Here is an 86,610-nt window from a genome sequence, read left to right as displayed (position 1 = left end):
TGGATAATTCCTTACTGGCTGTAAGGGATATTAACCATAAATATATTGTAGTAGAAAGGAATTTGATATGTATTGATTTTCAGTTCCTGTTGTCTGCATATGGTGTGGTACGCTTTATTCAGTTTTTTATTATCATTGTTTCTCCCGACAGAGCAGCTGCGCTGCGATTTAGCTTTTTGTGTTTTCTGTTCTGTTGGGATTTTTGTTGTAAAAGGGCAATGCAATGCCACAGCAGCAGGGACCGACGTGTCCGACTTCTTCACATACTGCGGATACCAATATCTGTACAGACAGCTTTTACCTGTGAGTTAAAGTGAGCGAAAGCGGGCCGAAGTGCCCTTTTTTTGTTAAAAGAGAAAATTTAATGAAAAATCAAACACATGGTTTTATTTTTGTTGTTCAGGATGCAGGTCTTACTTTTCTTGGCGCAAGGCCGGGAATGGGAAAGAGTACCTTTGCGTTGCAGATCGCTTCGGAAATTGCAGCGGCTGGTTCGCCGGTACTGTTTTATTCCCTGGAAATGCCATCGGTCCGTATGGAGGCAAAAATATTAAACCGTGCCATTCATATGCGATATCCGAACAGCTCCCTGACCGCAGACTGGTTCCTCAGAGAAGAAAACAATACAGGGAAACAAAAAGACTGGAAGCTGGTAGAAAAAGTGGGAAAAGAGATCAGCGGCAGTTTTGACAAGATGTACATAAAAGAGCGTAAAAAGCTTTCTGTTTCGGGCCGGGATATCGTTCAGGATGTGGAAATGTTCATGAACGAAAAGAAAGAAAAGCCTGTGGTTTTTGTAGATTACCTGCAGATTCTTTCTTCCTGCACAGGAAACAGGAATGCTACAGAGCGGCAGAAAAATGATGAGAATATTAATGAGCTCAGCGGTCTTTCCAACAAGTATGACCTGGCGGTTTTTGTGATCAGTTCCCTGAACAGAGAGTCTTACCGGGAGGAACAGCGATCTCTGAGAATGGATTCCTTTAAGGAGACAGGAGGAATCGAGTACTCTGCAAGCGTGATCCTGGGACTTCAGCCAAGAAATATCCGACAGCCCAAATTTAATTATGAACAGGAAATGTCGAAAGAGGTCCGGGAGCAGGAGATTGTTTTTCTGAAACAGAGATATGGAATATCCGGAATGAAGGCGAATGTAAGTGTGGATTTCCATGCAGCGAAAGATCTTTACACAGAAAAAGGAGCGTCCGGAAAAAAATCAGCCCAAAATGTTTCACGTGAAACAAAATCGAATAAGAAAAATACGGAGAATGTAAATGTTTTACCGAAAAAGAGCGGGATTGATTCAGAAGCCGCAGTACCGCAGGACGTGAAAGCCAATTCGGATTCACTGAAAAATACAGAAACACAAGTTCCGGAATCAGAACGCCCACAAACTCAAAATACAAATCTGGAATATCCGGATGATCCAAGAGCACGTCTGGCAGAAGAATTTCGAAGTCTCCTGTAATATTCCGGGAATCGCAACAGAAGAGAGGAAAGAATAACCATGAAAATACCTGATAATATTTACATGAACATATGCAAAGTATTTCAGGAAATATACAAAAATAAATTTGAACTGAATGAGCTGAATATTGCAGAGGTAGGCAGCCGCGGAAAAAATATGACATGCAGATACCGCATTACCGTTCCGGAAGAAATGGAGAGCGTGACATTTTCCTACTATGACGCGGTTGTTTATGATGCGGTCTACACCCTGTACAGAGCAAACTGTTCCAAATTAACCCTGACAGATTTACTCCGGGTAATGTCCGGAGACGAGAAAGTACGGTTTTACTGTACAAAAGGCAGGATACAAAAAAGAGAGCAGAGGCTTCGAGATTCCCTGGAAAAGCTTCGGAATACCACCATCGCCATCGATTACAGTGAAGAGGTCCAGATGCGGGAATTGAAAGATGACAAAGGAAAGCCACTGGAAGGTTTTGTAGCAGATTATCTGATTCCCGTAGCAGTGGAAAAAAACGGAAAAGCATACTGGTTTCTGGAAGGAAGGGAGCTTCCGGTCTATAAATATGCAGAAGATATCGGGCAGATGATTAGCGTGTCCCGGGAACTGCTTGATCCTGCAGCGCTCCTTAAAACAATGTTTCCGGATCAGGAATTTCAGAACAGTGAAGAAGGAAAAAAACTTCTGGAGAATGTAAAGTTTTCAAGTACAGATGAGATGATACTCCTGAAAAGGATCCTGATCCAGCGTCTTGAGATCATGAGAAACTCCAGAAATAATGCAGATGGCAGGCGAATTCGCTACTATGCCATGAAAGCAGAAGAGGGAATCCTGCCCATGGCAGATATCCGCAGAGAAAATTTTGAGCAGGATGTCCGGTTTGTCAGCGACCGGGGAAAAGTACGGTTCGAGAGCCGGGGTTGGAAGAATAAAGTACATGCGGTAAACAAAAAACTGTGCGCGATCCTGGATATCTACAAAAAATGCGGTTATGTGACAGAATACGAGCTTTTACGAAATGAACCGAGATCTCTGGTGAGAGGAGTGGAGATCCTGGGAGAGATCAAAAAGGTAGAACTTAGAAAAAAACGGGAAACGGAAACATCTGCGGAAAAAACTGCAGAAGAGAAATGATTTGTGTTATAATCTCCACAGCAAACAAAAGAAAGGAGACGGGAAAGGGCGGAGTGTGTAAGGGAAAACACTCCACAGAGTAACTGAAAACAGTATAAGATAAACAAAGGAGTAAAAATGAGCGAAAAAACAAAACCCCAGGTAACTGCGGCAGATGACGATTATTCCATGGAAGCAGTGCCGGAAAGTGCGAGAAAAGGATTCCGCAGCATGTTTTTTGTAATGCTGGGATTTACTTTCTTTTCCGCAAGCATGAGTGTCGGCGCGAAACTTGGAAACGGACTGGATCTGAACGGATTTGCGGCAGCCTGTGTCATTGGCGGTGTGATCCTGTCCGCATACTGCGGAATTCTTGCGTACATTGGTTCTGATACAGGAATGAGCATGGATCTTCTGTGCAGAAGAGCTTTTGGAAAAAAAGGTTCTTATCTTTCATCACTGGTACTTGGCCTCACACAGATCGGATGGTTTGGTGTCGGTGTTGCCATGTTTTCCATTCCAACTGCAGAATTACTGGGAATCAATAAATGGGTTCTGACGATTGTGGCAGGTCTTCTGATGACTATTACCGCAGCCACAGGAATGAAAGCGCTGGAGATCGTAAGTACGATTTCCGTGCCGCTGATCGTGATCCTGGGAGTATATTCCATGGTGACAGCGGCAGCAGACGGCGGTGGTCTGGCAGCAGTATTTAATCAGTCTGTGGGATCAATTACTTTATTTACCGGTGTTGGATACGTAATCGGATCTTTTATTTCCGGTGGTACGGCAACACCGAACTTTATTCGTTTTGCGAAGAATAACAAGGTTGCCGTATGGACAACTGTAATTGCATTTTTCCTTGGAAATACCCTGATGTTCTGTTTCGGAGCTATCGGTGGTGCGTTCACAGGAAAAGATGATATCTTTTATGTTATGATCGCACAGGGACTTGCGATTCCGGCGATCATCGTGCTGGGAGCCAATATCTGGACAACCAACAACAACGCACTGTACACCGGCGGACTTGCAATCTCAAATATCACCAATACAAGAATGAAGATTGCTACCTGTATTTCCGGTGTGATCGGAACCGCACTTGCGATCTGGTTATACTATAATTTTACAGGATGGCTGAATATCCTCAACTGTGCCCTGCCACCTATCGGCATCACAGTAATTCTGGACTTCTTCCTCCGACGTGACAAATATAAAGAAAAAAATGTACCGCTGCAGACAGCCAACTGGTTTAATCTGGCAGGTGTTGTGGCAGGTGCGGTGGCAGCCAATCTGATCCATGCAGGAATCGCGGCAGTAAACGCCATGGTAGTGGCAGCAGTATTCTATCTGATCGGATTTGCGGCAACAAAACAGAAATAACTTCAAAAAACAGGCGAATGTATATTTTTGCGAACAGCTATTGAAATGATCGTAGATAATGAGCTATAATTACTATAGAAAATAACTATGATCATAAAAGGCAAAACAGCTGAAAGACTGTGACGCAAAGCTATAGGGCCTGTAAAATGGCAGCCAGTTGCATAGATTTCAATGTAAACATGCACTATAGTACAACGTAAAGATACTATAGGGCATGTTTTTTATGCTCTGCGTTTATCAGCAGAGCATCAGTTAGGAGCAGAAATGCAGAAAATAAAATACGATAAAATACGAAAATTAGATAAAATCGTATTTCTTGCGCTGGGGCTTATTCTGATGGCGTTGGTTATCCAGATGGCTATTCTGAACTGGATCAACAACAAAAATACAGCGAAAATGTCAGAGGTACTGTTGGACCGGGTAGTCAATGTAATTGAGAAGAACGAAGACGACGAGAAAAATATGATCACGTCGCTGAAAGAGGACTATATTGTACGTGCCAAAGCAGTTGCCTATATTATCAATGCGAATCCAGATGCTGAGAACAATGTAGATGAGCTGAAAAAGATTGCGAATCTTATGTCTGTAGACGAAATTCATCTGTTTGATACTACGGGAAAAATCTACAGCGGTACCATACCGAAATATTACGGCTACAATTTTGATTCCGGAGATCAGATGGAATATTTTAAGCCAATGCTGGAAGACAAAACGCTTACTATGTGCCAGGATGTCACACCGAATACTTCCGAGGGAAAAAAGATGATGTATGCCATCACCTGGGATGAAACCGGTACCCGTATGGTTCAGGTTGGGATTAAACCGGTGCGGCTGCTGAATGAAGTAAAGCAAAATGAGATTTCTTCTATCGTAGAGAATATGCCTGAACCGGAGAGCCTACAAGGATGATCTGAACGGAATGTCCCTTGAATCGGAGTTTGTCTATGCTGCTCTGGATGTAAATGGATTGAAAGGGATAAATGATACACTGGGACATAATGCCGGTGACGAGCTGATTCAGGGCGCAGCGGGTATGGATGCACATATTACAAAGCCGGTCAATGAAAGTAAATTAAAAGAATGCATGGTGCGGCTGCTTGCAAGCAGGTAAGATATAAAAAACATAATGTTTCACGTGAAACATATAAAAGAAGTTCGGAGAAATCCGGGCTTCTTTTTTGCTCAGAGAGGTCAGGTAGCGGAGTGGATTATGAATGTGGTATAATAAAATAAATCATCAGCAAAACAGAACAGAAGGGAGAAAAATTATGAGCAAAATTGTAAATATCACATCAAGAGAAGATAAGGATCAGAAACTGCAGGATATTGCCAATTCACTGGAAGAGCTGAAAGACGTTATGGCAGAAGTCATTGATGCATATGAGGAAGATCATGCAGACAGTCGGAAAATGGATACGCTGACAGAAGCGCTGGACGCACTGGAAGATGCTTACGAGGCAGTGAATGATGTGCTGTTGGATGAATTATAAAGAGGGCGGCCTGAATTATGCAGTATAAAGTAATCAGAATCGAAGAGGATATGAATTTTGGATGCGAAGAACGGCAGCCTGGAGAAAGGCTTATGTCGGTGGTGATACTGGAAAGTGAAGATGGACGGGAAATCAGTCTGAAGCATGATGATGAACGTTTGTATGAAAGAGATATCAACGAAGGAGATATCGTTACGCTGGATGAAAATCGTGAGATCTGGAAAGTTCAGGCATGAAAACGTTTGCAAAAAAATGCTGATGGATATTCTTGACAGTTCCGGTAGGAAAAAGTAAAGTATAACGTGGAAATGAATGAAAGGAAATATCTGAGGCATGAAGAAAAAAGCATTTAAAGCAGCCTTTCCGTATACGTTGCCTATCTGTGTGGGCTTTCTTTTTCTGGGAATGTCGTATGGATTTATGATGCGAAGCAAGGGATTTTCCTTTGTATATCCGTTGTGCATGAGCTTTTTTATTTACGCAGGTTCCATGGAATTTGTTACGGCAAATCTGCTTTTGTCAGCGTTTAATCCGGTGTATGCATTCTTTTTGACATTGATGGTAAATGCAAGACATCTGTTTTATGGAATTTCCATGCTGGAGAAATATAAGAATACAGGATGGAAGAAGTTTTATCTTATTTTTGGAATGTGTGACGAGTCATTTACGGTCAACTGTACCGTAGATCCTCCGGAAGATGTGGACAGAGGATGGTTTATGTTCTTTGTCAATGCACTGAATCAGTTTTACTGGGTGGCTGGTGCGACTTCCGGTGCACTTCTGGGGTATGTGATCCATTTCAATACAAAAGGCATTGATTTTGTTATGACTGCGCTGTTTGTAGTTATGTTTATCAATCAGTGGGAAGAGGCAGAAGATCATAAACCTGCACTGGTAGGTGTTGTATGCTCTGTAATCTGCCTGATACTCTTTGGAAGTGATAGTTTTATCCTTCCGGCAATGGCATCCATTATTTTATGCTTCCTGGGAATGAAGAAGTATGGGGAGAAAAGAAAAAAAGAGTGTATACAGGAGGGATAAAGAATGACTATGACAATAACGCAGCAGATTATAACCGTTGCTGTAGTAGTTCTGGGAACTATGACAACGCGATTTCTGCCGTTTATCATATTTCCGGAAGGAAAAGAACCACCGGCTGTGATTACCTATCTGGGAAAAGTATTGCCTTATGCAGTGATTGGATTGCTGGTAGTGTTCTGCTTAAAAGATGTGCCGGAAAGTACTCACTTTGGATTGCCGGAATTGATTGCCATTCTGTTTATTGTGGTGTTACATAAATGGAAGAAGAGCACGCTGCTCAGCATAGGCGGTGGCACGGTACTTTATATGGTTCTGGTGCAGACAATATTTGGGTAATCCGGAATCCGCAGAAATTATAACGATGATAAGATATGAGATAATGTATGGAAAATATGTTATTTCATGTCTTTTTTTGTTTAAATGGCAAATTGAGATGATATCTGCTGGTTCCAGGTGTCTGAAATACCGGTGGTTGGGTAAAAAATGATAGTGTACGCATTGTGCGTACAAATGTATTTTTGACTTACTGAAATATACGAGGATTTTTGCTCTTTTTTATTACTTTTTAATCGAATGCGGATTACGAATATCCGCTTGACCTAAATTAAGGAAGTCCCCTGCGGGGGTGTGAAAAGCAATAATGGTGTATTTTTCGGATGTTGTTTCGGGCACCGTTCCGGGTGCATGTTACGGAAATAACAAAAATGAGTATCTTTTGCAATAATATTGAATAAAAAAGCAGAAAGATGGGACATGAATTTACACCATAAACACGACTGTTACAAGAGTTTACATAGTGTATCTGAAATATCATAAAATGTGAATAAATTAACACATATTCTTGTGGATATACTCAAAATATAACCATACTATATTGACAAAGACAAAAAGAAATGATAATATGTGACCAGAACGAAATGAGAACGACAGAAATTTATGTAATGAAAAAATAAAAGATAAACACGAAAGGGGTATCTTGAAAATGGCTGAGATTAAGAAAATGGGTTACTGTGTAAACGGTGAGTGGAAAGAGTCAAAAGCAGAGAAATACATGGATGTTACAGATTCCAGTACAGGTGAGGTAATCGCACAGGTTCCTTGCTGTACACCAGATGAAGTAGAAGAGGCAATTGCTTCCGCACAGGCTGCATTCCCGGAATGGTCCTCACTTTCTCTTGCAAAGAGACAGCAGTATATGTTCAGATGGAGAGACGTTCTTTATGCACATAAAGAAGAACTTTCCGTACTTTGTGCAAAAGAGCTTGGAAAGAACATCAAAGAGGCAAGAGGAGATGTTCAGAAAGCAATCGAGCCTACAGAAGAGGCATGTGCACTGCCAACAATGATCCAGGGTGATGCTGCAATGCAGGTAACTACAGGATATGACACAGCTACATACCGCAAACCACTTGGAGTAACTGCTGGTATTGTTCCGATGAACTTCCCTGCAATGATCCCATGGGGCTGGATGGTTCCGCTTTCCATCGCATGTGGAAATACAGTAGTACTGAAAGCAAGCTCCCAGACACCACTGACAGCTATGAGAATCATGGAGCTCTTCTATACAGAAGGCGGATTCCCGAAAGGTGTTGTAAACCTTGTAACATGCAGCCGTGTAGAGGCTGATATCCTTCTTACAGATGAGAGAGTAAAGGCTGTTACATTCGTAGGAACAACAGGCGTTGGTAAACAGGTATACTCCAAAGCAGCAGCTCATGGCAAACGTGTTCAGGCACAGTGTGAGGCGAAGAACCATGCACTTGTACTTGAGGATTGCAACCTTGAGGCTACTGTTAACGCAATCATCAACTCCACATATGGATGCGCTGGTATGAGATGTATGGCTCTTCCGGTTGTATGCGTACAGGAGAGTATTGCAGACGAATTTGTTGCACTTCTTAAGAAAAAAGCAGAAGCTATGAAACTTGGATGTGCTTATGATGAAGCTACAGATCTCGGCCCTGTTGTAAATGCAGGCCACAAGGAGAAAATCTGCAACTGGATCCAGAAAGGTATCGATGAGGGTGCAGAGCTTGTACTTGACGGACGTAATGTAGTAGTTCCTGGATATGAGAACGGATTCTTCGTAGGACCGACAATTCTTGACCATGTAACACCTGAGATGACAGTTGGAAACCGTGAGATCTTCGGACCGGTAACCTGCATCAAACGAGTAAAAGATTATGAGGAAGGCATCGCAATTATGAATGCCAACCCATTTGCAAATGGTTCCTGTATCTTTACACAGAGTGGATACTACAGCCGTAAATTCGCTATGGAGACAGACGGCGGTATGGTTGGAATCAACGTTGGTATTCCGGTTCCGACAGCATACTTCCCATTCTCCGGAAACAAAGATTCCTTCTTTGGTGATCTGCATGTTCTTGGAAAAGACGGATATCGTTTCTTCACAAGAGCAAAAACAGTTACAACACACTGGTTTGATGAAGCTGCCGGAAAGAGAAAAGTCGGCACATGGGAAGGAAGTACTGAGGCATAAAAACGCTTCGTAAATAAATCTATGACACTGTAAGGCAGACCACGTAAGTTCTGCCTCTTAGATAAAATCCTCTATTGAAAAGAACATATTCAAAAACGGTGCATCTGCTGAACTCCCGGCAGGTGCACTGTTTTTATGTAAAGAAAAACGTGTATCTGTAAATTCCTTTCTGGGGAATTTACAGATACACGTTTTCTGATGTCAGAATAAGAGGTTATTTTGTTCAGTCAGTGGTCATAACACGAATACCATGCTCCTGGCAGAAAGTGTCGTATTCTTCAGGTAGTGGCTGGTCTGTGACGATAGCATCCAGCTTTTCTATCGGAGAATAGGTCATAAGTGAGATCCGGCCGAATTTGGAATGATCTGCAAGAAGGATCATGCTGTTGGCGTTTTCCGCAATGGCTTTCTTTGTGATGTATTCTTCGGCACTGGCATTGGTGAGTCCGCTCTTCATTGTTACACCTGTGCAGGCCATAAAAGCCATGGAAATGTTGTAAGTCTGCAGATAATCATTGATATCCGGCCCTGTGAAAGACAGGGTTTTCCGGTTCAGTTTTCCGGGAACGGAAATAATGTCCAGGTTCGGATAGGATGCTGCCTTGTTGAAGATAAGCAGGCTGTTGGTAAGGATTGTGCAGTGCTTATCTGCAATAAAATCAACCAGGTTCAGGCAGGTTGTGCCGGTATCGATATAGATGGTGTCGTCTTCTGCCACAAGTTCTGCGGCACGGCGGCAGATTTCTTTCTTTTCTTCCGGAAAACGTCCGCCACGCTCTTCATAAGACAGAAGGGGGAGTGTCTGTGGAGTCTCAAGTGCTGCGACACCGCCATATACTTTCATGATACTGCCACGTTTCAGAAGGATGTCGACATCTCTTCTGATGGTGTTTTTGGATACGTTGAATTTCTCACATAATGTATCGAGAGAAGCGTTCTTATGCTCCAGCACATATTCTTCGATCATGTCCAGTCGCTGTGATTTCATAGAGGTCTACCTTCTTTCTGTTGGTTAAGTCTTGGTTATATTTTATCATAAAAGAAGGCAGAGATAAAGTGCTTTTATACGAACATACCAAAAATTATTTCCCGAAAAACAGTTCCATATCTTCCTCCACACGGTTAATTCCTGCGATACCAAAATTATTAATCAGAATTTTGGTTACATTTGGAGAGAGGAATGCCGGAAGCGTTGGTCCAAGGTGGATATTTTTTACCCCGAGGGAAAGCAGTGCCAGGAGAACAATCACGGCTTTCTGCTCATACCAGGCGATATTGTAGATGATCGGAAGTTCATTGATATCATCAAGGCCAAAAACTTCCTGAAGTTTCATGGCGATCACTGCAAGGGAGTAGGAATCGTTGCACTGGCCTGCATCCAGAACACGTGGGATTCCGTTGATGTCTCCAAGGTTCAGTTTGTTGTAACGGTATTTTGCACAGCCTGCGGTGAGGATCACGGTATCTTTTGGGAGGGCCTGGGCAAAATCGGTGTAGTAGCTTCGGGATTTTGCACGTCCGTCACAGCCGGCCATGACCACGAATTTACGGATGGTGCCGGATTTCACAGCTTCTACAATCTGGTCGGCAAGGGCGATCACCTGATTGTGGGCAAAACCCCCGACGATTTCGCCATGTTCGATTTCTGTTGGAGCTGCACAGCGTTTTGCGTGGCTGATGATCTGGGAGAAATCTTTTTTGCCGTCAGGCCCCGGAGTGATGTGGGTGCAGCCTGGATAACCGGTGGCACCTGTGGTGTAGATCCGGTCTTTGTAGCTGTCCTTTGGAGGAACGATGCAGTTGGTGGTCATGAGGATGGGACCGTTAAAGCTTTCGAATTCTTCTTTCTGTTTCCACCAAGCATTTCCGTAGTTGCCTGCAAAGTTCGGATATTTTTTGAACGCCGGATAGTAGTGGGCCGGAAGCATCTCGGAGTGAGTGTAAACGTCAACGCCGGTTCCTTTTGTCTGCTCAAGAAGCATTTCCAGATCGTGAAGATCGTGACCGGAAACCAGGATTCCGGGATTTTTGCCTGTGCCGATATTTACCTTTGTGATCTCCGGATTGCCGAAAGTTTCGGTGTTTGCCTGGTCGAGAAGGGCCATGCCACGGACACCGAATTTTCCGGTTTCCAGAGTGAGAGCTGTTAATTCTTCAGCGGTGAGACTGTCGTCCAGGGTTTTTGCCAGGGTGCTCTGGATAAAAGCATCCAGTTCCGGATCTTCACGGAGAAGGGCGTTTGCATGGCTGGTGTAGGCACAGAGTCCTTTCAGGCCGTAGGTGATCAGCTCGCGGAGGCTTCGGATATCCTCGTTTTTTGTGGCAAGAATGCTGGTGACATATCCCATGGACTCATAGTCCGCAGGGCTTTCCGGGTGCCAGAGTGCGGCGGCAGGAAGTCCTTTTCTGTCAGAAAGCTGAGTGAGAAGCTGCTCTTTGGCTGAGAGAGTTTCGCTGATTTTTGCAACAATGGAATCCTTGTCGAAATTTGCGTTTGTGATGGTGGTGAAAAGATTCTGAATCACCATGTGGTTAATATCAGAAGGAATTTCCCGGCCTTCACTTCGAAGTGCGGTGGTGATGGCGGAAAGTCCTTTTGTTACGTAAACGAGAAGATCCTGCATGGCGGCTACGTCAGGTTTTTTGCCGCAGACACCGGAGATGGTGCAGCCGGAACATCCGGCGGTTTCCTGACACTGATAACAAAACATTTTTGGTTCCATAATGTATACCTCCTGTGGTAAGTGGGTGGGTCTTTGAAAAGGAAGACCTGCTTTTTTTATTGTGAGTAATTCTGTGTTTTTTATCCCTGTCTTCAGGTGATGGAGAAAGGATAGCATGTGCCGGTGGAAAAATCGGTAACATATGATACAAAAAAATATCTTGACGGAAATCTTTTTTAAATGTAATATGAAAACGGTTTTCAAATTCAAATCTGTCATAGAAGGCAGTTGTTGAAAGAGAGTGAGAATTATATGGAAGAAAAAATGAAATACAGTACCAGGCAGCAGAAGATGATTCTGGAGTGCCTGCAGGAATATGGAGATACATTTTATACCATTGATCAGTTTATGGAGATTCTTCGTGGAAAAGAGATCCAGATCGGAAGGACAACGGTGTACAGAGGTCTGGAGCGTCTGCAGAAAGAGGGAGCGGTGCTGAAAGTTCCGTCTGTGGAAGGTGCACCTGCCCAGTATCGGTTTATCCGGGATGAGGAACGGAAGAATTATGGTAAGCTTGTGTGCCTGGAATGTGGACATACCATTCCTCTGCAGTGCGGATGTATCGATCATTTTGTGGGACATGTGCTGGATGAACACGGATTTGAGATCGACCAGAGCCGGACGATCTTTTATGGATATTGTGACAGCTGCAGGAGGCTTAAAAAATGAATTTTGACAGAGGGAAGATGGCTGCGGCAGCAGTTCTGGCGGCAACGCTCCTTGTGGTGAGTGGCGTGACCGGATATGGACTTTCCAGAGCCGGGACGGTTGGGCAGCCATTTGCGGATGATGGCCGGCTGAAAGTGATGACCAGTTTTTATCCCATGTATGATTTTGCCCGGAAGGTGGGCGGCGATAAGATCCAGGTGAAGGATATGGTTCCTGCGGGAACGGAGCCCCATGACTGGGAACCCGCGGCAACGGATATCCGGAATCTTGAGGATGCGGATGTTTTTGTCTACAATGGCGCAGATCTGGAACACTGGGCGGAGGATGTACGGGATACCCTGGAGAATCAGGATCTGGTGGTGACGGAAGCATCAGATGGTGTGGAGCTTCTGGATGGAGGCCATGATCATGCTCATGGTGACGACGGAAAAGATCCTCATGTCTGGCTGTACCCTATGCGGGCGAAGCAGGAGATGGAGAATATTAAAGATGCTTTTGTAAAAGCGGATCCCAAGAACCGGGATTATTACGAAGCAAATTATGAGAAATATGCCGGTGAATTTGATGAGCTGGACCAGGAATTCCGGGATGGCCTGAAAGGTACGAAGAACCGGGATATCATTGTGGCTCATGAAGCTTTCGGGTATCTGTGTAATGCCTATGACCTGACACAGTTGGCCATTGAAGGCCTGACACCGGATTCCGAGCCTGATCCTGCCAAGATGCAGGAAGTGATCGAATATGCGAAAAAATACGACATCCATACCATATTTTTTGAGGAACTGGCAAGCCCCAAGGTGGCGAAGACAGTGGCCAAGGAAGTGGATGCGGTGACGGCTGTGCTGAATCCCATTGAGGGACTGAGTGAGGAAGATATAGAAGCCGGCGAGGATTATTTTTCTGTGATGAGGAAGAATCTGGAAGCGTTGCAGAAGGCGCTGAACTGAAAAAGGAGAAATTATGGGAATTTTGATAGAGAATCTTTCGTTCCACTACACGGGGACGCCTGTGCTGGAGCAGGTAAACCTGGAAGTAAAGGATGGGGATTATGCCATTCTTACCGGTGAGAACGGAAGTGGAAAAAGTACGTTTCTGAAGCTTCTTCTGGGTGAGCTGAAGGCCCAGGAGGGAAGTATTACCGTAAATGGAAAAGATATTTCTGCCACATTTGGAAAAGGAGATCTGGGATATGTTCCGCAGAACAGTATCAGCAGAAACCAGAATTTTCCGGCTACGGTGGAAGAGATTATGATGACAGGTGTGTATTCTTCTTCATGGAAGGCACGTTTTCAGGTGAAAAAAGAGATTCCACGTCTGAAAGCCGCACTTGCGGAGATGGAAATGGAAGAGTTCTGGAAAAGAAGGATCGGAGATCTTTCCGGAGGACAGCAGCAGAGGGTTATGCTGGCACGTGCACTGGCAGGAAAACCGAAGATCCTGATCCTGGATGAGCCTACCACAGGAATGGATATGGTTTCTGTGAAAACACTTGCAGAAGTTCTGAGGAAGCGGAATGAGGAACAGGGGCTGACGATCCTTATGGTTACTCATGGAAATTCCGGTGAATTCAAAGGGGCAAATCGGTTCTTCAAGGCAGAAGAGGGGAGGATTGACGAGGTATGAGTATTTTACAGTATGGATTTATGCAGAGGGCTTTTCTCGTGGGAATCCTTCTGGCAGTGATCACACCCTGTATCGGGATCACCATTGTTCTGAAACGGATGTCCATGATCGGAGATGCACTTTCCCATTCCTCTTTGGCCGGCGTTGTGCTGGGACTGATCCTGGGAGTGAACCCGGTGGCTGGTGCGGTAGTGATGTGTATTGTGGCAGCACTTGGAATTGAAGCAATCCGCAAAAAAATCCCGCGTTATTCCGAGGTGGCGATTTCCATTGTCATGTCCGCTGGAATCGGACTTGCCGGTGTGCTGTCTGGTTTTGTGGAAAACGGTGCAAGTCTGAACAGCTTTTTATTTGGAAGTATTGTGTCCATCAGTGAAGGAGAGCTGGCGCTGGTAGTTGTGATCAGCGTGCTGGTTCTGGCAGCGGTGCTGTTTTTTTACAGGGAGCTGTTTTATATCGGATTTGATGAAAATGCGGCAAGGATCTCCGGCGTTTCCGTGCGGAATATTAATTTTCTTTTTACGATTCTCACGGCGCTGACCGTTTCCATTGCGTCCCGTACTGTGGGAACCCTGATCGTTTCTTCCATGCTGGTAGTTCCGGTGGCATGCGGAATGCAGATGGCAAAAAGTTATAAGGGGACTCTGGTGTGTGCCATTGTTGTGGCGGTATGTACGACCATTGCCGGACTTTTTCTTTCCTATTATGCGGGACTGAAACCCGGTGGAATGATCGTTCTTCTTGAGGTTGCATGGTTTGTGATCGTGATGTCTGTGAAAAGTTTTAACAAATAAAACACATTTTTCCCACAAAGTAAACACAATTAAACCCTATACTTTGAAGCATCAAAAGGAAACAGAGAAGAAATTTTTCCAGGGAGGGACTTAATCATGAATAACAACAGAAAATTAAAAATAAAGAAAATGATGAAGAAAGGTGCAACCATCAGCCTGTGTGCAGTACTTGCAGGTGGCATTGGAGTTGGCGCATATGAAGGAGTGAACTATTTCACAGGAGCACAGTCTGTACAGGCTGCAACCGACAGCTCTGAGAAGCTGACTCTTATGAAATCTGAGAAAAAATCAGATAAGAGTACCGAAGATACAACAGATACAAAATCTTCTGATACAAAGGGCAGTCTGGATGTATCCGATGTTGCTGAGGAGGCAATGCCTTCTGTAGTTGCCATCACAACCAAGTCTGTTCAGGAGGTTCAGAATTATTACAGTATGTTTGGCTCTCAGTATGCACCGAGCCAGGAGCAGGAAGTTCAGGGAAGCGGTTCCGGTATTATTATCGGAAAAACAGATTCTGAGCTGCTGATCGCTACAAACTATCACGTTGTAGATGGTGCGGATACTTTGTCCGTTGCTTTTGCAGATGGAAGTGCTTATGAAGCTACAGTAAAGGGCTTTGATGAAAACGAGGATCTTGCAGTTGTTTCTGTTGCAACGAAGGATGTTTCAGATGATACAATGGATGCGATTTCTGTTGCAAAGATCGGAAGCTCTGATGATCTGAAGATCGGTGAGCAGGTTGTTGCCATTGGTAATGCACTTGGCTATGGCCAGTCCGTTACTACCGGTATTGTCAGTGCTAAGAACCGTAAGACAGATGCATCAGGACAGATCGAGGGTGATTCTACAGATAACAGCAGCAGTATCAACAAGGGCGTGAACCTGATCCAGACAGATGCGGCTATCAATCCCGGTAACAGTGGTGGTGCACTTCTGAATATGGATGGTGAGGTTGTTGGTATCAACTCTTCCAAGCTTGCTTCTACTGAGGTTGAAGGTATGGGTTATGCCATTGCAATTTCAGATGTTGCGGATTCTCTTGAGAACATGATGAATGCCAAGGCAAGAGATAAAGTGGATAACCATGGTATCCTTGGTATCACAGGCAGCACGGTAAGTACTGAGGCTGTACAGATTTATGGCATCCCGCAGGGTGTATTTGTTTCTGAGGTAACCGAAGGCGGCCCTGCCGATGATGCAGGTATTACCAAGAATATGGTTATTACGGAGTTTGATGGTAAGACCATTACCAGTATTGATCAGCTGGTTGAGCTGCTTCAGTATTATGAGCCGAAGGAAAAGATTGATGTTACGGTTGCGGTTCTGGATGGTAATGAGTATAAGGAGAAGACACTTACTGTGAAACTTGGTAAGGATGACAGTTCCAGCAAGGATAGTAAGGACAGCTCTGATGAAAGCGCGGCACAGGATAGCCAGGATTCCCAGGATGCAGATATCCCAGATATCCAGGGAGGACAGGATGACTCCGATCAGGGGGATGCAGATGCATTTGCTGATGATGGAGAAGCCAGCCTTTTCAGAGATTTTGAACAGAATGGCTTACACGACTGATCAGACCTAAATTGAAGACTCTGTAGTTAATCCGAGATCAGGAAACTACAGAGTCTTTTTCACACCCATCATTTGAAAAAAACAGCCCGGGAGGACACGCCTCCCGGGAGTCCCTTATTCGAATCCCCTTCCAACATCACTACTGCATACGCAATCGCAAAAGCTCCCACCGGGAAGTCACATTAGTTTTACGAAAAATATTCTGCAGATGCTTCTGCAAAGTGTTTTCACGAATCCCCAGGGACCTGGCAATCTCATCATTGTTTCGATACTGAAAGATCAGCTCTGCAATCTGAAGCTCTCTGGCAGTAAGATGGTTATTAGCCTTCAGGCGTCCGAGAGTTTGCCTAAGACTAGAGGCCTGAGGCTGCTGGTGGGCGATCTGATAAAGCACTGCGTTCAAGTGCATGCCAATAGCCTGAAGGAAGAACATATCTTCATTGGTAAAAGGCCCATCCTTTTCCGTGCGAAAGAGCGTAAGGACACCCAGAAGTTCCTGATGGTAGACACTGGCATACTGCATGGAATCAAAAATGTGAAATTTCCGGTAGCAGTGAACATAGAGAGGAGAATTCAGACGCTGCTGATCCTCCAGCAGATCGCTCTCGCGGACAAGACGAGGCTCACGGGAATGGAGAAGCCAGAGAAGATGATCTTCATCGGCTACCTTCATGTATTCATTTTCGGCTTCGATGAAAGCTTCTGGGATACAAATGGGACTGGTGAGACGGATAGTATCAGGGTCTTCGGTGTTTTCATGGAGAAGAATACTGGCGTAGCTGTAAGGGATCACCATTTTCAGGCGATGTAGAAATTTAGCCTTGATCTCGTTGAGGCTGGTGCAGGAATAGAGATCGTAGATTATGTCGTTGATCATCAGGAAGGTATTTTTTTCCATGAGGGTTCTCCTTTTCTTCAGACAAGATTTTGTTAAAATCAGTATACTATCACATATACTTAAAATCAAGTATATATACTTGAAAAACATTAATTCAACTCCCGAAATTAAGCATTGTATCAGAGACTGAAAAATAATAGTATATCAGTATCAAAATAATAAAAGCACGAAACGTACGATGGTGTATTGATTGCGGCAGCGCAATGAATACGCCATTTTTTGTTTCACGAAAAAGTCTGTTGATGCAAAGGGGCATATCCGTTTGACGGGTATGTCCCTTTTTGTCCGGCAGAAAGAAAGGGGAGAAAAAAATGAATACTGGACTGATTGCAATTTTTATTCTTCTGGTTATTATCGTCGGTGCGATCGCAACCAGAAGATGTGTGGAATTTCTGATCGGAGGTTCTCTTCTGGCGGCCATATTTATGTATGGGAAGGATTTCCTGCCGCAATGGTGTACGCTGATCCAGGATGTGCTTGCTGAAAATGTATGGATCGTTCTGGTGTGTGGTCTGTTTGGAAGTCTGATCGCTCTTCTTCAGGAGTCGAAAGGTACTTTTGGCTTTCAGAAACTGGTTTCAAAATTCTGTAACACGGAGAGAAAAACCCTTCTTACTACTTTTGTTATGGGTATCCTGATCTTTGTGGATGATTATCTGAATGTGCTTTCCATCGGCGTCTGCATGAAAGGTGTCTGCGACAAACGTAAGATCCCGAGAGAGGCGCTGGCTTATATGCTGGATGCCACCGGTGCTCCGGTGTGTGTACTGCTTCCGTTTTCCACATGGGCTGTTTTTTACGCAAGTCTTTTTATTGATCAGGCAAGTGTGAAGGCGTTGGGATTTAAAACCGGTATCCAGGCTTATATCCACGCGATTCCGTATTGCTTTTATCCGATTCTTACCATTGCCATTGTTTTCCTCTTTGCGCTGGGTGTGATGCCGAAGCTAGGTGCAATGAAAAAAGCCTATAAACGTGTGGAGGAGACTGGTAAGGTTTACAGCGATGCCAGCAGAAAATATAACCATGATGACAGAAAAGGTTATGAGGAAGATGGTAACATCTGGAATTTCGTGATTCCGATGGGCGTGCTGGTTGCCATCGCTATTGCGACCAGTAACCTGCTTCTGGCAGTTGTGGTTTCCCTGATCATCTGTTTCATGCTTTATGTACCGCAGAAAGTGGTTGCACTGGATGATTTCTTTAACCTGATCGTCCGTGGCTTTGCAGATATGCTTCCCATCCTGATCCTTCTTGTAGTTGCTTTTGTTCTTCAGAAAGTGACAGAAGGAATGGGAATGACAGACTTTATTATTTCTGTTGCTAAACCGCTTCTCTGGGGCCCGGTTTTCCCGGCGATCGCTTTTGTTCTGGTTGCGGCACTTACCTTTACTACCGGTTCTCTCTGGGGCATGAGTGCAGTCGTTGCACCGATCGTATTTCCGCTTGGTGCAGCCATCAGCGCAAACCCGATCCTCATTATGGCAGCGATCATTTCCGGTGGTGCATTCGGAAGCCACGCCTGCTTCTATACAGACGCGACACTTCTTTCTTCCCAGAGTGCAGGTATCGACAATATGGAGCATGCGCTGTCACAGCTTCCATATGTAATTATTGCGAGTGTACTTTCCGTTGCGGGATTTCTGATCTGTGGTTTTGTGATGTAGGAGGGATGGCTTATGGGAAAATTTATTCTGAGAAGTAAAGCTGTTTTTACAGGTCTTGAAGATTTCCCCAGACCGGCAGCCATTGCGGTAGAGGACAAAAAGATCCAGGCAGTTCTTCCCTGGGATTTCCAGAGAGATAAGGATTATGCAGACTGGCCTCTTTACGATTACGGAGAAAAAATGATTATGTCCTCTTTCCTGGATGCACATACCCATCTTTTTTCCGGAGCAATTGATGGCAGCAGATATGTGTGTTCGGATCTGGGAAAAGGACGTTCCCAGGCGGAATGTGTAGAGATCATAAAAGAATTTGCCAAGGCCCATCCGGATTACAAAAGGATCCGTGGTTCCGGATGGTTTATCACAAACTGGGGTGACGAGCCGCTTCCGGATAAAAGGCTTCTGGATGAGGTCATTCCTGACAGGCCGGTGTATCTTTTCTGTGCGGACTGTCACAGCATGTGGCTGAATTCCAGAGCACTGGAAGAGGCCGGGATCGATCCGGACCGGAAAATGGATAACGGTGTAAATGTAAAGTTTGAAAATGGTGAATTAAGCGGACTTCTTCTGGAACCGGCAGCATGTGAACCGGCTCAGAAAAAATATATGGAGTTTTCGGAGGAAGAGATGCTGGAGATCCACCGGAATTTTCAGGATGTTCTGGCTGACAACGGAATTGCCGCGGCAAGCGAAATGTTTGCCGATGATTACACCGAAGAAACCCTGAAAAAATACGATATCCTGAAAAAACTGGACGAGGGAGAGGGCCTTAAGGCGCAGATCTTTTCCTATATGAAACTTTTTGGATATACGGAATTTTCGAAGTATTTTAAATTTCAGAAGTATTTTGATTCCCCGCATTTTCACATTGCGGGGGTAAAGGGATTTATTGATGGCGTGACGGAGACTTATACAGGACTTCTTCTGGAGCCTTATACCGATAAGCCGGAGACCTGCGGCGAGGGTCTTCCGTTATGGCCGGAGCGAAAAATGAAGAAAGAGATCATTGCGGCGAACAAGGCGGGGATCCAGGTAAGGCTTCACTGTATCGCAGATGGTTCCGTGCGGATGGCGCTGGATCTTTTTGAAAAATCTGCGGAAGTGAACGGGGAGCATGGTCTTCGAAATACCATCGAGCATATCGAAAATATCCATCCCGATGATCTGGATCGTTTTGCGGAGCTTGAGGTAATTCCTTCGGTCCAGCCTTATCATGTAACTCTTGCGGCAAATGGAAAGGTGAACCAGATCGGGGAAAAACGGGCAAGGCTTCAGTGGCCGTTCCGGACTTTGCTGGAGCATGAAGGAGCGCTGGCACTTGGAACCGATTATCCGGTTGTGACTATAGATCCCTTTACGACGATCTATGCGGCAGTTACAAGAAGAGATGATGACGGAAACCTGACATCCACCAACCCCTGGGAAAAAATCTCCATGGCAGATACTCTGAAAGCTTATACTTCCGGCGCAGCCCGTGTTTATCATGTGGAAGATTCCATGGGAACCCTGGAGCCGGGAAAAATGGCAGATATCATTGTTCTCAGCGGAGATCTTTTTGAAGTGGATAAAGAAGAAATCCGGGAGATGAAGGTGGAAGCGAATTATTTTGAGGGTGAGAAAATCCGGTGATCGCGCGAGTCAGAAGAGGGAATGAGAAGATTATAAAATGAGTCAATTATTTGAACTGGTTAAGAAAATAAAAGGAGGACGATTATGGAACTTCAGAAAATGTTTATTGATGGTGAATGGGTAGAAGGCAGCACAGGAAAATCAGTTCCTACATTAAATCCTTCAAATGGTGAGGTTCTTGCCATGGTGACGGAAGGAAATGTGGAGGATGTTGATAAAGCGATCGCAGCAGCGAAGAGATCTTTTTATGTGACAAGGGAATGGCGTGACATGGATTCCCAGACAAGAGCGGATATCCTTCTTCAGATCGCAGATGCCATTGATGCGGAAAAAGAGGATTTTGCCAAGCTGGACTGCATGGATCATGGAAAACCCTTAAGAGAGGCAGAGGCAGATGTGGATGACGCAGTTCACTGTTTCCGCTATTATGCAGGACTTTTAAAAATGCCACAGGGCGGCGTTTATGAAGTAAATGAAGGTTTTGGAAAAATGCATTCCTATACAGTTCATGAGCCGGTTGGCGTGTGCGGACTGATCACTCCATGGAACTATCCGCTGCTGATGGGTGTGTGGAAACTGGCTCCCGCTCTTGCAGCAGGTAACAGTGTGGTGTTTAAACCAAGTTCCAACTGTGTGCTTTCCTGTGTGAAACTGTTTGGGATTTTTGAGAAGATCGGAATGCCGAAGGGCAGCGTGAACCTGATCCTTGGACCTGGCGGAATCACAGGAAACCGCATTGCGGAGAGCAAAGATGTGGATATGGTTACTTTTACCGGAAGTACGGAAGTTGGACAGAGTATCATGCGTGCGGCAGCAGGTAATGTAAAAAAGATCGGCCTTGAGCTTGGCGGAAAGTCACCCAATGTGATCTTTGCAGATGCGGATCTGGACGGCGCAGTGGAATGGGCTATGATCGGTATTTTCCTGAATCAGGGCGAGGTGTGCTCCGCAGGTTCCAGAATTATCATCGAGGAAAGTATCAAGGATGAATTTGTGAAACGTCTTGCAAAGAAAGCAAATGCCATCACCATTGGAGATCCTATGGAGAATCCGGATATGGGGCCTTTGGTTTCTGAGAGCCATATGAATAAAGTTCTTGGATATATTAAGAAGGGTGTTGAGGAAGGTGCTACTCTTGTGTGCGGCGGCGAGCGTTACACAGAAGGGGAATGTGCGAAAGGTTTTTATGTAAGACCGACGGTGTTTGATAACTGTACTTCGGATATGACTATTGTCCGGGAGGAGATTTTCGGGCCGGTTGTGACCATCCAGACGTTTAAGACAGAGCAGGAGGCCATTGACATGGCAAATGATACGGAGTATGGTCTGGCTGGAGCGGTATTTACCGCCGATGGTTCCAGAGCGCTTCGGGTGATCAAGGAGATCCGTGCAGGTATTACCTGGATCAACTGTTATAACCCGGCATTTAATGAAGCTCCGTGGGGCGGTTACAAGAAGTCCGGAATCGGTCGTGATCTGGGCGTTCAGGGTCTCGAGGAGTATCAGGAGATCAAGCAGATCAATATTAATCTGAATCCGGGAATCGTCGGATGGTATGAACATTAAATGCAAAGGGAAAGCGGAATGAAAATGTCCGCTTTGCCGTTTTTCAGGGGTATATCGGAAGGATGTGTCTCTTAAATTGGAGGAAATCATATGGGAAAAAGTAAGTACGTAGTTACGATCACCAGACAGTTTGGAAGCATGGGGCGTCCTATCGCGAAAAAGATGGCGGAAAAACTGGGGATTGAATATTATGACAGGGATATTGTGGATCAGGCTGCAAAGAAGCTGAATCTTCCGGTGTCTGTTGTGGATGAAGTGGAAGAGACTGCGAAAAAAGTCAAAGTCAGCCCTTTTGCAAGAATGATGTTTCCTCTTGGAAAGGGAACCAGCAATACACAGGATAAAATTTTTGAGGCGCAGCAGAATATTATTAAATTTCTTGCGGAAAAAGAGACCTGTATTATTGTGGGAAGATGTGCGGATTTCACTCTGGAAGAGATGGAAAACGCCATGCATATTTATATTTATGCGCCGTATGAGGTTCGTGTGGAGCATTGTGTAAAGGACCTGAATATTGAGGTTGAAGAGGCCAGAAAAATGATCGTGGCTGTTGATGAAGCCCGTGATTCCTATCACATGCAGTATGCGGGTTATCATCCGGATGACAAGAATCATAAGAGTATTCTTGTGGACAGCAGTTTCCTTGGTGTGGAAGGCACCGCGGATTTCCTGGTGGATGCAGTGAAAAGGAAGTTTCAGTTATAGAACAGAAGGGACTTAAAAATTTATGCGGAAAGTTGTAGTAGCGGCTACACAGATGAGCTGCACATGGGACAGAGAAGCGACGCTTGCAAAAGCGGAAAAACTGGTGCGGGAGGCGGCTGCAAAGGGTGCGAATATCATTCTTCTGCAGGAGCTTTTTGAGACGCCGTATTTTTGTCAGAGACACGATTTTGAATATATGGACCTTGCCACAACGCCGGAGGAGAATCCGGCTGTGAAGCGCTTTCAGAAAGTGGCAAAAGAACTGGACGTGGTGATCCCGGTGAGCTTTTTTGAGCGGGCAGGAAATGCGGCGTTTAATTCTATTGCCATTATTGATGCGGATGGTACGGTTCTTGGAAAATACAGAAAGACGCATATTCCGGACGGGATGCCTTATGCGGAGAAGTTTTTCTTTACTCCGGGCGATACCGGGTTTAAGGTCTGGAAAACAAAGTACGGAACCATTGGTGTGGGAATCTGCTGGGATCAGTGGTTTCCGGAAGCTGCCAGATGTATGGCGCTTCTGGGGGCGGAGATCCTGCTTTACCCCACTGCCATCGGCAGCGAGCCGGTTCTTCAGACGGATTCCAAACCGCACTGGCAGAGATGTATGCAGGGACATGCGGCTGCAAATATCATGCCTGTAGTTGCTTCCAATCGGATTGGTCATGAGGTGCAGAAGAATTCGGAGATGACGTTTTATGGTTCTTCATTTATTGCGGATGAGACCGGTGGACTGGTGGCTGAGGCTGACAGAGAGACGGAGGGTGTGATCACTGCGGAGTTTGATCTGGATGCCATCGCGCAGAAGAGACGGGAGTGGGGTGTTTTCCGGGATCGGAGACCGGAGATGTATGGTACACTTCTGACTCATGGATGTTGAAATCTGTGGTTGAGAGAATCATATTCCGGGTGGTGGAATGAAAGGTGAAGGTCTGCTTTGGGACATGATCTGTTTTATGGTGGGCGGGTGGTACTGCGGATTGCGGATGGCTGGCTGCCTGTGCTATTATAGTTGTATAAAAATTTTTATGGAGAGCTTCTGCGAAATGCGGGGCTGACAGGAGGAGAAATTATGCAGGAACTGATGATCAGGCCGACGATTTACAGTTTTGATAATTGTCGGCAGTTTGCGGAGAAATTTAAGCTTGGTGAGGGGGATCTGCTTTTTACCAATAAGAGATTGTTTAAGAAGTTTTTTGAGCCGCTGGGGCTTGGCTGTGATGTGATTTTCCGTGAGGATTATGGCAAGGGTGAACCTACGGATGTGATGGCTGAGGCGATCTGGAAGGATGTTCCGAAGGATGCGAAGCGTGTGGTTTCTGTTGGCGGCGGCAGTATTCTGGATCTTTCCAAGTTGTTTGCACTGGAGAATATTTCTCCGGTTACGGATCTTTATGACGGTCTGCTTCCGATTGTGAAGAATAAGGAGCTGGTGCTGGTTCCGACTACCTGTGGTACGGGTTCTGAGGTGACGAATATTTCGATTCTTTCTCTGACTACGAAGGGAACGAAGAAGGGTCTTGCTGTGGAGCAGCTTTATGGGGATTCTGCTGTGCTGATCCCGGAGCTTCTGGAGGATCTGCCGTTCCAGTTTTTTGCTACGAGTTCTATTGATGCGCTGGTGCATTCTGTGGAGTCCAGTCTTTCTCCTAAGGGAAATGAGACTACAAGGATGTTTGGGTATAAGGCGATCGAGATGATCCTGAAGGGTTATATGGAGATCAGGGATCATGGTCAGGAGGCCCGGATTCCGTTGATGAAGGATTTTCTGATGGCGGCTAATTATGCGGGTATTGCGTTTGGTAATGCGGGGTGTGCGGCTGTGCATGCTTTGAGTTATCCGCTGGGGGCTAAGTATCATGTGGCTCATGGGGAGTCGAATTATGCGATGTTTACGGGTGTGCTCAACAACTATATGGAGATCAAGAGTGACGGTGAGATCGCACGCCTGAATAAATTTATGGCGGGAATCCTTGGTTGTGAAGTGGATGTTGTTTATGAGGAGCTGGAGAAGCTGCTTAATGTGATGATTCCTAAGAAGGCGCTGCATGAGTATGGGGTGTCTGAGGAGGAGCTTGAGGAGTTTACGGATTCTGTGCTGGAGAATCAGGGTAGATTGATGGCGAATAATTTTGTGGAATTGGATCGGGAGAGGGTTTATAAGATTTATAAAGAGTGCTTCTGATTGATTGAGTCCTGGGATTCAGGTTTTTTGGGAACGGGTCGGTGTGTGTGCCGGCCTGTTCTTTTTTTGTGAGAGGGATGTTTGTGAAAGGGACGCCCGCGAGGCGTGTGCTGCCTGTCGCCGGGGCTTCGTCGGGGGCTGGCTTCTAGGCTGCCGGGAATCTGCTAAAAGCGTTTTCCAAAAGTCCGAACTCGCTTCGCTCAAACAGCGAACTTTTGAAAAACAACGCAGATTTCCGCCAGCCAAGAATCAGCACCCCTCCTGCAGAGTCCGGCGACAGGCAGCACACGCCTCACGGGCTGGCTTTTCAGGGCGGGAGGGATAGGGTGGCTGCTCGGGAGCTTGGTTTATAGTGTGAGGTTGAGTGGATTTCAGAGAATTGGATGAGCCGTCAGCGCTGCGCTGGACGGCTGGGAGGAAAGGCTGAGTTTCCTTGTGGTTTGATGGGAGTAAGTAATTGCCTGAAAAAAAGTTGTGGAGAATAGGAATAAATCGGCACAGCGTTTCATATCCAATACCGTGGCATCCATCGCCCCGCCAGTATTTGAACATATCTCCATAACCTACAGTAATTTGCGTGGCCGGAGGGGAGGAGCGCGAGGAGGGAAAATGGCCTTCGCAACTGTGAATGCTTCCCCTCCTCGCAATTTACTCAGCTTTGAAAAGCGAAAAAATTTGCCGGAAAAAGCGGAACCTATTCTCTTACAGAAAAGGATTTCGGTTATACAGAAAACCGTTTGATCAGTGTGGTGGATACTTCAATTTTTACGGAATGTGGCACGGAGGTCCGGATCTCACGGATCAGCTGGGCGGCGGCTGTTTCTCCCATGAATTTACGGGGGACGTCGATGGTGGTGAGGGCGGGGTCTATGACGCGGCCTTCGGAGATGTTGTCGAAGCCTGCGATGGTGATGGCTTCGGGAATCTTGTAGCCGCGGAGTTTCAGGGCTTTGATGGCGCCGATGGCGATGAGGTCGTTGTCTGCGAAGTAGGCGCCTGCCAGTGGGGTTCCGCTGTCGATGATCTCCAGCATGTCGGAGAAGGCTCCTTCGATGGAGGGGGAGAGTTCGTGAATGATGGATTTGGCAGTGGACATTCCATGTTCCCGGACAGCTCTGTGGAAACCGTGCGTACGTTCCCGGAAGTTTGTGATTTTGTAGGAGGAGCAGAGGTGTCCTGGCTGGCGGCCGCAGCGGTCGATAAGGTAGCTGGTGGCCTGGTAGGCGCCCTGGGCGTTGTTGCTGAGAACACAGCTGCAGTCTGCAGAATCAAAGTAGGAATCCAGAAGGACAACCGGGACGGAGAGTTGAAGGAACTCGTGGCATACAGAAGCGGATACTTCGGTTCCAAGAAGGATGACACCTGCACACTGGGAAATGCGGAGTTCTTCGATGTATTTCTGGAGATCGTCTGCTTTTTCGTAGAGCTGGAAGGTTTTCAGATGATAGCCGTTTTTACGGCATTCCTGTTCAATACCTTCGGTGAGCTCTGAAAAAATTGGAGTATAATTTAAAATTGCGTTGTGGGCACGGCAGATAATGCAATAAATATCGCCTGTCACATTTTTTTTCATGGAAAGCCGGCTGAAGTCATAGCCGGCTTTTTCTGCTTCCCGGATAACCAGAGCTCGGGTTTCTGTGCTGACGCCAGGTTTTCCGTTCAGGGCCATGGAGACGGCGGTGGCGGAGAGATTTAATCTGGCGGCCAGTTCTTTTGCTGTAATTCCCATATCGATAGTCCTCCTGTATTGAATGTAGAGTTGTGTCTGTATATCGGTATAATTTTTCCTGACTGTATTTTTTCAACTGTTTTAATTATAAAATGTTTTTCTTGCATCTACAACAATAAAGTGAAAAATAAAGTGGAAATCACTTTATTTTTTGTAGAAATAAAGTAGAAATCAAGATATTATACAGATAACAAAGATGAACATAAAAAAATGAATCACATAGAAACAGGTAAAACATGGATTTATGAAAGGAGTTCAAACATGGACAAGATTAAAATTGGTTACGCACCAACCAGAAGAAGTATTTTCAGCGCACCGGATGCAGTAAAATATCGTGGACTTACTGCTAAGAGACTTGAGGAGCTTGGCGTTGATTTCGTAGATATCACAGACATTAACGATGAGGGACTTCTCTACAACGATGAGGGACTTGAGAAGATCATCGCCAAATTCAAAAAAGAGAAAGTTGACGGACTTTTCCTTCCACACTGCAACTTCGGTACAGAGTATGAGTGTGCAAGACTTGCAAAAGCTCTTGATGTTCCGGTTCTTCTGTGGGGGCCTCTGGATGAGAGACCTGAGCCAGACGGAACAAGACTTCGTGATACACAGTGCGGACTTTTTGCAACAGGTAAAGTTTTAAGAAGATTCCGTGTTCCGTTTACATACATGACAAACTGCAGACTGAATGACCCGGTATTCGAGAGAGGAATCAAAGATTTCCTTGCTGTCTGTAATGTAGTTAAAACATTCAAAAATATCCGTATTCTTCAGATTTCCACAAGACCGTTTGATTTCTGGACAACCATGTGCAACGAGGGCGAGCTTCTTGAGAAATTCAACATCCAGCTTGCACCGATCCCGATGCCGGAGCTTACCGATGAAGTAAAGAAAGCAAAAGCAGAGCAGACAGAGGTTCAGGAGGTTATGCAGTATTGCCGTGACAACATGGAGATCTGCATCAAAGAGGACGAGCTTGAGAACGTAGCAGCTCTTAAGGTTGCCATGAAACATCTGGCTGAGAAATACGGCTGCAAAGCAATCGCAATCCAGTGCTGGAACCAGCTTCAGAGCGAGCTTGGAATTATGCCATGTGCAGCAAACTCCCTGTTAAATGACGAGGGAATCCCGACTGTATGTGAGACAGATATCCATGGTGCAATCACAGCTCTTATGGTAGAGGCAGCTGGCATGGGCGAGACAAGAAGCTTCTTCGCTGACTGGACAATCCGTCATCCTGACGTAGAGAATGGCGAGCTTCTTCAGCACTGCGGACCATGGCCAATTTCCATCGCAAAAGAGACACCGAAGCTTACTTACCCGCTGGCATTCGATCATCCGGGAAGCATCACAGCTGAGGCAAAACATGGCGATGTTTCTCTGGTTCGTTTTGACGGAGATAACGGAGAGTATTCTCTTCTTCTTGGAAATGCAAAAGGTATCGATGGCCCGAAAGGTATGGGAACTTATCTCTGGGTTGAGGTTGAGAACATCAAACGTCTTGAGGCAAAACTGGTTGAGGGACCATACATCCATCACTGTGTCGGTATCCACAAGAACGTTGTTCCGGTACTTTACGAGGCATGCAAATATATCGGCGTAACACCGGATCTTTATGACCCGATTGAAGAAGATGTTAAGGCATATCTTCGCGGAGAATGATAAACAGGAAACACAGTGGCACGTTTTTCCAGGATAAAAAACGTGCCGGGCTGTGAATATGAAATATAGATTGAAAAAAAGAAAGGACAGGAATCAGCATGGATTTTAGAGAATTAAGCAAACTTGCATATGATCTCAGAAAAGACACAGTAGATATGATCGTTGCCGGTAAAGGCGGACATATCGGTGGTGATATGAGTGTTATGGAGACTCTGGTTACACTGTATTTTGACCAGATGAATATTTCCCCGGAGAATATGAATGATCCGGACAGAGACCTTTTTGTTATGAGTAAAGGTCATTCCGTAGAAGCTTACTATGCAGTACTTGCAAAGAAAGGCTTCCTTGATATCAAAGAAGTAAACGAGAAATTCAGCAAATTTGGAACACAGTATATCGGACATCCGAACAACAAACTTCCGGGAATTGAGATGAACTCCGGTTCTCTGGGACATGGACTTCCGGTTTGCGTAGGTATGGCACTTGCCGGAAAAATGAACAAGAAAAACTACCGTGTATATACAGTAATGGGTGACGGTGAGCTTGCAGAGGGTTCTGTATGGGAAGCTGCTATGGCAGGACATCAGTACAAACTGGATAACCTCTGTGCAATCGTTGACCGTAACAGACTTCAGATCTCCGGAAATACAGAGGACGTTATGGGACATGACGATCTTCATGAGAGATTCAAAAGCTTTGGATGGCATGTAATTGATGTTGCCGACGGAAACAGCATTGAGCAGCTCCACGCAGCATTTGAGGAAGCAAAACAGACAAAAGGCCAGCCGACAGTCCTGATCGCGAATACTGTTAAAGGTAAAGGCTCCGCAGTTATGGAGAACAAAGCTGCTTGGCATCATCACGTACCGAGCCAGGAAGAGTATGAGCAGATCATGAAAGATTTTGAAGAGAGAAAGGAGCAGCTGTAATTATGAATAAGATTCCAAACCGTAAAGCAATTTGTGACGTACTTTTAAAAGAAGCGGAAACCGATAAAGATATCGTTGTTCTCTGCAGTGACTCCAGAGGATCTGCATCTCTGGCACCTTTTGCAGACGCATATCCGGAGCAGTTCGTTGAGATGGGAATCGCTGAGCAGGATCTTGTCAGCGTATCTGCAGGTCTTGCACACTGTGGTAAAAAAGCTTTCGCAGCTTCTCCTGCATGCTTCCTTTCCACAAGAAGCTATGAGCAGTGCAAAATTGATGTTGCATACTCCAACACAAATGTAAAACTTATCGGAATCAGTGGTGGAATCAGCTACGGTGCTCTTGGAATGAGCCATCATTCCGCACAGGATATCGCTGCTATGTCCGCAATCCCGAACATGAGAGTTTATCTTCCAAGTGACCGTTTCCAGACAGCAAAACTGATCGAAGCACTTCTGAAAGATGAGAAACCGGCATACATCCGTGTAGGAAGAAATCCGGTTGAGGATATTTATACAGAGGACAACTGCCCGTTCGAAATGGACAAGGCAACGGTTCTTACAGAAGGTACAGACGCAGCAATCATCGCATGTGGCGAGATGGTACGCCCGGCTTACGAGGCTGCCAAACTTCTTGAGAAAGATGGCATTCACGCAACAGTTCTTGATATGTACTGTGTAAAACCTCTGGACAAAGAAGCAATCGTAAAAGCAGCATCCAACGCAAAAGTTGTTGTAACTGCTGAGGAGCATGCACCATTTGGCGGACTTGGTTCCATGGTAAGCCAGGTTGTTGGCACTGAGTGCCCACGTAAAGTTCTGAACATCGCACTTCCGGACGCACCGGTTGTAAGCGGAACTTCCAAGGAAGTATTTGACTACTACGGAATGAACGCAGAAGGAATTGCAAAAACTGTAAAAGACGCGCTGAAATAAGGGGAAAACTATGGAAAAAAAATATGTTCTTGCGGTTGATCAGAGTACCCAGGGAACAAAAGCGATCCTGTTCGATGTGAATGGTGACCTGGTCTGCAGAACAGACCTTCCTCACAGACAGCTGATCAACGAAAAAGGCTGGGTTTCCCATGATCTTTCCGAGATCTACAGCAATACCATCCAGGTTGTAAAGAACCTTGTGGAAAAAGCCGGAATCCAGAAAGAAGAGATCGCGTGTCTCGGAATCAGTAATCAGAGAGAAACATCCGCAGCGTGGAGCCGCAGCACAGGCGAGCCTCTGGCACCTGCCATTGTATGGCAGTGCTCCAGAGCTTCCGAGATCTGTGAGCGGATCAAAACAAACGTGATGATTGACCCGGACCGTGAGCAGAAGAAAAACGGCGGTGTGGCAGAGATCATCCGTCAGAAGACAGGAATGCATCTTTCCCCGTATTTCCCAGCAGCGAAGTTTGCATGGCTTCAGGAGAATGTGGAGGAAGTAAAACAGGCAAAAAGAGACAACGATCTCTGCCTGGGAACCATCGACACCTGGCTTCTGTTTAAACTGACAAAAGGCGAGGTTTATGCAACAGATTATTCCAACGCATCCAGAACCCAGCTTTTCAATATCCATAACCTGAAATGGGATAAAGAGATCTGTACCTGGTTCGGCATCAACGCAGAGCAGCTTCCGAAAGTATGTGATTCCAGCAGAGAGTACGGAATAACAGATTTCGAGGGATATTTCCAGACACCGATTCCGATCTGTGGTGTGATCGGAGACTCTCAGGGTGCACTGTTCGGACAGGGCTGCATTGAAAAAGGAATGGTTAAGGCTACATACGGAACTGGTTCCTCTGTTATGATGAACGCAGGAACAGAACCGATCATGTCAGATCTTGGTCTTGTAACTTCTCTTGCATGGGGACTTAACGGCAAAGTTACCTATGTTCTGGAAGGAAACATCAACTACACAGGTGCAGTGATCACATGGCTGAAAGATGACATGGGACTGATCACTTCTCCAGGTGAGACTCAGGAAATGTCAGAGCAGGCGAATAAGAATGATACCACTTATCTGGTTCCTGCATTTTCCGGTCTGGGAGCACCTTACTGGAAATCCGATGCAAAAGCCATTATCTATGGAATGAGCAGAACAACCGGAAAGAAAGAGGTTGTAAAAGCAGCTCTGGAATCCATCGCATATCAGATCACAGATATTGTGGAGATGATGAAAGCGGAAGATGGAATGACAGTAAAGGAGCTCTGCGTAGACGGTGGTCCTACAAGAAACCAGTATCTGATGAAATTCCAGAGTGATATCCTGGGAACAAAAGTAAGTCTTCCAAGATGTGAGGAGTCTTCCGCATTCGGAGCTGGCCTGATGGCTGGTTTAAGCTGTGGACTTTACAAGATGGAAAGTATCTTTGAGGTGAAAAACCGCAACCAGTTTATCCCGTCCATGAATGCTGCTGAGAGAGAGCAGAAATACAGCGGATGGAAAAATGCGGTAGAGAAAGTTCTCGTATAAAAAGTTTTCGACCAAAAATTAAAATGGGAGTTTCGGGCAGCGGCAATTGCTTGACCCCATGTGTATGTCAGATTATAATAAAATAACAGGCATTTCCGGATGCACTCCAGATGTATCGGAAATGACGGAAAGCCGGTCTTTGCTTTGAGAGCAGAGGCCGGCAAAAGTTATATTCAGAGGTAAATAATCATGATATATATCAGTCATCTTCTGCCGGATGATGAGATGAAGGAAATCATCAGTCAGACAGGAGTGGGAATCGAAAGTATTGAATTTTCCATTGCGGACAATCTGGATCATCTAAAGGAATCTGTCTGCAGTTATCGGGAACGACTGAAATTTATGGGATGCCGGGGACTGACTTTGCATGGGCCTTTTATGAACATCGATCCTGCAGCCTTTGACAGTGAAGTGCGAAAAATTACTATGATGCGTTTTCACCAAACTTATACAGCAGGTGTGGAACTTGGGGCAAAAAAGATCGTTTATCATACCTGCATGAATCCTTTTGTCCACTACCTTCAGGGATGGCCTGAGAGAGTGGCGGAGTTTTTCGGAGAATTTCTGGAAACGCATAAAGAACTGGAAGTTGTCATGGAGAATGTGTTTGACCCGCAGATTGATCCGGTTTTGGATGTTTATAAACTGATGGGGGAAAAATATCCGAATTTTCATCTCTGTTTTGATATGGGGCATGCCCACTGTTATTCGAAGATTCCGGTGCTGGAATGGACAGAGAAGCTGGCGCCTTATGTGACTCATGTGCATGTTCATGATAACAGCGGCGACCGGGATTCCCATGCAGCTCTTGGGGAGGGGAATATCCCTTATGAAAAAGTACTTGCATTACTGCCCCAGACAGAAAAACGGACATGGACGATTGAATGTTGCAGAAAAGAGGATGTGTTACAGACGATAAAAATATTGGAAGTACTGAAAAAATAATTATTTTTTTGGTGGAAAGAGGAGAAGGATGAGGGAAAGAAAACCTGTGATCGGCGTCACCTGTAATTTTGACTACAGGGATGCTGTTGGAATGGTTTCAGGTATGGGGATCACCGGGCAGGACTGGGATTTTGTCAGTGGTGATTATGTGTATATTCTGGAAAAAGCCGGGGCGATTCCTGTGCTGCTCCCGCAGTATGGAGATCTGGAGGCGGCGAAGCCGTTTCTGGACCAACTGGACGGAGTGCTGATCTCCGGCGGACATGATGTGGGACCGGAACGGTATGGGGCGTTTCCGAAAGGATATTGCGGAACAATCATGCCCATGCGGGATGAGCAAGATATTGCGATTTCCAGATATTTTATGCTGGAAAAGAAAAAGCCGATCCTCGGGATCTGCCGTGGCATTCAGATCATGAATGTGGCCTGTGGTGGGACCTTGTATCAGGATCTGGAAAAAGAGGGCGGTTTTGAACATCATTTCGGGGATAAGTACCCCAGAAATGTAGCGTGGCACGGAGTGAGAATTGCCGGAGCCAGTATATTGGAAAAGATTTATGAGAAGCGAGATATCCGGGTGAATTCTTTTCATCATCAGGCAATAAAAGATGCCGGGGAGAATGTGAGGATCACAGCCTGGTCCGAAGACCGGGTGCCGGAGGCTATGGAACTTGAAGGTCATCCATTTGCGGTGGCTGTTCAGTGGCATCCGGAGATGATGTATGATTCCTCGGAGCAGCTGAAGCTTCTCCGGGCATTTGTGGAGGCAGCAGGGAAGGAGACAGAATCATGAATATTTGTATCTATGGAGCGTCCAGCGCAGAGCTGAAAAAGATCTATTATGAGAAAACAGAGGAACTGGGACAGCTGATGGGAAAACGTGGCCATGGCCTTGTTTTCGGTGGTGGAAAAGAGGGGCTGATGGGTGCGGCAGCCCGTGGCGTTGACCGGGAAAAAGGTTATATCCTGGGGATCGCGCCGAGATTTTTTGACAAGCCGGGAGTGCTGTATGAGCATTGTACAGAATTTATTTTTACGGAAAATATGCGTGAAAGGAAGCACCTTTTGGAAAGTCGTTCTGATGCAACGATCGTGGTACCCGGGGGAATTGGCACTTATGAGGAGTTTTTTGAGATCCTGACGTTGAAGAGTCTGGGACGGATCGACAGGCCCATCGTTCTTTATAATATTCAGGGATATTATGATAGTATGAGGGCGCTTCTGGAGTATACAGCTGGGGAAAAATTTATGTCCAGAGATGTTGTGGATATGTGCCGGTTTATGAAAGATCCGGAGGAGATTCTGGATTATATTGAGAATTACCGGAATTATGGGGGAAAGTTATAAAGGAAATAAAGTACGGTTTATAGGACACTTAAAAATGGGATGATACAGTCTGTAATATAGGACTGTATAGAGATGGGGATTTTTACAGGAGAAGGTATATTTTATGAGAAAGATCATGTTGAATGGCCGATGGGAGCTGGCGGAAGCGGGGAAAGATACATTATGTGAAGTGCAGGTTCCGGGATCTGTGCTTTTTGGGCTTTACGGGGCTGGAAAGATTGAAGATCCTTTTTACCGCACCAATGAAGACGCTACGAGGGAACTGTTCTGGAAGGATTATGAATTTTGCAGAACGTTTGTGGTTGCGGAGGAGGCTCTGAAAGAAGAGAAAGTGGCTCTGGTCTGCGAGGGGCTGGATACTCTGACAGATATCTATATCAATGGAAAAAAGGCCGGATCTACAGACAATATGCATCGTACCTGGAAACTGAATGTAAAAGAATTTCTTCATGCCGGGGAGAATCAGATCCGGATCGTATTCCGTTCCGTATTCAAATATATCGAAGATTATGAGTATGAAGAAAATAAAGAGATCCACTATGTTCCCTGCGGTGGAATGAAAGGAAACCAGCTAATCCGGAAGGCGCACTGTATGTTTGGATGGGACTGGGGCCCTCAGACCATTGATGTCGGAATTTTCCGGGATATTTATCTGGAAGCGTACAGCCATCCAAGGATTGAGGATGTGAAGATTACACAAAGGCATGGGGATAATGCTGTGGATGTGTGTACAACGGTGGTGGTAAGCGGAGATGCTGTGGATAAGTGCCGGGTGAGAGTGACGATCCAGGAGGATGTAGAGAGTGCCTGTGGACATAGAACAGATGCCAATGACCGGAAAACGGAAGCCTATGTATGCGAAGTGGAGGAGACTGTATCAGCGAATAATAATCCAGCAGTGCTGACATCCACGATTCACAACCCGAAACTCTGGTGGCCAAACGGATACGGCGACCAGCCGTTATATAAAGTTCAGGTGGAGCTTCTGGATGAGAATGGAGAAGTTCTGGAAACCATAACGAAGCGTATCGGTCTCCGTACTCTTACCATCAGCCAGGAAAAAGATCTCTGGGGAAAAGAATTCGCATTCTGTATCAATGGTGTGAAGATTTTTGCCATGGGCGGAAATTATATTCCGGAGGACTGTATCTATTCCAGGATTACGCCGGAGATCCAGGAGTATCTTCTGGAATCCTGTAAACGTGCCAATTTTAACTGCGTCCGTGTGTGGGGCGGTGGTTATTATCCTTCGGATCATTTCTATGATCTCTGCGATGAGATGGGACTGATCGTATGGCAGGATCTGATGTTTGCATGTAATGTCTATGATCTCACGGAAGGATTTGAAGAGAATATCACGAAGGAGATCACGGAGAATGTTAAACGTCTTCGTCATCATGCATCTCTTGGACTGTGGTGCGGAAATAACGAGATGGAATCTGCCTGGGATCACTGGCCGGAGGTGCAGAGCGAGTCGAAATATCTCCGTGCGGACTACATAAAAATGTTTGAACACGTGGTTCCGAAAGCAGTGAAAGCGGCAGACAGCGAGACCTTTTTCTGGCAGTCTTCCCCGAGCTCCGGAGGATGCTTTGATGATCCGGATGATGAGAACCGGGGTGACTGTCACTACTGGGATGTATGGCATGGTCAGAAGCCTTTTACCGATTATCAGAAGCATTATTTCCGTTTCTGCTCGGAGTTTGGCTTCCAGTCCTTCCCGTGCCTGAAAACGGTGGAGAGCTTTACGGAAGAGAAAGACCGGAATATTTTTTCCAGGGTGATGGAGAACCACCAGAAAAATCCGGCGGCCAACGGAAAGATCCTGTATTACCTCTCCGAGAATTTCCGTTATCCGGAGAATTTCCGCAAGCTTCTCTATGTGAGCCAGATCCTCCAGGGAATGGCCATGAAGTATGGCGTGGACCACTGGAGACGTCACAGAGGCCGCTGTATGGGTACTCTTTACTGGCAGATCAACGATAACTGGCCGGTGGCATCCTGGGCAAGTATCGACTATTTTGGCCGCTGGAAGGCGCTTCACTATATGGCGAAAAAATTCTATGCGCCACAGGCTGTGAGCATGTGCCGGGATGGGGATACCATGCAGGTGTATCTGGAAAATGAAAGTATGGAAGCGCAGCCATACCAGGTTGTCTTTTATGTGAAAAATATGGAATGTGAGATCCTTGAGAAGATCACCGGAAAGGGCACTGTGGGTGTGCAGGAGTCCGGGCAGATCTTGGTTGTGGATGTTTCCAGATGGGAAGACAAGAAGTATGAGATTTTCCTTGAGGCGGAAGTGACACTTGCTGATGGAAGTGTGCTCCGTGATGTGGAGACTCTTGTCCCATATAAATATCTGGAACTGGATAAACCGGAGATCACTGCCGAGGTGGAGGAGCAGGATGATGCATTTGCAATCCATTTGAAGAGCAGCTGCTTCAGCCCGTTTACAGCTATTGGATTTACAGATGTGGATGTGACGCTTACAGATAATTTTTTCCATATGACAGATGGCGAGGAAATGTGTATCCGGCTTGATAAGAAGGATGTACGAAACGGAGAAATCCTGGATGCAGCGGATCTGACACAGCAGATGGAGATACTGACGCTGGCGTAGGAGTTTTGTAATAAGAAAGACGCAGGTCTTTTATCGGATGATAAAAAGGCCTGCGTCTTTTTGTATGATATTAGGGGGAATTTTATGGGTTTGTGCGTGTTTTCAGTTGATTACGATGTCCGGGATCAGAACTCGTAATTTTTATGTCTTTTGAAGAAATCTTTTGTTTCTTTTACAACCACACCGCTCAGGGCAAGAAGAGCGATCAGGTTCGGGAATGCCATCAGGGCATTGAAGATATCTGCGATGTTCCATACAGCTGCTACAGTCATATATGGTCCCATGAATACGCAGATGATATACAGCCAACGGTAGGTTTTTACTGCGGCTTTGTTTCGGTTGAAGAGGTATTCCAGACATCTTTCACCGTAGTAATCCCATCCGAGGATTGTTGTGAATGCGAAAAATACCAGGCACAGCATCAGTGAGAAAGATGCTACAACCGGCGGGAAAGGAAGTCCTTTCTGGAAAGCGGCTGTTGTGATGGCAACACCCTCAAGACCTGTGTTCCATGTCTCTGTGATGACGATGGAAAGACCTGTCATGGTACAGATCACGATAGTATCGATGAATGTACCTGTCATGGATACAAGACCCTGACGTACCGGCTCTTTTGTCTGAGCTGCAGCAGCTGCGATCGGGGCACTACCAAGACCGGACTCATTGGAGAAGATACCGCGGGCGATACCTTTCTGCATAGCTACGACCATGGTTCCCATTGCGCCACCTGCAAGTGCACTTCCTGTGAAAGCAGATTTTACGATAGTTACGATCGCTGCAGGAACTGCTGTGATGTTTGTGATCACGATGATCAGTGCCAGTGCAACATAGAGAACTGCCATAAACGGTACAACGACCTGGGATACCTTTGCGATTCTCCGGATTCCGCCGAGAACGACAAGTCCTACGCATACGGTAAGTACCAGACATGCAACTACAGTTGCCCAGGAATATGTATTTCCGAAAAGTGCTACTGTGTGTGCTTTATCCGGATCAAAGAAGTTGGTGACTGCAGATGCGATACCGTTTACCTGTGTAAATGTTCCGATACCGAAAAGTCCAACGCCTGCTCCGAAAAATGCGAAGATCTTTGCAAGCCATCTCCACTGTTTTCCCATACCGTTTTCGATGTAGTAGAATGGTCCACCGAGAACGTGGCCTTCTTTGTCAATGGTACGGTACTTGATTGCCAGAAGTCCTTCTGCGTATTTGGTTGCCATTCCGAAAAATGCGGCTACGATCATCCAGAAAAGTGCTCCAGGTCCGCCGGCTGCGATAGCAGTTGCAACACCTACGATATTTCCAGTTCCGATGGTTGCTGAAAGCGCAGTACACAAAGCTCCAAAGCTTGTGACCTCACCATCACCGCCTTCTTCATTTTTAACCATGAATTTCAGTGCTTTTCCGAGATGCCTTACCTGTAAAAGGCCTAACCGAGCGGTTAACAGAATTCCTGTGAACAGGATCAGAATGATCAGCGGAAGTCCCCAAACGACTCCGTCAAACCATGTGATAAAGTTGTTGATTTGTGTAAACATTACTCTTTCCTCCATCCTTTTGCCTGAGAGATTTACAGCATTTTGTGTGCTGCGTACACCTTCGGCGCTCTTCTTTTCAGAAGAGACTCTCCTGAGTTTTTTTATTTTTGAATGATGCCAGGACCTTTTTGTGTACGGTGGTAGCGGTCATTCGTTTTGTGTAGAAATACACTGTAACACAGAGTATCACATGAATTGACGGATTTCAATGGGTTTTATTAAAAAAATTCCATTTATTAGAAATATTAATCGACATATAATCAGGATCTGGTAAATTGTTATTTTTCTATCAGCGGATGTTCTTTGTAATACATGCGGGTGAAATGCAGAAATGTCAGCATATCGCCGCTGATGTATTTGCTTTTTTTCCATACCATGCCGATTTTTATGCGGACAGGTGGATTGAGAGGGATGCCGGTAATATTGGAAGAGGAAAATTTATCGGTCATGCTGGAATAGAGAAAACAGCCGTATTTTCCGGTTTTTACAAACTGCAAAGTAGTGTAGATCTGGCTACTTCGCATCACGACATTGGGCTTGTAGCCGTCCATTTCAAAACGCATTTTCAGGATCTGATTCTGGACAGAATCCGCGTTAAAAAAGATCAGCTGTTCTTTTGACATTTCTTTTGTTGTGACAGATTCTTTTTCTGCCAGTTTATGGTCATTGCTTACGCAGAAAACTACCTGGTCGTTGGCCAGGACAGCGTTGTGGAATTTATCAATATTATACTGTTCCATATTGACCAGAGCTACATCCAGGGTGTCATCCTGCACCAGGTTGCAGGCACGGACAGATCCATATTCCTCCAGGACCACGGCGATCTCCGGGTGTTTTTCATGAAATGCCATAAGCAGCTCCGGGAAAAATACAGTACTCAGCATGGGCGGGATTCCAATGCGAAGAGGGGGTTTTACCCTGGACATGCTGGAGTAGTCAGCCTGAAGTTCATTACAATATTGAAGAATATAAGTAGCTTTTTTGTAGAAGGATTCTCCCTCCTGGGTCAGACTCAGCTGATTTCCTTTTCTGGAAAAAAGACTGATTCCGAATTCGATTTCCAGGTCGCGAATGGCCATGGAAATGGTTGGTTGGGTCACATATAATTCTTCGGCTGCTTTTGTGATGCTGTGGCAGCGGCTGGCTGTGCAGAAATAGCGTAGTTGATTCAGTGTCATAATATACCTTCTCTCCGTGTATGATCAGATGAAATTTTTGACAGATTTCGCTGTTTTTTATCGAAAGAAATTCGGAACAGGACATGCTCTTTGGAGCTGACTGTCATTATAAAGATATCATGGACATGTGAAAAATTCCATATTCATTTGAAAACGAGAAAGTTTTGTGGTAATAGTGCATAAAAATTATCATTAAAAATTGAGAGTATAAAAATTTTTTATGGGGATATGTGTTTCATTAATTTGTTTTTTTATATGTACACCGGTTATAATGGAACCATCAAAAGAAACGTGTACGGCCTATACTTTTCAGGAGAAAACCAAAACTTAATGGAAGGAGAGTACAGAAATGTCTCAGACAACTATCACATTGCTGTTTCTTGTGTTCACCATTATCAGTTTCATCCTTGAAAAAATTCCTCTTGGTCTGACGGCTTCGATCTGTGCGATCGGCCTGACCCTTACAGGAGTTGTGGATGCGACAACAACGTTTTCACAGTATGTAAACAGTAACGTAATCCTTTGCGTTGGCATGTTTGTAGTTGGCCAGGCATTGTTTGAAACAGGAATGGCAAATAAGATCGGAGGACTGGTCACAAAATTTGCCAGAACAGAAAAAACACTGATCATCGCGATCATGGTAATTGTAGGTGTAATGTCCGGATTCTTATCCAACACAGGTACCGCAGCAGTGCTGATCCCGGTAGTCTGTGGAATCGCTGATGAGTCCGGTTATTCCAGAAGCCGTCTTCTGATGCCGCTGGTATTTGCCGCTGCTCTTGGTGGAAACCTTTCTATCATTGGTGCACCGGGAAACCTGATGGGTGTGAATGCACTTCAGGAGATGGGGCTTTCCACAAGCTTCTTTATGTATGCACCGGTTGGAGTTCCAATGCTTCTGATCGGAATCCTCTACTTTATCCTTATCGGATATAAATTTCTTCCGGACGGAAAGAATGCATCCGGGGAAGCGCTTGAAGATCAGCAGGATTTCAGCCATGTACCGAAGTGGAAACAGACCGTTTCTCTGGTAGCTCTGATCCTTGTGATCCTTGCAATGATCTTTGAGAAAGAGATAGGTATCAGCATTGAGGTTTCTGCATGTATCGGAGCGATCATCCTGGTTCTGACAGGAGTTATTTCCGAGAAGGAAGCACTGAAATCCATTGATCTGAAAGTTGTATTTCTTTTCGGCGGTTCTCTGACACTTGCAAAAGCGCTGGATACAACCGGAGCCGGAGAGCTGATCGCAGATAAAATCGTGGGACTTCTTGGATCTGATCCAAGTCCGATCCTTCTTCTTCTGGTGATCTTTATTGTAACCTGTGTACTGACAAATTTTATGTCAAATACAGCAACCACAGCACTGATGATCCCGATCGCGGTATCTCTTGCGAACAACCTGGGAGCAGATCCGAGAGCTGTTGTTATCGCAACGGTTATCGCAGGTTCCTGTGCATATGCAACACCGATCGGTATGCCGGCAAACACCATGGTAGTTGGTCTTGGAGGATACAAATTCAAAGACTACGTAAAATCCGGTCTGCCGCTGATCCTGGTATCTTTTGTGATCTGTATGATCCTGTTACCGATCCTGTTCCCGTTTTATCCGTAAGAGGATAAAGGGAGAAACTTTTGATCAATTAAGTTAGTTCTCTCTGCGCCGATCATAAAGCGCAGGGGAAGAAATAAATAAGTCAATAAATAACCTAAAAAGCCATCTTAACCATTAATCAGCCAAATTAATGATGAAACAACCAACCAAATTTATGTAAACCTATGTAACTAAAAAACATTAAACCATCGAACCATATCAGGAGGTAAATCATGACTAAGGAAAATGGAGTTAAAGTATTAACAGACATGGTAGCAGATTTTGTTGCCCATATTGGAAAAAAATTACCGGATGACGTAGTTAAGAAACTGGAAGAGCTTGGTTCCCAGGAAACAGCTGCACTTCCAAAAGTTCTCTATGAGACAATGACAAAGAACCAGGGTCTTGCTGTAGAGCTGAACCGTCCAAGCTGTCAGGATACAGGTGTTCTTCAGTTCTGGCTGAAATGCGGAACAAATTTCCCGTATATCAATGAGCTGGAAGCACTTCTGAAAGATGCTGTTGTTCAGGCTACTTTTGCAGCACCGTTAAGACATAATTCCGTTGAGACTTTTGATGAGTACAACACAAAGAAAAACGTTGGTAAAGGAACTCCGACTGTATGGTGGGATATTGTTCCGAACAGCGATAAATGTGAGATCTACGCATACATGGCAGGCGGCGGATGTACCCTTCCTGGAAAAGCAATGGTTCTGATGCCAGGTGCCGGTTATGAGGGTGTTACAGATTTTGTTCTGGATCAGATGACAACTTATGGACTGAATGCGTGTCCTCCACTTCTTGTTGGTGTTGGTGTAGGTACATCTGTAGAGACAGCTGCCCTGAACTCCAAGAAAGCGCTGATGCGTCCGATCGGTTCTCACAATGACAACGCAAACGCGGCAAAAATGGAGAAGCTTCTTGAGGACGGTATCAATGCGATCGGCCTTGGACCGCAGGGTATGGGCGGAAAGTATTCTGTAATGGGTGTTAACATCGAGAATACCGCGCGTCATCCATCTACCATCGGTGTTGCAGTAAACGTTGGATGCTGGTCTCACCGTCGTGGACATTTGGTTGTAAATCCGGATCTTACAGTAACCTGTGATACTCATTCCACATGGAAATTTAATGCTTAATATAAACGGAGGGAAAAATCATGATCGAAATCAGAGGAGATAAAAAAGTTCTTATTACACCTATAAGCGCAGAAGACCTGGCTGATATCAAAATCGGCGATATTGTATGGCTGGACGGAGATCTGATGACCTGCCGTGACGTTGCTCACCGTCGTCTGGTTGAGTATGGAAGAGAGCTTCCGTATGATATCCGCAACAAAGCGATTTTCCATGCCGGCCCGATCGTTCGCAAGATCGAAGGTACAGAGGATGATTACGAGATGGTTTCTGTAGGACCGACAACTTCCATGCGTATGGAGAAGTTCGAGTATGAGTTTACAAAACTGACTGGTGTCAGAGTGATCGTTGGTAAAGGTGGTATGGGCCCGAATACGGAGCGTGCTTGTAAAGAGTTCGGTGCTATCCATTGTGTTTTCCCGGCTGGATGTGCAGTTGTGGCTGCTACAGAGGTTGAGAAGATTGTTGAGCATCACTGGGATGAGCTTGGTATGCCTGAGACTTTATGGTGCAATAAGGTTAAGGAGTTTGGTCCGCTGATCGTGTCTATCGATGCTCAGGGCCGCAACCTGTTTGAGGAGAATAAGGTTGTATTTAATGAGCGCAAAGAGGCTGCTAAGCAGGCGATTTATCCAGAGGTTAAGTTTATTAAATAATATTTGGATAATATTGAAAAAAGTTTTCGTGATATCTGAGGTGCCGGAGCTCTGCCATGAGGGGTTCGGGATTGAATGGTGATCGTAAAATAATGGCGTGATATGAAAAAGAGGATATCCTGTGGATTCGGTTAAACGGTCTGCAGGATGTCTTTTTTTGTTGATTTTTTTGGCTTTTTGTGTCTTTTTGTGTTTTACAGGGGTGGTTGGGTGTGGTAAAATGAAAAAAGTTGTGTATATTGATTATGATTGTTTTGAAAGAGAGAGGAATTGATGCTATGGGGGAGTATTTGAGGAATATTAACTGGAAGCATGTTCTGATCATGTGCATCGGAAATGTTTTTGCAGGTATGGGGATTGGAATTTTTAAGCTGGCCGGGCTTGGTACGGATCCGTTTAGTGGAATGAATATGGCGGTTGCGGATATGCTTGGTATGGCTTATGGTAATTTTCAGCTGATTGTGAATATTGTGCTGTTGATTATTGAGATTGCTTTTGGAAGGAAGTTTCTGGGGATTGGTACAGTTGTAAATGCGGTGTGCCTGGCTTATATTATTACGTTTTTTTATAATATTTTTCATGGAGTTATGGGATTGGAGCTTGTGGCGCTGCCGGTGAGATTGGTTGCGCTGTGTATTGGGGTTGTGATCTGCTGTCTGGGGTTGTCGATGTATCAGATGCCGGATGAGGGGGTTGCGCCTTATGATAGTCTTTCTTTGATCATGACGGAGAAGTGGCCGAGGATTCCTTATTTCTGGCACAGGATGTCTAATGATGTGCTTTGTGCACTGATCTGTTATCTGACTGGTGGTGTTGTGGGAATTGGTACGCTGGTGACGGCTTTTGGTTTGGGGCCGGTGATCCATTTCTTTAATAGAGTTTTTACTGGGAAGTTGCTTGCCTGGGTTGATGGGGAGTGAGTTTCTGGGAGGAAGCTGAACTGGCTGTGGTGTGGCTGGTTCGGCTTTTTTTGTGGGAAAAGGGACGCACATGAAAGGGACGCCTCACGGGCTGGCTTTTCAGGGCGGGAGGGTAGGGTGGCTGCTCGGTAGGTTGGTTTAGAGTGATAGGTTGAGTGGTGGCCCGGGAGTTGGATGAGCCGTCAGCGCTGCGCTGGACGGCTGGGAGGAAAGGCTGAGTTTGTTTGTGGTTTGACGGAAGTATCAACAGCAACTTTTTTGCAGTATTACATGGCTGTTATGCTGTGTTAAAATATAAACAATGTTAATATAATACACTCACATTATTCATTTTATAACTATTTATAAATGTGTTATGCTATCTTCTGATGAAAGAGATATAATGAACGCAGTCGTGAAACGAGGGTGTTCATGAATTGATGGCTATCCGGGAGACCGGGGCTTTGTGTGATGAAGGAGAGGATATCATTATGGAATTTAATCATGGAGTTTTATTTTCAGATACATATCAGAAGAAGCTGAAATCTCAGTTTTGTTATGCAGATAAGGATCCGCAGTATGGTGCGCGTCTTTTCTTTGAGAACTCTGGTGGTTCTCTGAGACTGAAGAAGGCGGTTGAGGCTAAGGCTGCGATTGAGGAGTTTCCGGATTGCCCGGAGCGTGCACGTGGCAGAGGGTTTGATCTGGCTGATTATGTTAAGGATGGTACTCAGCAGATCCTTGAGGTTATTTTTGGTGCGAAGAGTGGTGCTCTGATTACGGAACTGACTGCTTCCCAGACTATGTTCCATGCAGTTGGTACAATTATGGAAGGTGTTGACTGGGGTAAGAATGCAGTTACTTCTGCTCTGGAGCATCCGTCTGCTCATGATGCGGTTGAGTATTATTGCAAGAAGACTGGCAGGGAGTTCCGTGAGGTTCCGGCTAATAAGGTGACGGGTGGTCTTGATCCGGATGAGATTATGAAGTATGTGGATAAGGATACAGTTCTTCTCAGCATTATGGCTGCTTCCAATATTTCCGGTAATATCATGGATATCAAGGAAATTGCACGCCGTGCAAAAGAGATCAATCCGGATATTTATATTGTCAGTGATGCGGTTCAGCATGCTCCTCATGCAGTGATCGATGTTGAGGACTGGGGTGTGGATGTCTGCAACTTTGCTCCGTATAAGTTCTTTGGTGTTCGTGGTTGTGGTTATGCTTATGTTTCTGACCGTGTTGCTGTGATGCCGCATATCAAACTGACCTGCAAGGATGATAATGTCTGGGCTCTTGGTACTCCGGCTCCGGCTAACTTTGCGGCTATGATGGCTGTTATTGATTATGTTTGCAGTATCGGTAAACATTTCCTGGGCGATTCCGCACATAAATATAATAAGCGTGAGCTTTTTGTTGAGGGTATGAATCACATTCATCTTCAGGAGAGAGCGCTTCTGTACCGTATGCTGGAAGGTACCGATAAGGTTCCGGGTCTTCGTCATATCCCGGGTGTTCAGGTTTATGTGGATATGGAGGATCTTACATACAAAGATCTCATTGTTGCCATGGGTATCGAGGGTATTGAATTTGCAGAGTGTGCAAGAAGATATCTGGAGCATGGTGTTACTCTGTTCGAGCGTGTAAAGAGCAGCCCGTATTCCAAACGTATCGTAGAAACTCTTGGTCTTGAGGGTGCGCTTCGTGTTTCTCCGCTTCACTGCCATGGAACAGACGATATTGATAAGTTCCTGAAGATCACCAAGGAGATCGCTGAGGGTAAATAAGATAAAATAAATAACTGTAAAAAATAAATGGAAGACCGCTCTTTTCTCGTATTTTAATATGAAAGAAAAGAGCGGTTTTTCTGTTAATGAGGACGTTGGTATAATCTGTAAAAAATATTCAAATAAATGATATCCTGTATCGGAAACTTCTGTTAAGATAAATTTATCAAAATATACCATGGGAGGAAGATATGAAAAAACTTCTTTTTGGCGCGGCATACTACGATGAATACATGCCGTATGACAGACTTGATAAAGATATAGAAATGATGAAAAAAGCGGGGATCAATACGGTGCGTATTGCGGAGTCTACGTGGAGTACCTGTGAGCCGCAGGATGGGGTGTTTGATTTTTCTCATGTGGAGCGTGTGATGGATGCTATGGAGGAGGCCGGGATCCATGTGATCATCGGTACGCCTACGTATGCGGTTCCTGCCTGGATGGTGAAGGCCCATCCGGATGTGATTGCCACGACGAAAAATGGGGCGGGGATCTATGGTGCCAGACAGATTATGGATATTACCAATCCGGTGTATCTTTTTTATGCGGAGCGTGTGATCCGGAAACTGATGGAAGTCAGTGCAGGAAGGAAGTGTGTCATTGGTTTTCAGGTGGATAATGAGACCAAGTATTACGGTACAGCAGGCAAAAATGTGCAGCTGGCTTTTGTAAAATATTTAAGAAAAAAATTTCAGGATGATCTGGATGCCATGAACCATGAATTTGGGCTGGATTACTGGAGTAACCGGATTGATGCCTGGGAAGACTTTCCGGATGTGAGGGGAACGATTAATGGCAGTCTGGGTGCGGAGTTTGAGAAGTTCCAGCGGACCCTGGTGGATCAATTCTTAAGCTGGCAGGCCGGGATCGTCAGCGAGTATAAGAGGGAAGATCAGTTTATTACCCACAACCTGGATTTTGAGTGGAGAGGATATTCTTACGGTGTACAGCCGGATGTGAATCATCTTCATGCATCACAGGCTCTGACCATTGCGGGAACGGATATTTATCATCCGTCTCAGGATGATCTGACCGGTACGGAGATTGCTTTTGGAGGGGATATGATCCGCAGTCTGAAGCATGATAACTATCTGGTACTAGAGACGGAAGCTCAGGGATTTCCGTGCTGGACGCCGTATAAAGGTCAGCTTCGTCTCTGTGCCTACAGTCATCTGGCATCCGGGGCCAACAGTGTGATGTACTGGCACTGGCATTCTATCCATAATTCTTTTGAAACTTACTGGAAGGGACTTCTGAGCCATGATTTTGCGGAGAATGATACTTACCGTGAGGCTTGTATTATTGGAAAAGAATTTCGGGAAAAAGGCAGCCGTCTGGTGAATCTTAAGAAGAAAAATGATGTGGCTGTGATGGTGAGCAATGAGGCTCTGACTGCATTGAACTGGTTTGGCATTCAGGCGACTTCCGGGGATAATGGTGAAATCCGCTACAATGATGTGGTTCGCTGGATTTATGATGCGCTGTATCAGATGAATGTGGAGTGTGATTTTGTATGGCCGGAATCGGAGAATCTTTCCCGGTATAAGGCGATTTTTGTACCGGCGCTTTATGCGGTTCCGGACAGTACACTTCAGAGGCTGAATCGTTATGTGGAAGAAGGCGGTACGCTGGTTGTGACATTTAAGAGCGGTTTTGCCAATGAGAATGTGAAGGTTCATGTGGATGCACAGCCGCATATTCTAAAAAGTGCGCTGGGGATCAGTTATAATCAGTTTACATTTCCGCGGGAGGTCAAGCTGGCCGGAAAGCTGTATGGCGAAGCAAGGGTATTTATGGAACTTCTGAAACCGGAAGGCGCAGAGGTACTTGCCGGATATGAGCATTATAACTGGAAGGGATATGCAGCCATAACCAGAAATAAATATGGGAAAGGTACGGCATATTATCTGGGATGTATGACAGATGATGCCACCCTTCAGAATGTAATAAAAGATGCTCTTGGAAGTGCAGGCGTTGAGTTATCCGGTTACAGCTATCCGGTGATTGTACGTAAAGGAACGAATGATCTTGGAAAAACGATCAGGTATTTCCTGAATTACTCAGGATCAGAACAGGCTGTTACGTACAAATATGGTGATGCAGAAGATGTAATTACCGGCAAGGAAATTAAGGCTGGTACAGAGCTGAAGATTCCTGCCTGGAATGTGCGGATTATTGAGGCTTAAGATACAGAAGAAATATAAATGAGAGAAAATCTCTGGCATGTTGGCAGAAAGCTGATGTGACAGAGATTTTTTCATGAAGTAAACTGTGATCAGTATAAATATACCCGATCGGGATTGAATTGTAAATTTTAACTTGAAATTATACCCGATAGGGATTAATATGTTTATTATGAACAGGATTGGTAATTATATAAAAGAAGAAAGAAAAAAAGCTGGACTTACACAGGAAGAGTTTGCAATGCGTGCTGGCCTGGGGCTCAGATTTGTAAGAGAGCTGGAGCAGGGAAAAGAAACTGTGCGTCTGGATAAAGTAAATCAGGCATTGGCAATGTTCGGAAAAGAAGCTGTACCGGGTGAAAGGGAGGAATAGCAGGTGGAGTCGGAATATAGAAAAGGTTATGTATATATTCAAAATTGTTTTGCCGGAATAATTGCTGAAACAGAAGAAGGATATATTTTTTCGTATGATAAAAAATATTTAAAAAGAGAGGATGCGGTGGCGGTAAGCCTTACTCTACCTTTACGTGAAGCCCCATATGAAACAACCATTTTGTTTCCATTTTTTGATGGACTGATTCCTGAGGGCTGGCTTCTTGGCGTAGTCAGTCGAAACTGGAAAATTAATCAGAAGGACAGATTTGGTCTTTTACTGGCGGCATGCAGAGACTGTATCGGAGACGTTTGTATCAGAGGAGAAATAACATGAAATGTTTATGTTGTGGAAAAACGATCAATCAAAATGCAGCAGAATCAGAAAAAAAGTGGCAGTGGCATAAAAAATGTGTGGTAAATTTTTTTCATACAAAAGAAATGCCTGTTTTGGATATAACAAAAGAACAACTGGAATTTCTTGTAAATGAAACGGTTAATGAAGGATTAACTGTGCCAGGTGTTCAAAAGAAATTATCACTTCATTTATCAAGTGATATAGATGCAAGACTTACAATTGTAGATTATCCGACGGGTTATATATTAAAGCCGCAGACAGAAGAATTTGAAAATATGCCGGAATTTGAAGATCTTGCCATGCGACTTGCTGAGATCATGGGGATACAGACAGTGCCACATGCACTTATAAAAATGAATGGAGAGTATGCATATATTACAAAACGGATTGATCGGGAGATAACGGAAAAAGAAATCAAGTTATATGCAATGGAAGATTTTTGTCAGTTATCCTGTAGATTAACGCAAGATAAGTACAAAGGTTCTTATGAACAATGTGGCAGGATTATTAAGAAATATTCGACGACACCGGGACTGGATATGTCAGAATTGTTTTTACGTGTATTGGGCTCTTTTGTCATGGGAAATTCAGATATGCATTTGAAAAATTTTTCATTGAAAGAGACGGAACCTGGAAACAGGAAGTTTCAGCTGTCAAAAGCATATGATATGTTGCCTGTAAATATAATCATGCCGGAAGATAAAGAACAGCTTGCACTTACGATTAATGGAAAAAAACGAAATATTCATAAAAAAGAATTCCGGTTGTTGGCAGAAGCCTGTGGGATACCATCGAATGCAGCAGAACATATGCTGAAAAAAATATGTTCTAAGAAAGATAAATTTCTGAAGCAAATAGAGGAAGCATATCTGTCTGAGGAGAAGAAGGAAAACGTAAAGGAACTTATTTCAGAAAGGATTGAAATTTTGCAGTAAGTGGAGGAAACTGTCTGGCATGTTGGCAGAAAGCTGATGTGACAGAGATTTTTTATGAAGTTCTTTCGCTTGACATCTTCCGGTAGAGTATGCACAATAAAGATATTACAGATTTGTCGGGCAGAAATAAGTTATAAAAATAATGGGGTGACAAACATGCAGAACATTCTCATCGTAGTAGACATGCAAAATGATTTTATTGACGGCACATTTGGCACGAAGGAGGCTGTGGCCATTGTTCCGAAGGTGGAGGAGAAGATCCGAAATTTTGACGGAAAAGTATTCTTCACGAGAGATACCCATGAGACATATTATCTGGAAACACAGGAGGGGAAAAATCTTCCGGTTCCTCATTGTATCCGGGGGACAGATGGCTGGCAGATTCGGAAAGAACTGGATGTTCTGAGAAAAACAGAGCCAATTGATAAAGAAACTTTCGGTTCTACAGATCTTGCAGGGGAGCTGGTTACGATTAATGAGGATGAAGAAATTGGAAGCATTACCCTGGTAGGACTTTGTACAGATATCTGTGTGATTTCCAATGCACTTCTGATCAAGGCTTCTCTTCCTGAAGTTCCGATTTGTGTAGATGCCGCATGCTGTGCAGGCGTTACACCGGAGAGTCATGAGAATGCACTGAAAGCCATGGAGATGTGCCAGATCAAAATTCTCCGGTAAAAAAGACAGGATAATAAAAATAAAGAGAAAAATCAGAAATTCCCGCGTATATCAGGAAGGATATATGCGGGAATTTTTTACTTAAAAAATATAGTTATTTTAAGATAATTAACTGGTAAAATTTCACAGAGCACAATACTCTGTTTATATAAAGTTACCACTTTTTTTCTTAAAATTCAAGCTTTTAGCTCTGGAAAAACAGCTTTTTTGTCGTGGTTTTTCGTCAGATTTTACGGATAATATAGGGCTGCAAATGGGAAAGCAGCTGTAAAAGGAGGTAATACGCCGTCAGGATTATCGTCAGAAGGTACCTGGTGGTGGATAAAATATCTCATTTGTGATCAGACTATAAGAATTCTGTTTAACAGGAGGAAAAACAATGAGCAGAAAAGGAGAAAACATTTACAGGAGAAAAGACGGTCGCTGGGAAGCCAGGTATATCAAGGGCCACAGGCTGGATGGAAGGATCCATTATGGCTACTGTTATGGAAAAACATACCATGAAGCCAGGGACAAAATGAATCAGGCCCGTTTTGCGCTTATGAATAATCAGCCTCAGTCCGTGCGCGGAAGGAGAAAACATCTTTCCGATTATTGTGACGAATGGCTTTGCCTGAAACGGAGCAGCGTAAAGCCAGCTACTTTTGTAAAATATACAACGATTCTGGAAAAATACATCAAACCTGATCTGGGCGAATATTTTTCGGAAGCTGTCTCAGAAATACTTGTGGAGCAGTTCAGTTATCATCTGCTTCATGAGAAAAATCTTTCACAAAAAACAGTGCGGGATATTCTTTCCGTATTGAATTCCATTTTAGATTATACAGTAAAACAAAATCCGCTTGCCCGGTCTGTGGAAATCGTATATCCACGTGCAGAACAAAAAGAAATGCGTGTACTGACCGTTGAAGAGCAGAAAAGATTTACGGAATATCTTCTGAAAGATATGGACGTATGCCGGTTTGGCGTTTTGCTAGCACTTATGACCGGACTTCGAATCGGAGAACTCTGTGCCCTGAAGTGGGGAGATATTTCTCTGGAAGAAAAAGTCATTTATGTGCGTCACACCATGCAGCGCCTGAAAGATCTGAACCCTGTCAGTGAGGAAAAAACAAGAATTGTAACCGGCGGGCCAAAAAGCGGAAAATCTGCAAGAGTGATTCCCATGAATGAGGACATTGCAAATCTTTGCGCCCGGTGGAAAAAAGATAATCCGGATGCCTATATTCTGACCGGTAAAAAAGAGCAGTTTCTGGAACCGAGAACTTTGCAGTACAGGATGAAACTGTATACAGATGCCTGCAATCTGGAAGGTGTGCATTTCCATACTCTGCGCCACAGTTTTGCCACAAGATGTGTGGAGGCCGGTTTTGAAATCCGGAGTCTCTCGGAGATTCTGGGGCATTCCAGCACCAGGATTACTCTGGAATGTTATGTACACTCGTCTATGCGACTGAAGCGTGCAAATATGGAAAAACTGAAGTTGAAAACAGATGAAATGAAAAAAATTTTCAGACTGTAAATTTTTAAGAACCGTCAGAAATCGCCGTCAGAGACTGAAAAAAGGTTGATTTTCAGACAACTGCGAAAAATTTTACGCAGAGTATTGTGCTCTGCGAAAGAGCAGAAATACCGGCACGGACAAACAGTATGTATGAGCAGTGCCTGTTTTTTTGATTGCCATATCATACAAGAAGGAGGTATGAGGTATGATACATAGTCATTCATCTGGAAAACACAGCCTGCTGAAGAAGATGCTGGCGGTCTGTATTGCGTTTGCAATGATCTGCAGTGTTTCGATTTCAGCGTTTTCAGTAGAGGCCAGCAGCGAAAATACAGATGAAACAGTACAGTCTGTCATGACAGAGGAAGCGGGAGATCCGGAGGTAGCAGAGGCAGAGACGGACAGCGAACAGACGCCCGGGGAAGAACAGACGGAAGAACCGGAAGTCACTCCACCGGAAGATAATATGGAGAATCCGGATGCGGATAATGCGGAGCCGACCCCGTCAGAAGATAATGAGCAGCCAGCGGACCCGACTGTGACTGAGCAGCCGGAGGAGCCAACGGTGACGGAACAGCCAACTGCTACACCAACGCAGGTGGAAGAGCTGGAAAAGGATAAAGCAGATTCAGAGGTACAGACACAAGATGCGAAAGCAAAGTGGCCAACACCTACACCAGCATCCTCAACAACATATTCTGGGAAAGCAGCAATTTATTATCTTGCCAATCCTGCAGGAGATCCATGGACAAATGATACAGGAGCATGGGCACCGGCACAGGAAACAAGTAATACAATAGGAAATATTAATACAGATGGTGCAACCTGGGAAGATGGTTATGTAGGAAATACGGTTTACAAGGAGAAAAATATTAAATCAAATGTATCTAAGTATATTACTTCATGGCCGGATGGAAGTAAAGGTACAACCTGGACAGTAAAGCGTGGAGATGCGACTACTGGTTCATATTTCACATTTGTATTGGATTCAATCTGGGATAATTATAAAACTGCAATCAGTAAAGATACAGGGATTGCTCTTGGGGATCTTAATAAAGAAGATATTCTGGAGATTACATTAACGCCCCGTAAAATTTCACGTGACAATGGAGGAACATATCCATATCACATAGACTGTGCGCTGAGTATAAAAAGTAAAAGTGTATTTACCGCAAAATTCTGGGTAAAAGACCCGGGTGAGACGGACTACACACAGGTTGATGCGAAAAACTATAAAACTGGCGATTCTGTTGTCGAAACAACAAAAGCTGAGATAGGCAGTACAAAAGAAGTTAACGGAATAATCTATGTTCTGGATGGCTGGTATCCGGAAAATGAGACCGGAGGAGCTTACAAAGACCAGAAAATTACAAATTGGAATTATACCCCGAATGCCACAGAGTTGGCAGACGGTACCGTAAACTTCTATGCTCACTATATACCACTCTATACATCCGTAAATATCAAAAAGCTTGTAACCGGAAATATGGGAGATAAGAACAAACCCTTCCGTTTTACAGTCTCGGTAGTAAATGGAAATACTAATCTTCCATTTAAAATCGATGAGACACAGTATACAGGTTCAACGAAAATTACATTGTCAGATAACCAGACAAGAAAGCTGACACAAGTTCCGGTTGGAGCAACGGTGACAATTACGGAGGATGATTACAGCGGCAGCAGATATACAACTTCCTGTACAATAGACGGTTCTGCTTCTGCTGGTGACAGAATAGCGACAATATCCAATATTCAGCAATTGAATAACGATACCGCACATGAAGTCATTTTTACCAACAATAAAGAAGCCATTCCAGACACCGGTTTAAACCTTGGAACAACACCATATATTCTGGCGTTGGGAATTGTAGCCCTAGGTGCTGGGCTTCTGCTCTTCGGACGCAGAAAACGTCAGAGTTAAGGGCGGACATGCGATGAAGGAAAAAAAGACAGCAAAGAAAGGGAGCCGCAATGCACAGCCGGAGCGGCTTCCGGAAACAAATACAAAGGCGTTAAATCATGAGCAGGAAAAGCTGAGACAGTGGTTTCAGGAAGTAAAGTTCCGGAAGGTACTGTTTGGTGGAGTGGATGAGATCCAGCTCTGGAAAAAGCTGGAAGAGCTGAACCAGATCTACGAGACATCCTTAAGCGCAGAACGTGCACGTTACGATGCACTCCTTGCCGACCACCAGAGAAGCTGCAATGCCGTGATTCGCAAATATAAGAAACTTGCTGAAAGCAGGAATACCGGGCAGGATGCCGGAAAAGAAAAGGCAGACAGCTCCGGGGAAGAGGTGCGGGGGTGATGCGTGCTGAAAAAGATCAAACCTGTTCTCAGACAATCCGGAAAAGAAGATATTCTACAGAAATAAAGGAAGGCTACATCCGTCTTTTCTGGCGGATCGTGTTGATCGTGGCCGTTGGCTGGCTGCTGTTTACACAGGTTTTTCTTATAGGCCAGGCACCGGACAACGAAATGTTTCCGGCAGTGGACGCCGGAGATCTTCTCATCGGTTTTCGGATGGAACAGAATTTTGCAAAAAATGATGTCGTCGTCTATGAAGCCGGCGGCAAAACTCATGTGGGACGTATTCTGGGATGCGAGACGGATGTGGTTACAATGGATGACACAGGAACGCTTCTCGTAAACGGAACGGCCCAGACAGGAGAAATTGCATTTCCTACATATGCAAAGGAAGGGATCACATATCCCTATACAGTTCCGGAAGGCAGTGTATTTATTCTGGGAGATTACCGGACACAGGCAAAAGACAGCCGGGAATTCGGCCCCATCTCCACAGAGGATGTGAAGGCAAAAGTAATCACCATACTTCGAAGAAGGGAACTGTAAAAAACGGAACGGTTCTTCCATTTACGGGAGAACAACACAGTCAAAATGTATAAGCTGCTTTTTTATGAGCTTATAAATAAATTTATATTTCTAGGAGGATTTTCTTATGAAAAAGACAAAGAAACTGTTAGCATGTTTGATCGCAGCAGCCACCATGTTTACCATGGGAAGTACGGCGTTTGCGGCAGATACTACACCTACAGATCAGGAAACTGTTACTGTTAAGAAGGTTTACATGCTTACAAATGAAGGTACGACTTCTCCAGCAGAAACTTTCACATTAGAGCAGGTAGGGAAAGGTAGTGTATCAGACAGCGAGGCAACTACGGCTCCAGATCTTGGAACAATTACAGGTGCTGAATTTGCAAAGGGAGCAGCAACTGTTGATGGAACAACAGGAAATATAACAGTTGCATTGCCTGCTTATGACAATGTTGGTATTTATGAGTATACATTACGGGAAGTTGCAGGAACAAAAGCAGGTGTTAATTATTACGGAAATGATATTAAACTGAAAGTAACAGTAGTTAATGGGACAAATGGAAAACTTCGTATTGCAGCAGTTCATACAGAATCAACAGGAAAAAAATCTGATTCATTTGTAAACACCTATTCTGCAGGAACATTAGATATTTCCAAAACTGTTGAAGGTAATCTTGGTGATAAAGATAAGTATTTCGAGTTCAAAGTAACTTTAAGAGGTGTAGAAGGAAAAACATATGAAGAGTCTTATGCTGTAACAGGTGGAAGTGAAGGTGCAAGTAATCCTACATCTATTAAAATTGGCGAAGAGACAACTTTCAAACTGAAACATGGTGATACAATTAGCATTAAAAATCTCCCATATGGAGTAAGCTATACTGTTACTGAGACAGCTGCTGCAGGATATACCACAACAAGAAATGGTGACGACAGTACTGTAAATGCTGCTGATCAGAAAGTAGAATTTACCAATACTAGAACTGGCAACGTCGACACAGGCGTCAACCTCACAACCCTCCCATACATCCTCGTATTCGCAGGTGTAATCGTAATCGCAGGTGCAGCATTCATCACCAGAAGACGCAAATTCGAAGACTAATGATTATTCAGGCAGCAGAGAGGAGGCAGTATGAACGCATCTAAGTTTTTCCTGAAAGCAGCCAACTCTCTGATCACTGCCATTGTGGCATTGTTTCTGATCCTTGCAGCGGCATATTCCGGATACGCACTCTGGGATAATGCACAGGTTTATGCAGCCGTGGATGATGTTCAGTCTGAGCTTATGAAACTGAAGCCGGACCCGGAACAGAAGGATGGGGGAGCTTCTTTTGAGGAACTTCGAAAGATTAATCCGGATGTCTGCGGATGGATCACACTGGATCATACAAAAATTGATTATCCGATTCTACAGGGAGAAGATAACCTGACCTACATCAACACCGATGTATACGGCGATTTTGCACTGTCAGGAAGCATCTTCCTGGATTCAGGCTGTGATAACACATTCCAGGGAAAATATTCCCTGCTGTATGGCCATCACATGGCCAACCACAAGATGTTTGGTGATCTGGATCTCTATAGAAAAAAGAAGTTTTTTGACAAAAACACCACAGGCACCCTGATTCTCCTTGACCGTTCCTACAAGCTGGAAATTTTTGCATGTATGCAGGTTTCCGCTTCTGAGGATTCAATTTTTAACAGTGGGAAATGGCAGGCAGACACCAGCGGGCTTGTGGATTTTGTCAGAAAGAATGCAGAAAATATCCATCAGAAAACCATGGATCAGATTGGAAAGTCCGAAGATTTTTCTCAGATACTGGCAATGTCAACCTGCTCTTCGGAATTTACAGATGCAAGAACAGTTCTTCTGGCGGTAATGAAACCTTATTCGCCGGAGACGTAAGGAGGGGATGAAGACGAATATACGAAAATTTCCGGCAGTGCTCCTGCTTGCGGTTCTGTGCCTGACAGTTTTTCCGATTTCAGCTATGGCAGCTGGAGTTGCGGAAGTAAAGATTCCTGTCAGCGTGGAATTGTCAGGTGAGAAGCCATCTCCGGACGAAACTTATACGATCATTCTTCAGGGTGAGGACGAAGCGCCCATGCCGGAAGAAAACATATTGACAGTAACAGGAGCCGGGAAAGCGGAATTTCCGGCAGTGAGCTATTCTGTGCCGGGTGTGTACTGCTACACAGTTTCCCAGCAGCCGGGCAGCCTGAAAAAAGGCCATTATGACTCCACCGTTTATTACGTAAAAGTGACAGTAACAAACGGAGACTCCGGCGAGCTGGAAGCGGTTGTTGCCGCACATACAGATGCGCAGATGGTCAGTGAAAAACAGGACATCACATTTGTGAATACCTATGATCCTGCGGACACACCAACACCAACGCCGGAAAATACACCGACACCGTCTCCTGCATATACACCGACCAGTACACCGGCAACTCCGGTGACAACGACTCCAGATAAAACTGGCAGCAACCCAACTGCTTGTCATGTAAAATCCATGCCAAAAACCGGTGATAATACCAATATCGGAAAATGGATCGCAGTAATCTGCGTTTCCGGATGTGCGGTATTACTTATAATCGGTTTTGCCAGAAAAAAACAGAAGACGGATAAAAAATAAAATCTGAACAGCGGTGCGGCCGAAAAAAATTTTCTACCGTACCGCTGTTTTTTGTAAGGGATGAAGAATATGAACAGGGGACTTGAGCTGGAAGGCCAGAGATTTGGACATCTGACTGTGCTGAAAAGACTGGATGAACGTGAGAACCGGTACATTATGTGGCTGTGCCGTTGTGACTGCGGGAATGAAATAAAAGTAAATACAAGGCGTCTGGTGAGAGGAACCGTGGATAACTGTGGATGTATTCTGGAAAAAACGGCCAGACGTGGACCGGTGGCAGAAGACCTTACAGGTCAGAGATTCGGGAAACTTGTGGCAGTAAGAAGGATTCGGAGCCAGAACGGAAGAACCAGATGGGAATGCCGCTGTGACTGTGGAAATATCCATATCGTTACCGCACATGCGCTGAAAGCTGGAAAGTGTACCAGCTGTGGCTGCAGTCGTTACGAAAAGGGAAGGGGAGTCACAGATATCAGCGGCCAGAAATTCGGACGTCTGACTGCGCTTTACCACACAGATAAACGGAGCAAAAAAGGCTCAGTATTCTGGCATTGCCGCTGCGACTGTGGAAATGAAGTGGAGGTCACAGAAGACGGGCTTCTTCACGGCAATTACAAAAGTTGTGGCTGCCTGCGCCAGGAAATCTGGAAAGAACTTCCGGGGCAGCTTCATATGGTTGATGGAACCTGCGTGGAAATGCTGGAAAAGAGAAAACACCGCAGTGACAATACCAGCGGTTTTCGTGGAATCTACCATATGAATAATGGAAAGTACCGTGCCACCATAGGATTTAAGGGGAAGAGATTTTATATAGGAACATTTAAGAATTATGAAGATGCAGTACAGGCACGCCTGGAAGCAGAAAATACCATTCACGGAGGTTTTGTCCAGGCCTGGTATACCTGGAACAGCCTTGCGGAAAAAGATCCGAAGTGGGCCGAAGAACATCCACTGGTATACGAAATTGAGAGGGTAAACGGAGAGTTTCAGGTAATCACAAACATGAACCGGCAGATGGAGTTACCGGTCCATAAATAAACAGAAATCAGAACAGGCCGGAAAGACAATCATCAGTCTTTCCGGCCTGTTTTTCTGAAATATTTTGTAATATAATCTGGATGAAAAAATATAAGGTGCGTGATATAATTTCTGTAATATATAACAGTTATTTTTGCTGAAATAAAAGGAAACATATCTGGGGGAAATTATGCTGAAAGTAATCATTGCAGATGATGAGCCGAAGGTAAATCTTTTGTTGCAGAAGATTGTGGACTGGGAAAAACTGGGGTACCAGATCGCGGGAACTGCCAATGACGGGGAAAGAGCACTTCAGCTTATTGAGGAAGAAAAGCCGGATGTTCTGATGACAGATATCCGGATGCCGGGAGTGGATGGAATGGAGCTCATCCGGCGGGCAAAGGAACTGCGGCCGGATCTGGTTTTTATCGTGGTAAGCGGGTACCGGCAGTTTGAGTACGCACAGACTGCGCTGAAATACGGAGTGACCGATTATCTTCTGAAACCGGTAAATGCGGAAGAACTGACGCAGCTTCTCATCCGAATCCGTGAGGAAGAGGAGAAAAAGAGACGTCTGGATAACTGGACAGCGTCTGTGGACCGGCAGCTTCGTGAAAACGAGTGGAAGAAACGGGAACAGCTGGTAGATAATCTGCGGGAATACGCACAGGAAAACAGGGAGCTGAACGGTTATGAAAGCCTGAATCAGGAATATGGCTGTGATTTTCATGAAGGCACTTATCAGGTGATCATTATAAAACCGGATATTCCTTCTGCGGAAGAACATGGGGATGCATACAGGATCATGATGAAACGGTCGCTGTCTGTAGTTCAGAAAGCGCTGGAACAGTTTGCGGATGAATCTGCGGCGGCTGTTCATGCGGAGGGGATCATGGTTGTGATCTATAAGGAAAAGTATGATCCGGTACAGCTGCGCCAGTTTCTTACACGAGTCCGCAGAGAGATTGAAAATCAGAGAGATCTTTTCTGGGGAATCATTGTCACCATGGCAATGGGTGGCGAAAAACACAGGATCCAGGAGCTTCCACAGTCCATGAAAGAAGCCGTACAGCTCTGCAAGAATCGCATCACCGGTGGAAAAGGCGGCTGGCTTTCCTGGGATGCCGGCGACAATGAGACAAGGGAAGATTATGAGATGCTTCCGGAGGAACGGAAATATTTCCAGGAGATCGGAGAATATCTGGACAGCAAAAAAATCTCCATGGAGGTTGCCAGAACAGAAGGGATCATGACAGCTCGCAGGGCATCCGGAAGTCAGATCTATGACTGCTATATGGAAATTTCCGATGCAGTCCTCACAGGAATCCGTCAGAATGAAAAACTGGATATCGACAAAATCCGAAAAGATCTGATCTATGGATTTTACAGGTGTACCACAACCTCCGAGGCGTTTGGTTTCCTGAGAGAATATATTTCCGATCTGATCGAAAACTTTGAGAAGAAAAAAGAAACAAAAGAGCAGAAACCCATCACAGAAGCCAGAAAATATATCCAGGAGCATTACCTGGAGCCTCTGAAGCTGGAAGATGTAAGTAAACACATCGGATTTAACGCTACATATTTTTCTTCGGTTTTCAAGAAGGAAACAGGGAAGAACTTTCTGGACTATGTGACAGAGCTTCGCATGAACAAGGCAAAACAGCTCCTCTGCAGTGGTGAGATGTCTGTGAATGATGTGGCAGAGGCTGTAGGCTATCAGGACCTGAAATATTTTTCCAGATTGTTCAAAAAGAATGCCGGGATCAGCCCGTCCGATTATAAGAAAATGTATCAATAGGAGGAGGCCTGTGAGAGTGCAATGAGCCGTTTTATGACATACATTCGTTTTATTAAAAAACTGAAGCAGTTTCATAAAAATCGAAATTTGGAAAATGTGCTTCGGGAGGACTGGTCGTCATGCAGAGAGCTGGAAGAATTCTGCAGGGATATCACAAGCATCACGGAGGCCGGACCGGAAATGCGTTTTCAACAGAAGCAGGCGGAGTATCTGGCACTGCAGAACCAGATCAATCCTCATTTTCTTTATAATACCCTGGAAGCCATACGTGCGGATGCCCTGATCGCAGGTGTGGATCAGATTGCAGATACCACAGAAGCGCTGGCTACCTTTTTCCGTTATACCATCACGGATGTGGAACGGCTTGTGACCTTGTCTGATGAGCTGGAAAATGTGGAAGATTATTTTACCATTCAGAAATTCCGCTTCGGTGATCGGATGAATCTGGAACTGGAACTGAACGATGAGGAGCTCTTAAGCGCCAGGATGCCAAGGCTTGTGCTGCAGCCTCTTGTGGAAAATGCGGTTGCCCATGGCCTGGAAGAAAAGACAGGAGAGGGAACCGTGAAGGTGGTAGTGGAAAGCAGCCGAAATGTTCTTTATATTTATGTAAAGGATGATGGTGTAGGTATGGATACCGAACAGATGGAGAAACTCAACGAAATCTTTTCTGCGCAGAACCGTACCAGGAAACGCTTTGGAGATGGCAGGAACCGAAAGGGTGGTATTGCACTTCCCAATGTAAACAGCCGCATTAAGCTGCTGTTTGGAGAAGATTACGGACTGCATGTGTTCAGTTCGGAAGGAATGGGAACCGAGATCCGCATGCTTCTCCCGCTGATCTACGATGACGGAGAAATCAATCTGAGGTAGCGTAAATGAAAGAAGAACTTCTTAGAATTGAAAATGGCCTTCTGCCTGTAAAAAATAAAAAGATCATTCTGGATCTGGAAATTTCCAGAGGAGAATGCGTGGGAATTTTTCCGGACAGTATCTCGGACTCGGATATGATCCTGAATTTTTTTCGCGGGACTATGGATCTGAAAACGGGAAAAACATTTATCTGTGAGGAACAGGCGGACAGTATGTCCATACACAGGGAGATTTCCAACCGGGTTGCGGTTCTGGAGAGAAAAACCAATTATTCGCCGGAACTGACAGTAGGAGATTATCTTTTTTCCCTGAAAGGAAATCTTGGGATCAGGGACCGCAGGGAAATGAAGAAAAGGTTCAAAAGCCAGGAGGCTTTGGAAATGAAGGAGCTGCTGTGTGGGGAAATTGACTGGAAGGACCGCATCCGGGATCTAAGCCCCATTGATTATGGAAGGGTATTTTTGTTCCAGTCCTGGCTGTATGATGTGGATATCCTGGTTTTCAGTTTCCTGACAGAGTATCTCCGGCCTGATGATATCGAACGTTTTATGGAATACAGCGAGCTTCTTCTCCAGAGAGGAAAGGCTGTTTATATTCAGGATCAGAGTTATGAATTTCTGTTCCGCTACGCCGGAAGGATCGATATCCTGAAAAAAGGTCTGATCTGTTACCGGCTTAGTGTGGATGAGTATGAAAAAGAAAAACTGTATACAGCAGCTTCTGGTGTATGGAAAGGCGCTGTACCGGTCACGGCAGGAAAAGGAAGGATCATTCTGGAAATGGATCATATAAAATTTCATGATCAGGAAGAGGAACCTTTTTCACTGAAGGTCAGAAGCGGAGAGATCGCGGTGATCCGTGACAACGATTACAAAACAGCCAGCAGATTGGTAAACACGCTGGCCGGCAAACAGAGATGGAGAGAAGGAGAAATCCGCATTAACGGAGAAAAAGCAACCCCCGGAATTCTGAAAAATTACCTTGGAAAAAAGATCGGCATCCAGACCTCTGTTACCAGCAGATGTAACAACAAAGAGTTCTTAAATCGCCTGCGTATTGTGTGAAAAATATAAAAATCCAAAAATCATCCCCCCTGATATGAAAAATGTCGGTTGGAAAGTGAGCATAAATTGTTTAATATATGCTCATAAACAAACCAAAACATTATCAGGAGGGATTTTTAATTCCCCTGTATGGTTATTAAGCGAGGAAAAAGGAGAGGAAGGGAGAAAATCTATGGAATATGTTCTTGAGCTGAAAAACATCTATAAGTCATTTCCGGGTGTGAAGGTTCTCGAGGATGTTACCCTTCAGGTCAGACCAGGTGAGGTACACGCCCTGATGGGTGAAAATGGTGCCGGTAAATCCACACTGATGAAGATTCTAATGGGAATTTACAAGGCAGACCAGGGAAGTATCTTTCTGGAAGGTAAAGAAACTGTCATACACGGGCCGAAGGATGCCATGAGCAAAGGAATTTCCATGATCCATCAGGAGCTGAACACAGTGCTGGACATGGAAGTGGCAGAGAATGTTTTTGTTGGAAGAGAGCTTCTTAAAAAAGGATTTGAGAAGCTGAAGATCGTGGATATCGCCAGAATGAGAGAGGAGACCGGCAAATATTTCCGGGAAATGAATATCGATATTGATCCCCGGGCAAAGATGCGTACCTTAAGTGTAGCGGAAATGCAGCTGGTAGAGATTGTAAAGGCAATCTCACTGAATTCCAGGATCATTGTTATGGACGAGCCTACATCCGCCATCACAGAGAAAGAAGCAACTGTACTTTTTGCACAGATCGAAAGACTGAAAAAACAGGGTGTTGCCATTATCTATATTTCTCATAAGATGGATGAGATCTTCCGGATCTCAGATACCATCACAGTTTTAAGAGATGGTCAGTGGATTGGAACCAAACCGGCAAAAGAGGCAGGCGTTAATGTCGTTATCGTAAACCAGAGAATCAGTGATCCGGAAGCTGCTGACTGCTATGTAGGTGCAGATGCGGCAACCACAGGTTCCAAACTGATGGAAGAGGTTATGAAGGACATCGACGGAAAAGGTAATGTAGCTCTTCTTCTTGGACCTATGGGTTCTGACGGACAGGTTGGACGTTCTGAAGGCTTTGACCAGGTACTTGCAGATTATCCGGATGTAACCGTAGCATTCCAGGATACTGCAGAGTGGCAAACAGAGCCGGCACTTACCATTGTTGAGAACTGGCTGAACGCAGGAAAAGAGATCAGCGCAGTAGTTGCACAGAATGACAGTATGGCTGTAGGTGCTGCGAAAGCCATTGCAGATGCACAGAAGACAGGTGAGATCAAAGTATATGGAATCGATGCTACATCGGAAGGACTTCAGGCAGTTCTGGATGGAAAGCTTCAGGGAACCATGGCACAGGGTACTGCTGACCAGGGAAAATTTGCAGCAGATGCATGCGCAGACCTTCTGGATGGCAAGGAAGTTGATTCCGAGACCATCGTAGATAACGTATACTACACAGCAGACAATGCTCAGGAAGCACTGGATGCCATTGCAAAATAAGTAAAACAGAGATATGCGAAATATATGAAAACGGGCGGAAGGCGGGAAGGTAAATTTCCCGCCTTCTGTTTTAACTGAGAAATTGGGAGGGTTTTAACATGAAAATTGCATTTGATGTAGATGTTCTGGCAAAACAGATGGATATCAACCGTATGGTCCACCAGGTTGCTGACTGGGGTTACAAATATATTGAACAGTCTCCGCACCCCAGGATCAATCCTTTTTACAAGCATCCGCTTTTTTCGAAGGAATGTGAAATGGAATACCGGGATGCGCTGCGTGAGACCGGCGTGGAGATTTCTTCCTTCATCTGTGTCTACCGCTGGTCCGGCCCTACAGAGGAGGAGCGTCAGTTTGCAGTTGCCAATTGGAAAAAAATGATCGAGATCGCAGTAAACATGGGAGTTCCTGTGATCAATACCGAGCTTTCCGGTGATCCGAACCAGGCAGAGATCTGCAACGGTATGTGGTTCCGTTCCATGGAAGAACTTCTTCCGATCATTGAAAAAGAAGGCCTTCGTGTGGAGATCCAGTCTCATCCCTATGATTTCTGTGAGCTGAATAATGAAACCTGCGATATGGTAAAATCCTTCCGTTCCAAAAATCTGGGTTACGTATATTCTTCCCCTCACGGATTTTTCTACGATCAGGGAAAGGGTGATGTGGAAAGCATGCTGAAATATGCAGGCGATGAACTGACCCATGTGCTTTTTGCAGATACCTTTAATCAGACTATGGACTGCCGCTACATTCTGAATCCGCCGTCACTGAACGGAAGGGGAAAAGCAGATGTGACGGTGCACCAGCATCTGGCCATGGGCGAGGGAGATGTTGATTTTGACGGTATCTTCCGTACCTTAAGAGAAATGGATTTTGCAAAGAAGCAGCTTGCACCGGATGCCCCGAAGGTGGGTGGTGACAATATCGCCTGTATATCCATGTTCGGCTTCCCCGAGAAGATGAACAAACAGGCTCCGGAGGCAAGAGAAAGGATTGAAAAAGAACTGCTGAAGTAAACTGAATATTCTTGCATAAGCTGTCGCATTAATGTGCTACAGCTTATTTTTTTGAAAAATACCGATAAAAATGTGGACAAAACCGAAAATAATGGTTGATATATACACATGCCTAAAAATCAAAAAATGAAAATTATACGAAATATATAATATAAACCCGGAACGGATAAAAAATATATAGACATATTTACAAATCGACATCGCGGATATCAATACCGGAAGAAGTGGTGAAATAACGGGAGGAAGAGAATATGCTGAAATTTTTTAAAGGAAAAGATAAAGGAAATTTAATCTATGCACCCTGCAAGGGTAGAGTGGTTCCCCTTGCGGAGGTTCCGGACCCTGTCTTTGCGGACAAGGTACTGGGTGACGGTTTTGCAGTGATCCCGGCAGATGGCAGGATATATGCTCCGGCAGACGGTGAGGTGGCAATGGTATTTGATACGCTTCATGCAGTTACGCTGACAAGCACTCAGGGCGCAGAAATACTGATACATATCGGACTGGATACAGTCACACTTAAGGGCGAACCTTTTAAAGCGCACGTTGCAGCAGGTGACAAGGTTAAAAAGGGTGATCTTCTGATAGAGGCTGATCTGGACAAAATTGAGAAAGCCGGTTTAAACACGATTATCCCGGTTCTGATCTGCAACACAGATGATTACGGAAAGATAAGCCTCCAGAAGGAGGGGGATGTTTCGGCGGATGAAGCCGTCCTCAAGCTTTCATGATCATCTTCATGCAGCTGACAGGCTTATAGCAGCCCGGAGATAGTAGCAATTTTCGGGGTGTTATAACCGGAGTGATCCGGTCAAATATATTTATTTTAAGGGAGGGGAAATATATGAAATTTCTTCAAAAACTGGGAAAAGCGTTAATGCTTCCGGTGGCAGTACTGCCAATCTGTGGTATCCTCATGGGTATCGGATACTGGTTATGTCCGGCAACCATGCAGGGTGGAGACATTCATGGCGCAGCCAATCTGATCGGTCTGTTTCTGGTTAAGGCAGGCGGAGCTCTGATCGAGAACATGGCAATCCTTTTTGCTATCGGTGTTGGTGTCGGTATGTCAGAAAAGAATGACGGAACCGGCGGAATTGCTGCACTTGCATCCTGGCTGATGCTCACAACACTTCTTTCTACAGGATTTGTTACAACCATCATTCCATCAATCGCTGACAGTGCAACAAAAACTCTTGCGTTTGACAAAATTGCGAATCCTTTTATTGGAATCCTTGCCGGTATCATCGGATCTACATGCTATAACAAATTCAAGAGCACCAAGCTTCCTGACTGGCTGTCATTCTTCAGCGGCAAGCGCTGCGTAGCGATCATTGCAGGAGTAGTTTCCATTATCGTATCTGTTGTATTACTGTTTGTATGGCCATTACTTTTCAGTGCACTTGTAGCATTAGGAAAAGCAGTTGCAGGTATGGATATTGTTGGTGCAGGTATCTATGCATTCCTGAACCGTCTGCTGATCCCTACCGGATTACATCACGCACTGAACAATGTATTCTGGTTTGACACCATCGGACTTGGTGATCTTCAGCACTTCTGGGCAGGTGAAACCTCTGCAGATGTATCCTGGAGCCTTGGAATGTACATGTCCGGATTCTTCCCATGTATGATGTTTGGTATTCCTGGTGCAGCACTTGCAATGGTTAAATGTGCGAAACCTGCAAAGAAAAAAGTTGCCATCGGTCTTGTTGCTTCCGCAGCGATCTGTGCATTTATCTGTGGTGTAACTGAGCCGTTCGAGTTTGGATTTATGTTCCTTGCTCCTGGCCTCTATGTGATCTATGCATTACTTTACGGTATCTTTACCATGATCACAGTTGCTCTTGGATTCCGTGCAGGCTTCAGCTTCTCTGCTGGTGCGATGGATTTACTTTTCTCATCCTCACTTCCGGCAGCACAGAAGACATGGCTCATCCTTCCTCTTGGAATCGCAGCATTCATCGTATTCTATGTTGTATTCCTTTTTGCCATCAAGAAATTTGATCTGAAGACTCCGGGAAGAGAAGACGATGACGATCTTGAGGCAGAGAAGAATATCGAGCTTGCAAATGATGACTATACTGCTATTGCTGCGAAGATCCTCGAAGGCTGTGGCGGAAAAGAGAACATCACAAGCATCGATAACTGCATCACAAGACTGAGACTTGAGGTTAAGGATATTACAGCTGTAAATGATAAGGTGATCAAATCTGCAGGTGTTGCAGGCGTGATCAAACCTGGAAAAACTTCTGTACAGGTTATCATCGGAACCAAGGTTCAGTTTGTTGCAGATGCATTTTCTGCGCTTTGTAAATAATGGCTTTTTTGGAGTTAGGTATTTGTTAAAATAATTATGGGGGCAGCAGAACTGTGAAAACGGTTCTGCTGCTGTTTTTTTGTATACCTTATATTGACCGATACTTTCAAAAAGCGTACAATGTTACTTCGATAAAAAGCAACCGGTCAGTGCGTTTACAATTGCAATATTTCTACAGGGGGAATGAAGTTAATGAAATCCTGCATATTTCACAAAAAATATCTTTTAGCCGGCATATATATTATTTTTGTTCTGTTTACCTGCTGTAATTCCCGATTTTATCATACACCGCTGGCAAAAATATGTTCCGTAACAGAAAAACAGACTCTGAGCAGAGAAGGAACCAGGGGCTCAAAAGAATATTACTATACTCAGAATATTACGGCACGGATATTAAACGGTTCGCATAAAGGGGAAAAAATAACGGTCTCTAATGAATATACATCTTCTCAGGTTCAGACCAAGAAATATCATAAAGGAGACACCGTTCTTTTAAGCGGTTCAAAGGAAAGCCCCGGAAAAACGATACGTTCTGTAAAAAGGGATGGGTATCTGGCATTACTGGCAGGAGGATTATTTTTTCTTCTGATCTGCATTACAGGAAAGCAGGGATTTTACACGATCATATCACTGATACTGAATACAGTCATATTTGCGTATGGATTTCAGGCTTTTACAGAAGGGAAAAATATTTTAAATATCTGTAATGTCATCGCAGTTCTTTTTTCATTGACTACATTGATCTGCTTAAATGGAATTCACAGAAAAACATTTTCCTCAGTTCTTTCAACACTGTGTGTTCTGTTTCTGATCATGGCATTGTTTGAATTTTCTATTTATATGTACGGAGATCTGGATTATTCCAATCTGGAATACCTTGGAAGTACAGGCAATTCAGCAGATATATTCTGGGCAGATATTATGCTGACAGGACTTGGTGCAATTATGGATGTGACGGTGACGATCAGCGCAGCAGTAGGAGAGATCGTACGGAAAAATCCATCGGTTTCTCTGAGAAGACTGATACATTCCGGTCGTGAAATCGGATATGATATTATGGGAACCATGATAAATGTACTGCTGTTTGTTCTGGCAAGCGGCATGATTCCCATGTTCATACTTAAGATGAATAATGATATAAGCTTTGTAACGATCGTGAGATACCACATTCCATATGATATCTGTCGTTTTCTGATAGAAAGCATTGGAATTGTACTGGCAATACCGGTATCCGTTTTTATTGCTTCAGCGATTATGAAAATACCATCATGGAAAAGGAGTGGCAGAAAATGATCATTTTTCTTACATTGGTCTTGATTATGTTGATGGTCCTGATCGGTGGTGAACGTGGAGCCATGTCAATTATGACACTGGCAGGGAATATTGTAATTTTGTTTTTTTCAATTATGCTGATGTCTGCCGGTTTTCCTGTACTGCTCCTGATATTGGTGGCAGGTGCAGGTGTCTGTTATATTTCTCTGTTTTATCAGAACGGAAATAATCCAAAGACGCGGGCGGCTTTTCTGGCTACACTGCTGGTAATGTTACTTTTGTTTGTTCCGATTTATATTATCACATGGAGATCAGGAAGCTACGGATTAAATGAGATCCAGATTTCAGAAGATGATTTTATGTATTATTACAGTACGGATCTTCATATCAACATGCTTCATGTAGGAATATTTGTAACTGTTTTCAGTACTCTTGGAGCTGTTATCGATACGGCATTATCCGTAACCTCCTCTGTATATGAAGTCTGGACCCATAAAAACAGTCTGACAGCGAAGGAGCTTACAGCTTCCGGCTATCAGGTCGGAAAAGAAATCATAGGTACAACAGTAAATACACTGCTGTTTGCTTATCTTGGGGGAACTATTCTGTTATTTTCATACATTCAGACACAGCAATATACCCTGGAAATTATTCTTAATTCCCAGTTCCTTTTTCAGGATGTTGCGGTTATGTTATTTGGTGCGGTGGCATGTCTTATTACCGTCCCGGTGTCGATCAGATGCATCATCCGGCAGATTCCATGAAGCGTAAAGCAGTGTCAGATTTGTCGTAAATGTCATAAATTTGTGGTCAAAAAATGATGAGAAATGGAGAGTGCTAATTAAATATTGTGAGCGAAGTAAGGCGTGAGTCATAAAATATGGCTTGCGTCTTTTTCTTTGCCAGAAAGGAAGTTATAAGTTTGAAGGAGTAAATGTATGGACAACATGTAAAAGGAGCCAGTAAAACAACTCCAGGCTTTGCTGTTATGGATTATGAATAGAACACACATTCACCGAATGTTAGTTATCTGTTTTATTACAACACATCACAGATGCATAGAACATTCCATCCTCTGTTTTAAAGTGGCAGACACCATTGTAATGTGCGGCAATGTTTTTGACCGATTGTGTGCCGAGCCCGAGTCCCTTATGCTTCGTTGAAACAAGCTTGTCATCATTTGTACATTTGAGTGTTCCTGAGAAGGTATTGTCCACCGTAATACAAAGCGAACTGCCGGTCAGGTTGGCACGAATCAAGATTTTCCGGTCATTGCCAGACTCATTTTTGCAGGATTCCAGTGCGTTTTCAATCAGATTGCCGAATATAACAGAAATATCGGTATCTGAAACGAAGATATCATTCGGAATCTTAACTTTAACAAAATAATTAATACAGTTATCCTTAGCCTGCTGAGCAAAGTAGAGCAATACAGCGTTTGCGGCAGTATTTTCGCAAAAACGGACAAGAGAGTTATCCGGAAGGCTTTTGCTGTACTCATTAAGGTAATCATGCAGCACATCAAGTTTTCCTTCCGTCAGGTATTCTTGTATGAGAGCGATATGATGACGCACATCATGCTTTGCACGGCGGGCGTCAGTGATTTTACGGAAAATGTGTACGCAAAATGTGAAGAAAGTGTGAAATTAGCACTCACCTCTTGACAGTGCTAATAATGCGTGTTATAGTACATACAGAACAAAGGAAGAGAGAAAAAAGAAATCTTCCGGAGAAAGTTCTTACAGAATTAGCAGATGTTTTCAGAAACAGTAAATTAAAAACGCCTGCGCAGCACGCAGCGAATATAGATCAGGAGGAATGAGTTATGTTAATGCCAAGTATTTTCGGAGAAGATTTATTTGATGATTTTATGGGATATCCGACAGGCCGTCAGGCAGCTGCCAATGCTTATCCTCAGGTGAAGGATATGATGAAGACAGATATCCGTGATGTAGATGGCAATTATGAACTGGAGATCGATCTTCCGGGATTTAAGAAAGAGGATGTGAAGATCCAGCTGAAGAATGGTTATCTGAACATTCAGGCAACCAGAGAAGAGAAGAAGGACGAGAAGGATGATAAAGGTAAATATGTTCGCAGAGAACGTTATACAGGAACCTGCAACAGAAGCTTTTATGTAGGCTCGAGCATTAAGCATGAAGATATCCATGCGAAATATGAGAACGGAATCCTTCATGTAACCTTCCCGAAGGAAGAGACCAAGAAAGAAGCAGAAGAGAAGAAATTTGTTTCTATTGATTGAACAGCATTTATTGTGAAGCCCAGGTACTGGATTGCAAGTCCTGGGTGATGGGATATAGCATAATAACAATATCCGGAACAACCCAAACGGATATTGCAAATATTAAAGATCCAAATTGCACATTGCATTTGTTTATATAAATGAATATAACCCCCTTTTTTCCACCCCTCTGCCAATGCCCGGCAGAGGGGTTCTTTACGTTTCGGCCTGAAGTACAGAGGTGAATTCTGATTAACTTTACACTCTTTCCTCACTCTGTTATACTTGGAATAGGTAAACAGCGGAAATTCGGCAATACTATAAAATTGGGGAAAGAGTTTTTACAGAGGTGAATATATGGGAGATAAGATCAAGGTTATCATGGACTGTGATCCCGGAATCGATGACGGGATCGCACTGGCATATGCGGCAGCACATCAGGATGAACTGGAGCTGCTTGCAGTGACGACATCTGCAGGAAGTACCAGGATAGAAAGAGTGACCCAAAATGCACTGGAGCTGGTGGATTTTTACGGACTGAAGGTTCCGGTGGCAGGAGGCCAGGACCGTCCTCTTGTAAAAGCGGCAATTTATGCGGAAGAATTCCACGGAGAGACAGGGCTTGGCCATTGCGTACTGCCGGAAGCAAAATCAGAGGCTGCTTCTGATAATGCAGTGCTTTTTATACGTGACATTCTGAAGGCCATTCCGGAGGGCGAGCAGGTAGTAATGATCGAAACTGCACCAATGACTAATCTTGCACTTCTGTTGAAGGTTTTTCCTGAAATAAAGAATAAGATCAGAAAAATTGTATTTACAGGCGGCGCAGCAAAAGGCGGAAACATCACACCGGCAGCGGAATTCAACATCTACGCAGATCCGGAGGCGGCAAAGATCGTATTCGATTCCGGAATCCCACTGATCATGTGTGGACTGGATGCTACCCTGAAATGTAATCTCACCAGAAACCAGATCATGAAGCTGTGCCAGTCCGGTGATCCGGCAGCCAGAGCCTGTGGAGATATGGCTGGCTACGTACTTGAAAATTTTTCCAAATATCGCTGCGTGGCAAGTATCCATGCTGCTGTACCGTTTATGTATCTCATCCATCCGGAGTTCTTTAAAACAGAAAAAGTATTCCTGGATGTGGATTGTTCAGACGGTGCCGGACGGGGTGCCACATTATGCGATTTCCGCTGGTGGCTACACGAAGAAGACGAAATGAAAGATATGATTCTGACAGATGCAGATACAGAAAGCTTCCAGCAGGAGCTGTTTGAAGCGATTTATTCTGTGTCCGAATGCAAAAATATGAAATAGCCGGACAACGATCCGGAAACAGCTGCATTTATGAAGCAGCTGAGCAGTCAGATAAGAGGACAGAAAACCCATGAACTATATTGTATTTGACCTGGAATGGAACCAGAATCCGGATGGAAGAAGACATCCGGATAGTCGGCTCCCGTTTGAGATCATAGAGATCGGGGCAGTAAAATTAAATGAAAAAAGAGAGATCGTTGATACCTTTCAGTGCCTGATCAAGCCCAAAGTGTACCACTGGATCCACGACAGTATCCACGAAGTGATCCACGTGGATTATCATGAACTGGAAAAAGGCATCCCTTTTCCAAGGGCGATCCGCAGATTCCTGGAATGGTGCGGGGAGGAGTATCGCTTTTTTACCTGGGGAGACCAGGATGTGATGGAACTTCAGCGCAATATGAAATACTATAATCTTCTGAAGCTGATGCCAGGGCCGGTGCATTACTACGATGTGCAGAAACTTTTCAGCATAAAATTCGAGGACGGAATATCCAGGCGTTCCCTGGAATATGCTACAGACTACCTGCAGCTTCCCAAAAGCCGGGATTTTCACCGGGCACTGGCAGACGCCAGCTATACTGCCAGGATACTCCTGGAGATCGATGAAGCCTGCATGATCCGCCATCCGTCCCTGGATGTATATCAGAATCCAAAATCCAGAGACAGCGAGATCTATATTTCCTATACAGACCATGACAAGTTTGTGTCCAGGGAATTTGTATCAAAGGAGCGTCTGATGAAGGACCGTACTATGGTAAGTACCATGTGTCCTATCTGCAGATGCCCTGCCAAGAGGAAGATCCGCTGGTTCAGTACCAACAATTCCAAGGTATATTACAGCCTTGCCCTTTGCCATGAGCATGGACCTGTTGCCGGAAAGATCCGGATCCGAAAAACCGACGAGGGAAAATATTTCGGGGTGAAGACCCTGAGAGCAGAAGATACAGAAGCGGCGGATGAGATCCGTGAAAAGCACGAATCTCTCCGCCGCAGGAAAATGTTACGAAGCCAGGAGAAGATCTGATACGATGTTTCGTTCGTATTGCATTCCCCATCCGACCATTTGTTTCTTATAATAATATTTGCTTTTCAGACGCAGTGGGCCGACAGCATTCTGAAGAACGGCCTGGCGTTTGTTAAGCTGTGATTTTTTGATACCTTTTGGAAGAGTCACATAAACCTTTGTCTGATAATAAAACGGATAGGTGTTTCCGTTATTCTTAAGGATATATTTGTCACAAGGGAGTACCTTAAACGGGACTGGCTCCATGGACACCTTCATATCCACCTTTTCAAAATTTTCAAAACCATAATTAAAAAGAGAAGCGGTATCGCTGTAAGCATTTGCCGCGGAAGTAGAATTCAGGATCACGGCTACCAGCGTTATATTTCCCCGTTTGCAGTAGGTGACAAGTGTGTTGCCGGATGCATCCGTGTAGCCTGTTTTTCCGCCACGGACGCCTTCATAATAATATTCGCCGTTTTTCATCATCTTGTGATGATTGAGCAGCTGGCGGGCTTCCGCAAATTTATTGGTAGGCGGGATCTCGTAATAACGTTTGGTGCAGTATCGCCGGAAAAGAGGATTCAGCCAGGCGGATTTGGCGATCTTTGCCATGTCGGAGGCTGTGGTGTAATGATTCTCATCCGGAAGACCGTTGGGATTGTTAAAGTGTGTGTTCTTGCAGCCAAAAAGCTTGGCGCGCCAGTTCATGAGTTCTGTGAATTTCTTTACAGAGCCGGAAACTTCTTCCGCAACGGCGACAGACATTTCATTAGCGGACTGGAGCATGACAGCCATCAGGGCCTGATCCCTGGTGAATTCTTCACCGGGAGCAGCATAAATACTGGAATCTCCGGCAGTTACACTGGTGGAAGCGTTCTCAGATACGGTAATGTTTGTCTTAGCGTTCAGATTTTCGCAGGCAAGCAGTGTAGTCAGGATCTTCGTGATGCTGGCAGGGTAGAGCTGTGTGTCCGCATTTTTGGAATAAAGAACGGATTCTGTATTTACGTCCATAAGGACTGCAGCCTGTGCTTCGATGCCGGGACCTTTGGGCCACCCGTCAATGGAATCGGTGTCGGCAGCCTGTGAATAATAGCTGGAGTGAGCAGGCGTGACTGCTGCGGCCTGACCATCAGGAATCGGTGTGGCAGTGACGATAGGATCACCATATTCATCGTATCCATAGGCAGCCGCCGCGCAGGGAGCTGCGCCTGTGAGCAGGATCCCTATGCCGAGAATGCCTGCAAAGATCCGGCGCAAGGATCGTTTTTTCATATTTTTCATAACAAGATACCTTTCAGTGATAAATCCGGGCGAGAAGGTTATTATTCATTTGAGAATCAGTAACCGAAAAAATCTTGCCCGTTTTGTGATGAGGTGCAGTATTTCATTAATTATAGCATTGTATTAATGAAACGCTGTATTTTTGCCCTCAAGATTCTGTAGTAGTATACCACTTTCCTCCCGGAAAAACCACTGACAGACTATGAAAATTCCATTAAGACTTTTTTTGGATTATGTCAAAATATTATTGATTCACCTTGCATTTCAAACGTAGGATGTTTATACTATGGATTTAGACAGAGTAAATTTTTTTAAAAGCAAAGGTAGGATGTTTAATGAACGAGAAGACAATCAGTGCTGAGATCCTGAATAAATATCCCATTCCGGACGTGGCGGAAGTGGACAGGCTTCTGACTGAGGAGGCAGAAAAATTCGGCTTAAAGATCATAGTTCTTGACGATGACCCCACAGGCGTGCAGACAGTACACGATGTGTCCGTTTATACGGACTGGAGTGTAGAGAGCATGAGAGAAGGCTTTGCAGAGAAAAACAAGCTTTTCTTTGTACTGACCAATTCCCGTGGTTTCACAGAAGAAGAAACCATAAAGGCTCACCGTGAGATCGTAAACAATGTTCAGAGCGCAGCAGATGAGGCCGGCATGGAATATTGCATCATCAATCGAAGTGATTCTACTTTGAGAGGACATTTTCCGCTGGAAACCAAAATTGTAAAAGAAGAGATGGAAAAGAGAAATCCATGGAAAGTGGATGGCGAGATCCTTTGTCCTTACTTTAAAGAAGGCGGAAGATTTACATTAAACAATGTCCATTATGTAAAATATGGTGATGAGCTTGTTCCGGCAGGTCAGACCGAGTTTGCAAAAGATGAGACTTTTGGTTATACATCCAGTAATTTGTGCGAGTATGTAGAGGAGAAGACAAAAGGTGAGTTCAAGGCAGAAGACTGCGTTACAATTTCCCTGGAGCTTCTTCGCAGCATGGATTACGCTAAGATCCGGAAAAAACTTATGTCAGTGGAAAACTACGGAAAGATCATCGTAAATGCCATTGACAATATTGATGTGAAGATTTTCTGTACAGCGCTTTACCGTGCCATTGCACAGGGAAAACATTATACTTTCCGTACAGCAGCAGCCCTGGTAAAAGCATTCGGCAATATTTCCGACAAGGCTTATCTTGCCAGGGAAGAGATGATAAACAAAGAGACAGCGGCAGGAGGTATTATCGTCGTAGGAAGCCACACAGCCAAGACAACTGCACAGTTAAATGAGCTGAAAAATATTTCCGATATTACATTTATCGAGTTAAATTCCGATCTGGTCCTTGAAGAAGGAAAACTGGAGGAGGAGACAAAACGTGTCCTTACCATGATCCAGGATCTGATCCGCAAAGGAAACACAGTGTGTGTTTCTACAAAACGTGCGCTTTTAAAAGTAGAAAACGATACACCGGAGGAAGCACTGAAGCGTTCTGTAAAGATCAGCGATGCCCTTCAGAAATGTGTGGGAGAGCTTGAGGTGACACCTGCCTTTGTAGTTGCAAAAGGCGGCATCACATCCAGTGATGTAGGCGTAAAAGCCCTGAGAGTAAAACATGCAAAAGTCCTGGGACAGATAAGACCTGGAATCCCTGTATGGCAGACAGGCAGAGAAAGCAAATTCCCTGGGATCCCATATGTGATCTTTCCGGGAAATGTGGGCGAGATCAAAACCTTACGTGAAGCAGTAGAAATTTTAATGAATAAATAAAGGAGATCAGAAAAATGAAAGTAGGATTAATTTATACCAGTACAACACCGGAGCTTATCGAACTTGTAGAAAAAGAAGTAAAAGGACAGCTTGGAGAAGATGTAGAGTTATACAGCATTGAGGATCCTTCTATCCTGGCAGAGACAAGAGATGCAGGATATGTTACACCGAAAGCAGCAGCCAGACTGATCGGAATGTACATGAAGGCAGTAGGCGAGGACTGCGAGGCAATGTTAAACCTGTGCTCATCTGTAGGTGAAGTTGCAGATGCAGCCCAGGATGCGGCAAAATATATCGGTGTGCCGATCGTCCGTGTAGATGAGGAGATGTGCCGTGAAGCAGTACGCCAGGGAAAGAAGATCGGCGTAGTGGCAACTCTGGCGACAACACTGGAGCCAACCAAAAACACGATCCTCCGTATGAGCCGTGAGTGCGGAAAGCATGTGGAGCTGGTTGACTGCCTGGTAGAGGGAGCGTTTGGCCTGAATCAGGATGAGTTCCGCGCAAGAATGGCAGAAAGCATTGAGAAGATCGCAGATGATGTGGACGTAGTACTTTTTGCACAGGGAAGCATGGCATACTGCGAGGAATATATTGCTGAGAAATTCGGCAAAATTGTTCTTTCAAGCCCGAGATTTGGAGCTGCTGAGTTAAAGAAAGCACTGGTGAAGAAGGGAACAGTAAAATAAAATGAGTGAAACTGGGAAGAAAAAATCAGTAGTTGACAGAGTTGTGGATGGAATTGTATCCGGGATCATTTCAGGGGAATTCCAGCCCGGCTCAAAGCTTCCCACAGAAGTAGAATTATGCAGACAATATGAGGCCGGAAGAAATTCTGTGAGAGAAGCCATCAAGAAGCTGGAGGCAAATGGTGTTGTCTATATTAAACGTGCAGACGGTACATTTGTCAGCGAAACTTATAATCAGAAACTGCTTGACCCCATGCTTTATCAGATCATCCTGAAGAAAAACAGTTGGAAGGACTTTGTACAGCTTCGGGCTGTTATTGAGATCGGAACCTTAAATGTGATCCTTGAGAATGATCCGGATGAAGAGAAAATAAGAAATCTCTATGAGATCCAGGAAAAGATGGAAGCTGCGCTGAATGAAAAGGAACCGGATCCAAATCGGATCATGAGGACAGATACAGAATTTCATGCAGGAATTGCGGCGCTTTCAGACAATCCTCAGATCGTGACCATTACAGAATATATAACAAGACTGACAGTTCCTTCTCGCCTGGAGGCCATCTGCAAGGTCATAAAAAAAGGCGAGGTTTCCCACTTTGCAGAGCTTCACAGGGAGATTCTGGAAGTAATCTCAAAAAGGGAAAAGGACAAGATTGTCCAGACTGTAACTGATCATTATGTATATTGGAATGGAGAAAAATTATGAAAAAAATAATGCTTTCTGTAGCACCGGTAAGTGCGTCAGATACAGATATCAATCCGAGAAAAATCGCAGATGATGTTATTGAATGTTGGAAACTGGGAGCATCCATGGTTCATCTCCACGTAAGAGACGTCCATGGAAAACTCACTCCGGATATGACACTTATGGATGAAACAATCAGATATATCCGCGAAGCCTGTGACATTGTAGTTGAGATTTCCACAGGCGGTGTTTCCGACCTTACCATCAAAGAGAGAGTTCAGCCCTGTTACGCGCCGTACACAGAGGCAGTCAGCTTAAATGTAGGTTCTGTAAACCTTGGAAAGGCCGTTTATCAGAATCCCATTGATGATGTGGAATACTGTGTTGGCGAGCTGATCCGTGAAGATAAAAGACCGGAGATCGAGGTATTTGAACTTGGAATGATCAACACAGTCCGTGAGCTGGATGAGAAATTCCACTTTGTAGACCCGATCCTTTTTGCCCTGGTATTCGGCCATGGCGGAGAGATGCCTGCAACGGAAAATGCACTACGTCACATGAAAGAATATCTCTATGAGACATTCCCGGATGAGGGCAAAGTATTATGGGGATACACAGAGGCCAACCGTAAAGATTTCAAGATGGTAAGCAAAGCCCTGGATATGGGAGCTGTATCCTTAAGACTTGGTTTTGAGGATTCCAACTATCTGGAAAACGGCGTGCAATGTACAACCAATGCAGAGCTTATCAAAGCGGCCGCAGAACTGCTCCGTGAAAAAGATATGGAACCGATGACCCCTGATGAAGTAAGACAGATGTTAAAGATAAAGGCATTATAAAATATGGCTGACAAGATGAAAACAAACAGACGTACTATTCAGCAGCAGATCCAGGTGGCGATCATAGCCATCTCCATTCTGTCCATGCTGATCCTGGGTGTCAGTATTTTTGCGCTGACCACAAATAACATAGTGGAAAATTATCAGCAGGATTTTTATTACAGTCTACAGACTTCAGATAATATTGTGGAGCTTCAGCTTGACAGTATCATAGAGGAAATGAGAAATCTTCTTCTGAAAGACTCCTACATGAATGCTCTTTCTCAGGCAGGGGAAGAACCGGGTTCCTATTTTTCCTCAAAAGAAACAAGAACCCTGGAAAAAAGTGTAAATGAACTGACCTTACAGCAGGCATCTGTTCAGGAAGTATTATCAGTCAGCCTTAATGGAAAACTTTATATTCATTCAAAAAAGTCCGACCTGTCACAGTACACTTCGTTCTATAAAGACGGAGAGATACTGAAACAGGCCTGGATAAAAGAAGCCCGGGATGCAGATGGAAAAGAGATCATCCTGGGCAGTAATGCGCTTACGGGAAAAAATGATACATTGTCCATAGTGAAGTATCTGCGCGGTTCCCGGGAGGATAGCGGAGTAGGCTATCTGATCGTAAATGTATCAAAAAATATTTTCAAAATGGCATTTGAGAACAGAGGAAATTATAAGACCAACTGCTTTATGGTCATCGACGAAAACACGGATGATCCCCTTATTTATTTCCAGGGAGACGACAGCTATAAAGAGGAGATCTACAAAGCGTATGTCTCTGCTCTTTCAGTGACATCTCAGACACCGTATATTTTCAGTGCCAGGGAAAGTTTTGTAAATGGCTGGACTCTGGTGAGCGGTATTAAGGCAAGCGAATTAAATGCACAGAAGGTCAATGTGGGTATCCTGATCGGGGTGATGATCCTGCTTCTGTTTGGCATTGGCATGTTTGTGGCACATATGATTGCCATGAAGATCTATATGCCTCTGAAAAAACTGGAGCGCACCATGCAGAGTGTGGAAGAGGGAACACGTAATATCACAGAAGAATTTGATGACAGTGAGATCGGCCTTCTGGGACAGAAATTTAAAGAAATGGTCAACAATAATCTGGTATTAAGGGAACGTCTGCTTTATGCCAAGATCAGGCAGAGAGAGCAGGAGCTGCATCTTCTCCAGGAGCAGATCAACCCGCATTTTCTTTATAATGCCCTAGATGCCCTTTACTGTATGGCCATTGTTCATGAGGAGGATGAGATCGCCACAATGGTGGCTGCTCTTTCTGACAATTTCAAGCTGAGCCTGAACAAGGGAAGTAATCTGATCATGGTAAAGGATGAGATCCAGCATATCCGCTCATACATTACCATTCAAAATATGCGCTACAAAGACAGATTCCATCTGAAGATCCAGGTGGATGAAGATCTTATGGAAAAGAAGATACTGAAACTTCTTCTCACACCTTTTGTGGAAAATGCGGTATATCACGGACTGGAAACCAAAATGGGTGATGGAAATATCTGGATCACAGGTCAGGTAAATGAAAACAGGATCATCTTTACCATTATTGATGATGGCGTGGGGATTGATGATATGTCCAAGCTGGATAAAGGCTATGGAATCAATAATGTAAGAGAAAGAATTAAACTGTATTACGGTGAAAATTCAGAAGTAACGATCACAAGTGAGCCTGGAAAAGGAACCCGGGTAAAGATCATTCTGGCAGAAAATGAAATGAGGATATAAGTGAAACTATGAAAAAACTGGTAGTGATCGATGATGAATATCTGACCATTGAGGGAATCCGTGTAATGCTGAAAAGGATTGGTGCGGATTATGAGATGGCAGGCTCTGCTTCAGATGGTCAGATGGCACTGGAACTGATTGAAAATGTACATCCGGATGTTGTTTTCATAGATATTCGTATGCCCGGGCTTTCCGGTCTCGAGGTCATCGAACATTTTTATAAAAAATATCCGGATATGATATTTGTGCTGGTAAGTGCATATAAAGAATTTGAGTATGCCCGTAAGGGAATGGAGCTGGGAGTCCACAGTTATATAGACAAGCCGGTAACTATGGACAAACTGAAGGCTACCCTGGAAAAGATAGATGAAGAATTTAAAGAACGGCCCAGCAAAACAGATGTGGAGAATGAAAAACAGATCCGGGATCTGAGACTTTCCCTCAATGCTGTTGTGGAGATGATCAACGACAGTAATACGGAAAACTGGGAAGAGGAAACACGGAGGATCCAGCAGCTTCTGAAAAAAGCAGGATATGGCCTGCCAGAATACAAAGAAGAGAGCTATAAACTTATTACCGCTGCTTCTGCGGCCTTTTATGAAAAGTGGAAGCAGTATGAACATGATTTTAACTTCCCTCTTTTTAACAATATTGAAGAGATGAAGACAAAGGAAGAGGTAGATGAGTATGTCTATCTCATCCTGCAGCGTATTTTTGAAAAGATTTCCGTGAGAAAGATCGGAAGTTCCCACAGGGTTATCACACATATACTGGACTATATTAATCAAAATTACAGCCAGGATTTCGGCCTGAATGAGATGGCAGAGATGGTACACATGAACCATGCTTACCTGAGTATTCTTTTTAAGGATGAGGTGGGGATCAGTTTTGTGAGATATCTGACCCAGATCCGTATGGCCCATGCAAAGGAACTTCTGCTGAAAGGTGCCAAGGTACAGGAAGTAAGTGAGGCTGTAGGCTACAATAATTATCGGTATTTCTGCAATATTTTCAAAAAAGAAGAGGGTGTCACTCCTATGCAGTTTAAAGGTGGTGTCCGTAAATCAAAAGAAAACTGACAGATTTGATCTAAAGAAATATGACAAACATAAAAATCGGATTCTATAAAATTTGGACATTTTCAAAAAAATGACAGACTATCAATCTGAAACGTAGGATGTTAGAATAAAGCCAGCTTAAAGATAACGATATCACAAAAGAAATGTATTAGGAGGTTTTGAGAAATGAAGAAAAAAGCAATGGCATTAGTCATGGCTGCAGCAACAGCGATCTCATTAATGGCAGGATCCTTAAGTGTAAGCGCAGCAACAGATCCTGACACATCAGCAGAGAAAAAGATCAAGGTTCTTTCAATCTGGGCAGAGGACAGCGCAGATGGAAAAATCCTTACAGGAATGCTTGACAACTACACCAAAGATGTAAATCCGAATTTCAGCTATGAATATGAGTATGTATCAGCTTCAGACCTGAGCACAAAGATTTCCACACTGGTAGCATCCAACGATCTTCCTGATCTGTTTGCTTACTCAGCAGGTGTTCCGTTAAGAGAGCTGATCCAGGCAGGAAAAGTTGTAAATGTTTCCGAAGAGCTTAAAGCAATGGGCGATGAGGACAAAGTCATGGACAGTGCAAAGAGTATCATGACTTCTCTTTCTGACACAGATGATCTGTATGATCTTCCATTCGGAATGAATATCGAGGGATTCTGGTACAACAAATCTGTATTTGAGGATGCAGGCGTAGAAGTACCGACAACATGGGATGAGCTCCTTCAGGTATGTGACACATTAAAAGAAAAAGGAATTCAGCCGATCGCAACAGGCGGATCTGACAAATGGCCTACAACACGTATCGTAAACGCTTACGCATATCGTACAATGGGCGCAGATGCAGTTAAGAAAGCATGCGAGGGCGAGACAAAATTCACAGATGACGGATTTGTAGCAGCAGCTCAGATGGTAGCAGATATGGCAGACAAAGGATACTTTGGCGAAGGTGCTACAACAGTTGATAATACAACTGCTGAGGGAATGTTATTAAATGGTCAGTGTGCAATGCTCTATGACGGAAGCTGGTTCACATCTTCCATTACAGATGAGGAGACAAACCCGTCCGGAGAGGACAACATCGGATTCATGGGAGTTCCTGTAGTTGATGAATCTGTAAGCGAAGCTTCCGAGCTTCCTGCAAACTGTGGTAACATCCTTTGCCTGTCTCAGGACAAATATGACGGAGCAATGGCAGGATTCTTACAGTACTTCGTTGAGAACGTTGGTAACTACGCGATGGGCGACTATCAGTCAGTACGTGGTTATACATACGATGTAGATACAAAAGATATCAGCTCTGTTACCCAGACAGTAATTGATGCTATCGCTGATGCAAAGACTTCTACCGCATGGTGGGAAGCATACATGAATGATGAGACAAAAGCAACTGCACAGGATAATATTCAGTCTGTATTAAATGGAGATATGGATGGAGCCGCTTATATGGATTCCATTGAGGAAGCATATACAATCAGCAACTAAGCTGTAAGATCAACGGACTAATTAAGAGTATTGGGAGTGGCAGGATAACAGTTATGTCATTTTCAATACTCTTTTTATGAGAAAGGCAAGGAAACAGGATGAAACATGTATTAGGAAATAAAAAGGCAATTGCGCTGTTTGTTGTTCCGGGGCTGATTCTTTATGTGGGACTGGTATTCGTACCTGTAATCTGGTCCTTTGTATATTCTTTATATTCAGGAACGCCGGGACTTAGCTGGAGCTTCAGCGGCCTTAAGAATTATTCAAAACTTCTGATCGACTCAAAATTCCACGAATCACTTATGGTAACGATCCGGTATATTCTTACCACCATGCTTGGTATGGTAGTGCTGGGACTGGCACTTGCCATGATGTATCGCTTCTGGCTTGTTAAATTCAAGAACCTGATTCGTACTATCACATTTTTCCCGGTAATCCTCCCGACAGTAGCCGTTGGACAGTTGTTCCGTAAGATTTATGAGATCCAGCCAAACTATGGTCTGTTAAACAGTATTCTGGATGCGATCGGTCTTCATGATCTGGTACAGCCGTGGATCGGACAGGCAAGCACAGCATTAGGGTGCTTAAGTGTCATGGATATCTGGGTGTCTGTAGGTTTCTATGCGGTAATTTTCTACGGTGGTCTTATTGATATTCCGGATGATATTATTGAGGCGGCAAAGGTTGACGGGTGTAGTTCCTGGCAGATGTTCAAGAACATTATCTTCCCGCTGCTCCGCCCGATCACTATTACATGTCTTGTATTTGCATTTGCAGGTACTGTTAAAGTATTCGAGTCCGCAATCGCCCTTACAAACGGCGGTCCGGGAAGTGCAACAACAACATTATCCATGTACATGTACAACGTGGCATTTGAGTACAGAAACTACGGATATGGAAGTGCGATTGCCATCGTTATTTTCCTGATCTGTATTATCGGAACAAGAATCATCCGTTTCTTTGATGTAAAGGAGGCATAAAAAATGGAAAAAAAGACAATCACTCCGGTGGATGTTATTAAAAAGATCATTATTGCACTGGTTGTAATTGTTGATGCATATCCAATCTTTTGGTTGTTCACATGTGCATTTAAAAAATCATCTGAGTTTGTAACAAAGCCGTCCTTTGCGCTGCCGGAGGGACTTTACCTTAAGAACTTTTCAGAAGCATGGACCAGAGGAAACATGGGTCTGTATTTCAGAAACAGTTTGATCTATACAGCACTGGCACTTGTTTTTATTGTAATTTTAAGTATGACCATCGGATTTGCAGTAACACAGATGGAATGGAAAATGAAAAATTTCTTTGCAGACTTTTTCCTTCTGGGACTTATGGTTCCGGTTGCAACTGCACTGCTTCCACTGTTTCAGATCTACAATAATACAGGACTTACAAATACAAGACTTTGCCTGGTACTGACTTATATCGCATTTGGCCTTTCTCTTTCTATCTTCCTTGTAACAGGATATATGAGATCTCTTCCAAGGGAAATTCTTGAGGCAAGTGTTATTGACGGATGCGGAATTTATTCCATGATGTGGCACATTGTTTTCCCACTGATGAAAAATGCCGCAGTTACTGTTCTGGTTCTGCAGTTCTTCTATAAATGGAATGACCTGCTGTTTTCCATGACATTTATCAGTGACAGCAAACTGAAAACAATACAAACCGGACTTCTCTATTTTGAGAATGAGTTCGGAACAAAAGACTGGGGTGCGATCTTTGCGTCTATCGCGATCAGCGTATTCCCGATGCTTATCATCTATATGATCCTTAACAAGACAGTAATCGAAGGTATGACAAGTGGAGCTGTAAAAGGCTGATTTTAGGAGGAAAAACATGCTTGCGGATACAAGAAAATCGAAATATGCAAAAGTAAGCGGAGCAGAATATGACCAGATCAAATGGACCGGCGGTTTCTGGAAAGATGTTGTGGAGAACTGTGCAGAGAGTACAGTTCCTCACCTGCAGAAAATGTTTGAGGCACTGGATGCGGGACATGTAGTTGAAAATTTCCGTATCTGTGCAGGAGAAAAAAGCGGCGAGTTTGGCGGCAGTGATTTTGGTGACGGAGATTTTTACAAATGGATGGAGTCCCAGCTTTATTCTGCAGAACAGCTTCAGGACCAGAGCCGTCTGGACAAGCTGGACGAATATATCGACCTGATCGGACGCGCCCAGGAAGAGGACGGATATATTTCCACAAAACAGATCATCGGTATGCGTAACGGTACCCGTGAGGGAAGACTGGGAGATATCAACGAGTTCGAGGTCTACAATATGGGCCATCTGTTTACTTCTGCCTGCCTGTATAAGAGGATCACAGGAAAAGAAAACTTCCTGGATATCGCAAGAAAAGCAGCAGATTTTCTGGAAAACATGTATGCGGAAGCAGAGAAAAAAGGTGAGGTACAGACAGCAGTATGCCCGTCCCATTACATGGGCCTTATTGAAATGTACCGTACCACCGGTGAGAAAAAATACCTGGATCTTGCACACAAGGCGATAGTGCTACGTGATTCTGTAAAAGAAGGCATGGACGATAACCAGGACAGACTGCCGCTGAAAGAACACGAAAAGATCATTGGCCATGCAGTACGTGCCACATACCTTTACGCAGGAGTTGCAGACCTCTATGCAGAAGAAGGAGACAAAGATTATCTGGATGTCCTTCACAAGGTATGGAAAAATATGGTCAACACAAAGATCTACCTGACAGGCGGTGTGGGAGCTTTATATAACGGTGCTTCTCCTTACGGAGATTTCTGGAACCATCAGCTTATCCATCAGGCTTTCGGATATGAGTACCAGCTTCCCAATGTAACGGCCTACAATGAAACCTGTGCGTCCATCGGTCTTGTAATGTGGGCATACAGAATGTTTCTGATTGAGCCGAAGGCGGAGTATTTTGATGTGATCGAGCGTGCTCTTCTGAACGTAAACCTTGCAGCCGTAAGTCTGGACGGAAAGAAATTCTTCTATGAAAATATGCTGCGCAGGGCAAAGAAGCTTGAATATAAACTGATCTGGCCTCTTACAAGAACAGAGTATCTCATCAGTTACTGCTGCCCTCCAAACCTTGCACGTATAGTGACACAGTCCGGAGAGTATGCATATACAGTTTCCACAGACAGTGTTTACACCGGTATTTACGGAGAGTGTGATGCAGCCCTTACCCTTGAAAACGGTGCATCTTTCACTCTGAAACAGAAGACAGAATATCCGTATAACGGAAAGATCATCTTTGAATTTGAGAATGTTATCTGTGATAAACCGGTAACACTGAATTTAAGAATTCCCAAATGGGCAGAAAGCGGAAGCATCAGAGCTGGCGGCGAAGAGCGTAAACTTGATAAGAGTACAAGAGAGACTTATCAGGCAGTTCATATTGAGATACTTGCAGGTGCAAAAGTTGAGCTTGAACTTGACATGCCGGTACGCTTTACCATGGCACATCCGATGGTAGAGGAGGACAGTCAGCTTATTGCAGTGGAAAAAGGACCACTGGTATACTGCATGGAAAGCCCGGATGCAGATACAGATACACTGGATGATATCTGCATCAATATCCACAGCACATTTAAAGATGGCAAAATGGAGATTCAGGGCAGGGAGATCGGTGTTCTGGAGACAGAAGCCTACCAGATCGTCCATGAGGAGTATGATCCGGATGAACTGTATCAGTCCTTTACCGGAGAAAAGAAAAAGATTATTCCGGTCCGCCTGATCCCGTATTTTGCATGGGATAACCGTGAATACGGAGAAATGCGTATATGGATGCCATGGAGGGAATAAAAAATCCCTGAAAACACTTGACATATGGATTTTCCCCAACCTATAATAGACAGCGTATATAGAAAAAGCTGTGATGGAGACAGTAGGCCATATGGAAAGCTTGCAGCGAACTGGGGATGGTGGGAGCCCGGGACGAGTAAATATGGCGGAATATCACTCCTGAGCTTCAGTTCCGAAGTTGTCCGGCAACAGCCGGAAGAATATCTGATATACAGATGATCATTAAGTAAGAACTGACGGATTTCCTCCGTTACAGGGAACATATATCGGCAGATACAAAGAATTGTCCGCCATGAACAGACATGGAACAACAGCCCGCGCCATAACACAGAGCATAAGAACACAGCAGAAGACGCAGGGATCCGGACACAGGCCCGTATAATGTAACAGGTGGTACAGCGAATCAGACTTCGTCCTTTTACAGGATGGGGTCTTTTTTTATAAGTGCCCGAAGCATTGGCACGAACAGGTATCTGTGAAGAAACAATCCGCTGTGGCCTTACAGATGAGGCAGCAGCCAGTAATCAGACACAGGAGGTAAATATTGTGTATCGTAAAGTTGACACGAATCTGAATTTTGTTGACCGTGAAAAAGAAGTCGAGAAATTCTGGAAAGACAACAAGATTTTCGAAAAGAGTATGGACAGCCGTAAAGAGGGCGAGACATACACATTCTATGACGGACCGCCTACCGCAAATGGTAAGCCACATATCGGACACGTTCTGACACGAGTTATCAAGGATATGATCCCGAGATACCGTACAATGAAGGGGTACATGGTTCCGAGAAAAGCAGGATGGGATACTCACGGACTTCCGGTTGAGCTTGAGGTTGAGA

General features: G+C 44.5%; 78 protein-coding genes and 2 riboswitches (1 of these 80 running past the window's edge). Of the genes, 70 read left to right on the top strand and 8 right to left on the bottom strand.

What is annotated here, in order from left to right:
- Nucleotides 1-364 precede the first annotated feature (364 nt).
- The 10 genes from G5B06_RS03325 to G5B06_RS03280 all read left to right on the top strand — a co-directional run bounded on the left by G5B06_RS03325 (nucleotide 365) and on the right by G5B06_RS03280 (nucleotide 8,992).
- Nucleotides 365-1,468 (top strand): DnaB-like helicase C-terminal domain-containing protein, encoded by a 1,104-nt coding sequence (locus G5B06_RS03325; protein ID WP_173771358.1) that lies wholly within the window; start codon nucleotides 365-367, stop codon nucleotides 1,466-1,468.
- A 39-nt stretch (nucleotides 1,469-1,507) separates the two neighbouring features.
- Nucleotides 1,508-2,602, top strand: coding sequence for a hypothetical protein (locus G5B06_RS03320; protein ID WP_173771356.1), 1,095 nt, complete (start codon nucleotides 1,508-1,510; stop codon nucleotides 2,600-2,602).
- A 117-nt stretch (nucleotides 2,603-2,719) separates the two neighbouring features.
- On the top strand, nucleotides 2,720-3,961 hold the full coding sequence (gene codB / locus G5B06_RS03315; protein WP_173771354.1) for a cytosine permease: 1,242 nt from the start codon (nucleotides 2,720-2,722) through the stop codon (nucleotides 3,959-3,961).
- Nucleotides 3,962-4,050: 89 nt separating this feature from the next.
- A riboswitch (cyclic di-GMP riboswitch) is annotated at nucleotides 4,051-4,126 on the top strand.
- Nucleotides 4,127-4,225: 99 nt separating this feature from the next.
- Nucleotides 4,226-4,870, top strand: a complete 645-nt coding sequence (locus tag G5B06_RS03310) for a hypothetical protein (RefSeq protein WP_173771352.1) — start codon at nucleotides 4,226-4,228, stop codon at nucleotides 4,868-4,870.
- A 10-nt stretch (nucleotides 4,871-4,880) separates the two neighbouring features.
- The gene (locus G5B06_RS03305; RefSeq protein WP_173771350.1) at nucleotides 4,881-5,072 is read left to right on the top strand and encodes a diguanylate cyclase domain-containing protein; all 192 of its coding nucleotides are present in this window, start codon (nucleotides 4,881-4,883) and stop codon (nucleotides 5,070-5,072) included.
- A 157-nt stretch (nucleotides 5,073-5,229) separates the two neighbouring features.
- Nucleotides 5,230-5,451, top strand: a complete 222-nt coding sequence (locus G5B06_RS03300; RefSeq protein WP_148445595.1) for a hypothetical protein — start codon at nucleotides 5,230-5,232, stop codon at nucleotides 5,449-5,451.
- Between the two features lie 17 nt (nucleotides 5,452-5,468).
- Complete coding sequence (locus G5B06_RS03295) at nucleotides 5,469-5,687, top strand: hypothetical protein (RefSeq protein WP_173771348.1); 219 nt, start codon at nucleotides 5,469-5,471, stop codon at nucleotides 5,685-5,687.
- A gap of 97 nt (nucleotides 5,688-5,784) precedes the next feature.
- On the top strand, nucleotides 5,785-6,492 hold the full coding sequence (locus tag G5B06_RS03290; RefSeq protein ID WP_173771346.1) for an AzlC family ABC transporter permease: 708 nt from the start codon (nucleotides 5,785-5,787) through the stop codon (nucleotides 6,490-6,492).
- A gap of 9 nt (nucleotides 6,493-6,501) precedes the next feature.
- Complete coding sequence (locus G5B06_RS03285; protein WP_274602816.1) at nucleotides 6,502-6,828, top strand: branched-chain amino acid transporter permease; 327 nt, start codon at nucleotides 6,502-6,504, stop codon at nucleotides 6,826-6,828.
- A 646-nt stretch (nucleotides 6,829-7,474) separates the two neighbouring features.
- Nucleotides 7,475-8,992 carry a CoA-acylating methylmalonate-semialdehyde dehydrogenase gene (locus G5B06_RS03280; protein ID WP_148445589.1) on the top strand — a complete coding sequence of 506 codons (1,518 nt, stop codon included), beginning with the start codon at nucleotides 7,475-7,477 and terminating at the stop codon, nucleotides 8,990-8,992.
- Nucleotides 8,993-9,215: 223 nt separating this feature from the next.
- On the opposite strand, the gene G5B06_RS03275 is transcribed toward G5B06_RS03280, so the two are convergent.
- Both G5B06_RS03275 and hcp read right to left on the bottom strand, forming a co-directional pair.
- Nucleotides 9,216-9,980 (bottom strand): DeoR/GlpR family DNA-binding transcription regulator, encoded by a 765-nt coding sequence (locus tag G5B06_RS03275; RefSeq protein WP_144092680.1) that lies wholly within the window; start codon nucleotides 9,978-9,980, stop codon nucleotides 9,216-9,218.
- Nucleotides 9,981-10,074: 94 nt separating this feature from the next.
- A complete protein-coding gene (gene hcp, locus G5B06_RS03270; protein WP_173771342.1) occupies nucleotides 10,075-11,715 on the bottom strand; it encodes a hydroxylamine reductase in 1,641 nt (546 codons plus the stop codon).
- Between the two features lie 252 nt (nucleotides 11,716-11,967).
- Here hcp and G5B06_RS03265 point away from each other — a divergent pair, with 252 nt between their 5' ends.
- The 5 genes from G5B06_RS03265 to G5B06_RS03245 all read left to right on the top strand — a co-directional run bounded on the left by G5B06_RS03265 (nucleotide 11,968) and on the right by G5B06_RS03245 (nucleotide 16,376).
- Nucleotides 11,968-12,384, top strand: coding sequence for a Fur family transcriptional regulator (locus G5B06_RS03265; RefSeq protein ID WP_148445585.1), 417 nt, complete (start codon nucleotides 11,968-11,970; stop codon nucleotides 12,382-12,384).
- Nucleotides 12,381-13,331, top strand: coding sequence for a metal ABC transporter substrate-binding protein (locus G5B06_RS03260; protein ID WP_173771340.1), 951 nt, complete (start codon nucleotides 12,381-12,383; stop codon nucleotides 13,329-13,331). The genes G5B06_RS03265 and G5B06_RS03260 overlap by 4 nt, the downstream gene beginning before the upstream one ends.
- 13 nt (nucleotides 13,332-13,344) lie before the next feature.
- Entirely contained in the window at nucleotides 13,345-14,007 is a 663-nt protein-coding gene (locus G5B06_RS03255; RefSeq protein ID WP_173771339.1) for a metal ABC transporter ATP-binding protein, read from the top strand.
- Nucleotides 14,004-14,801 (top strand): metal ABC transporter permease, encoded by a 798-nt coding sequence (locus G5B06_RS03250; RefSeq protein ID WP_173771337.1) that lies wholly within the window; start codon nucleotides 14,004-14,006, stop codon nucleotides 14,799-14,801. The genes G5B06_RS03255 and G5B06_RS03250 overlap by 4 nt, the downstream gene beginning before the upstream one ends.
- A 96-nt stretch (nucleotides 14,802-14,897) precedes the next feature.
- Entirely contained in the window at nucleotides 14,898-16,376 is a 1,479-nt protein-coding gene (locus G5B06_RS03245; RefSeq protein WP_173771335.1) for a S1C family serine protease, read from the top strand.
- Nucleotides 16,377-16,515: 139 nt separating this feature from the next.
- On the opposite strand, the gene G5B06_RS03240 is transcribed toward G5B06_RS03245, so the two are convergent.
- Nucleotides 16,516-17,274 carry a helix-turn-helix transcriptional regulator gene (locus tag G5B06_RS03240; RefSeq protein ID WP_173771333.1) on the bottom strand — a complete coding sequence of 253 codons (759 nt, stop codon included), beginning with the start codon at nucleotides 17,272-17,274 and terminating at the stop codon, nucleotides 16,516-16,518.
- A 311-nt stretch (nucleotides 17,275-17,585) separates the two neighbouring features.
- On the opposite strand from G5B06_RS03240, the gene G5B06_RS03235 reads away from it, so the two are divergent.
- The 6 genes from G5B06_RS03235 (at nucleotide 17,586) to G5B06_RS03210 (ending at nucleotide 25,029) form a co-directional block, all read left to right on the top strand.
- Nucleotides 17,586-18,941: a Na+/H+ antiporter NhaC family protein gene (locus G5B06_RS03235; RefSeq protein ID WP_173771331.1), complete on the top strand. Its 1,356-nt coding sequence runs from the start codon at nucleotides 17,586-17,588 to the stop codon at nucleotides 18,939-18,941.
- Between the two features lie 12 nt (nucleotides 18,942-18,953).
- Nucleotides 18,954-20,570, top strand: coding sequence for an amidohydrolase (locus tag G5B06_RS03230; RefSeq protein WP_173771329.1), 1,617 nt, complete (start codon nucleotides 18,954-18,956; stop codon nucleotides 20,568-20,570).
- An 84-nt stretch (nucleotides 20,571-20,654) separates the two neighbouring features.
- Nucleotides 20,655-22,136, top strand: a complete 1,482-nt coding sequence (locus tag G5B06_RS03225) for an aldehyde dehydrogenase family protein (RefSeq protein WP_173771327.1) — start codon at nucleotides 20,655-20,657, stop codon at nucleotides 22,134-22,136.
- A 90-nt stretch (nucleotides 22,137-22,226) separates the two neighbouring features.
- A complete protein-coding gene (locus G5B06_RS03220; RefSeq protein WP_173771325.1) occupies nucleotides 22,227-22,841 on the top strand; it encodes an AAA family ATPase in 615 nt (204 codons plus the stop codon).
- 22 nt (nucleotides 22,842-22,863) lie between these two features.
- Nucleotides 22,864-23,724 carry an N-carbamoylputrescine amidase gene (gene aguB, locus G5B06_RS03215; protein WP_173771323.1) on the top strand — a complete coding sequence of 287 codons (861 nt, stop codon included), beginning with the start codon at nucleotides 22,864-22,866 and terminating at the stop codon, nucleotides 23,722-23,724.
- 192 nt (nucleotides 23,725-23,916) lie between these two features.
- Nucleotides 23,917-25,029, top strand: a complete 1,113-nt coding sequence (locus tag G5B06_RS03210; protein WP_173771321.1) for a 4-hydroxybutyrate dehydrogenase — start codon at nucleotides 23,917-23,919, stop codon at nucleotides 25,027-25,029.
- A 721-nt stretch (nucleotides 25,030-25,750) separates the two neighbouring features.
- Here G5B06_RS03210 and G5B06_RS03205 read toward each other — a convergent pair.
- Nucleotides 25,751-26,758 carry a LacI family DNA-binding transcriptional regulator gene (locus G5B06_RS03205; RefSeq protein ID WP_173771319.1) on the bottom strand — a complete coding sequence of 336 codons (1,008 nt, stop codon included), beginning with the start codon at nucleotides 26,756-26,758 and terminating at the stop codon, nucleotides 25,751-25,753.
- A gap of 261 nt (nucleotides 26,759-27,019) precedes the next feature.
- On the opposite strand from G5B06_RS03205, the gene G5B06_RS03200 reads away from it, so the two are divergent.
- From G5B06_RS03200 to G5B06_RS03165, 8 genes are all read left to right on the top strand, one after another.
- A complete protein-coding gene (locus G5B06_RS03200) occupies nucleotides 27,020-28,420 on the top strand; it encodes an L-fucose/L-arabinose isomerase family protein (protein WP_148448958.1) in 1,401 nt (466 codons plus the stop codon).
- Nucleotides 28,421-28,518: 98 nt separating this feature from the next.
- Nucleotides 28,519-29,349, top strand: a complete 831-nt coding sequence (locus tag G5B06_RS03195; protein ID WP_148448956.1) for a transketolase — start codon at nucleotides 28,519-28,521, stop codon at nucleotides 29,347-29,349.
- A gap of 2 nt (nucleotides 29,350-29,351) precedes the next feature.
- The gene (locus tag G5B06_RS03190) at nucleotides 29,352-30,284 is read left to right on the top strand and encodes a transketolase family protein (protein WP_173762474.1); all 933 of its coding nucleotides are present in this window, start codon (nucleotides 29,352-29,354) and stop codon (nucleotides 30,282-30,284) included.
- A gap of 10 nt (nucleotides 30,285-30,294) precedes the next feature.
- Nucleotides 30,295-31,815 carry an FGGY-family carbohydrate kinase gene (locus G5B06_RS03185; protein WP_148448952.1) on the top strand — a complete coding sequence of 507 codons (1,521 nt, stop codon included), beginning with the start codon at nucleotides 30,295-30,297 and terminating at the stop codon, nucleotides 31,813-31,815.
- Between the two features lie 189 nt (nucleotides 31,816-32,004).
- Nucleotides 32,005-32,760 (top strand): sugar phosphate isomerase/epimerase family protein, encoded by a 756-nt coding sequence (locus G5B06_RS03180; protein WP_173762472.1) that lies wholly within the window; start codon nucleotides 32,005-32,007, stop codon nucleotides 32,758-32,760.
- A gap of 28 nt (nucleotides 32,761-32,788) precedes the next feature.
- A complete protein-coding gene (locus G5B06_RS03175) occupies nucleotides 32,789-33,553 on the top strand; it encodes a gamma-glutamyl-gamma-aminobutyrate hydrolase family protein (RefSeq protein WP_173771317.1) in 765 nt (254 codons plus the stop codon).
- Nucleotides 33,550-34,107, top strand: a complete 558-nt coding sequence (locus G5B06_RS03170) for a TIGR00730 family Rossman fold protein (RefSeq protein ID WP_173771315.1) — start codon at nucleotides 33,550-33,552, stop codon at nucleotides 34,105-34,107. The genes G5B06_RS03175 and G5B06_RS03170 overlap by 4 nt, the downstream gene beginning before the upstream one ends.
- A gap of 103 nt (nucleotides 34,108-34,210) precedes the next feature.
- Nucleotides 34,211-36,730, top strand: coding sequence for a beta-mannosidase (locus G5B06_RS03165; RefSeq protein ID WP_173771313.1), 2,520 nt, complete (start codon nucleotides 34,211-34,213; stop codon nucleotides 36,728-36,730).
- Between the two features lie 125 nt (nucleotides 36,731-36,855).
- Here G5B06_RS03165 and G5B06_RS03160 read toward each other — a convergent pair whose 3' ends face one another.
- Both G5B06_RS03160 and G5B06_RS03155 read right to left on the bottom strand, forming a co-directional pair.
- Nucleotides 36,856-38,268: an alanine/glycine:cation symporter family protein gene (locus G5B06_RS03160; RefSeq protein ID WP_173771311.1), complete on the bottom strand. Its 1,413-nt coding sequence runs from the start codon at nucleotides 38,266-38,268 to the stop codon at nucleotides 36,856-36,858.
- 1 nt (nucleotide 38,269) lies between these two features.
- Nucleotides 38,270-38,372: riboswitch (glycine riboswitch) on the bottom strand.
- A 174-nt stretch (nucleotides 38,373-38,546) separates the two neighbouring features.
- Entirely contained in the window at nucleotides 38,547-39,446 is a 900-nt protein-coding gene (locus G5B06_RS03155) for a LysR family transcriptional regulator (RefSeq protein ID WP_173771309.1), read from the bottom strand.
- Nucleotides 39,447-39,795: 349 nt separating this feature from the next.
- Between G5B06_RS03155 and G5B06_RS03150 the strand changes: the two genes are divergently transcribed.
- From G5B06_RS03150 to G5B06_RS03020, 27 genes are all read left to right on the top strand, one after another.
- Nucleotides 39,796-41,061: an SLC13 family permease gene (locus G5B06_RS03150; protein ID WP_173771307.1), complete on the top strand. Its 1,266-nt coding sequence runs from the start codon at nucleotides 39,796-39,798 to the stop codon at nucleotides 41,059-41,061.
- A 212-nt stretch (nucleotides 41,062-41,273) separates the two neighbouring features.
- Nucleotides 41,274-42,179, top strand: coding sequence for a L(+)-tartrate dehydratase subunit alpha (gene ttdA, locus G5B06_RS03145; protein ID WP_021977662.1), 906 nt, complete (start codon nucleotides 41,274-41,276; stop codon nucleotides 42,177-42,179).
- A gap of 20 nt (nucleotides 42,180-42,199) precedes the next feature.
- Nucleotides 42,200-42,832 carry a L(+)-tartrate dehydratase subunit beta gene (ttdB, locus tag G5B06_RS03140; protein WP_021977663.1) on the top strand — a complete coding sequence of 211 codons (633 nt, stop codon included), beginning with the start codon at nucleotides 42,200-42,202 and terminating at the stop codon, nucleotides 42,830-42,832.
- Between the two features lie 278 nt (nucleotides 42,833-43,110).
- The gene (locus G5B06_RS03135; RefSeq protein WP_118608987.1) at nucleotides 43,111-43,752 is read left to right on the top strand and encodes a YczE/YyaS/YitT family protein; all 642 of its coding nucleotides are present in this window, start codon (nucleotides 43,111-43,113) and stop codon (nucleotides 43,750-43,752) included.
- A 470-nt stretch (nucleotides 43,753-44,222) separates the two neighbouring features.
- The gene (locus G5B06_RS03130) at nucleotides 44,223-45,518 is read left to right on the top strand and encodes an aminotransferase class V-fold PLP-dependent enzyme (RefSeq protein WP_173762465.1); all 1,296 of its coding nucleotides are present in this window, start codon (nucleotides 44,223-44,225) and stop codon (nucleotides 45,516-45,518) included.
- A gap of 191 nt (nucleotides 45,519-45,709) precedes the next feature.
- Nucleotides 45,710-47,704: a beta-galactosidase gene (locus G5B06_RS03125; protein WP_148445557.1), complete on the top strand. Its 1,995-nt coding sequence runs from the start codon at nucleotides 45,710-45,712 to the stop codon at nucleotides 47,702-47,704.
- 169 nt (nucleotides 47,705-47,873) lie between these two features.
- Complete coding sequence (locus G5B06_RS03120; RefSeq protein WP_118609019.1) at nucleotides 47,874-48,074, top strand: helix-turn-helix transcriptional regulator; 201 nt, start codon at nucleotides 47,874-47,876, stop codon at nucleotides 48,072-48,074.
- Nucleotides 48,075-48,077: 3 nt separating this feature from the next.
- Entirely contained in the window at nucleotides 48,078-48,410 is a 333-nt protein-coding gene (locus G5B06_RS03115) for a HipA N-terminal domain-containing protein (RefSeq protein WP_118608985.1), read from the top strand.
- Nucleotides 48,407-49,366 carry a HipA domain-containing protein gene (locus G5B06_RS03110; protein ID WP_173771305.1) on the top strand — a complete coding sequence of 320 codons (960 nt, stop codon included), beginning with the start codon at nucleotides 48,407-48,409 and terminating at the stop codon, nucleotides 49,364-49,366. Before G5B06_RS03115 ends, G5B06_RS03110 begins: the two co-directional genes overlap by 4 nt.
- A gap of 156 nt (nucleotides 49,367-49,522) precedes the next feature.
- Nucleotides 49,523-50,044, top strand: coding sequence for a cysteine hydrolase family protein (locus G5B06_RS03105; protein WP_173771303.1), 522 nt, complete (start codon nucleotides 49,523-49,525; stop codon nucleotides 50,042-50,044).
- Between the two features lie 379 nt (nucleotides 50,045-50,423).
- Complete coding sequence (locus G5B06_RS03100) at nucleotides 50,424-51,566, top strand: tyrosine-type recombinase/integrase (protein ID WP_173771301.1); 1,143 nt, start codon at nucleotides 50,424-50,426, stop codon at nucleotides 51,564-51,566.
- Nucleotides 51,567-51,753: 187 nt separating this feature from the next.
- Entirely contained in the window at nucleotides 51,754-53,469 is a 1,716-nt protein-coding gene (locus tag G5B06_RS03095; RefSeq protein ID WP_173771299.1) for a DUF7601 domain-containing protein, read from the top strand.
- Nucleotides 53,470-53,482: 13 nt separating this feature from the next.
- Nucleotides 53,483-53,854 (top strand): hypothetical protein, encoded by a 372-nt coding sequence (locus G5B06_RS03090; RefSeq protein ID WP_148445549.1) that lies wholly within the window; start codon nucleotides 53,483-53,485, stop codon nucleotides 53,852-53,854.
- Nucleotides 53,854-54,399 carry a signal peptidase I gene (gene lepB, locus G5B06_RS03085; protein WP_173771297.1) on the top strand — a complete coding sequence of 182 codons (546 nt, stop codon included), beginning with the start codon at nucleotides 53,854-53,856 and terminating at the stop codon, nucleotides 54,397-54,399. Before G5B06_RS03090 ends, lepB begins: the two co-directional genes overlap by 1 nt.
- Before the next feature lie 106 nt (nucleotides 54,400-54,505).
- Nucleotides 54,506-55,480, top strand: coding sequence for a DUF7601 domain-containing protein (locus G5B06_RS03080; RefSeq protein ID WP_173771295.1), 975 nt, complete (start codon nucleotides 54,506-54,508; stop codon nucleotides 55,478-55,480).
- Between the two features lie 30 nt (nucleotides 55,481-55,510).
- On the top strand, nucleotides 55,511-56,284 hold the full coding sequence (srtB, locus tag G5B06_RS03075) for a class B sortase (protein ID WP_173771293.1): 774 nt from the start codon (nucleotides 55,511-55,513) through the stop codon (nucleotides 56,282-56,284).
- A 7-nt stretch (nucleotides 56,285-56,291) separates the two neighbouring features.
- A complete protein-coding gene (locus G5B06_RS03070; RefSeq protein WP_173771291.1) occupies nucleotides 56,292-57,014 on the top strand; it encodes a Spy0128 family protein in 723 nt (240 codons plus the stop codon).
- Between the two features lie 69 nt (nucleotides 57,015-57,083).
- Nucleotides 57,084-58,052 carry a transcriptional regulator gene (locus G5B06_RS03065; RefSeq protein WP_243279055.1) on the top strand — a complete coding sequence of 323 codons (969 nt, stop codon included), beginning with the start codon at nucleotides 57,084-57,086 and terminating at the stop codon, nucleotides 58,050-58,052.
- A 169-nt stretch (nucleotides 58,053-58,221) separates the two neighbouring features.
- Entirely contained in the window at nucleotides 58,222-59,829 is a 1,608-nt protein-coding gene (locus G5B06_RS03060) for a response regulator (RefSeq protein ID WP_118608934.1), read from the top strand.
- Between the two features lie 21 nt (nucleotides 59,830-59,850).
- A complete protein-coding gene (locus G5B06_RS03055) occupies nucleotides 59,851-60,702 on the top strand; it encodes a sensor histidine kinase (RefSeq protein ID WP_118608935.1) in 852 nt (283 codons plus the stop codon).
- Between the two features lie 5 nt (nucleotides 60,703-60,707).
- On the top strand, nucleotides 60,708-61,766 hold the full coding sequence (locus tag G5B06_RS03050; protein ID WP_173771289.1) for a hypothetical protein: 1,059 nt from the start codon (nucleotides 60,708-60,710) through the stop codon (nucleotides 61,764-61,766).
- Between the two features lie 172 nt (nucleotides 61,767-61,938).
- Nucleotides 61,939-63,249, top strand: coding sequence for a substrate-binding domain-containing protein (locus tag G5B06_RS03045; RefSeq protein ID WP_173771287.1), 1,311 nt, complete (start codon nucleotides 61,939-61,941; stop codon nucleotides 63,247-63,249).
- A gap of 98 nt (nucleotides 63,250-63,347) precedes the next feature.
- Complete coding sequence (locus G5B06_RS03040; RefSeq protein WP_173771286.1) at nucleotides 63,348-64,265, top strand: sugar phosphate isomerase/epimerase family protein; 918 nt, start codon at nucleotides 63,348-63,350, stop codon at nucleotides 64,263-64,265.
- A 251-nt stretch (nucleotides 64,266-64,516) separates the two neighbouring features.
- Nucleotides 64,517-64,996: a PTS sugar transporter subunit IIA gene (locus G5B06_RS03035; protein WP_015526406.1), complete on the top strand. Its 480-nt coding sequence runs from the start codon at nucleotides 64,517-64,519 to the stop codon at nucleotides 64,994-64,996.
- 113 nt (nucleotides 64,997-65,109) lie between these two features.
- Nucleotides 65,110-66,582 (top strand): PTS transporter subunit EIIC, encoded by a 1,473-nt coding sequence (locus G5B06_RS03030; RefSeq protein WP_173771284.1) that lies wholly within the window; start codon nucleotides 65,110-65,112, stop codon nucleotides 66,580-66,582.
- A 183-nt stretch (nucleotides 66,583-66,765) separates the two neighbouring features.
- Nucleotides 66,766-67,875 carry a YibE/F family protein gene (locus tag G5B06_RS03025; protein ID WP_330606690.1) on the top strand — a complete coding sequence of 370 codons (1,110 nt, stop codon included), beginning with the start codon at nucleotides 66,766-66,768 and terminating at the stop codon, nucleotides 67,873-67,875.
- Complete coding sequence (locus tag G5B06_RS03020) at nucleotides 67,872-68,618, top strand: YibE/F family protein (protein ID WP_173771282.1); 747 nt, start codon at nucleotides 67,872-67,874, stop codon at nucleotides 68,616-68,618. Before G5B06_RS03025 ends, G5B06_RS03020 begins: the two co-directional genes overlap by 4 nt.
- A 258-nt stretch (nucleotides 68,619-68,876) precedes the next feature.
- Here the strand turns inward: G5B06_RS03020 and G5B06_RS03015 are convergent, their stop codons facing one another.
- Nucleotides 68,877-69,374 (bottom strand): ATP-binding protein, encoded by a 498-nt coding sequence (locus G5B06_RS03015; RefSeq protein ID WP_173771280.1) that lies wholly within the window; start codon nucleotides 69,372-69,374, stop codon nucleotides 68,877-68,879.
- Between the two features lie 305 nt (nucleotides 69,375-69,679).
- Between G5B06_RS03015 and G5B06_RS03010 the strand changes: the two genes are divergently transcribed.
- The 3 genes from G5B06_RS03010 to G5B06_RS03000 all read left to right on the top strand — a co-directional run bounded on the left by G5B06_RS03010 (nucleotide 69,680) and on the right by G5B06_RS03000 (nucleotide 72,443).
- Nucleotides 69,680-70,117, top strand: coding sequence for an Hsp20/alpha crystallin family protein (locus tag G5B06_RS03010; RefSeq protein WP_015526401.1), 438 nt, complete (start codon nucleotides 69,680-69,682; stop codon nucleotides 70,115-70,117).
- 336 nt (nucleotides 70,118-70,453) lie between these two features.
- A complete protein-coding gene (locus tag G5B06_RS03005) occupies nucleotides 70,454-71,416 on the top strand; it encodes a nucleoside hydrolase (RefSeq protein WP_173771278.1) in 963 nt (320 codons plus the stop codon).
- Nucleotides 71,417-71,486: 70 nt separating this feature from the next.
- Nucleotides 71,487-72,443 (top strand): 3'-5' exonuclease, encoded by a 957-nt coding sequence (locus tag G5B06_RS03000; RefSeq protein ID WP_173762837.1) that lies wholly within the window; start codon nucleotides 71,487-71,489, stop codon nucleotides 72,441-72,443.
- Here the strand turns inward: G5B06_RS03000 and G5B06_RS02995 are convergent.
- Entirely contained in the window at nucleotides 72,420-73,709 is a 1,290-nt protein-coding gene (locus G5B06_RS02995; RefSeq protein ID WP_173762836.1) for a D-alanyl-D-alanine carboxypeptidase family protein, read from the bottom strand. The two genes, G5B06_RS03000 and G5B06_RS02995, sit on opposite strands and share 24 nt — an antisense overlap.
- Before the next feature lie 335 nt (nucleotides 73,710-74,044).
- On the opposite strand from G5B06_RS02995, the gene G5B06_RS02990 reads away from it, so the two are divergent.
- The 11 genes from G5B06_RS02990 to ileS all read left to right on the top strand — a co-directional run.
- Nucleotides 74,045-75,478 carry a four-carbon acid sugar kinase family protein gene (locus G5B06_RS02990; protein ID WP_173771276.1) on the top strand — a complete coding sequence of 478 codons (1,434 nt, stop codon included), beginning with the start codon at nucleotides 74,045-74,047 and terminating at the stop codon, nucleotides 75,476-75,478.
- A gap of 14 nt (nucleotides 75,479-75,492) precedes the next feature.
- The gene (locus G5B06_RS02985) at nucleotides 75,493-76,167 is read left to right on the top strand and encodes an aspartate/glutamate racemase family protein (protein ID WP_173762834.1); all 675 of its coding nucleotides are present in this window, start codon (nucleotides 75,493-75,495) and stop codon (nucleotides 76,165-76,167) included.
- A gap of 1 nt (nucleotide 76,168) precedes the next feature.
- Nucleotides 76,169-76,873, top strand: a complete 705-nt coding sequence (locus G5B06_RS02980; protein ID WP_173762833.1) for a FadR/GntR family transcriptional regulator — start codon at nucleotides 76,169-76,171, stop codon at nucleotides 76,871-76,873.
- The gene (locus G5B06_RS02975; RefSeq protein WP_173762832.1) at nucleotides 76,870-77,691 is read left to right on the top strand and encodes a 3-keto-5-aminohexanoate cleavage protein; all 822 of its coding nucleotides are present in this window, start codon (nucleotides 76,870-76,872) and stop codon (nucleotides 77,689-77,691) included. Before G5B06_RS02980 ends, G5B06_RS02975 begins: the two co-directional genes overlap by 4 nt.
- A gap of 3 nt (nucleotides 77,692-77,694) precedes the next feature.
- Nucleotides 77,695-79,425, top strand: coding sequence for a sensor histidine kinase (locus G5B06_RS02970; RefSeq protein WP_173762831.1), 1,731 nt, complete (start codon nucleotides 77,695-77,697; stop codon nucleotides 79,423-79,425).
- 8 nt (nucleotides 79,426-79,433) lie between these two features.
- Nucleotides 79,434-80,504, top strand: coding sequence for a response regulator transcription factor (locus tag G5B06_RS02965; protein ID WP_173762830.1), 1,071 nt, complete (start codon nucleotides 79,434-79,436; stop codon nucleotides 80,502-80,504).
- Between the two features lie 165 nt (nucleotides 80,505-80,669).
- On the top strand, nucleotides 80,670-81,977 hold the full coding sequence (locus G5B06_RS02960) for an ABC transporter substrate-binding protein (protein ID WP_173762829.1): 1,308 nt from the start codon (nucleotides 80,670-80,672) through the stop codon (nucleotides 81,975-81,977).
- Between the two features lie 98 nt (nucleotides 81,978-82,075).
- Entirely contained in the window at nucleotides 82,076-82,957 is an 882-nt protein-coding gene (locus G5B06_RS02955; protein WP_173762828.1) for a carbohydrate ABC transporter permease, read from the top strand.
- Between the two features lie 3 nt (nucleotides 82,958-82,960).
- Nucleotides 82,961-83,800 carry a carbohydrate ABC transporter permease gene (locus tag G5B06_RS02950; protein WP_173762827.1) on the top strand — a complete coding sequence of 280 codons (840 nt, stop codon included), beginning with the start codon at nucleotides 82,961-82,963 and terminating at the stop codon, nucleotides 83,798-83,800.
- Nucleotides 83,801-83,816: 16 nt separating this feature from the next.
- Complete coding sequence (locus G5B06_RS02945) at nucleotides 83,817-85,772, top strand: glycoside hydrolase family 127 protein (RefSeq protein ID WP_173771274.1); 1,956 nt, start codon at nucleotides 83,817-83,819, stop codon at nucleotides 85,770-85,772.
- A gap of 546 nt (nucleotides 85,773-86,318) precedes the next feature.
- Nucleotides 86,319-86,610: the start of an isoleucine--tRNA ligase gene (gene ileS, locus G5B06_RS02940; protein ID WP_173771366.1), read on the top strand. 2,873 nt of this gene lie beyond the right edge of the window; the window shows 292 of its 3,165 coding nt (coding positions 1-292); the start codon lies at nucleotides 86,319-86,321; the stop codon falls past the right edge of the window.

Origin of the sequence: Blautia luti (assembly GCF_013304735.1) — a bacterium.
Classification (GTDB): domain Bacteria; phylum Bacillota; class Clostridia; order Lachnospirales; family Lachnospiraceae; genus Blautia_A.
The sequence above is the reverse complement of the archived record's forward strand: the minus strand, read 5'-3'. Positions and strand labels throughout refer to the sequence as shown.

Excerpts from the sequence above, each read along its gene's own strand:
- G5B06_RS03325 (WP_173771358.1), top strand. The coding sequence starts at position 365 with ATGAAAAATCAAACACATGGTTTTATTTTTGTTGTTCAGGATGCAGGT.
- G5B06_RS03320 (WP_173771356.1), top strand. The coding sequence starts at position 1,508 with ATGAAAATACCTGATAATATTTACATGAACATATGCAAAGTATTTCAG.
- codB (WP_173771354.1), top strand. The coding sequence starts at position 2,720 with ATGAGCGAAAAAACAAAACCCCAGGTAACTGCGGCAGATGACGATTAT.
- G5B06_RS03310 (WP_173771352.1), top strand. The coding sequence starts at position 4,226 with ATGCAGAAAATAAAATACGATAAAATACGAAAATTAGATAAAATCGTA.
- G5B06_RS03305 (WP_173771350.1), top strand. The coding sequence starts at position 4,881 with ATGTCCCTTGAATCGGAGTTTGTCTATGCTGCTCTGGATGTAAATGGA.
- G5B06_RS03300 (WP_148445595.1), top strand. The coding sequence starts at position 5,230 with ATGAGCAAAATTGTAAATATCACATCAAGAGAAGATAAGGATCAGAAA.
- G5B06_RS03295 (WP_173771348.1), top strand. The coding sequence starts at position 5,469 with ATGCAGTATAAAGTAATCAGAATCGAAGAGGATATGAATTTTGGATGC.
- G5B06_RS03290 (WP_173771346.1), top strand. The coding sequence starts at position 5,785 with ATGAAGAAAAAAGCATTTAAAGCAGCCTTTCCGTATACGTTGCCTATC.
- G5B06_RS03285 (WP_274602816.1), top strand. The coding sequence starts at position 6,502 with ATGACAATAACGCAGCAGATTATAACCGTTGCTGTAGTAGTTCTGGGA.
- G5B06_RS03280 (WP_148445589.1), top strand. The coding sequence starts at position 7,475 with ATGGCTGAGATTAAGAAAATGGGTTACTGTGTAAACGGTGAGTGGAAA.
- G5B06_RS03275 (WP_144092680.1), bottom strand. The coding sequence starts at position 9,980 with ATGAAATCACAGCGACTGGACATGATCGAAGAATATGTGCTGGAGCAT.
- hcp (WP_173771342.1), bottom strand. The coding sequence starts at position 11,715 with ATGGAACCAAAAATGTTTTGTTATCAGTGTCAGGAAACCGCCGGATGT.
- G5B06_RS03265 (WP_148445585.1), top strand. The coding sequence starts at position 11,968 with ATGGAAGAAAAAATGAAATACAGTACCAGGCAGCAGAAGATGATTCTG.
- G5B06_RS03260 (WP_173771340.1), top strand. The coding sequence starts at position 12,381 with ATGAATTTTGACAGAGGGAAGATGGCTGCGGCAGCAGTTCTGGCGGCA.
- G5B06_RS03255 (WP_173771339.1), top strand. The coding sequence starts at position 13,345 with ATGGGAATTTTGATAGAGAATCTTTCGTTCCACTACACGGGGACGCCT.
- G5B06_RS03250 (WP_173771337.1), top strand. The coding sequence starts at position 14,004 with ATGAGTATTTTACAGTATGGATTTATGCAGAGGGCTTTTCTCGTGGGA.
- G5B06_RS03245 (WP_173771335.1), top strand. The coding sequence starts at position 14,898 with ATGAATAACAACAGAAAATTAAAAATAAAGAAAATGATGAAGAAAGGT.
- G5B06_RS03240 (WP_173771333.1), bottom strand. The coding sequence starts at position 17,274 with ATGGAAAAAAATACCTTCCTGATGATCAACGACATAATCTACGATCTC.
- G5B06_RS03235 (WP_173771331.1), top strand. The coding sequence starts at position 17,586 with ATGAATACTGGACTGATTGCAATTTTTATTCTTCTGGTTATTATCGTC.
- G5B06_RS03230 (WP_173771329.1), top strand. The coding sequence starts at position 18,954 with ATGGGAAAATTTATTCTGAGAAGTAAAGCTGTTTTTACAGGTCTTGAA.
- G5B06_RS03225 (WP_173771327.1), top strand. The coding sequence starts at position 20,655 with ATGGAACTTCAGAAAATGTTTATTGATGGTGAATGGGTAGAAGGCAGC.
- G5B06_RS03220 (WP_173771325.1), top strand. The coding sequence starts at position 22,227 with ATGGGAAAAAGTAAGTACGTAGTTACGATCACCAGACAGTTTGGAAGC.
- aguB (WP_173771323.1), top strand. The coding sequence starts at position 22,864 with ATGCGGAAAGTTGTAGTAGCGGCTACACAGATGAGCTGCACATGGGAC.
- G5B06_RS03210 (WP_173771321.1), top strand. The coding sequence starts at position 23,917 with ATGCAGGAACTGATGATCAGGCCGACGATTTACAGTTTTGATAATTGT.
- G5B06_RS03205 (WP_173771319.1), bottom strand. The coding sequence starts at position 26,758 with ATGGGAATTACAGCAAAAGAACTGGCCGCCAGATTAAATCTCTCCGCC.
- G5B06_RS03200 (WP_148448958.1), top strand. The coding sequence starts at position 27,020 with ATGGACAAGATTAAAATTGGTTACGCACCAACCAGAAGAAGTATTTTC.
- G5B06_RS03195 (WP_148448956.1), top strand. The coding sequence starts at position 28,519 with ATGGATTTTAGAGAATTAAGCAAACTTGCATATGATCTCAGAAAAGAC.
- G5B06_RS03190 (WP_173762474.1), top strand. The coding sequence starts at position 29,352 with ATGAATAAGATTCCAAACCGTAAAGCAATTTGTGACGTACTTTTAAAA.
- G5B06_RS03185 (WP_148448952.1), top strand. The coding sequence starts at position 30,295 with ATGGAAAAAAAATATGTTCTTGCGGTTGATCAGAGTACCCAGGGAACA.
- G5B06_RS03180 (WP_173762472.1), top strand. The coding sequence starts at position 32,005 with ATGATATATATCAGTCATCTTCTGCCGGATGATGAGATGAAGGAAATC.
- G5B06_RS03175 (WP_173771317.1), top strand. The coding sequence starts at position 32,789 with ATGAGGGAAAGAAAACCTGTGATCGGCGTCACCTGTAATTTTGACTAC.
- G5B06_RS03170 (WP_173771315.1), top strand. The coding sequence starts at position 33,550 with ATGAATATTTGTATCTATGGAGCGTCCAGCGCAGAGCTGAAAAAGATC.
- G5B06_RS03165 (WP_173771313.1), top strand. The coding sequence starts at position 34,211 with ATGAGAAAGATCATGTTGAATGGCCGATGGGAGCTGGCGGAAGCGGGG.
- G5B06_RS03160 (WP_173771311.1), bottom strand. The coding sequence starts at position 38,268 with ATGTTTACACAAATCAACAACTTTATCACATGGTTTGACGGAGTCGTT.
- G5B06_RS03155 (WP_173771309.1), bottom strand. The coding sequence starts at position 39,446 with ATGACACTGAATCAACTACGCTATTTCTGCACAGCCAGCCGCTGCCAC.
- G5B06_RS03150 (WP_173771307.1), top strand. The coding sequence starts at position 39,796 with ATGTCTCAGACAACTATCACATTGCTGTTTCTTGTGTTCACCATTATC.
- ttdA (WP_021977662.1), top strand. The coding sequence starts at position 41,274 with ATGACTAAGGAAAATGGAGTTAAAGTATTAACAGACATGGTAGCAGAT.
- ttdB (WP_021977663.1), top strand. The coding sequence starts at position 42,200 with ATGATCGAAATCAGAGGAGATAAAAAAGTTCTTATTACACCTATAAGC.
- G5B06_RS03135 (WP_118608987.1), top strand. The coding sequence starts at position 43,111 with ATGGGGGAGTATTTGAGGAATATTAACTGGAAGCATGTTCTGATCATG.
- G5B06_RS03130 (WP_173762465.1), top strand. The coding sequence starts at position 44,223 with ATGGAATTTAATCATGGAGTTTTATTTTCAGATACATATCAGAAGAAG.
- G5B06_RS03125 (WP_148445557.1), top strand. The coding sequence starts at position 45,710 with ATGAAAAAACTTCTTTTTGGCGCGGCATACTACGATGAATACATGCCG.
- G5B06_RS03120 (WP_118609019.1), top strand. The coding sequence starts at position 47,874 with ATGAACAGGATTGGTAATTATATAAAAGAAGAAAGAAAAAAAGCTGGA.
- G5B06_RS03110 (WP_173771305.1), top strand. The coding sequence starts at position 48,407 with ATGAAATGTTTATGTTGTGGAAAAACGATCAATCAAAATGCAGCAGAA.
- G5B06_RS03105 (WP_173771303.1), top strand. The coding sequence starts at position 49,523 with ATGCAGAACATTCTCATCGTAGTAGACATGCAAAATGATTTTATTGAC.
- G5B06_RS03100 (WP_173771301.1), top strand. The coding sequence starts at position 50,424 with ATGAGCAGAAAAGGAGAAAACATTTACAGGAGAAAAGACGGTCGCTGG.
- G5B06_RS03095 (WP_173771299.1), top strand. The coding sequence starts at position 51,754 with ATGATACATAGTCATTCATCTGGAAAACACAGCCTGCTGAAGAAGATG.
- G5B06_RS03090 (WP_148445549.1), top strand. The coding sequence starts at position 53,483 with ATGAAGGAAAAAAAGACAGCAAAGAAAGGGAGCCGCAATGCACAGCCG.
- lepB (WP_173771297.1), top strand. The coding sequence starts at position 53,854 with ATGCGTGCTGAAAAAGATCAAACCTGTTCTCAGACAATCCGGAAAAGA.
- G5B06_RS03080 (WP_173771295.1), top strand. The coding sequence starts at position 54,506 with ATGAAAAAGACAAAGAAACTGTTAGCATGTTTGATCGCAGCAGCCACC.
- srtB (WP_173771293.1), top strand. The coding sequence starts at position 55,511 with ATGAACGCATCTAAGTTTTTCCTGAAAGCAGCCAACTCTCTGATCACT.
- G5B06_RS03070 (WP_173771291.1), top strand. The coding sequence starts at position 56,292 with ATGAAGACGAATATACGAAAATTTCCGGCAGTGCTCCTGCTTGCGGTT.
- G5B06_RS03065 (WP_243279055.1), top strand. The coding sequence starts at position 57,084 with ATGAACAGGGGACTTGAGCTGGAAGGCCAGAGATTTGGACATCTGACT.
- G5B06_RS03060 (WP_118608934.1), top strand. The coding sequence starts at position 58,222 with ATGCTGAAAGTAATCATTGCAGATGATGAGCCGAAGGTAAATCTTTTG.
- G5B06_RS03055 (WP_118608935.1), top strand. The coding sequence starts at position 59,851 with ATGAGCCGTTTTATGACATACATTCGTTTTATTAAAAAACTGAAGCAG.
- G5B06_RS03050 (WP_173771289.1), top strand. The coding sequence starts at position 60,708 with ATGAAAGAAGAACTTCTTAGAATTGAAAATGGCCTTCTGCCTGTAAAA.
- G5B06_RS03045 (WP_173771287.1), top strand. The coding sequence starts at position 61,939 with ATGGAATATGTTCTTGAGCTGAAAAACATCTATAAGTCATTTCCGGGT.
- G5B06_RS03040 (WP_173771286.1), top strand. The coding sequence starts at position 63,348 with ATGAAAATTGCATTTGATGTAGATGTTCTGGCAAAACAGATGGATATC.
- G5B06_RS03035 (WP_015526406.1), top strand. The coding sequence starts at position 64,517 with ATGCTGAAATTTTTTAAAGGAAAAGATAAAGGAAATTTAATCTATGCA.
- G5B06_RS03030 (WP_173771284.1), top strand. The coding sequence starts at position 65,110 with ATGAAATTTCTTCAAAAACTGGGAAAAGCGTTAATGCTTCCGGTGGCA.
- G5B06_RS03025 (WP_330606690.1), top strand. The coding sequence starts at position 66,766 with ATGAAGTTAATGAAATCCTGCATATTTCACAAAAAATATCTTTTAGCC.
- G5B06_RS03020 (WP_173771282.1), top strand. The coding sequence starts at position 67,872 with ATGATCATTTTTCTTACATTGGTCTTGATTATGTTGATGGTCCTGATC.
- G5B06_RS03010 (WP_015526401.1), top strand. The coding sequence starts at position 69,680 with ATGTTAATGCCAAGTATTTTCGGAGAAGATTTATTTGATGATTTTATG.
- G5B06_RS03005 (WP_173771278.1), top strand. The coding sequence starts at position 70,454 with ATGGGAGATAAGATCAAGGTTATCATGGACTGTGATCCCGGAATCGAT.
- G5B06_RS03000 (WP_173762837.1), top strand. The coding sequence starts at position 71,487 with ATGAACTATATTGTATTTGACCTGGAATGGAACCAGAATCCGGATGGA.
- G5B06_RS02995 (WP_173762836.1), bottom strand. The coding sequence starts at position 73,709 with ATGAAAAATATGAAAAAACGATCCTTGCGCCGGATCTTTGCAGGCATT.
- G5B06_RS02990 (WP_173771276.1), top strand. The coding sequence starts at position 74,045 with ATGAACGAGAAGACAATCAGTGCTGAGATCCTGAATAAATATCCCATT.
- G5B06_RS02985 (WP_173762834.1), top strand. The coding sequence starts at position 75,493 with ATGAAAGTAGGATTAATTTATACCAGTACAACACCGGAGCTTATCGAA.
- G5B06_RS02980 (WP_173762833.1), top strand. The coding sequence starts at position 76,169 with ATGAGTGAAACTGGGAAGAAAAAATCAGTAGTTGACAGAGTTGTGGAT.
- G5B06_RS02975 (WP_173762832.1), top strand. The coding sequence starts at position 76,870 with ATGAAAAAAATAATGCTTTCTGTAGCACCGGTAAGTGCGTCAGATACA.
- G5B06_RS02970 (WP_173762831.1), top strand. The coding sequence starts at position 77,695 with ATGGCTGACAAGATGAAAACAAACAGACGTACTATTCAGCAGCAGATC.
- G5B06_RS02965 (WP_173762830.1), top strand. The coding sequence starts at position 79,434 with ATGAAAAAACTGGTAGTGATCGATGATGAATATCTGACCATTGAGGGA.
- G5B06_RS02960 (WP_173762829.1), top strand. The coding sequence starts at position 80,670 with ATGAAGAAAAAAGCAATGGCATTAGTCATGGCTGCAGCAACAGCGATC.
- G5B06_RS02955 (WP_173762828.1), top strand. The coding sequence starts at position 82,076 with ATGAAACATGTATTAGGAAATAAAAAGGCAATTGCGCTGTTTGTTGTT.
- G5B06_RS02950 (WP_173762827.1), top strand. The coding sequence starts at position 82,961 with ATGGAAAAAAAGACAATCACTCCGGTGGATGTTATTAAAAAGATCATT.
- G5B06_RS02945 (WP_173771274.1), top strand. The coding sequence starts at position 83,817 with ATGCTTGCGGATACAAGAAAATCGAAATATGCAAAAGTAAGCGGAGCA.